Source organism: Phenylobacterium conjunctum, assembly GCF_042679085.1.
GTDB classification, from domain to species: domain Bacteria; phylum Pseudomonadota; class Alphaproteobacteria; order Caulobacterales; family Caulobacteraceae; genus Phenylobacterium; species Phenylobacterium conjunctum.
Window position 1 is genome coordinate 1 of record NZ_JBHTLQ010000016.1, and the last position, 83,323, is coordinate 83,323.

The 83,323-nt window shown below is 68.3% G+C and carries 85 protein-coding genes; 38 read left to right on the forward strand and 47 right to left on the reverse strand.

Annotated features, from left to right (window positions below):
• From ACFQ27_RS08900 to ACFQ27_RS08940, 9 genes are all read left to right on the forward strand, one after another.
• Positions 1-1,243, forward strand: a 1,243-nt coding sequence (locus ACFQ27_RS08900; RefSeq protein WP_377353327.1) for a chemotaxis protein CheA, incomplete at its 5' end; no start/stop codon positions are given.
• A gap of 2 nt (positions 1,244-1,245) precedes the next feature.
• Complete coding sequence (locus tag ACFQ27_RS08905) at positions 1,246-1,713, forward strand: chemotaxis protein CheW (RefSeq protein WP_374346874.1); 468 nt, start codon at positions 1,246-1,248, stop codon at positions 1,711-1,713.
• The gene (locus ACFQ27_RS08910; RefSeq protein ID WP_374346873.1) at positions 1,710-2,582 is read left to right on the forward strand and encodes a CheR family methyltransferase; all 873 of its coding nucleotides are present in this window, start codon (positions 1,710-1,712) and stop codon (positions 2,580-2,582) included. The genes ACFQ27_RS08905 and ACFQ27_RS08910 overlap by 4 nt, the downstream gene beginning before the upstream one ends.
• Positions 2,579-3,625, forward strand: coding sequence for a protein-glutamate methylesterase/protein-glutamine glutaminase (locus ACFQ27_RS08915; protein WP_377353328.1), 1,047 nt, complete (start codon positions 2,579-2,581; stop codon positions 3,623-3,625). The genes ACFQ27_RS08910 and ACFQ27_RS08915 overlap by 4 nt, the downstream gene beginning before the upstream one ends.
• A complete protein-coding gene (locus tag ACFQ27_RS08920; protein WP_374346871.1) occupies positions 3,625-4,014 on the forward strand; it encodes a response regulator in 390 nt (129 codons plus the stop codon). Before ACFQ27_RS08915 ends, ACFQ27_RS08920 begins: the two co-directional genes overlap by 1 nt.
• Complete coding sequence (locus ACFQ27_RS08925; protein ID WP_374346870.1) at positions 4,011-4,571, forward strand: chemotaxis protein CheD; 561 nt, start codon at positions 4,011-4,013, stop codon at positions 4,569-4,571. Before ACFQ27_RS08920 ends, ACFQ27_RS08925 begins: the two co-directional genes overlap by 4 nt.
• On the forward strand, positions 4,571-4,930 hold the full coding sequence (locus ACFQ27_RS08930) for a hypothetical protein (protein ID WP_374346869.1): 360 nt from the start codon (positions 4,571-4,573) through the stop codon (positions 4,928-4,930). The genes ACFQ27_RS08925 and ACFQ27_RS08930 overlap by 1 nt, the downstream gene beginning before the upstream one ends.
• An 11-nt stretch (positions 4,931-4,941) precedes the next feature.
• Complete coding sequence (locus ACFQ27_RS08935; protein WP_374346868.1) at positions 4,942-5,538, forward strand: response regulator; 597 nt, start codon at positions 4,942-4,944, stop codon at positions 5,536-5,538.
• A complete protein-coding gene (locus ACFQ27_RS08940) occupies positions 5,535-5,987 on the forward strand; it encodes a hypothetical protein (protein ID WP_377353329.1) in 453 nt (150 codons plus the stop codon). Before ACFQ27_RS08935 ends, ACFQ27_RS08940 begins: the two co-directional genes overlap by 4 nt.
• A gap of 89 nt (positions 5,988-6,076) precedes the next feature.
• Here the strand turns inward: ACFQ27_RS08940 and ACFQ27_RS08945 are convergent, their stop codons facing one another.
• The 4 genes from ACFQ27_RS08945 to ACFQ27_RS08960 form a co-directional block, all read right to left on the reverse strand.
• On the reverse strand, positions 6,077-6,565 hold the full coding sequence (locus ACFQ27_RS08945; RefSeq protein ID WP_374346866.1) for a hypothetical protein: 489 nt from the start codon (positions 6,563-6,565) through the stop codon (positions 6,077-6,079).
• Positions 6,562-7,164, reverse strand: coding sequence for a response regulator (locus ACFQ27_RS08950; RefSeq protein WP_374346865.1), 603 nt, complete (start codon positions 7,162-7,164; stop codon positions 6,562-6,564). Before ACFQ27_RS08950 ends, ACFQ27_RS08945 begins: the two co-directional genes overlap by 4 nt.
• 264 nt (positions 7,165-7,428) lie before the next feature.
• Complete coding sequence (locus tag ACFQ27_RS08955; protein ID WP_374346864.1) at positions 7,429-8,568, reverse strand: thiolase C-terminal domain-containing protein; 1,140 nt, start codon at positions 8,566-8,568, stop codon at positions 7,429-7,431.
• Between the two features lie 8 nt (positions 8,569-8,576).
• A complete protein-coding gene (locus ACFQ27_RS08960; RefSeq protein ID WP_374346863.1) occupies positions 8,577-8,981 on the reverse strand; it encodes a Zn-ribbon domain-containing OB-fold protein in 405 nt (134 codons plus the stop codon).
• A gap of 171 nt (positions 8,982-9,152) precedes the next feature.
• Between ACFQ27_RS08960 and hisC the strand changes: the two genes are divergently transcribed.
• The gene (hisC, locus tag ACFQ27_RS08965; RefSeq protein ID WP_377353330.1) at positions 9,153-10,214 is read left to right on the forward strand and encodes a histidinol-phosphate transaminase; all 1,062 of its coding nucleotides are present in this window, start codon (positions 9,153-9,155) and stop codon (positions 10,212-10,214) included.
• On the opposite strand, the gene ACFQ27_RS08970 is transcribed toward hisC, so the two are convergent.
• The 3 genes from ACFQ27_RS08970 to ACFQ27_RS08980 all read right to left on the reverse strand — a co-directional run bounded on the left by ACFQ27_RS08970 (position 10,211) and on the right by ACFQ27_RS08980 (position 12,541).
• Positions 10,211-10,543 carry a glycine zipper domain-containing protein gene (locus tag ACFQ27_RS08970; protein WP_377353331.1) on the reverse strand — a complete coding sequence of 111 codons (333 nt, stop codon included), beginning with the start codon at positions 10,541-10,543 and terminating at the stop codon, positions 10,211-10,213. The two genes, hisC and ACFQ27_RS08970, sit on opposite strands and share 4 nt — an antisense overlap.
• Positions 10,544-10,626: 83 nt before the next feature.
• Complete coding sequence (locus tag ACFQ27_RS08975; protein ID WP_374346860.1) at positions 10,627-11,862, reverse strand: MgtC/SapB family protein; 1,236 nt, start codon at positions 11,860-11,862, stop codon at positions 10,627-10,629.
• Between the two features lies 1 nt (position 11,863).
• A complete protein-coding gene (locus ACFQ27_RS08980) occupies positions 11,864-12,541 on the reverse strand; it encodes an ArsR/SmtB family transcription factor (protein ID WP_377353332.1) in 678 nt (225 codons plus the stop codon).
• A 113-nt stretch (positions 12,542-12,654) separates the two neighbouring features.
• On the opposite strand from ACFQ27_RS08980, the gene ACFQ27_RS08985 reads away from it, so the two are divergent.
• On the forward strand, positions 12,655-12,960 hold the full coding sequence (locus ACFQ27_RS08985) for an NIPSNAP family protein (RefSeq protein ID WP_374346858.1): 306 nt from the start codon (positions 12,655-12,657) through the stop codon (positions 12,958-12,960).
• Positions 12,957-13,280 (forward strand): antibiotic biosynthesis monooxygenase family protein, encoded by a 324-nt coding sequence (locus tag ACFQ27_RS08990; protein ID WP_377353333.1) that lies wholly within the window; start codon positions 12,957-12,959, stop codon positions 13,278-13,280. The genes ACFQ27_RS08985 and ACFQ27_RS08990 overlap by 4 nt, the downstream gene beginning before the upstream one ends.
• Here the strand turns inward: ACFQ27_RS08990 and ACFQ27_RS08995 are convergent.
• The 3 genes from ACFQ27_RS08995 to ACFQ27_RS09005 are packed head-to-tail and all read right to left on the reverse strand — an operon-like array spanning position 13,277 to position 16,006.
• On the reverse strand, positions 13,277-13,690 hold the full coding sequence (locus tag ACFQ27_RS08995; protein WP_377353335.1) for a hypothetical protein: 414 nt from the start codon (positions 13,688-13,690) through the stop codon (positions 13,277-13,279). The genes ACFQ27_RS08990 and ACFQ27_RS08995 overlap by 4 nt on opposite strands.
• Complete coding sequence (locus ACFQ27_RS09000) at positions 13,687-14,709, reverse strand: phosphotransferase family protein (RefSeq protein ID WP_374346855.1); 1,023 nt, start codon at positions 14,707-14,709, stop codon at positions 13,687-13,689. The genes ACFQ27_RS08995 and ACFQ27_RS09000 overlap by 4 nt, the downstream gene beginning before the upstream one ends.
• A gap of 4 nt (positions 14,710-14,713) precedes the next feature.
• Positions 14,714-16,006, reverse strand: a complete 1,293-nt coding sequence (locus ACFQ27_RS09005; RefSeq protein WP_374346854.1) for a cytochrome P450 — start codon at positions 16,004-16,006, stop codon at positions 14,714-14,716.
• Positions 16,007-16,199: 193 nt separating this feature from the next.
• On the opposite strand from ACFQ27_RS09005, the gene ACFQ27_RS09010 reads away from it, so the two are divergent.
• Complete coding sequence (locus tag ACFQ27_RS09010; RefSeq protein WP_374346853.1) at positions 16,200-17,285, forward strand: hypothetical protein; 1,086 nt, start codon at positions 16,200-16,202, stop codon at positions 17,283-17,285.
• Positions 17,286-17,452: 167 nt separating this feature from the next.
• Here the strand turns inward: ACFQ27_RS09010 and ACFQ27_RS09015 are convergent, their stop codons facing one another.
• A complete protein-coding gene (locus ACFQ27_RS09015; RefSeq protein ID WP_377353336.1) occupies positions 17,453-18,145 on the reverse strand; it encodes a TetR/AcrR family transcriptional regulator in 693 nt (230 codons plus the stop codon).
• 156 nt (positions 18,146-18,301) lie between these two features.
• Between ACFQ27_RS09015 and ACFQ27_RS09020 the strand changes: the two genes are divergently transcribed.
• Together ACFQ27_RS09020 and ACFQ27_RS09025 are read left to right on the forward strand one after the other, a co-directional pair.
• On the forward strand, positions 18,302-19,180 hold the full coding sequence (locus ACFQ27_RS09020; protein ID WP_377353337.1) for an alpha/beta fold hydrolase: 879 nt from the start codon (positions 18,302-18,304) through the stop codon (positions 19,178-19,180).
• Positions 19,181-19,327: 147 nt separating this feature from the next.
• Positions 19,328-21,565, forward strand: coding sequence for a TonB-dependent receptor (locus ACFQ27_RS09025; protein ID WP_377353338.1), 2,238 nt, complete (start codon positions 19,328-19,330; stop codon positions 21,563-21,565).
• Between the two features lie 60 nt (positions 21,566-21,625).
• Here ACFQ27_RS09025 and ACFQ27_RS09030 read toward each other — a convergent pair whose 3' ends face one another.
• Positions 21,626-22,108, reverse strand: coding sequence for a group I truncated hemoglobin (locus ACFQ27_RS09030; RefSeq protein WP_377353339.1), 483 nt, complete (start codon positions 22,106-22,108; stop codon positions 21,626-21,628).
• Positions 22,109-22,118: 10 nt separating this feature from the next.
• On the reverse strand, positions 22,119-22,997 hold the full coding sequence (locus ACFQ27_RS09035; protein WP_377353340.1) for a DUF3034 family protein: 879 nt from the start codon (positions 22,995-22,997) through the stop codon (positions 22,119-22,121).
• Between the two features lie 128 nt (positions 22,998-23,125).
• On the opposite strand from ACFQ27_RS09035, the gene ACFQ27_RS09040 reads away from it, so the two are divergent.
• Positions 23,126-23,746: a methylamine utilization protein gene (locus tag ACFQ27_RS09040; RefSeq protein WP_377353341.1), complete on the forward strand. Its 621-nt coding sequence runs from the start codon at positions 23,126-23,128 to the stop codon at positions 23,744-23,746.
• Between the two features lie 5 nt (positions 23,747-23,751).
• Here ACFQ27_RS09040 and ACFQ27_RS09045 read toward each other — a convergent pair whose 3' ends face one another.
• The gene (locus tag ACFQ27_RS09045) at positions 23,752-26,091 is read right to left on the reverse strand and encodes a putative bifunctional diguanylate cyclase/phosphodiesterase (RefSeq protein ID WP_377353342.1); all 2,340 of its coding nucleotides are present in this window, start codon (positions 26,089-26,091) and stop codon (positions 23,752-23,754) included.
• A 170-nt stretch (positions 26,092-26,261) separates the two neighbouring features.
• Here ACFQ27_RS09045 and ACFQ27_RS09050 point away from each other — a divergent pair, with 170 nt between their 5' ends.
• The 3 genes from ACFQ27_RS09050 to ACFQ27_RS09060 all read left to right on the forward strand — a co-directional run bounded on the left by ACFQ27_RS09050 (position 26,262) and on the right by ACFQ27_RS09060 (position 29,261).
• Positions 26,262-26,783 (forward strand): 2TM domain-containing protein, encoded by a 522-nt coding sequence (locus ACFQ27_RS09050; protein WP_377353343.1) that lies wholly within the window; start codon positions 26,262-26,264, stop codon positions 26,781-26,783.
• Positions 26,784-26,950: 167 nt separating this feature from the next.
• Positions 26,951-27,898, forward strand: a complete 948-nt coding sequence (locus ACFQ27_RS09055; protein WP_374346844.1) for an AAA family ATPase — start codon at positions 26,951-26,953, stop codon at positions 27,896-27,898.
• A gap of 4 nt (positions 27,899-27,902) precedes the next feature.
• Positions 27,903-29,261: a vWA domain-containing protein gene (locus ACFQ27_RS09060; RefSeq protein WP_374346843.1), complete on the forward strand. Its 1,359-nt coding sequence runs from the start codon at positions 27,903-27,905 to the stop codon at positions 29,259-29,261.
• 61 nt (positions 29,262-29,322) lie between these two features.
• Here ACFQ27_RS09060 and ACFQ27_RS09065 read toward each other — a convergent pair whose 3' ends face one another.
• The gene (locus tag ACFQ27_RS09065) at positions 29,323-31,209 is read right to left on the reverse strand and encodes a methyl-accepting chemotaxis protein (protein WP_377353344.1); all 1,887 of its coding nucleotides are present in this window, start codon (positions 31,207-31,209) and stop codon (positions 29,323-29,325) included.
• A gap of 109 nt (positions 31,210-31,318) precedes the next feature.
• Complete coding sequence (locus ACFQ27_RS09070) at positions 31,319-31,705, reverse strand: hypothetical protein (protein WP_377353345.1); 387 nt, start codon at positions 31,703-31,705, stop codon at positions 31,319-31,321.
• Positions 31,706-32,062: 357 nt separating this feature from the next.
• On the opposite strand from ACFQ27_RS09070, the gene ACFQ27_RS09075 reads away from it, so the two are divergent.
• Positions 32,063-33,097 carry a carbohydrate porin gene (locus tag ACFQ27_RS09075; protein ID WP_377353346.1) on the forward strand — a complete coding sequence of 345 codons (1,035 nt, stop codon included), beginning with the start codon at positions 32,063-32,065 and terminating at the stop codon, positions 33,095-33,097.
• Here the strand turns inward: ACFQ27_RS09075 and ACFQ27_RS09080 are convergent.
• From ACFQ27_RS09080 to ACFQ27_RS09125, 10 genes are all read right to left on the reverse strand, one after another.
• The gene (locus ACFQ27_RS09080) at positions 33,094-35,298 is read right to left on the reverse strand and encodes a xanthine dehydrogenase family protein molybdopterin-binding subunit (protein WP_377353347.1); all 2,205 of its coding nucleotides are present in this window, start codon (positions 35,296-35,298) and stop codon (positions 33,094-33,096) included. The two genes, ACFQ27_RS09075 and ACFQ27_RS09080, sit on opposite strands and share 4 nt — an antisense overlap.
• Positions 35,299-35,300: 2 nt before the next feature.
• A complete protein-coding gene (locus tag ACFQ27_RS09085; RefSeq protein WP_374346838.1) occupies positions 35,301-35,768 on the reverse strand; it encodes a (2Fe-2S)-binding protein in 468 nt (155 codons plus the stop codon).
• Between the two features lie 49 nt (positions 35,769-35,817).
• A complete protein-coding gene (locus ACFQ27_RS09090; RefSeq protein ID WP_377353349.1) occupies positions 35,818-37,134 on the reverse strand; it encodes a CitMHS family transporter in 1,317 nt (438 codons plus the stop codon).
• 289 nt (positions 37,135-37,423) lie between these two features.
• Positions 37,424-38,116, reverse strand: coding sequence for a TPM domain-containing protein (locus ACFQ27_RS09095; protein ID WP_377353351.1), 693 nt, complete (start codon positions 38,114-38,116; stop codon positions 37,424-37,426).
• Position 38,117: 1 nt separating this feature from the next.
• Complete coding sequence (locus ACFQ27_RS09100; RefSeq protein ID WP_377353353.1) at positions 38,118-38,900, reverse strand: TPM domain-containing protein; 783 nt, start codon at positions 38,898-38,900, stop codon at positions 38,118-38,120.
• Positions 38,900-39,526 carry a LemA family protein gene (locus tag ACFQ27_RS09105; RefSeq protein WP_377353354.1) on the reverse strand — a complete coding sequence of 209 codons (627 nt, stop codon included), beginning with the start codon at positions 39,524-39,526 and terminating at the stop codon, positions 38,900-38,902. The genes ACFQ27_RS09100 and ACFQ27_RS09105 overlap by 1 nt, the downstream gene beginning before the upstream one ends.
• Before the next feature lie 109 nt (positions 39,527-39,635).
• A complete protein-coding gene (gene ppk2 / locus ACFQ27_RS09110) occupies positions 39,636-40,736 on the reverse strand; it encodes a polyphosphate kinase 2 (protein ID WP_377353355.1) in 1,101 nt (366 codons plus the stop codon).
• 69 nt (positions 40,737-40,805) lie between these two features.
• A complete protein-coding gene (locus ACFQ27_RS09115; RefSeq protein WP_377353357.1) occupies positions 40,806-42,473 on the reverse strand; it encodes a M28 family metallopeptidase in 1,668 nt (555 codons plus the stop codon).
• 48 nt (positions 42,474-42,521) lie between these two features.
• On the reverse strand, positions 42,522-43,127 hold the full coding sequence (locus ACFQ27_RS09120) for a 2-hydroxychromene-2-carboxylate isomerase (RefSeq protein WP_377353359.1): 606 nt from the start codon (positions 43,125-43,127) through the stop codon (positions 42,522-42,524).
• An 8-nt stretch (positions 43,128-43,135) separates the two neighbouring features.
• On the reverse strand, positions 43,136-43,897 hold the full coding sequence (locus ACFQ27_RS09125) for an SDR family NAD(P)-dependent oxidoreductase (protein WP_377353360.1): 762 nt from the start codon (positions 43,895-43,897) through the stop codon (positions 43,136-43,138).
• 76 nt (positions 43,898-43,973) lie between these two features.
• Between ACFQ27_RS09125 and ACFQ27_RS09130 the strand changes: the two genes are divergently transcribed.
• A complete protein-coding gene (locus ACFQ27_RS09130; protein WP_377353361.1) occupies positions 43,974-44,426 on the forward strand; it encodes a winged helix-turn-helix transcriptional regulator in 453 nt (150 codons plus the stop codon).
• On the opposite strand, the gene ACFQ27_RS09135 is transcribed toward ACFQ27_RS09130, so the two are convergent.
• The 4 genes from ACFQ27_RS09135 to ACFQ27_RS09150 all read right to left on the reverse strand — a co-directional run bounded on the left by ACFQ27_RS09135 (position 44,423) and on the right by ACFQ27_RS09150 (position 50,328).
• A complete protein-coding gene (locus ACFQ27_RS09135; protein WP_377353362.1) occupies positions 44,423-46,276 on the reverse strand; it encodes an ABC transporter ATP-binding protein in 1,854 nt (617 codons plus the stop codon). The two genes, ACFQ27_RS09130 and ACFQ27_RS09135, sit on opposite strands and share 4 nt — an antisense overlap.
• Positions 46,273-48,135: an ABC transporter ATP-binding protein gene (locus tag ACFQ27_RS09140; RefSeq protein ID WP_377353363.1), complete on the reverse strand. Its 1,863-nt coding sequence runs from the start codon at positions 48,133-48,135 to the stop codon at positions 46,273-46,275. The genes ACFQ27_RS09135 and ACFQ27_RS09140 overlap by 4 nt, the downstream gene beginning before the upstream one ends.
• A gap of 79 nt (positions 48,136-48,214) precedes the next feature.
• On the reverse strand, positions 48,215-48,991 hold the full coding sequence (locus ACFQ27_RS09145) for a DUF1365 domain-containing protein (protein ID WP_377353364.1): 777 nt from the start codon (positions 48,989-48,991) through the stop codon (positions 48,215-48,217).
• A complete protein-coding gene (locus tag ACFQ27_RS09150) occupies positions 48,988-50,328 on the reverse strand; it encodes an NAD(P)/FAD-dependent oxidoreductase (RefSeq protein ID WP_377353365.1) in 1,341 nt (446 codons plus the stop codon). The genes ACFQ27_RS09145 and ACFQ27_RS09150 overlap by 4 nt, the downstream gene beginning before the upstream one ends.
• Before the next feature lie 131 nt (positions 50,329-50,459).
• On the opposite strand from ACFQ27_RS09150, the gene ACFQ27_RS09155 reads away from it, so the two are divergent.
• The 3 genes from ACFQ27_RS09155 (at position 50,460) to ACFQ27_RS09165 (ending at position 53,695) form a co-directional block, all read left to right on the forward strand.
• Positions 50,460-51,485, forward strand: coding sequence for an SAM-dependent methyltransferase (locus tag ACFQ27_RS09155; RefSeq protein WP_374346824.1), 1,026 nt, complete (start codon positions 50,460-50,462; stop codon positions 51,483-51,485).
• Between the two features lie 9 nt (positions 51,486-51,494).
• Positions 51,495-51,890 carry a DUF2177 family protein gene (locus ACFQ27_RS09160; protein WP_377353366.1) on the forward strand — a complete coding sequence of 132 codons (396 nt, stop codon included), beginning with the start codon at positions 51,495-51,497 and terminating at the stop codon, positions 51,888-51,890.
• 218 nt (positions 51,891-52,108) lie between these two features.
• Positions 52,109-53,695, forward strand: a complete 1,587-nt coding sequence (locus tag ACFQ27_RS09165; RefSeq protein WP_374346822.1) for an AMP-binding protein — start codon at positions 52,109-52,111, stop codon at positions 53,693-53,695.
• Positions 53,696-53,705: 10 nt separating this feature from the next.
• On the opposite strand, the gene ACFQ27_RS09170 is transcribed toward ACFQ27_RS09165, so the two are convergent.
• Entirely contained in the window at positions 53,706-53,903 is a 198-nt protein-coding gene (locus ACFQ27_RS09170; protein WP_374346821.1) for a helix-turn-helix transcriptional regulator, read from the reverse strand.
• Positions 53,903-54,289, reverse strand: a complete 387-nt coding sequence (locus tag ACFQ27_RS09175) for a hypothetical protein (protein ID WP_377353367.1) — start codon at positions 54,287-54,289, stop codon at positions 53,903-53,905. Before ACFQ27_RS09175 ends, ACFQ27_RS09170 begins: the two co-directional genes overlap by 1 nt.
• A gap of 138 nt (positions 54,290-54,427) precedes the next feature.
• Between ACFQ27_RS09175 and ACFQ27_RS09180 the strand changes: the two genes are divergently transcribed.
• The 5 genes from ACFQ27_RS09180 (at position 54,428) to ACFQ27_RS09200 (ending at position 61,018) form a co-directional block, all read left to right on the forward strand.
• Complete coding sequence (locus ACFQ27_RS09180) at positions 54,428-55,720, forward strand: metal-dependent hydrolase family protein (protein ID WP_377353368.1); 1,293 nt, start codon at positions 54,428-54,430, stop codon at positions 55,718-55,720.
• A gap of 107 nt (positions 55,721-55,827) precedes the next feature.
• Positions 55,828-57,942 carry a phosphocholine-specific phospholipase C gene (locus ACFQ27_RS09185; protein ID WP_377353369.1) on the forward strand — a complete coding sequence of 705 codons (2,115 nt, stop codon included), beginning with the start codon at positions 55,828-55,830 and terminating at the stop codon, positions 57,940-57,942.
• A complete protein-coding gene (locus ACFQ27_RS09190) occupies positions 57,872-58,153 on the forward strand; it encodes a ribbon-helix-helix domain-containing protein (RefSeq protein WP_377353370.1) in 282 nt (93 codons plus the stop codon). The genes ACFQ27_RS09185 and ACFQ27_RS09190 overlap by 71 nt, the downstream gene beginning before the upstream one ends.
• A 189-nt stretch (positions 58,154-58,342) precedes the next feature.
• Complete coding sequence (locus ACFQ27_RS09195; RefSeq protein WP_377353371.1) at positions 58,343-60,328, forward strand: hypothetical protein; 1,986 nt, start codon at positions 58,343-58,345, stop codon at positions 60,326-60,328.
• A 3-nt stretch (positions 60,329-60,331) separates the two neighbouring features.
• The gene (locus ACFQ27_RS09200; RefSeq protein WP_377353372.1) at positions 60,332-61,018 is read left to right on the forward strand and encodes a hypothetical protein; all 687 of its coding nucleotides are present in this window, start codon (positions 60,332-60,334) and stop codon (positions 61,016-61,018) included.
• A 27-nt stretch (positions 61,019-61,045) separates the two neighbouring features.
• On the opposite strand, the gene ACFQ27_RS09205 is transcribed toward ACFQ27_RS09200, so the two are convergent.
• Positions 61,046-62,758, reverse strand: coding sequence for a GIY-YIG nuclease family protein (locus ACFQ27_RS09205; RefSeq protein WP_377353373.1), 1,713 nt, complete (start codon positions 62,756-62,758; stop codon positions 61,046-61,048).
• A 325-nt stretch (positions 62,759-63,083) separates the two neighbouring features.
• On the opposite strand from ACFQ27_RS09205, the gene ACFQ27_RS09210 reads away from it, so the two are divergent.
• Positions 63,084-64,247, forward strand: coding sequence for a DegT/DnrJ/EryC1/StrS family aminotransferase (locus ACFQ27_RS09210; protein ID WP_377353374.1), 1,164 nt, complete (start codon positions 63,084-63,086; stop codon positions 64,245-64,247).
• A gap of 336 nt (positions 64,248-64,583) precedes the next feature.
• On the opposite strand, the gene ACFQ27_RS09215 is transcribed toward ACFQ27_RS09210, so the two are convergent.
• From ACFQ27_RS09215 to ACFQ27_RS09255, 9 genes are all read right to left on the reverse strand, one after another.
• Complete coding sequence (locus ACFQ27_RS09215; protein WP_377353375.1) at positions 64,584-64,958, reverse strand: VOC family protein; 375 nt, start codon at positions 64,956-64,958, stop codon at positions 64,584-64,586.
• A gap of 81 nt (positions 64,959-65,039) precedes the next feature.
• Entirely contained in the window at positions 65,040-65,858 is an 819-nt protein-coding gene (locus ACFQ27_RS09220) for an acyl-CoA thioesterase (protein ID WP_374346813.1), read from the reverse strand.
• A 303-nt stretch (positions 65,859-66,161) separates the two neighbouring features.
• Positions 66,162-67,061 (reverse strand): hypothetical protein, encoded by a 900-nt coding sequence (locus tag ACFQ27_RS09225; protein ID WP_374346812.1) that lies wholly within the window; start codon positions 67,059-67,061, stop codon positions 66,162-66,164.
• Between the two features lie 35 nt (positions 67,062-67,096).
• Positions 67,097-67,561 carry a DUF1425 domain-containing protein gene (locus ACFQ27_RS09230; RefSeq protein WP_374346811.1) on the reverse strand — a complete coding sequence of 155 codons (465 nt, stop codon included), beginning with the start codon at positions 67,559-67,561 and terminating at the stop codon, positions 67,097-67,099.
• 25 nt (positions 67,562-67,586) lie between these two features.
• On the reverse strand, positions 67,587-68,762 hold the full coding sequence (locus ACFQ27_RS09235) for a hypothetical protein (RefSeq protein WP_374346810.1): 1,176 nt from the start codon (positions 68,760-68,762) through the stop codon (positions 67,587-67,589).
• A gap of 8 nt (positions 68,763-68,770) precedes the next feature.
• Positions 68,771-69,415: a hypothetical protein gene (locus ACFQ27_RS09240; RefSeq protein ID WP_374346809.1), complete on the reverse strand. Its 645-nt coding sequence runs from the start codon at positions 69,413-69,415 to the stop codon at positions 68,771-68,773.
• A 90-nt stretch (positions 69,416-69,505) separates the two neighbouring features.
• Entirely contained in the window at positions 69,506-70,027 is a 522-nt protein-coding gene (locus ACFQ27_RS09245) for a hypothetical protein (protein WP_377353376.1), read from the reverse strand.
• Positions 70,028-70,291: 264 nt separating this feature from the next.
• Positions 70,292-71,947, reverse strand: coding sequence for an alpha/beta fold hydrolase (locus tag ACFQ27_RS09250; RefSeq protein WP_377353377.1), 1,656 nt, complete (start codon positions 71,945-71,947; stop codon positions 70,292-70,294).
• A gap of 53 nt (positions 71,948-72,000) precedes the next feature.
• On the reverse strand, positions 72,001-72,687 hold the full coding sequence (locus ACFQ27_RS09255) for a VOC family protein (RefSeq protein WP_374346806.1): 687 nt from the start codon (positions 72,685-72,687) through the stop codon (positions 72,001-72,003).
• Positions 72,688-72,798: 111 nt separating this feature from the next.
• Here ACFQ27_RS09255 and ACFQ27_RS09260 point away from each other — a divergent pair, with 111 nt between their 5' ends.
• The 5 genes from ACFQ27_RS09260 to ACFQ27_RS09280 all read left to right on the forward strand — a co-directional run bounded on the left by ACFQ27_RS09260 (position 72,799) and on the right by ACFQ27_RS09280 (position 76,709).
• Positions 72,799-73,764: a quinone oxidoreductase family protein gene (locus ACFQ27_RS09260; RefSeq protein ID WP_374346805.1), complete on the forward strand. Its 966-nt coding sequence runs from the start codon at positions 72,799-72,801 to the stop codon at positions 73,762-73,764.
• 138 nt (positions 73,765-73,902) lie between these two features.
• Positions 73,903-74,736 (forward strand): alpha/beta fold hydrolase, encoded by an 834-nt coding sequence (locus ACFQ27_RS09265; protein ID WP_377353378.1) that lies wholly within the window; start codon positions 73,903-73,905, stop codon positions 74,734-74,736.
• Between the two features lie 28 nt (positions 74,737-74,764).
• Positions 74,765-75,550 (forward strand): SDR family NAD(P)-dependent oxidoreductase, encoded by a 786-nt coding sequence (locus tag ACFQ27_RS09270; RefSeq protein WP_374346803.1) that lies wholly within the window; start codon positions 74,765-74,767, stop codon positions 75,548-75,550.
• Positions 75,547-76,137, forward strand: coding sequence for a histidine phosphatase family protein (locus tag ACFQ27_RS09275; RefSeq protein WP_377353379.1), 591 nt, complete (start codon positions 75,547-75,549; stop codon positions 76,135-76,137). Before ACFQ27_RS09270 ends, ACFQ27_RS09275 begins: the two co-directional genes overlap by 4 nt.
• Positions 76,134-76,709: a histidine phosphatase family protein gene (locus ACFQ27_RS09280; RefSeq protein WP_377353380.1), complete on the forward strand. Its 576-nt coding sequence runs from the start codon at positions 76,134-76,136 to the stop codon at positions 76,707-76,709. Before ACFQ27_RS09275 ends, ACFQ27_RS09280 begins: the two co-directional genes overlap by 4 nt.
• On the opposite strand, the gene ACFQ27_RS09285 is transcribed toward ACFQ27_RS09280, so the two are convergent.
• Positions 76,706-76,888: a hypothetical protein gene (locus tag ACFQ27_RS09285; RefSeq protein ID WP_374346799.1), complete on the reverse strand. Its 183-nt coding sequence runs from the start codon at positions 76,886-76,888 to the stop codon at positions 76,706-76,708. The genes ACFQ27_RS09280 and ACFQ27_RS09285 overlap by 4 nt on opposite strands.
• Positions 76,889-77,051: 163 nt before the next feature.
• On the opposite strand from ACFQ27_RS09285, the gene ACFQ27_RS09290 reads away from it, so the two are divergent.
• The gene (locus ACFQ27_RS09290; RefSeq protein WP_374346798.1) at positions 77,052-77,798 is read left to right on the forward strand and encodes a YebC/PmpR family DNA-binding transcriptional regulator; all 747 of its coding nucleotides are present in this window, start codon (positions 77,052-77,054) and stop codon (positions 77,796-77,798) included.
• Between the two features lie 275 nt (positions 77,799-78,073).
• Here ACFQ27_RS09290 and ACFQ27_RS09295 read toward each other — a convergent pair whose 3' ends face one another.
• Positions 78,074-78,964, reverse strand: coding sequence for a LysR substrate-binding domain-containing protein (locus ACFQ27_RS09295; protein WP_377353381.1), 891 nt, complete (start codon positions 78,962-78,964; stop codon positions 78,074-78,076).
• A 135-nt stretch (positions 78,965-79,099) separates the two neighbouring features.
• Here ACFQ27_RS09295 and ACFQ27_RS09300 point away from each other — a divergent pair, with 135 nt between their 5' ends.
• Entirely contained in the window at positions 79,100-80,503 is a 1,404-nt protein-coding gene (locus ACFQ27_RS09300; protein ID WP_374346796.1) for a cytochrome P450, read from the forward strand.
• Between the two features lie 10 nt (positions 80,504-80,513).
• Here ACFQ27_RS09300 and ACFQ27_RS09305 read toward each other — a convergent pair whose 3' ends face one another.
• Positions 80,514-80,966 carry an HtaA domain-containing protein gene (locus ACFQ27_RS09305; RefSeq protein WP_377353382.1) on the reverse strand — a complete coding sequence of 151 codons (453 nt, stop codon included), beginning with the start codon at positions 80,964-80,966 and terminating at the stop codon, positions 80,514-80,516.
• A 50-nt stretch (positions 80,967-81,016) separates the two neighbouring features.
• Here ACFQ27_RS09305 and ACFQ27_RS09310 point away from each other — a divergent pair, with 50 nt between their 5' ends.
• Positions 81,017-81,682, forward strand: coding sequence for an SOS response-associated peptidase family protein (locus ACFQ27_RS09310; protein ID WP_377353383.1), 666 nt, complete (start codon positions 81,017-81,019; stop codon positions 81,680-81,682).
• 84 nt (positions 81,683-81,766) lie between these two features.
• On the opposite strand, the gene ACFQ27_RS09315 is transcribed toward ACFQ27_RS09310, so the two are convergent.
• The gene (locus ACFQ27_RS09315) at positions 81,767-82,387 is read right to left on the reverse strand and encodes a hypothetical protein (RefSeq protein WP_377353384.1); all 621 of its coding nucleotides are present in this window, start codon (positions 82,385-82,387) and stop codon (positions 81,767-81,769) included.
• Positions 82,384-83,046: a hypothetical protein gene (locus ACFQ27_RS09320; protein WP_377353385.1), complete on the reverse strand. Its 663-nt coding sequence runs from the start codon at positions 83,044-83,046 to the stop codon at positions 82,384-82,386. The genes ACFQ27_RS09315 and ACFQ27_RS09320 overlap by 4 nt, the downstream gene beginning before the upstream one ends.
• Positions 83,047-83,323: the final 277 nt, after the last annotated feature.

The window sequence follows — 83,323 nt, forward strand, 5'->3', positions numbered from 1 at the left end:
CACCGCCGCCGCCGCGGGCGGCGCCCCTGCCGGCGCCCCCGCCGCCACGATCCGCGTCGATCTCGACCGGGTGGACCGGCTGATCAACGCCGTCGGCGAACTGGTCATCCAGCAGGCCATGCTGTCCCAGCGCGTGCTGGAGAGCGGCCTGGCCCGCTCGTCCAACGTGGCCCTGGGCCTCGAGGATCTGGAACTCCTGACCCGGGAGATCCAGGACAGCGTCATGGCGATCCGCGCCCAGCCGGTGAAGAGCGTGTTCCAGCGCATGCCGCGCCTGGCCCGCGAAGTCGCCGACATGACCGGCAAGCGCGTCAAGCTGATCATGGAAGGCGAAGGCACCGAGGTCGACAAGACCGTGATCGAGCGCCTGACCGACCCGATCACCCACATGCTGCGCAACGCCATCGACCACGGCCTGGAAGATCCGGAAGGCCGCGCCGCCGCCGGCAAGCCGGCTGAAGGCGTGGTGCGCCTGCGCGCCCTGCACCGCGGCGGCCGTATCGTCATCGAGCTGCAAGACGACGGCCGCGGCATCAACCGCCAGCGGGTCCGCAACATCGCCATCGAGAAGGGCCTGATCTCGGAAGACGCCGTGCTGTCGGACGAAGAGACCGACAACCTGATCTTCCTGCCGGGCTTCTCCACCGCAGAGGTCATCTCGGACATCTCCGGCCGCGGCGTCGGCATGGACGTGGTGCGCCGGTCGATCCAGGCGCTCGGCGGCCGCATCTCCATCTCCTCCGAACCCGGCAAGGGCTCGAAGTTCACCATGTCCCTGCCCCTGACCCTGGCGGTCCTGGACGGCATGGTGGTCACCGGCGCCGACCAGACCCTGGTCGCCCCGCTGTCGGCCATCGTCGAGAGCCTGACGCCCCGGGCCGAGGACGTGCACTATATCGGCGGCAAGGACGCGGTGATCCGCATCCGTGACACCTTTGTCCCGCTGATCGACGTCGGCGTGGCGCTCGGCTTCCGGGACGCGCCGATCCCGCCGTCCAGCGGCGTCGCCGTGCTTGTCGAGAGCGAAGGCGGCGGCAAGGCGGCCCTCCTGGTCGAGGCCATCCAGGGCCAGCGCCAGGTGGTGATCAAGAGCCTGGAAGCCAACTACCAGCAGATCGACGGCGTCGCGGCGGCGACCATCCTCGGCGATGGCCGAGTGGCGCTGATCCTCGATGTTGACGCTCTGGTGACGAGCACCCGCCGCAAGGGCGCGGGCCGCTCTGAGAAGCGTATGGCAAGCTGAGAATGACCCAGATCGTTAGCCAGTCCAACGGCGCGCGCCATGAACTGATCGCCTTCCGTATCGGCGACCAGGAGTTCTGCGTCGACATCATGCAGGTCCGCGAGATCCGCGGCTGGACCCAGGCGACCCCCCTTCCCCGTGCGCCCGCCTATGTCAGGGGCGTCATCAACCTTCGCGGCGCGGTGTTGCCGATCGTCGACCTGGGCGCTCGTCTGGGCCTGACGACCGGCGAGCCCAGCGCCCGCCACGTCATCATGGTCGTTAACCAGGGGGGCCGGACCATCGGTCTCCTGGTCGAGGCCGTGTCCGACATCATCGACGTCACCGAGGACATGGTGCAGCCGACCCCCGACGTCGCCTGCGACACGGTCAAACAGTTCGTCAAAGGCCTGTTCGCCATCGACGGACGGATGATCAGCCTGATCACCCTCGAACGCGTCCTCCCGGAACAGGAAGCCGAAGCCGCATGAGCGCAGCCGATTCCCGATCACAGGGCGGCGGTCTGGTCGATGGCGAATTCCTCTTCACCGCGGAGGACTTCAAGACCATCGCGCAGATCCTGCACTCGCACGCCGGCATCGCCCTGGCCGAGGGCAAGGCCGCGCTGGTCTATTCGCGTCTCGCCAAGCGGCTGCGGGCGTTGGGCCTGCGCAGCTTCCGCGACTACTGCGCCCTGATCCAGGACGCCAAGGAGGTGGACGAGCGCCAGGCCATGATGGCGGCGCTGACCACCAATGTGACCCGCTTCTTCCGCGAGCCACACCACTTCGACCATCTGCGCGACCAGTTGATGCCGAAGCTGGCCGAGCACGCCAAGCGCGGCGGCCGGGTGCGCCTGTGGTCGGCGGCCAGCTCCAACGGCCAGGAGCCCTACTCCATGGCCATCACCGTGCTCGCGGCCCTGCCCGAGGCGGCCGACCTGGACGTCAAGATCCTGGCCACCGACATCGATCCGAACATGATCGCCGAGGGCCGGGCCGGGATCTATCGCGAGGACGCCGTGGCCCCCGTGCCGCTCGACCTGCGCCGCCGCTGGTTCAAGAAGGCCGGCGAAGGCCGCTGGGAAGTGGCCGACGAACTGCGCGAATTGGTGTCCTTCCGTGAACTGAATCTTATCGGCGACTGGCCGATGAAGGGCCGCTTCGACGTGATCTTCTGCCGGAATGTCGTGATCTATTTCGACGAGCCGACCCAGGAACGCATCTGGAGCCGCTTCGCCCCGCTGCTGAACCCAGGCGGCACGCTCTACATCGGACATTCCGAGCGCGTGACCGGACCGGCGACCCAGCTTTTCGAGACCACCGGTCTCACAACCTATGCCTTGAGGAGCGGTCGATGAGCGTCGGCGTCCTTATTGTTGACGATTCCGCCACCATGCGCGGCCTGATCGCGGCCGCCCTGAAGCGGGACCCGGACATTGAGGTCCTGGGCTTCGCCAACGACCCGATCGAGGCCCGCGAGCAGGTCAAGCGCCTGAACCCGGACGTCATCACCCTGGACATCGAGATGCCGCACATGAACGGTCTCGAGTTCCTGGAAAAAATCATGCGCCTGCGGCCGACGCCGGTGGTGATGATCTCGACCCTGACCCAGGCCGGCGCCGACATCACCGTCGCGGCCCTGGAGCTGGGCGCGGTGGAATGCATCGGCAAGCCGCAGGGCGGCGCTGGCGTCGGCGAGGCCTTCGCCAAGCTGCCGGACATCGTCAAGGGCGCGGCCCGCGCCCGGGTGAAGCCCTATTCCGGCCCGGTGGCCGCCCCGGCCGAGCGCGCGTCGGGCTATTCCCCCGTCAAGGATCTGGTGCTGGCCATCGGCTCGTCGACCGGGGGCGTCGAGGCCCTGATGACCATCCTGGCCAACTTCCCCGACACCTGCCCGCCGACCGTGATCACCCAGCACATGCCGGCGACCTTCACCAAGAGCTTCGCCGCCCGCCTGGACCGGATCTCCGGCGCCAAGGTCGAGGAGGCGTATGACGGGGCCAAGCTGCTTCCGGGTCACATCTATGTGGCCCCGGGCGGCGACACCCACCTGGAGGTCGTGTCCTCCACCCAACCGATCTGCCGCCTCCGGGCCGGCGAGCCCGTGAACGGCCACCGGCCGTCCGTGGACGTCCTGTTCGACTCGGTCGCCAAGCTGAACCGCCCGGCCGCCGGCGTCATCCTGACAGGCATGGGCCGCGACGGCGCCCAAGGCCTGCTGGCCCTGCGCCAGAAGGGGGCCCGCACCCTGGGCCAGGATGAGTCCAGCTGCGTGGTCTACGGCATGCCCAAGGCCGCGTTCGAGCTGGGCGCGGTGGAAAAGCAGATCGGTCTCGCCCGCATGGGCCAAGCCATACTCAACGTCTGCTCGGCCTCGGCCGAGCATCAAAGGAGCGCGTGATGCCCGCAGCTTCGGCCATCAAGACCCTGATCGTCGACGACCAGCAGACCATGCGGTCGCTGATCCGTACGAGCCTGCACGCGATCGGGATCACCAACACCCGGGAAGCCCCCGACGGCGAGGAGGCCCTCAAGGCCATGATCGCCTCGCCCACCAACCTGGTGATCACCGACTTCAACATGCCCAAGCTCGACGGGCTGGGCCTGCTGCGCGCGGTCCGCGCCCACGGGCCGCTGTCCAAGACCGCGGTGATCATGCTGACGGGCCGGGCGGACAAGGAGCTGGTGCAACGCGCGGTGCAATTCGGCGTCAATAACTACCTTGTCAAACCGTTCACCACTCAGACGCTAAAAGAGAAGATCGAAGCGGTGTTCGGGGTTCTTACATGATCGTCGAAAACACCCCTCACCGACCTGGCAAGCGGGTCCATGTGGTTCAGGGGGAGCATGCGATCTCGGCCGACCCGGACGTCATGATGACGACGATCCTGGGCAGCTGCGTGGCCGTCTGCATGCGCGACCCGGTCACCGGCATCGGCGGCATGAACCACTTCCTGCTACCCGAGGGCAAGGCGGACGGCCTGGATGAGGGCCGGCGCTATGGCGCCTACGCCATGGAACTGCTGATCAACGAACTCCTGCGGTCCGGCGCCCGTCGCGAGCGTCTGGAAGCCAAGCTGTTTGGCGGGGCGCGCATGTTCGGCGGTCTCTCCGACGTGGGCGCGTCCAACGCCGCCTTCGCCGAGAAGTTCCTGAAGGACGAAGGCATCAAGGTGGTCGGATCCAGTCTCGGCGGCATGGGGGCGCGCCGGGTCCAGTTCTGGCCTGTCACCGGACGCGCTCAGCAGCGGATCGTCACCGATACGCACGAGGTCGCGACGCTCAAGGAAGTCCCCCGCAAGCCGGCGCCTCCCGCGGAGGACGAAGGGTCTCTGGAGCTGTTCTGATGTCCGCCGCGCCCGCTTACACGCCCGAAGTCCTCGCGTCCCTGGCTCACGAGCTGGAGCACGCTGGCGAACTGTGCGACCGGCTCGAAATGCTGGTCACCCAGCTGGTGCGCGCAAGCCGCGGCGAACCGCTGCAGATCGCCCTGACCGAGGCCCAGACCCTGGATGTGCTGACCCAGCACCTGGCGGCCCTGGCCACCTTCACGCGCAAGCTGTCGGTCCAGGCGGAAAGCGGACAGTACGACCTCTCCGACGCCGTCGCCGGCGTCACCCTTGGCGACCTTGCAAAGCGCCTCGCCAAGGTCACCCATGACAGCGACGCCCTGGTCCCGACCTCCGGCGACCTGGACCTGTTCTAGGGCCCCGGCGCATGGCCCTGGATCCCAAGATCCGCATCAATCTCGAGCGATCAGTCTTCTGCCTGGTCGATTCGAACCCCACCGCCCTGGAGGCCCTCTCCGGCATGGTGCGGGGCTTCGGGGTGCGCAAGCAGTTCAAGTGCAAGACCGGGGCCGAGGCCATCCATGTGGTCAAGACCCAGGAACTGGACCTGATCATCACCGACGCTCACGTCGGCGACATGGACGGCTATGACTTCCTGCGCTGGCTGCGCCGGGAAGCCCAGCCCGAGGCTCAGTTCACCCCGGTGATCATGCTGTCCGGCCACGCCGCCCGCAGCATGGTCGAGAAGAGCCGCGATTCCGGCTCCAACTTCGTCATCGCCAAGCCCTTCACCCCGGAACTGCTGCTGCAGCGGATCTTCTGGGTGTCGAAGGACGAGCGCCAGATGGTCAAGACCGAGACCTATGTGGGTCCTGACCGCCGCTTCAAGAACCTCGGGCCGCCGCTGGGCATTAAGGGACGCCGCAAGGGCGACCTGTCGACCCATGTGGGCGCGGCCACGGACCCGAACATGGACCAGACCGATATCGATCAAATGTTCAAACCAGCGCGGGTGCAGCTTTGAGTGAGCCTCAATTCATCAAAGTGAAGTACAGCCTCAGCGAAAAGACAGCGGCGCCCGGCGGCATGACCGCGGAGCTGGCCAATGAGCGCGCCGCCCGTGAGCTGGCCGCCCTGGGCGGTGACGCCCGCAAGGCCCTGGACGCGTCCATCAAGCGGCTGGAAGCCCACTGCCAGGCCAAGTCCGTCGGCATGGATGCGGTCTATGAGGAATCCAGCGTCGTCCTCGACATCGCCGGCATGTTCAACCAGCGCATCCTCTGCGACGCGGCCTATAGCCTGTGCGAACTCACCGATCGCCTGCGCACCGCGGGGCGCCAGGACTGGGCCTCCATCGGCGTGCATGTGAACGCCCTGCGGCTGATCTGGACCGAGGACAAGCAGCTCGGCCCGGAGATGAAGGAAGTGGTGGATGGCCTTTGGGCCCTCACCGACCGGATGAGCCCGACCTAAAGCCCTGCGGCGAGGCCGGCGCCTTCGCTGGAGCCAGACCGTTGAAATTCAGAAGCCGCCGCTGGACCTGGTCCGCGGCGGCTTTTCGTTTAGTCCGCCTGGGCGTCGTTGGCCGCGAAGCGCTGGCTGACCTGGCGCAGGCCGTCCAGCAGGCCCTGAGCGCCGGCGCCCTGGCGCGCGGCCTCGACGTTCAGCATCAGGCGGATGGCGCGCAGGTGCACGGCCACCGGCTCAGGGTCCCAGACCGACCGCTCCTGCAGATTGTCCAAAAGGTCGGACAGGCTGATCAGGGCGGTGTCGACCGGCTCCATGCCGCAGGCCGTAGGCACGCCGATCGCGGCGCTGACCCGGCCATAGAGTTGCTCCACCAGCTCGGCGTCGAAGGCGGCGCCGGCCCGGGCCGCGGCCCCTTCCGCCTCGACCAGCATCTGGCCCAGATCGGCCAGGCAGTCGTCCTGCAGACCCATCAGGCCCTGCTGAGCGTCGGCCACGGCCTCGACCACCGGCTTGCCGCCCGGCGTCTTGATCAGCTTGGCGAGCTTGTTCTCGGGAACGTGGAAGGTGACGACGCCGGTCATAGTTGAACCTTCCGGGCCTTGAGCATGCTGTCGATCACATCCTGCTCCATGTTGGGCATGGTCGCCTCGCCCACCTCGGCGGGCAGATCGTCGCGGCGGCGGCCTTCCATGCCGGCAGGCACGCCCTCGTTCTTGAAGCGCCGGTCGGGGCCGACATAGGTGCTGCACTCCACGAAGCGGCGGCCTTCCTTGGAGATCCACAACACCCGCTCGAGCACCGCGATGGGAGTGAGCGGCTTGGCCAGGATGAAGTGCGCGCCGCAGTCGCGGGCCATGGCCACGGCCCGCTGCGGGGTGTGGCCGGCGATGATCAGCACCGGCGCGAAGCAGTTGGGTTGGATCTTGGACCGGCGCAGCCAGTGCACGAACTTGTAGCCGGCGCCGCCCGGCCCCAGGCTGTCGACGACCATCAGGTCGATCTCGTTCTTCTGGACGGTGGCCTCGGCCTCGGCGACGGTCTCGCACCGATGAATCGTCTTGGCGCCAAACCCGGTGAGGATCTGAACCAGGATGCTCATCCCCATGGGATTCTGGTCCAGGATCAGAATGGAGGCGCGTTGCAGGTTAAACCTCGCCCGCGATTCCGGATTGATCCCCATGCCTGCTCCACACCACCACAAAGGCCCGGGCGCGCGCGCCGCCTCGGACGCTGGCAGGATGAACGAGGACCCTTAATATCCCGTGGCCGCCGGTGGACGGAATGTCGCATCGGGCCGGTGGCGCGCCCCATTCCACCCCTTTGGCCGGGCTTCCCGGCGACCCCGAAAGGCTGAAACAGAAACACCCCCGCCGAGGTCCGGCGGGGGTGTTCATGCTGCACCTTATGCTGCGCAGCATAACTGCGGTAAGTTACTGTTCCGAGATCACTTCTCGTTGGTGAAGATGATCGTGCCGGAGGCCGCGAACATGCCGCCGACGCCGTGGCAGACGCTGATCTTGGCGCCTTCCACCTGGGCCGGAGCGATGCCGCGCATCTGCCGCACGCTCTCCTGCAGGGCGTACATGCCGTACATCCCGGAGTGCATGTAGGACAGGCCGCCACCATTGGTATTCAGCGGCAGTTTACCACCGATCGCGGTGTTGCGGTCGCGGATGAAGCCCGCCGCCTCGCCCGGCTCGCAGAAGCCCAGGTCCTCCAGGCCATAGAGCGGCAGGTGGGCGAAGGCGTCGTAGATCATCAGGTGATCGACGTCGGCATGGGTGATGCCGGCGGTCTCGAAGGCCTTCTTACCCGAGACCCGGAAGGCCTTGGACGAGGTGAAGTCCTCCATCTGGCTGACCATCGGGGTCTCAACGCTCTCGCCCGTGCCCAGCACGTAGACCGGCTTGTTCGGGAAGTCCTTGGCCCGGTCGGCGCTGGTGACGATCAGGGCGCCGCCGCCGTCGGTGACCAGGCAGCACATCAGCATGCGGAACGGCCAGGCGATCATCGGCGAGTTCAGCACGTCGTCGACGGTGATCGGGTCCTTGAAGCTGGCGCGCGGGTTCTTGGCGGCCCACTCACGCTGGATCACCGCCACCGTGGCCAGGTCTTCCTCGGTGTAGCCTCGGGCCTTCAGGTAGCGCAGCACCGGGACGGTGAACATGGTCGGCGGGCTGGTGACGCCATAGGGCATCTCGAACTGGCCCATCAGGCTGGACGGCGAGCGGGCGAAGCCCCCGGCGCCCACGCGGCTGCGGCCCGATTCCCCGTGGGTGATCAGGATGGTCTTGGCCAGGCCGGCGTTGATCGCCGCCGCCGCGTGGCGGACGTGCAGCATGAACGAGCAGCCGCCGACGCTGGTGCCGTCGGCATAGGTCGGCGTGATGCCCAGATAGTGGGCCAGCTCGACCGGGCTGACGCCCGCGGTGGCGACGCCGTCGATGTCCGACGGCTTGAGGCCAGCGTCCTTCATGGCGTTGAGGGCGGCGTCGGCGTGCAGGCCGATCACGGAGACGTCCGGGATCTTGCCCATCTTGGTGGTTTCGGCGGCCCCGACGACCGCGACGGATTTGGGTTGCATGTCTCGTCTCAGCCCTTCGCCGGTTGGAACAGGGGCAGGGAGATGTCGTCCGTCTGCTTTTCGAAGACGACCTCCACGGCCATGTCGAGCTGCAGCGCCTCAGGCGTCTGCGGGCATCCGATGATGTTGGTCATCATGCGCGGGCCCTCGGCCAGCTCGACGACCGCGATCGAATGCGGCTCGGTCCCCATGTCCGGACGGGGCCGGTGGTTGATGACGTAGGAATACAGGATCCCCTTGCCGGAGGCCTTGAAGACCTCGACGTCCCGGCTGCCGCACTTGGGGCAGAAGGGGCGCGGCGGGAAATAGTTGTGGTCGCAGTCCGTGCAACGCTGCAGGCGCAGCTCGCCGTCCTTGCAACCCTCCCAGAAATGCCGGGTTTCCGGCGTGGGCTCGGGCAACATGCGAGGCATGAGAAATCAGGTCCCTAATCGAAAAATGGCTAAGCCTTTGGCCCCCTAACGAGGGCGGCGCAGCAAACCCGAGGTCGGGGCCGTTGTCGATGGGGGATTTGGCCAGCGCGCCGGGGCTTGCGCCGCAGGGGTCCGCCGGTCATGGACGAGCCCGAACCACAGGAGCCCGCCATGAGCCGCTACTGGAGCGCCCTCGTCCACGACCTGTCGCCCTATACGCCCGGCGAGCAGCCGCGCATTGCGAACCTGATCAAGCTGAACACCAATGAGAGTCCGCTTGCGCCCTCCCCGGCGGTGCTGGCGGCGATTGCGGGCGAGGCGACGGAGGCCCTGCGGCTTTATCCGGATCCGGCGGCGACGGCCCTGCGCGAAGCCCTGGCCACCTATCACGGCCTGTCGGCGGACCAGGTGTTCGTGGGCAATGGCTCGGACGAGGTGCTGGCCCACGCCTTCGCCGGCCTGCTGAAGCACGACGCGCCCCTGCTCTATCCGGACATCACCTACAGCTTCTATCCGGTCTGGGCCCAGCTGTTCGGGGTGGCGACCGAGGCCGTGCCCCTGGACGCGGACTTCCGCGTCCGCATCGCCGACTACCGCCGCCCGGCGGGGGCGATCATCCTGCCCAACCCCAATGCGCCGACGGGGACGCCGCTGGCCCTGGCTGAGATCGAGGCCCTGCTGCGCGATCATCCGGCGATCCCGGTGGTGATCGACGAGGCCTATGTAGATTTCGGAGCGGAGACGGCCGTTCCGCTGATCGCCGCCCACCCCAACCTGCTGGTGGTGCGCACCTTCTCAAAGTCCAGAGCGCTCGCGGGCCTGCGCGTCGGCTACGCGCTCGGCCATCGCGACCTGATCGAGGCCCTGACCCGGGTGAAGGACAGCTTCAACTCCTACCCGCTCGGACGCCCGGCCCAGGCCGGCGCCATCGCCTCCGTGCAGGACGACGCGGCCTTCCAGGCGGGCCTGGCCAGCATCGTCGCCACCCGCGGGCGGATGACAGCGGGCCTGGAGGCGCTGGGCTTCCAAGTCCTGCCGTCGGCGGCCAATTTCGTCTTCGCCCGTCATCCGGCCCATGGCGGCGCGGATCTGGCCGCGGCCCTGCGCGGGCGGGCGATCCTGGTGCGCCGCTTCAACGCCCCGCGCATCGCCGACCACCTGCGCATCACGGTGGGAACCGACGGCCAGACTGAGGCCCTGCTGTCGGCCCTGGCGGAGATCCTGGCCGCCTAAAGGCCGTGGCGGCCATCCCGCAGATAGATCACGTGGGTGCGGCTGGCGCTGAACAGGTGGCCGACCAGAAAGCCGATCCCCACCGCGGCGCCCAGCGCCGCATAGGGCTTCTCACGGACCATCTCGACCGTCTGCTGGCTACGTTCCTTGGCCTGGCTGCGGACCATGCCGTAACCCAGGCGGGCCTTGGCCAGGAGGTCCTCGGTCAGGTCCTCCAGGGCGACCCGGGCCTCACGCATGAAACTGGTCATGGCCTCGCGGACGTGGGGCTCGCCGTCCGCGGGGGCGGTGTCGCCGCCATTGGGCTGAGGGTTCAGGGGTTCAGACATCGCGGGCCTCCATGCGGCGACGCGCGAGGTCGCGCGTCCTTGTCCTGCGGAATTCCGGGCGGGCGATGAGGTTCCCCTGGCGGTCAGATCAGCAGCGCCCCCAGCCAGGCCGCGCCGGCCACCAGCACCAGGCCGGGGATCACCCGCAAGGCGAAGGCCGGGCCGCCGGCGGTCCAGGCCAGGATCGCCTTGGTCAGGCTGTTGGTGGAGATGGCGGCCAGGATCGGGATGACGGCGGCCTCTGCCGGCATGCGGCCGGTGGCGGCCAGGGCGGCGACCGAGATGCCCGCGGCGTGGGTGTCCACGAGGCCGCCCAGGCTGGCGGCGATCAGCACCCCGGCGTCGCCGAACCTCGCCCGCAGCGCCGCAGACACCAGGAGGATCGCCCCGAGCGTCAGGGCGAAGATCCCGGCCGAGGTCAGGCTGAACGCCGCGCCGCCCTCAGGCTCGTCCTTGGCCTGATGCCGGAAGGCGCGGGCGGTGAACACCACGCCATAGATGAGGGCCATGGCGCCCGCCGCGGCCAGGGACGGGGCCATGGCGTTCAGAACCGCCGGGCTGGTGGCCCCGATCACAATGGCCATCTGGGCGATGGTGGCGACGGTGGAGAGCACGGCGCCGGCCACGGCCGGGCCTTGCAGCTCCGGGGTCCGGGTCGCGCGCTGGCCCATGGCGGCGATGGTGGCGGCGCTGGAGACAAAGCCCGAGACCAGGCCGGCGATGGGCAAGCCGTAGCGCGCGCCGACAAAGCGCACCGCCACATGGCCCGCCGCGCCAATGGCCAGGATCAGCACCAGCACCACCCACAGGTCATGCGGATTGAGCGCGCCGAACGGCCCCATGGCCTGGTCGGGGAGCAGGGGCAGGACCACCAGGGTCGCGCCAGCCAGGATCAGGCCGTCGCGCACCTCGTCCTCGGTGAGCACCTTGGAGACGAAGTGGTGCAAGGGCGTGCGCGCCGCCAGCACGGCCGCCGCCGTCACCCCGACCGCCGCCGCCAGGGCCGGTTCGCGCATGGCCAGGCCGCCGGTCAGCACCGTCAGCACCAGGGCGACCTCGGTGGTGACACCAGGATCCTTGCGCCCGATCCGCCAGGCCGAGACCGCGGCGAACACCGTCACCGCCGCCATGACCGCGCCCAGCAGGAAGGCCCCGCCCAGCACATAGCCCAGGGCGCCAGCCACCGAGGCCACGGCGAAGGTGCGAATGCCGGCCGCCGCCGGCTGGTCCTGTTGCCGCTTGCGGCGCTCCCGCTCGGCGCCGATCAGTAGGCCGACGCCAAGGGCGGTGGCCAAGTGGAGAAGCTGGGTTTGGTCCATGTCAGGGCGCCGGGAAGACAGATTGAAACGCCGCCAGGCCGGGGGCGCTGAAGGCCACGACCCGGGTCCCCTCGAGCCGCCTGGCCCAACCGCGAGCATAGACCTGCTGCAGGATCGCCGCCCCCAGGGACCCGGCCAGGTGGCTGCGCCGCTCGCTCCAGTCCAGGCAGGCCCGGCACAGGGGCCGCCGCCCCCGCCGCACCGGATCGACGCCGAAGGCCCGCATGGCCGCCGCCCCGGCCTCAGTCAACTCCAGCGCCCCGTCATGGTCGACGATCAGGGCTCGGGCCACCAGACTGTCCAGCATCTCCACCCCGAGCTCTCCGGCCAGGTGGTCGTAGCAGACCCGCGCCCGGCGCATCGCCGGTTCCCGCGGACCGGGCCGCGCCCGGGTCTCGCCCACGCGGGCGCCCAGGCCCATCAGGGTCTCCAGCAGTTCAGCCACCTCTGGCCCCGACAGGGCGAAATAGGCGTGCCGGCCCTGGCGGCGCGCGGTGACCAGGCCGCCCTCGGTCAGGCGGGCCAGATGGCTGCTCGCCGTCTGGGGCGTGACGCCGGCCTCGGCCGCCAGTTCTCCGGCGGTCAGGGCGGTTCCGCCCATCAGGGCCACCGCCATATTGGCCCGCGCCGGATCGCCCAGCAGGGCGGCCACGCGCGCGATGTCGAGCCCCTGTTTCATGTCCCCAGCCTAGGCCCCTGCCCTGGCCGGCGCCAGCGGCGACACTTCGGCGCCGGTCGAAGCATGGGCGGCGGCGCAGGCGCTAGACCCCGAGCCCTGACATAGGAGCTCCCATGACCATCACCTGCTGCATCGAATACCGGATCGACCCGTTCCAACGGGCGGCCTTCGCCGACTACGCCCGCAACTGGCTGACCATCATCCCGGCCTGCGGCGGCGACCTGCTGGGCTATTGGCTGCCGCATGAGGGGACGAACGATATCGCCCTGGCCCTGATCTCGTTCGAGAGCCTCGCCGCCTACGAGGCCTACCGCGCGCGGCTGAGGACCGACCCCGCCGGTGCCGCCAACTTCCGGCTCGCCCAGGACCAGCGCTTCATCGTCTCCGAGCGCCGCACCTTCCTGGAGCCGGTCACGTGATCGCGGTCATCTTCGAGGCCGAACCGGCCGAGGGCCAGCGCGAGACCTATCTCGACCTGGCCGCCGTCTTGCGCCCGGACCTGGACCAGGTGGACGGCTTCCTCTCCATCGAGCGGTTCGAGAGCCTGACCACGCCGGGCAAGGTGCTCTCCCTGTCCTTCTGGCGCGACGAGGCGGCGGTGGCGGCCTGGCGCACTCACGCCCCGCACCGCGGCGCCCAGGCCGCCGGCCGCTCAGGCGTCTTTTCCGGCTATCGCCTGCGGGTCGCCCAAGTGCTGCGGGACTATGGGCTAACCGACCGCGACCAGGCGCCGACCTAGACCACCGAGGTCGCCCACTTGCGCCGTTCCGTGGAGGTGCGCAGTTCGGCCCAGATCGCGTCGTTGAGGTCACCGGCGGCGGGGTCGCGCTCCACGGCGGCGTGCAGGGTGATCAGGGCGGCCGCCAGCCGCTGGTTCTCCGCCGTCAGGGCCGAGAGGCGAAGGTTGTCCTCGGCCGGCGGCGCAGGCGACGCAACATAGGCCTCGCCGCGCTTGAGCAGGGCGTGGATGGCGCGGTTCTCTTCCACCAGCAGGTGGGCGCGGCCATCCCAGGATTCCGCCACATAGCCCAGCAGCATGGCGCTCATGCCCAGGTCGCTGGCGCGGTCGGCGGGATGGACGCTCGGATCGGCGTTGCGGACCAGGAGCTGGGCGAGCTCGGCCAGGACTTCGGGAACTTCCGGTTTCATAGCCGCCCCATCACCTTCAGTGTCGCCCGGTCCTGGGCGGTCTGCAGCATCCAGGGCGGCACGACGGTGATCGGCGCCTTGCTGCCGCCGTCGATGAACACCCGGGCCGACGAGATCCAGATCCCCTGGCCCTTCACGCAGTTGAACAGGGTCCACCAGTGGACCGCGGCCGGATCGGCCTTCAGGCCCGAGGCCCGTTCCCAGACGGCGATGGCCTCGGCTTCCGGCAGCAGGCCGCCGGCCCGCGGCTGGCCGAACGACCAGACAGGATTGAGGCTCCAGCCCAGGTCCTCCAGCGGGTCGCCCAGGTGGGACATCTCCCAGTCGAGGATCCCCCGGATCTCGCCGTGCGCGTCATAGAGGAAGTTGCCGGTGCGATAGTCGCCATGCACCACCGACAGCTTCTGGGCCGGCGGCGGCGGATTGGCGCGCAGCCAGCGGATGGCCGCGCGGGTGATCGGCAGGGGCTCGGCCTCGTCGTCGTCGAGCACCTTTTCCCAGTAGCTCAGCTCGCGGTCCCAGCAGGCCCCGAGCGCCGGCGGCGGCATGACCTCGGTGAGGCCCAGGGCCACCGGGTCGGCCTTGGCGATCTCGCCCAGGATGGTCCACTTGCGCTCCCCCAGCCGCTGCAGGTGCGGCAGGTAGGGCTCGGTGAACAGCAGCGCCGGCGAGGCCTCAAAACCATGCAGCTCCTCGGCGATGGAGAAGGGATGGTCGAGGGCCTCGGACCCCTCTTCCAGCCACAGCATTTCCGGCACCGGCACGCTGGAGCCGTGGAAGGCGCGATAGGCCTCGAACTCCACCCGCCGCTCGGTGTCGATCAGGCTGGCCGGCGGGTCCCGGCGCAGGATCAGCCGGCGCTCCCGCGCCTCGCCGCCCTCGCGCCAGTTCAGCACGAAGCGGTAGGTCTCTCGGCTGGCCCCGCCGGAAATGCGGGTCAGACCGGTGACCGAGACGTCCGAGGCGTTCGCCAGGCGCCCGGCGATATAGGCGGCGAGACGGGGTTCGAGGCTGCTCAACGGGTCAGGCCATCTTGAAGCGGATGGGCAGGGTCTTGGGCCCGTTGACGAACACGGCTTGGCTAAGCGCCGGCTCGCCGGCCAGCTCCACGCTCTCGAGGCGCGGGATCAGCTCTTCCCACAGGATGCGCATCTCCATCTTGGCAAGGTGCTGGCCCAGGCACAGGTGCGCGCCATAGCCGAAGGCCAGGTGCTTGTTGGGCGAGCGGTCGACGCGGAAGGACTTGGGCGCGTCGAAGACCTCGTCGTCGCGGTTGCCCGAGGCGTAGCAGAGCATCATCCAGTCGCCCTTGGACAGCTTGCGGCCCGCCATCTCGGTGTCCTCGGCCACCGTGCGCATGAAGGTCTTCACCGGGGTGGTCCAGCGGATGGATTCATCCACCAGGCCCGGGATCAGCGAGGGATCGGCCTTCAGCTTGGCCAGCTCGCCCGGGTTCTCGGCCAGGGCCCACAGGGCGCCGCCGGTGGAGGACGAGGTGGTGTCGTGGCCGGCGGTGGCGACGATGATGTAGTAGCTCATCGCCTCCAGCTCGGAGATCGGCTGGCCGTCGATCTTGGAGTTGGCGATCACGCTGGCGAGGTCGTCGCGCGGATTGGCCCGGCGGTCCGCCGAGATCTTGGCGAAGTACTGGAAGAAGTCGGTGATGACGCCCAGGTCCAGCTGCTGGCCGCCGGTGTCCTTGTCCAGGGTCTGCTCGGACGGCTTGCGGCCCAGCTCGGGGTCGGCGGCGCCGAACAGCTCCTGGGTCAGCATCAGCATCCGGGGCTCGTCCTCTTCCGGGACGCCCAGGATCTCCATGACCACGTGCAGCGGATAGTGCAGGGCCACCTCGCGCACGAAGTCGCACTCGCCGCCGGTCGCGGCCATCTTGTCCACCGCGGCGCGGGCGATCTTGCGGATGCGGTCCTCAAGGCCGCGCAGGTTCTGCGGCATGAACCAGGCCTGGGTGAGCGCCCGGTACTTCGGATGGTCCGGCGCATCCATGTGAATCAGGGTGCGCAGCAGGTGCGGGCTGCCGCCCATCATCTGGCGGATGCGCGCGTCGGCTTCCTGGCTGACCAGGGTGGGCGAGCGGTCGCCGTTCAGGAACAGGCTGTTCTGACGGCTGATCTCCAGGATGTCGGCGTGCTTGGTGACCACCCAGAACGGATCGACGCCGGGGATCTCAGCCATGCCGAAGGGGTTGTTGGCCCGCAGCCAGTCATAGGTCTCGTGGATGCGGTGGTCGGCATAGGCCGTGGGGTCGACAAGGTTCGCCGCGACGGCGTCCGGAATCCGAATTTCGCTGGTGGTCATGTGCGTCGTCCTCGGCCGAACAGACGCCAAGGAACGAGTGACGCAACGTCAGCTCTTTCCTTCCCCAGCGTCAGCAGGGCCACGCCTCCCTTGTTGTTGTTATCTCTGATCACCTGGATACCGCCGACCGGACAACGGTCGCAAGATTGACGCAGGGCGAACCTAGGCTCGCCCGCCGTTAGGGAGCCGCCATATGCTGACCAAAGCCGACGAATTTCCGATCCACCAGACGCCCGAGCCGATCGCCTATTCGGGCACCGACCGGAACTTCTACGACCGCTATTTCTTCAACGGCTACAACCCCGACGGCACCGAGTTCTTCGCCGCGGCGCTGGGCGTCTATCCGCACGTGAACATCTGCGACGCCCACTTCTCGGTGATCCGGGACGGGGTCGAGCACTGCCTGCACGCCTCGCGCTTCCTGAACATGGAGCGCATGGACATGTCGTGCGGTCCCATCCGCATCGAGGTGATCGAGCCGCTGGTGAAGCTGAAGCTGATCGTCGAGCCGTCCAACGGCTTCGCCGCCGAGATCACCTTCGAGGGCCGGTCCTTCCCCATCGAGGAGCCGCGCTTCGTCCACCGCATCGGCCCGCGCGCCTTCATGGACTACACCCGCCTGACCCAGAACGTGCGCTGCTCGGGCTGGATCGAGATCGACGGCGTGCGCAAGGAGCTGCAGGCCGGCGCCGTCGGCACCCGCGACCGCTCCTGGGGCGTGCGCCCCATCGGCGCGCCGGACAGCCAGCCGCCGGTTCCGCCGGTCATGCCGACCTTCTTCTGGCAATGGACGCCGCTGAACTTCGCGGACTCCAGCGTCTTCTTCCACGTCAACGCCAACCCGGACGGCACCCCCTGGAACACCCGCGCGGTGATCCTGCCCGACGGCGCCGGGCATGACGGCGGCTACCACACCGCCGGCGCCTCGATCGGCGAGGTCAGCTTCATCCCGAACACCCGCCACGCCCAGACCGGCGAGCTGGTGATCCCCCTGGCTCAAGGCGAGGCCAAGGTGAAGTTCGAACCCTTCCTGACCTTCCTGATGAAGGGCATCGGCTACGGTCACCCGCAATGGCGCCACGGCGGCTTCAAGGGCCCGCTGGTGGTGGAGCGCGAGGACATCGACCTGGCCAAGGAGAACATGGGCGCCGTGGAGAACTTCCACATCCAGGCCCTTAGCCACGTCACCCTCACCCTGCCCGGCAAGGACCCGGAGCGCGGCATGGGCGTGTTCGAACAACTGATCCTGGGGCCGTATCACCCGTACGGCGTGGGCTAAGCCCATATCCTTCTCCCCTTGCGGGAGAAGGTGGCCTGGCGGAGCCAGGTCGGATGAGGGGTCGCATTGGCCCGCCAGCAAGACCTTTAAGGCGGATGGGGGAGCAAAACCCCTCATCCGTCGTCCTTCGGACGCCACCTTCTCCCGCAAGGGGAGAAGGTGCCCTTCTAGTCCTCACAAACCGCCCGGAATCCCGCCGCCGCATACGCCACCATGCGCGGCGCGACGGCGGCGATGTCCTCCGACCGGCAGATCCCGCCCGACAGGGTGTCGATGCGGCCCGTCTCGGCGAGCGTCAGCGTCAATGAGCCGGACAGCATGTGGTAGGACCAGAACAGGTCCTCTTCCCGCGCCTTGGGCAGGGCCTTCTTCACCACGCTGATCAGCCGGTGGATCACGGGGTCGAAGTAGCGGGTCATGGTCTCGCCGCCCCAGACCGGCGTGTTGTTCACGACCCCGATAAGCGCGAAATAGGCCCGCCAGCCGGGGCCGGCGTTAGCGCAGCGGTCCAGCACGGGCAGCAGGAACGCCGCCACCGCGCCCTCCACCGTCACCGCCCCGCCGGCTTCCGCCTCATAGCGGTCCAGCGCCTCCATGCGGTCCTGGTTCAGCACCTCGGCCCGGCGCAGGAACACCGCGTCGAACAGGCCGCGCTTGGAGTCGAAGTAGTAGTGCAACAGGGCGGTGTCGACCTTGGCCAGCCGCGCGACCGCCCGCAGGGTCACGCCCTCGAAGCCGTGCTTGGAGAACTCCAGTTCCGCGACATCGAGAATCCGCTCCCGGGTCTCGGCGCTCTTTTCCGCCCGCGACCGCCCCCGGGGCCTGCGCCCGCGAGGCGCCTCGGCGGGCTCGAGTTCCATGGTCAATAGCGCGCTCCGGGGGATTGGCGTCGAGTAAGGAGTACGAGCGCCGGGCGGAGGGTTCAACCGAACGCTGCTCGTCGATTATTCATCATGCGATGAATTATTGACACCCCCAGCGGCGGGACGCACCCATTGGTCTTGAGGAGCACCCCCATGACGCAGCCCGCCGCCCGCACCTGGACCAGCCTCGACGGCCTGGCCCTCGCCGCCCTGGACTACGCCGCCTGTGACGGGTCCGCCCGCCTGCCGGTGGTCTGCCTGCACGGCCTGACCCGCAACGCCAAGGACTTCGAGGTCGTGGCCCCGCACATCGCCGCCCAGGGCCGCAGGGTCCTGGCCCTGGACGTGCGCGGACGGGGGAACTCGGCCTGGGACCCGAACCCACTGAACTACAATCCGGCCACCTATGCCGGCGACGTCATCGCCCTGTTCGAACAGGCCGGGATCACCCGGGCGATCTTCGTCGGCACCTCGATGGGCGGGCTGATCACCATGACCCTGGCCGCCCTGCGGCCGGACATGATCTGCGGCGCGGTGCTCAATGATTTGGGGCCTGAGGTGGGCGCCGCGGGCCTGGCCCGGATCGGCGGCTATGTGGGCGGCGCGCCGGAAGTGTCCTCCTGGGCTGAGGCCGCCGCCTACGCCCGCAAGACCAATGGCGAGGCCCTGCCGAACCTGACCGACGCCGACTGGGAGCGTTTCGCCCGGCGCATCTTCCGCCAGACCGAGGCGGGCTTCGTCCTCGACTACGACCCGGCCATCTCCGAGGTGTTCAGGATCGCGCCCACGGCCGCCCCGGCGGCGGCGGCCGTGGACCTTTGGCCCCTGTTCGGCGCCCTGGCGACAGCGCGGCCCATCCTGCTGGTCCGCGGTGAAACCTCGGACATCCTGGAAGCTGACACCGCCGAGCGCATGAGCCTGGCCGCGCCGCACATGGCCCGGGTCGATATCCCCGGCGTGGGCCACGCCCCCACCCTGGAGGAGCCCCAGGCCCTGGCCGCCATCGACGCCTTCCTGGCCGACGCGCCGTAACAGCCTGTGTGACCTGTCTGCATCGCTGGTGAAACGAACTGAAGAGTTCATTCACTCAACGCAGAATGAATTATTGACGCTCCCGCGAGGCGCCGCCACCTTCGCCGGCAATCAGCTGCGCCCCGTCGGGCGCAAGGGGAGGAAAACATGCGCTTCAATCTGAAGCTCGCGCTCGCCGCGAGCGCGGCCTGGTCCGTTTTCGCCGGCGTCGCCGCCGCCGCGCCCGAGGCCACCGTCGAAGAACTCGTCGTCACCGCCCGCCGCACCGAGGAAAACCTTCAGTCGACCCCGGTCGCCATCACCGCCTTCTCGGAAAAGGCCCTGGAGCGCCAAGGCGCCCTGGCCATCACCGACCTGCAGGGCGCGGTGCCGAACATGAACCTGGTCCAGGGCCGCGGGTCGTCCAACGCCACCAACATCTACATCCGCGGCGTCGGCCAGCCGGACGCCCTGCAGACCTTCGACCCCGCGGTCGGCGTCTATGTGGACGACGTCTATTACAGCCGCATCCGCGGCACCCAGTTCGACCTGCTGGACCTGGCCCGCGTGGAAGTGCTGCGCGGCCCGCAAGGCACGCTCTACGGCAAGAACACCATCGGCGGCGCCCTGAAGCTCGTCACCCAGGCCCCCGGCCAGACCGTGCGCTCCAAAGCCTCGGTCAGTGTCGGCGACTACGGCCTGTTTGAAGCCAAGCTCGGCCTGTCCGGCCCGGTCAGCGACACCCTGGCGCTCGGCCTGTCGGCCATGGGCTCCACCCGCGACGGCTACGTCACAGACCCGGTGAACCACCGCGACTACAACGACAAGAACACCGTCGCCGTCCGCGGCGCCCTGGCCTGGACGCCCACCGACGCCTACCGCCTCGACGCTTCGGTGGACTACACCCACGACAAGTCGGCCATGACGGTCGGCCAGCCGACCAGCACCCTGGCCTCGGCCTTCGGCGCGGTCCTGCAGGCCCTCCCGGCGGTCCCGGCCGAGTACAAGTTCCAGACCGTCACCACGCCCACCCTGCCCAACTCGACCCGGTTCGAGCACTGGGGCGCCTCGGCCACCCAGACCTACAAGGTCTCGGACGCCCTGACGCTGAAGGCGATCACCGCCTATCGTGGCCTGTCGAGCGACGACTACATCGACATCGACGCCACCGCCGTGAAGCTGGGCGACGTGCTGGTCGCCCCCGACCAGACCCAGGTCAGCCAGGAGGTCCAGGCGGCCTACACGAACGGCGCCTGGAACGTCGTCGGCGGCGTCTACTACCTGCGTGAAAAGGTGACCTCGCACCAGGAAGCCTACGCCGACGCCTTTGTCGCGCCCTTCACCTTCCTGCGCACCATCGACGACTCGCTGACCACCACCAGCTGGGCCGGCTATGTGAACGCGTCCTACAGCGTCAGCGACGCCCTGCGGGTCTCCGCCGGCCTGCGCTACACCCAGGACGAAAAGAAGTACTTCCGCACCACCTCGACCTTCTCGAACTTCGCGGCTCTGAACGGCAAGTTCGCCTTCACCGCCAAGGAGAGCTGGGACGACGTCTCGCCGATGGTCAGCGTCGACTACCAGGCCAATGACGACCTGTTCTTCTACGGACGCGTGGCCAAGGGCTTCAAGTCGGGCGGCTTCAACGGCCGGGCGAACAATCCGGGCGAGGAGCAGCCCTACAATCCCGAGACCGTCGTCTCCTACGAAGCCGGGGTGAAGAGCCAGCTGTTCGACCGCCGCGTTCGGGCCAACGCCACGGTGTTCTACAACGACTACCAGGACTTCCAGGCCCGTATCGGCCGCGCCGTCACCTCGCCCAGCCAGCCGATCCCCTCGATCGACTTCGCGGTGCTGAACGCCGGCCAGCTGGAAATCTACGGCGCCGAGCTGGAACTGGCCGCCAACCCGATCCCGGGCCTCAGCCTGAACGCCGACGTGGGCTACCTCCACGCCGAGTACGGCGAGTTCAAGGAACAGCGCGCCGCCTCGGCTCCGGCCACCGGCTTCATCACCCTGGACCGCGCCTGGCAGACCCCGGCCTTCTCGCCGGAATGGACCGCGCGCCTCGCCGGCTCCTACGAGTTCGACCTGGGCGGCAAGGGCTATGTCACCGTCGGCGGCCAGGCCCGCTACCGTTCGGAGATGGCGCTCGCCGTCGACAACGCCAACCTGACCACCCGCGCCAAGTTCCCGGGCATGTGGCAGTCGAGCTACTGGCTGTATGACGCCCAGATCGTCTGGGAAAACGCGGACCGCAGCCTGTCGGCCGGCCTCTACGGCAAGAACCTGGCGGATGAGGTCTACAAGACCGACGCCCAGGAATTCTCGTCCGTCGGCGGCATCCGCACCGCCTACTACGGCGCGCCGCGGACCTGGTTCGTCACGGTCGCCTACAAGTACTGATCCATCGCCCCCGCGGCGAAGATGAAGGGCCCGCGGTTCGCCACGGGCCCTTTTTCTATGTCAGCGCACGACCACGTCGCGCTTCATGGGGGCCAGCTTGGCCAACAGCTGGTTCTGAGCCCGGAAGGGGACCTTCTCCTCGTCCATGGCCTTCTGCAGGTTCTCCACCAGGGCGTTGAACTCCGCGGTGTTGATCCCCTGGTCCTTGTGGGCCGTCTTCATGTCGCGGCCCGTGTAGTCGACGCCGGCGCCCAGCAGGTAGCCCACCTGTTCCTTCAGGGTCCGGCGCAGCCGCTCCAGGTCGGTGGCGCGGAAGATCTCGGCGATACGGGGGTCGGCGATGCTCAGGTCCACCATCCGGTCGACCACCCGGGCGATCCCGGCCTGGCCATGAAAGGCGGCCAGCAGTTGCTCGCCCTCGACCGGGGTCGCGCCGGCGTTGGCGTTGGAGACGACGTAAGGGTCCACCGGCTTCTCGGCGGCCTGGGCGAGGGAGGCGACGCCGGCCAGGACGAGGGCGGCGGTGAGGGTGCGAAGGCGCATGGTCGTGCTCCTAGAAGCCGGCCTGCAGCGACACATAGAGGCCGCGCTGGTCCTTGAAGGTCGCCACCGTCCCGAGGTCGGCGTAGGCGGCGGTGATCGAGAGGTTCTTGTTGATGGCGTAGGCGGCGAAGACGTCCATCCAGTCGTCCTCCTTCAGCCCCGCCAGATTGTCCGGCTTCGTCCGGTACTCGGCCCCGATCAGCAGGCGCTTGGTGACCAGCACCCCGGCCGAGCCCTCGAACTGCAGGGAGTAGTCGTCCTTCTTGCCGCCGCCGAAGCCCAAGAGGCCGGTCTGGTTGGCCTTGGTGGCCCGCACCGTGCCGTCCAGCACCAGGCTCTGGTTCAGCAGCACCTTGGTGGCCGCCACATAGACGTCGACGCCGGAATCGTCCTTGCCGCCGATGGCGCGGATGACCGCGCCGCGGTCGTTCTTCTTGAACTGGGCGCCCACCGCCACCTGGGGCAGCCAGCTGTCCTGGTCATAGACCGCATCGCCCAGCACCCGGACCTTCGCGCCGATGACATCCTGGTGGAAGGTGAAGCCGGCGCCGAGGCCGAGCTTGGCGCCCGTCGCCCCGGTGTCGAAGGCCTGGCGGGCATAGGACAGCTCCACGCGGTCGCGCCAGCCGACGGCGGCGCCATAGCTCGTGAAGTCATAGTCCGGCAGGTCCACCTTGGTGGCGTGGACATTTCCGCCGATCCCGTCACGGGTCTCGTAGCCGGTGATCGTCGCCCAGCTGGCCAGGCCGCCGCCGCCGGCGCCTTCCACATTGCTGACCCCGCCGGTCAGCAGGAGCTTGCCGCCATTGACCAGCTCACCCGCCTGGGCGGCGTCGGCCGCCTCAAGCACTCCCAGCGCCGCAATCAGGGCGCAGGCTGTCTTCCGCATGTTTCGCGTCCTCGCGCGCCCCCGTTCTGGAGGCCATCGGAACAAGGCTAGCCTGGGACCTGTTGACGATTTGTGCACCAAACCAGCCCCCACCTTGGGGCCATCTGCGACGCCGGGCGAGGACGACCATGCGCACACTGCTTCTAGGCCTGATGGCCGCCGCCATCGCCGCCCCCGCCTGGGCCGGCGACCTGACCGTCAGCGTGAAGACCCCGACCGGCCAGCCGGTCCGCGACGCCGTGGTCACGCTGAAGAGCCCAGCTGGCGCCGGCCAGCCCATCCGGTTCAGCTGGCCCTATACGGTGGCTCAGCAGAACATCACCTTCGACCCCTTCGTCCTGGTGGTCCCGGTGGGCTCGACGGTCAGCTTCCCCAACCGGGACAATGTCCGCCACCACGTCTACTCGTTCTCACCGGTGAAGAAGTTCGAGCTGAAGCTCTATGGCCGCGAAGAGGCGCGGACGGTGACCTTCGACAAGCCCGGCGTCGTGCCCCTGGGCTGCAACATCCACGACCAGATGATCGCCTATGTGGTGGTGGTCGACACGCCCTACGCTGCCAAGACCGGGGCCGACGGGGTCGCGGTGATCCGCAACGCGCCGGCCGGCGCCGCGTCCATGACCGTCTGGCATCCCTATCTGAAGGCGGCCCGCAACCAGCAGGTCAAGCCGGTGACCCTCACCGCCGCGGGCGGGCGCGAACAGGTCACCGCCGACCTTCGCCAGCCGCCGGGACACGCCGGACACTAAAGCTTTCAGCCGAACCGCTTCAGCTCGCCGCGGTCGTCGCGCAGGAAGTCCATCAGGTCCGTCAGGGTCTGCGGCTTGCCGATCAGGTAGCCCTGGATCTGGTCGCAGCCCATGGCCGCCAGCAGCTGGAAAGCGTCCGGCTCCTCGATGCCCTCGGCGGTCACCTTCAGGCCCAGGCTGTGGGCCAGGTCGATGGTCGAGCGCACGATCAGGGCGTCGCGCTGGCTCTGCGTCAGGTCCACCACCAGCGAGCGGTCGATCTTCAGTTCGTGCCCGCGGATCTGCTTCAGATAGGCCAGCGACGACAGGCCCGAGCCGAAGTCGTCGATGGAGATGTCGACGCCGGCGGCCTTGAACCGGTCCAGGATGGTCAGGGCCAGGTCCGGGTTCTCGATGACCGCCGTCTCAGTGATTTCGAAGATCAACTTGCCGCAAGCCTGTGGCGCCAGGACCTCCACAAGGTCGGCGAATTCGGGATCGCCCAACAAGCGGCCGGAGACATTGATCGCCACCTCGATCTCGTGGCCGGCCTCCGCCATCAGCTTCTGGTCCACGATAGCCTGGCGCAGGCACCAGTCGGTCAGGGCGCGGATGTGGCCGGTCTCTTCGGCCATGGGAATGAACAGGTCGGGCCGCAGCATGCCGCGAACCGGATGGCGCCAGCGCACCAGCCCCTCCACCGCATGGACGCCCCGGCGGCGCAGGTCGAACTTGGGCTGGTAGAACAGCTCCACATGGCCGTCCTCAATGGCGCGCAGCATGCCGCTCATGAGCGACAGGTTGGAGGCCGGGTCGCCATAGGCCTCAGCGTCGAACACCGCGATCTTGCGCCGGGCGGCGCGGGCCTGGTCCAGACCGATGGTGGCGCGTTCCACCGCCAGGCCGGACTCGGTCTCCATCGGCGACAGGCCGACGCTCAGCGCCACGTCGATGGCCTCGCCGCCCACATGCACGGGGTGTTCGAGGTCCGCCAGCAGGCGCTCCATCAGCCGCTCGGCCTCGTCGGCGTCCTCGGCCTGGAAGGCCAGGCCCAGCACCGCCGTCGACAGGCGCGCGACTGCGCCCTTGGGCTGCAGGCCGGTCAGGCGTTCGCCGACCTCCTGGATCACCTGGGCGGCCAGGGCGTAGCCGATAGCGCCGCGGACATGGGCGAAGCGCTCCACACCCAGGGCGGCGACGAACAGCGGCCCCTGCAGGCCCTCAACCGCCTGCTCCAGGGCCAGACGGTTGGACAGGCCGGTCTCGGGGTCGTGCAGGGCCAGGTGGGTGATCCGCCGCTCGCGCTCGCGGATCTCGGTGGCCATCTGGTTGAAGCTCTCGGCCAGGCGGCCGATCTCGTCCTGGCCCTCGGCGGTGACATGGACCTCCTCGCCGCGGCTCAAGCGGCGGGCGGCCTGGTCCAGGGCGGTGATCGGGCGCGTGACGCCCCGCGCCAGGCTCCAGCTGCCCAGGACCACGAGCACCAGCCCCAGCCCGCCGATCACCCCGATGGTGGCCAGCAGCGGCCGGTAGGGCGCATAGGCCCGCGACACCGGATAGGTCAGCAGCAGGGCCGAGCCGGACGCGCTGTCCAGGCTCTGCAACGGCTTGACCATGGCGAAGGACTCGACGCCCCGGAGGTTCACGGTGCGCGGCGCGCCGGCGTCCTGCGACAGCGCGTCGGCGATATAGGCGTTCAGGGCCGCCTGGGTCCGCGGCGGCAGCGACCGCCCGATGCTCCAGTCCGCGCCGATCTTGTGGGCCACAGCGGAGTCCAGCCGGATCGCGGCCAACTTCTCCAGGCTATTGAGCTGAGCGCCGTCCAGCCGGGCGCCGAACACCACCCAGCCGATCAGGTCCGGCGCCATGATCGGGCTGGCCACCAGCTGGTATGGGACGCCGGCGATCAGCATCACCCCGTGCGGCGCCTCGGCGGCGTAGAGGGCGTTGACCAGGGTGTCCGCGTGGGGGTCAAGCCGGTCCGACTGGGCCCCGATCACCGCGCCGTCGGCGCCGACCATGAAGGCCAGGTCGATGCCCAGGCGGGCGCGCAGGTTCTCCACGGCCGAGGTGACTGTGGCGCTATCATGGGTGGCGACGGCCTCGCGGAATCCGAAATCCCGCGACAACAGCTGCGCCCCCTGGCGCAGTTGCTCCGACTTCAGGGCCCAGACCTGGTCGAACACCGTGGCCGAGGCGGACAGCTCGCCGCGCACCTGGCGCTGGGCGGCGCCGGAGATGGCGGTGAACACCGAGCCCGAGAGCAGGATCAGGATGACGCCGAACAGCCCGGCATAGAGCACCGTCAGGCGGGTGCGCAGGTGTCGGACCTGGGATAGGCGGCGAAGGATGGCGATCTCGCGCATTGGCTTTCATAGGCAGACGCGCGTGAAGGCGTGGTGAATCCGCGCCAAACCTTTTGCCGACAGGCGTCTGGCGGGTCCGTGGCGGGTGGATGTCAGGTCCCTGGCGGGGCGGTGGCGGGCCATTGACGGCTAGGTGGCGTGGCCGTCCAATACCGGTGCGGCGGATGTTCATGGCGATCGCCGACGAGGACAAGATGACCATAGTGATCCAGAAACTGAGGCTGCAGCGGGGCTGGTCCCAGGAGCAGCTCGCCGATGTCTCAGGGGTCAGTGTGCGCACCATCCAGCGGATCGAGCGCGGCCAGCCCGGCAGCCTGGAGACGCTGAAAGCCCTGGCGGCGGTCTTTGATGTCGACTTCGACCAGCTTCAAGGAACCGCCATGACCACCACCGACACACCCCATCCCCGCCCTATGGAACCGGGCATTGATTCCGCCGAGGCGCTCGCCTTCGCCCACGTCCGCAAGAAGCGCGCCTTCTTTGTGCACCTGACCCAGTACGTGCTGGTGATGGGCCTGCTGGCGGTCGTGAACCTGATGACCTCTCCCAAGTACCTCTGGTTCATCTGGCCGGCCCTGGGCTGGGGGCTTGGGGTCCTGTCCCATGGCGCCGGCGTGTTCCAGGTCGTGCCCTTCCTGGGCGCCGACTGGGAGCGCCGCGAGGTCGAAAAGGCCCTGGGCCGCAAGCTCTGAGGCCTGGCCCGGCGGAGGAGGCGGCGACCGCGGCGCCCTCCCCCCTTGCCATGGGCCAAGGGCAACAGGCACACTGTCGGCATTGATCTCCGCGTCCGCGTGCATTTCCACGCGCCTTTTGAAAGCCGACGACTTTGACGATTTCGACTTCCGCCGCGCGCGTGGGCGTGACGGCCGCGAACCAGGGCCTGCCTGAATCCATGACCTCGGTGGACGCCCTGATCGAGGGGCTGGCCGGGGTGGGCTACATCGCCTCCCGCCGTATCGCCACCGCCCTGTACATGGCGGTCAACCTGCAGAAGCCCATCCTGGTGGAAGGCTCTGCGGGCGTCGGCAAGACCGAACTGGCCCTGTGCACCGCCGCCCTCATGGGCCTGCCGCTGATCCGGATGCAGTGCTACGAGGGCCTGGACGAGTCCAAGGCGCTGTACGAGTGGAAGTACGGCAAGCAGCTGCTCTACACCCAGATCCTCAAGGATCGCATGGGCGCCGCCCTGGCTGACGCGCCCGATATGGACGCCGCCATGGACCGCCTGCACGGCATCGGCGACCTGTTCTTCTCCGAGGCCTTCCTCGAACCCCGGCCGCTGATGAAGGCCCTGCGCGAGGATGACGGCTGCGTCCTGCTGATCGACGAGATCGACAAGTCGGACGAGGCCTTTGAGGCCTTCCTGCTGGAGGTCCTGTCCGCCTACCAGTGCTCGATCCCCGAGCTGGGCGTGATCAAGGCCAAGACCCCGCCCATCGTCTTCCTGACCTCGAACAATGTCCGCGACCTGGGCGACGCCCTGAAGCGCCGCTGCATGCACCTGCACATCCCGCTGCCGGACGCCGCGCTCGAGCAGAAGATCGTCGCCAGCCGCGTGCCGGGCATCGAGGCCAAGCTGACCCACGAGCTGGTCAGCTTCGTCCAGTCCCTGCGCACCCTCGACCTGCGCAAGTCGCCCTCGATCTCGGAGACCGTGGACTGGGCCCGCGCGCTCATCCTGCTGAACGCCGAGAGCCTGGACGGCGAGGTCGTGCGCGACAGCCTGAACGTGCTGCTGAAGTTCGAGCAGGACATCGCCGCGGTCGAGCCCCAGATCGTGGAGCTGATCCGCAGCCCCAGGGCCTGATCCCATGCAGACCGCGCTAGAGGACTTCTTCCGCGCGCTCAGGGCCGCGGATGTCCGCATCTCGCCGGCCGAGGCCATCGACGCCCACCGCACCGTGGCCCTGGTCGGGTTCGAGGACCGGACCCTGTTCAAGGACGCCATGTGCGCGACGCTGGCCAAGAGCGCCGAGGAGGTAGTGACCTTCGATCGGGTGTTCGAGACCTTCTTCGACCGCCAGGCCTTCCAGGCCGCCCCACCGCCCGAGGGCGACGGCGACCCGGCCGCCGACCTGCCGCCGGAGGCCGAGCAGTCCGAGCTGGCCAAGATGCTGATGGCGGGCGACGCCTCCGCGCTTGCCCAAGCCATGGAGGAAGCCGCCGAGCGGGCCCAGGTCTCGCAGATCCGTCTGTCCACCCAGCGCAGCCGCCTGACGCGGAAGATGCTGGAGGAGATGGGCCTGTCCGAGATCGAGCGGATCATCGCCATGGCCCGCAAGGCCGAGGATGAGCGCACCCAGGCCGCCGGCGACCGGCTCGACGCCGCCCGCAAGGCCCTGGTCGAGGAGGCCGGCCGCTATGTGGAGCGCCAGCACGAGCTCTACGCCTCGGAAAGCGGCCGGATGCTGCGCGAGGACCTGCTGGCCCGTAAGGCCCTGAACGCCGACGGCGGGATCGACCCCGTCGACCAGGCGATGATGCAGGCCCTGGTCAAGCGCATGGCCAAGCGCCTGGCCGACCGCTATTCGCGCCGCAAGCACGTGGCCTGGACCGGCCACCTGGATGTCCGCAAGACCCTGCGGCGCTCCATGGGCCACGGGGGCGTGCCCTTCGACATCGTCTTCAAGACCAAGAAGGTCGACAAGCCGTCCATCGTCGCCATCTGCGACGTGTCCAAGTCGGTGGCCGCGGCCGCCCAGTTCCTGCTGACCTTCCTCTATTCGCTGAACGAGGTGGTCGACCGGATGGAGGCCTTCGCCTTTTCCGGCCGCATGATCCGCGTGAACGACGTGCTGGACGAGCACCGGGTCGAGACCGCGATCCTGGAGGTCCTGAAGCAGATCGGCTTCCAGCAGACCGACTACGGCCGCTCGCTCGAGGACTTCTGCGAGCAGCACCTGGATCAGCTCGACCGCCACACCACGGTGATCATCCTGGGCGATGCGCGGTCAAACTACGCCGATCCGCGCCTGGACCTGATGGCGACCATCCAGAAGCGCAGCCGCGCTGTGATCTGGCTGAACCCCGAGCCCGAGAGCTACTGGGCCCAGGGCGACAGCGTCATGTACCGCTATGAGCGCTTCTGCCACGTGGCCAAGCATTGCAACACCCTGGCCGGCCTGGAGCGGATCATCGAGGACGTGCTGCGGACCTATATCCCGCACTAGGGTCGCCCCCTCACCTCCCCCGGCCATGACGTTTGAGGCTACGCGCCCTTCGCTCGGCGCGTCAGGCCGCCCGACGAGCGTTCGCCTGGGCCTGGGCGGCGAGGCGGAAGGCCGAGACCAGTTCGTCCAGCACCTGGGCCTGGCCCTTCAGGGAGTGGGCGGCCGCGGTGGTCTCCTCGACCATGGCGGCGTTCTGCTGGGTCACCTGGTCCATCTGGTTGACCGCGGAATTGACCTCCGACAGGCCCACCGACTGCTCCTCGGCCGAGGCGGAGATGGTGCGCACCAGGGTGGCGACGCCATCCATCTGGACGAGGATCCGGTCCAGCGCGCCGCCGGCCTGGCCGACCAGTTGCACGCCCTCGCCCACCAGCTGGGTGGAGGCGCCGATCAGGCCCTTGATCTCCTTGGCCGCGTCGGCCGAGCGCTGGGCCAGCGCGCGCACTTCAGAGGCGACGACCGCGAAGCCCTTGCCGGCCTCACCCGCGCGGGCGGCTTCGACGCCGGCGTTCAGGGCCAGCAGGTTGGTCTGGAAGGCGATCTCGTCGATCACCCCGATGATCCGGCCGATCTGGGCTGAGGACTGCTCGATCTCGCCGACCTTGGTGACGGCGGCGGTGACCGCCTGGGCGGTGGTGCGGGCCTCGTCGTGGGTGGCGGCCACCTTCTGCTGCGCCTCCTGGGCGCTGCGGGCGGTGTTCTTGACCATCACCGTGATCTCGTCGAGGGCGGCGGCGGTCTCCTCCAGGCTGGCGGCCTGGCGCTCCGTGCGCCGCGACAGGTCGTCGGCGGCGGCGCTGATCTGGTCGGCGCCCACGCCGACGCTGCCGGCGGAGTCGCGAATGGAAGCGATGGTCTGGGCCAGCTTCAGGGCCGCGGCGTTGAAGTCGGACTTCAGCTCGGCGTACTCCGTCGCCAGCTGGGCCTCGATGCGGACGGTCAGGTCGCCGTCCGACAGGCTCGACAGGGCGTCGGCCAAGGTGCGGACGACCCGCGCCCGCTCAGCGTCGGATTGCTGGCGTTCGGCGTCACGCTCGGCCTTGGCCTGTTCGGCCAGGCTGCGCTCCTCCTCCTGCTGCAGGCGGGCGGTCTTGCGCTCCATGGCCGCCTCGCGGAACACCGCGACCGAGCCGACCATCCGGCCGAACTCGTCATCGGTCACCGCAAGCGGGATCGGCCGGTCATAGTCACCCTCGGCCAACACGCCCATATAGTTGGCCAGCTCACCCATCGGCTTGATGACCCGACGGCGCAGGCTCTGGATCAGGAATATCCCCCAGACCGCGGCGGCCAGGGCGACGATCACATAAATGGCCCCGGTGGTCCGCTGCGTCTTGGCGAGCACCTCCTCGTGGACCAGATCAGCCTTTTTGAGCTCAGCGCGCGCAGTCTGCAGCGTGGCCGCCGCGCGGTCGACCTCGGTCGCCAGGGCCTCACTGGCCGCATCGAACTCCGGCATGACCTGATTGCCCACCTCAGGGCCGCCGTCCACATAGCCGCGGGCCATCTTCTGGCCCGTCGCATAGTAGGCCGGGAACTTCGCCTCCACCGCCGCCAGGGCCGTCGCGAGTTCCTGGGCATTGAGGGACTTGGCGAGGTCCTGGGCGTGCTGAACGTCACGCTGGAAAGCCTGGGCGTTCTTGTCCGCCTCCGTCCAGCCGTCATCCAGCCCGGAGAGGCCGCGCGTGGCGGAAACGTCGGTCAGGAACTGCTGGACCTGGACGATCTCCAGCTGGACCTGCTTCTGCAGCACGGACAGTTCAGCGAGGTCGGCGGCGACGCGCTGGTCGCGCGCGTTCTCCCGGGACCGCTGCACATGCTGGACTTCGCCATACAGGGCGCTGACGGCGGCCTGGCCCGCCGAGATGACAACCAGACCAAGGATCGCCCCGACCAGAAAGCGCTCGATGCGCCCGGTGCGACGGCCTCCAGCAGACATCCCAGACATCAAATCTACCTCTGACTAGCGCTGTCAGAAGTGCCGGGGGCGGGTTAAAACATCCCAAACTTGGGGGGGTTGCGACGATCCGCTGCGCCCGATCTGGGCGCCTTGGTGATTATTTCGCAGGCAAACAGACCCGGGCGCCGCGATCCGCAGCGAGGCAGACCTGCACCGGCGACGTCGCGGTCCAGGCGGTCTGGACATTGTAATAGGCGCACTTGGCGCCCCGGACGCGCAGGCTGGCGGGCACATGGGCGGGGGCCTGGGCCGTCACCGCGCCGTCGGCGCCCAGCTGCTCGATCGTGACACCGTCGATGCCCGCCACCGGAACCGGGCCGGTGCGGCAGACCGCGCCCTGCACCCGGGCGCCGCCGGCGTCCTGCGACAGGGCCGGCTGGGTCAGGCTCAGCCCGCCCGCGGAGGCGGCCGAGGCGTTGGCCCAGGCCTGGGTTCCGGCGGCGCTGAGGGCCAGGGTGGCGAGGGCGGCGGCGAAGGCTTTCATGATCATCTGATCCAATCTGATCCAGTCCCTCCTCGCCAGAGCAATCCCCAGGCCAGGACGCGATTTCAGTCGGTCTGCAAGAAAATCAGCATCTTAAGACCCGATTCACGCTCTGAACACGTGATCTTAAGTTTCAAGCGCTACCTTACCCCCACAACAAAGAACCAGGAAACCTGGTGGGGTGTCATAATAATGAGCTGGAAGACTCCAGCGCGATCGCGAGCTCATCGCGGCGCACGAATCCTTGCGACCGCCTGCATCACGACAGTGATCGCAGGCGGCTCTTCTTTCGCCAACGCAGAAGAAGCCGCCCCGGACTCCGCTCTGGTTCTGGGATTCGATTACCAGATCGACGTGATGGACGTGATGAGGGGTGGGGTCCGCAAGGGCGCCGAGCACCTGGACGCGCTCACGCTCTCGGCCGACCTGGACCTCGAACGGGCCATGGGCTGGCGGGGCGCGAGCGCGCATGTCGATCTCCTCAACACCTCAGGCGGGGCGGCCAATGAACGGGCCGGCACCCTGCAGGGCGTGGACAGCCTCGAGGTCGGCGCCCAGCGCGGACAGGTCTACCAGGCCTGGATCCAACAGAATTTCGCCGCCGACCGCGGCTCCCTGCTCGTCGGTCTCTACGATGTGAGCGGCGAGTTCGGCGCGCTCGACAGCGCCAGCTATTTCATGAGCGCCGGCTTCGGCATGGCGCCGGACCTGGCCGGCTCCGGCCGCAACGGCGTCGCCGCCTATCCGGCCACGGCCCTGGCCGCCCGCCTCTCCTGGGCGCCCACCGAGACCACCTATGTGCAGGCCGCCGTGGTCGACGCCCGACCGGGCGCGCCCGGCCTGGAGCCTGGCCTGGACACCAGCTTCGATGACGGCAGCCTGCTGATCGCCGAGGCCGGCTGGACCGGCGCGGGCAAGATCGCCGTGGGCGGCTGGAGCCACAGCCGCCGGGCCGATGACCAGCGCGAGACGGACGCCCTGGGCGCGCCGCTGCAACGCCGGGCCCAAGGGGTCTATCTGATCGGCGAACAGCCGCTGGGCGAGCGGGCCACCGCCTTCGCCAAGCTCAGCGTCTCGGACGGCGACACTCAGGCCATCAAGGCCACCTGGCAGGCCGGCCTGCAGGTGCAGCCCGCCCTGGCCTCGCGGCCCAATTCCACCCTGGCCTTCGGGGTCAGCCAGGTGCGCCTGGCCGACGGCCACCGCGCCAACGGCGCCGACGCCGGCCAGGACCTGGCCAAGGCCGAGACCCTGGTCGAACTGACCTGGTCGGACCAGCTGACCGACAAGGTCCGCATCCAGCCCGACCTGCAATACGTCCGCCGCCCTAGCGGCGACCGCGCCCTGAAGGACGCCGTCATCGCCGGCGTCCGCATCCAGGTGGCCTTCTAGGCTGACTTGAGCCGCTCGTTGTCCACCGGCAGGCGGCGCACCCGCACGCCGGTGGCGGCGAAGATCGCATTGGTCAGGGCCGGCAGCACCGGCGGCAGGGCGGGCTCGCCCAGGCCGGTCGGCGGATAGTCGGTGATCAGGAAGTCCACCACCACCGGCGGGGCGTCCGCCATCCGCAGCAGCGGGTAGGCGTCGAAATTGGCCTCCGCCGCCGCGCCGTCGACAATGGTGATCTTCTGGTTCAGGGCGGCCGACAGGCCGTCGATCACCGAACCCTGCACCTGGTTCAACGCGCCGGACGGATTGACGATCTGGCGGCCCACATCGGCCACCACCCAGACCTTGTCGACCTTGATCGCGCCGTCGGGACCGACGCTGGCCTCCACAACTTCCGCGAAATAGCCCAGGTGGCTGAAATAGCAGGCGACGCCGCGCCCGGCGCGCACCCCGGCCGGCCGCTTGGCCAGGGGCTTGCCCCACGGCGCGACCTCCCGGACCCGCTTCAGCACCCCGCGCATACGCCCGGCGTCATAGGCGTCCTTGCCCGGCGTGCCGATCAGGCCCTGGTCGCCCAGCAGCTTCAGCTGGAAGTCGATAGGATCGGCGCCCGCCGCATGAGCCAGCTCGTCGATAAAGGACTGCATGACGAAGGCGTAGGCGTTGGAGCCCGGCGCCCGCAGCGGCCCGGTGGGCACGCCAGTGGGGATCAGCGACAGGTCATAGCGGAAGTTCGGCACGAACCGGGCCGGAAACTCGTGCGGCGCCATGCGGGCGCTGGGGGCCGGCTGGCCCTTGCCGTCGCCGAGCGTCACGAAGTGGTTCTTCCAGGCGACCACCGTCCCGTTGGCGTCCAGGCCGGCGCTCAAGTGGTGCCAGCCCGCCGGGCGGTAGAAGTCGTGGCGCAGATCGTCTTCCCGGGTCCACAACAGCTTCACCGGCGCGCCGGCCTCGCGGGCGATCCAGGCGGCCTCGACCATGTAGTCGTTGGACAGCCGGCGACCGAACCCGCCGCCGCAGCGGATCATGTGTAGAGCGATGGCGTCCGGGGCGATGCCCAGGGTCTTGGCCACCAGCTGGCGGCCAGGCTCGGGGTTCTGGGTCGGGGCCCAGATCTCCAGCTGGCCGTCCTTGAAGTGCGCCGTGCAGTTCTGCGGCTCCAGCGCCGCGTGGGCGATGAAGGGATAAGCGTAGGCCGCACTAACCGTCTTGGCGGCCGACTTGAGCGCGCCATCCACGTCGCCGTCCGCCCGCTCGGTGCGCTGCGGCCCGGTCTTGGCGAAGGCCGCGGCGGCCGCGTCATAGGCCGCGGTGGACTGCATCGAGGTCGGATGTTCCGCCCACTGAATGTTCAGTTTCTCGCGGCCCTTGCGCGCCGCCCACCAGCTGTCAGCCACCACCGCCACGCCAGGCAGGAGGCCGTTCAGCTCGGTCCCGCCGTCGACGATGAAGGCCTTGCGCACGCCCTTGACCGCCATGGCGGCGGCCAGGTCGGCGCTCTTCACCTTGGCCCCGAACACCGGCGCCTTTTCGAAGGTGGCGTACAGCATCCCCGGAACCTGGACGTCGATGCCGAACAGCGGCTTGCCGGTGACGATGGCCGGGGTGTCCACCTGGGCGTGGGGCTTGCCGATGATCTTGTAGGTCTTCGGATCCTTCAGCTTCAGGGTCTTGGGATCCGGCGCCGGCAGGGTGGCGGCCTTGGCGGCCAGGGCCCCGTAGCTCGCCTTGCGGCCCGAGGCCTTGTGGAACACCACGCCCGAGGCCGTCGTGCAGGTGGCGGGATCAACCCCCCAGTCCTTGGCGGCGGCGGTGATCAGCATGGCCCGGCCCGCCGCGCCCACCTGGCGCAACTGGTCGAAGTGCAGGGGCGTGGCCGCGCTGCCCCCGGCGAACTGGCGGCCATAGGTGGCCGGATCGCCGTCCGCCTGGACCGTCCGGACCTGGGCCCAGTCCACGTCCAGCTCCTCGGCGATCATCATCGGCAGGGAGGTCTTCACCCCCTGGCCGATCTCCGGGTTCTTGGAGACGATGCTGACCACGCCGTCCGGGGCGATGGTCACATAGGCGTTGATCTTGGCGCCGGCCTGGCCTTCAGCGCCGGCCTTGCCGGCCAGGCTGAAGGACAGCATCAGCCCGCCCGCGGCGGCGCTGACTTTCAGGAAGTCCCGGCGCGAGGCGCCCGTGGTGAAGCCGTCAGCCATGATCACGCCCCCGCCTTCTGACCAGACGCCAGTTTGATGGCCGCCCGGATGCGGGTGTAGGTGGCGCAGCGACAGATGTTGCCGCTCATGGCCGCGTCGATGTCGGCGTCGCTGGGCTTGGGCGTCTGGGACAACAGCGCCGTGGCGCTCATGATCTGTCCGGGCTGGCAGTAGCCGCACTGGGCCACGTCCAGTTCGGACCAGGCCGCCTGCACCTTCTTGCCGACGGCGGTGGAACCGATCGCCTCGATGGTCACCACCTTGCCGGCGCCCACCGCCTCGACGGGCAGGGAGCAGGAGCGGACCGGCTGACCGTCCACATGCACGGTGCAGGCGCCGCACTGGCCGATCCCGCAACCATACTTGGGACCCAGAATGCCCAGGCCGTCACGCAGGGCCCACAGCAGGGGCGTGCCCTCTTCGACATCGACCTCACGGACACGTCCGTCCACGTGGATCTTGTAGCTCATGCGGCGTTCTCCCCAGTGCGCAGGAGCAATCTAGGGTGCCGCTTGGCCTCTATCCAGAGACCGGGATCACGCCGGTGACGATTCCACCGGCCAGAAGCACGATTGTCAGGGCCACCGCCCAGGGCAGGGTGAACTTCTGGTGCTGGGCCAGCTCCACCCGGCACAGGCCGACCAGCAGGTAGGTGGATGGCACCAGGGGCGAGAGCAGGTGCACGGCCTGGCTGGTCAGGGCGGCGCGGGCCATCTCCACCGGCTCCACCCCATAATGTCCCGCAGCCTCGGACAGCACCGGCAGGACGCCGAAGAAGAAGGCGTCGTTGGAGATAAAGAAGGTGAAGGGCATCGAGAGCAGGGCCGTCACCGGCGCCATATAGGGCCCGAGCGCCGGCGGGATCGCGCCCACCACGCTGTCGGCCAGGGCCTCTGTCATGTGGGTCCCGTTCAGGATGCCGGTGAAGATCCCGGCGGCGAAGATCAGGCTGATCACCGGCAGGATATTGGGGGCGTGCGCGGCGATCCGCGCCTTCTGGGCGTCCACGGACGGATAGTTGATCAACAGGGCGATGGCGGTCGCCAGGATGAACAGGGCCGGGATCGGCAACAGGCCCAGCACCAGGCAGGTGAGCAGGCCGAGGGTCAGGGCCAGGTTCACCAGGATCAGCTTCGGCCGCTCGATCAGGTCATTGCCGCGGGTCAGCTCGATCGCCAGGACCTCCTCGTCGGGCACGTGCAGCCGCCCGTCGCCGGACAGGCGCTCCAGTCGCCGGCGCTCGCCCCGCCCAAGCAGCCAGGCCACGCCCACAATGAACAGCCCGCTCAAGGCCATGGCCGGGGCCATGGAGGCGAAGACCTGGCCGGCGTCCAGGTTGAGCGCGCTCGCCGCCCGCGCGGTCGGCCCGCCCCAGGGGGTGATATTGGTGACACCGCAAGCCAGCATCAGCAGGCAGGCGAGGATCAAGGGGTTCAGCCCCATACGCCGATAGAGCGGCAGCATGGCGGTGCAGCAGATCAGGTAGGTGGTCGAGCCGTCCCCATCCAGCGACACCGCCAGCGCCAGGATCGCTGACCCCACCGTGATCCTGACCGGATCACCGTCGGCCAGCCGCACCACCTGGCGCACCAGGGGATCGAACAGTCCCGCATCGGTCATCAGCCCGAAATAGAGGATGGCGAAGGCCAACATCACGCCGGTAGGCGCCAGCGCCTTGATGCCATCCAGCATCATCGGCCCGAGATCGAGGCCGTGCCCCGCCATCACCCCGAACACCACCGGAGTCAGGCTGAGCGCCACCAGGGCCGAAACCCGCCCGCTCATGATCAACGCCATGAAGGTCGCCACCATGGCGAAGGCGAGCAGTGCGAGCATGGATGACGTCCCCCGAGGCCAGGGACTGTGGCCGCGCCACCGCTGAGGAGCAACCCCCTCTCCCCGCAGGCGGGGACCGTCGCAAAACGCCGCCCCACCAGGACGTCATGGCCGGGCTTGTCCCGGCCACCCATACGCGCCTGAGGCTCAGGCTTGGGCGCGGTGGCGCCAACGCGTTCTATCCGCCGCCACGGAGTTCATGGGTGGCCGGGACAAGCCCGGCCATGACGGCACAGGTTGAACGTCGCCCTATTTCGCAACGCCCCCAATCGGGGGAGAGGGAACCGGGCTACGGCAGCACCACCACCGCGTCGGACAGTTCGTTCGGGTTGTCGCTGGCGTCGGCCGGGAAGTGTTCGGCCAGGATGTCGCCGCAGCGGGCGATCGCGTTCTCGAAGCCCTCGGCGGGCTTGCGCGCCTTCACACCGGCCACCAGCAGGCCCATGGCCTCGTCCCAGGCCTTGGGCGCGACCTTGGCGGCGATGCCCTCGTCGGCGATCAGCTCGGCCATGCGCTCCTTGGCCGAGACATAGATCAGCACCCCGGTCCGCTCACGCGTGGCGGCCAGGTTCTTGGCCAGGAACTGTTCCCGCGCCCGCTGGCGGACACGCTCGCGCTTCAGGCCGCGCGGGGTCAGAACCCGGCGTAGCGGGCCGAAGGAGATCAGCACCGCCACGGCCACGAACAGGGCGCCCTGTAGGAGGATCGCCCCGCCCAGGGCCGCGCGCGCCGCAGCCTCCGCTGTGGCGGCGATCTGGCCGGCGGTCCAGCCATCGGCGAACACATCGGGCACGGTCACATGGATCCCGGCCAGCAGCAGCACGGCCGGCGCGGTCAGGGCCGCCACCGCCGCCCAGGCCAGCGGCACCTCGCGGTAGTCCGAGGATTCGCCGGCGATCACGCAGTAGATCTCACCCCGGGTCTTGAGTTCGGCCGCGGCCACAGCCGCCGCCACCCGCGCCCGGTCCTGGTCGTTCAGCATCTCACCACCCTCCCGACGAGCCGCCGCCCCCGAAGGAGCCGCCCCCGCCGCCGAATCCACCGCCGCCGCCACCCCAGCCGCCGCCACCGCCCCAGCCGTCACGGTCACGCCCGCCGCCGCCGTTCAGGAGGATGAAGGGCAGCCACCACAGGCTGCTGCCGCCGCCCCGCAGGACCGCGCTGAGCAGCCACAGGACGATGAAGATGATCACGATGGCCGGAAGGTGCACCCCGTCCGTGCGCACCTTGTCTTCCCGCGGCGGGGCCTGGGCTATGGCCTTGGCCTGGTCCTCGGGCAGAGACAGCTGGGCGACGATCGCCTCTGTCCCGTCGACGATCCCCTGTTCCATGTCACCGGCCCGGAACTGGGGCAGGATCTTGGACTGGATGATGGTGCTGGACAGGGCGTCGGTCAGGATGGGCTCAAGACCATAGCCGACCTCGATCCGCACCTTGCGCTCGTTGGGCGCGATGATCAGCAGGACCCCGTCGTTCTGGGCCTTGGAGCCAATGCCCCAGGCCCGGCCGAGCTGGTAGCCGTAATCCTCGATCTCATAACCCTGCAGGCTGGGCACCGTGGCGACCACCAGCTGGTGGCCGGTCTGGGTCTCCAGCTGGGCCAGCTCGTCGGTGAGCTTTACCTGCGTGTCGCGAGACAGCAGGTTGGCGTCGTCCACCACCCGACCGGTGAGGGCGGGGAAGGTCGGCGCGGCCAGGGCCGGCGCCGCGGTGAGCAGGAGAAGCAGCGCCGCGAGGAGTCCCCGCGGCGCCTTCAGGGCGTTCACTACTGGGCCTTCGGAGCCGGAGCGGTCGGCGAGAAGCTGACGCTCGGGGCGGACTGGGCCGCGGCCGAGGCCTCGAACATCTGCATCGGCTTGGAATCCTTATGGAACGCAGCCCAGAACGAGTTCGGGATGGTCTTGAATTCCAGATTGTAGTCGCGGACCGCCTCGTTGTAGTCGCGCCGCGCGATGGCGATGCGGTTCTCGGTGCCTTCCAGCTGCGACTGCAGGGCCATGAAGTTCTGGTTCGACTTCAGATCCGGATAGTTCTCCTGGATCATCATCAGGCGGCCGAGCACGCCGGACAGCTTGTCCTGGGCGGCGGCGTACTGCTGGAACTTGGCCGGATCGGTCAGGGTCGAGGCGTCAACCTTGACCTGGGTCGCAGACGCGCGGGCCTCGGCGACCTCGACCAGCACGCTCTTTTCCTGGGCCGCATAGCCCTTCACGGTCTCGACCAGGTTGGGGATCAGGTCGCTGCGGCGCTGATACTGGTTCTGCACCTCGGCCCACTGGGCCTTGGCGGTCTCTTCCTTGGTCGGAATGTTGTTGATCCCGCAGCCGGCCACCAGAACCGGGGCCAGCACGATCAGGGCGGCGCGCGCCAGACGTTTGCGAAGGGTCGACAAGATGGGGGCTCCTTTGAGCTCGGGCCAGACAGATCGCCGGCGGCGAATATTTGGCCCCTCCTCCAGCCGCGCGCAACGGGTCGGGCGATGAAGCTTCAGTAATGGGGCCTCAGACGTAGCGCCCGGTGGCGAGGTCGTGCTCCCCGCGCTCGTGGACAATGTTGGCCCGGCCGACCAGCAAATCGTCCACCTCCCCGATCCGGGCCACATCCTTACCCGCATAGGGCAGCGAATGCAGAACGTAGCGCATGGCGTTCAGCCGAGCCCGTTTCTTGTCGTCCGACTTCACGACGATCCAGGGCGAGTCCGCCGTGTCGGTGTGAAAGAACATCGCCTCCTTGGCGCGGGTGTAGTCGTCCCACTTGTCGAGGGAGGCCAGGTCCACCGGCGACAGCTTCCACTGCTTCAGGGGGTGCACCTGGCGCTCCTTGAACCGCCGGCGCTGTTCCTCGCGGCTGACCGAGAACCAGAACTTGATCACATGGATGCCGCTGCGCACCAGGTTGCGCTCGAACTCCGGCGTCTGGCGCAGGAACTCCTCGTATTCGGCCTGGGTGCAGAAGCCCATGGCCCGCTCGACCCCGGCGCGATTGTACCAGGAGCGGTCGAACAGCACGAGTTCGCCCGCCGTCGGCAGGTGCTGCACATAGCGCTGGAAGTACCACTGGCCGCGCTCCACCTCGCTGGGCTTTTCCAGGGCGACGACCCGGGCGCCGCGGGGGTTCAGGTGCTCCATGAACCGCTTGATCGCCCCGCCCTTGCCGGCGGCGTCGCGGCCCTCGAACAGGATGACCACGCGCTGGCGCGACTCCTTCACCCAGGCCTGCAGCTTCAAGAGCTCGGTCTGCAGGATGAACTTCTGCTCCTCGTAGTCCCGGCGCAGCATCTTGTATTTGTAGGGGTAGCCGCCGCGTCGCCAGTCGGGCGCCAGGTCATCGCGAGTATGACGCAGCCCCTTGAGCTTCACCGGCGCGTCCAGCGCCTCAAGCATGCGCGCCGCGTCGTCCGGCGCGTCGCCGTCGAGGATCGCCTGAACCCCGCCCGGCGCGCCGCCGCTGATCTCGCGCAGGGCGGCCAGCTCCGCCTCCTGGGCCGCGCTCACCGCCTCGCCCACCGTGAAGCGGGCCACCTCATCGGGCGTCAGCCGCGGGGCCGTGTCACCGTCCGCGACCAGGGGCGACGGCTTCGGGGCGGAGGTGCGGGCGGTCATGCGCTGGGGGCTCCTGGGGAAGGGGGAGCCCCACTGTTTCCCGCCCCCCGCCGGGCGCCTTGATGGGGGTCAATTCCCCCGCAGTTTGGCGGTCGCGTCCCGCACCGGCTTGAACTCCGAGCCCGGATTCCATTGAGGCCAGGCGGGGCTGGTGGCCAGGTCCTTGCCCATCACATAGATCAGGTCGACGTCCTGGGCCGCGCCGGTCAGGTCCCAGTCGGGACGCCAGTCGTCACAGGCCTTGTGGTAGCAGTCGGCGGTGAACTGGGTGACCCAGGCGTCGCCGGCCGCGCGGCCGCCCTTCACCAGGTCCGGCCCGCCGCCCAAGCCCATCAGCAGCATCACCGGCACGCCAGACTTGGCCATGGGGAAGTGGTCGGCGCGATAGAACAGGCCCCGCTCCGGATGGGCGTCGGGCGTCACCGTCCGGCCTTGCGCCGCCGCCGCGGCCTTCAGCCGATCATCCAGCTGGTTCTGGCCGTAGCCGATCAGCACCACGTCCTTGGAGGCGCCGGCGGTCTGCAGGGTGTCCATGGTGAAGTTGGCCGCCATCTTCGGGAACGCGACGGTGGGATGCAGGCCATAGTATTCCGAGCCCAGCAGGCCGCGCTCCTCGGCCGTCCAGGCGGCATAGACCGTGGTGCGGCCGGTGGGGCCCATCGCCTTGAAGGCCCGCGCCAGTTCGATCACCCCGGCGATCCCGGTGCCGTCGTCGGCCGCGCCCTTACGATAGACCGGCCGCCCATCCTGGCCCGCAGGTGCGGGGCCATAGGCGTCCCAGTGGGCGGAGAACATCACGCTCTCGTCCGGATGGGTCTTGCCGGTCAGCTTGCCGATCACGTTGTGGCTCATCACCTGCTCGTGGCGCAGGCCCAGGTCGGCGGAGAAGGTCGTGTCCTTCAGGACAACCGGCTTGAAATCGGCGCGGCGGGCGGCGGCCTTCTGAGCCTCGAAGTCCAGCCCCGCCTTGGCGAACAGGTCGACGCCGGCCTCGCGGCTGATCCAGGCCTCGAGCTGCGGCTTGGCCTTGGCCGGGTCGGCGCGCACGACATCGAAACCCTCACCCGCCGGCGCGGTCACCGTGGACCAGCCATAGCCGGCGCCCGGCGCCTCGTGGACGATCAGCACGCCCAGCGCGCCGTGCTTCACGGCTTCCTCGTACTTGTAGGTCCAGCGGCCGTAATAGGTCATGGCCTGGCCGCCGAACTTGCCCGCCACCGCCTCATCCGGCTTGGCCTCGAAGTCCGGATCGTTGATCAGCACCACGGCGATCTTGCCGGTGAGGTCGACGCCCTTGAAGTCGTCCCAGCCGCGCTCCGGCGCGCTCACCCCGTAGCCGACGAAGACCAGGGGCGCGTCCTTGACGGTGATGCGGTCCTTGGGCTGCAGAACAAAGGCGTAGATGTCCTTGCCCTCGGCCAGCGGCCGCGGCGTCCCGCCCAGCGAGAAGCCATAGGTCGCCCCCGGCAGCACCTGGGTGCGCAAGAGCGGCACCTTCTGCAGATAGGTCCCGTCCTCGCCCGCCGGCTCCAGGCCGAGCGCCTTGTACTGAGCCACCAGCCACTCGAGGGTCTTGGCCTCGCCGACGCCGCCCGGCGCCCGGCCCTCGAATTCATCCGAGGCCAGCACCTTGATCATGGCGTCCATCCGGGCCGGATCGGCGATGGACGGGGCGGCGGCCTGGGCGATCGGCGCGGCGCAGGCGCCAGCGATCAGGGCGAGGGCGAAGAGACGCATGGGGGAACTCCGTTGTTCCCCCATTGCTAGGCCCTCGCCCGGATAGGCTCAACCCGCGGCCAGTTCCTCTTCCACCTGACCCAGGCGGTCCTTGCCGAAGAACATCTCGTCACCGACGAAGAAGGTGGGGATGCCGAATACCCCCCGCTCCACGGCGCGCTCCGTGTTGGCCACCAGCTCTGCCTTCACCTCCGGGTCCTGGGTCGCCTCCAGGATCGCCTTGGCGTCCAGGCCCGCGGCGGCCAGCGCGCCGGCGGCCACCTCGGGATCGTCCATCTTCAGGCCGTCTTCCCACATGGCCTTCAGCACCGCCTCGCGATAGGCCTCGCCGACGCCCAGCCGGTTCGCGGCGACCTGGCCGCGCATGATCAGCAGGGTGTTGACCGGGAAGTGCGGATTCATGCGGAAGGCGGTCAGGCCGTGCTTCTTCACGAACCGCTGGGTCTCCAGGTTCTCATAGGCCAGCTTGCCCTTCACCGGTCCGAAGGCCTGCATCGGCGACTGATTGTTGGTGGCCTTGAAGATCCCGCCCAGCAGGCAGGGGATCACGTTCACGCTCGCGCCCTGCCGCGCGGCCAGATCCTTGAGCACCTTCCAGCTCAGATAGGCGTTCGGGCTTCCGAAATCGAAGATGAAGTCGACAGTCTTTCCCATGGGGGTCCTCACCAGGTTTCCGACCAGGGCCGCAGGTCGAGTTCATGCGTCCAGGCCGATCGTTGTTGGTTGTGCAGCCAGACATAGTTGGCCGCGATCTCCTCGGGCTTCAGGATCACGTTCCTCGCCAGCAGGTCCTCGACATCCGTGCGGTTCGAACGGGTGAAAACCCCGTCGATGGCGCCGTCCACCACCACGTGGGCGACATGGATGCCCTTGGGGCCCAGCTCGCGGGCGGCGCTCTGGGCCATGACGCGCAGTCCGGCCTTGGCGGCGGCGAAGGCGGAGAAGCCCTCGCGTCCGCGCACGGACGCCGTGGCGCCGGTGATCAGGATCGAGCCGCGGCCCCTCGGCGTCATGACCCGCGCGGCCTCCCGCGCGGCCAGGAAGCCGGCGAAGCAGGCCATCTCCCAGACCTTGGTGAACACCCGGCTGGTGGTCTCGGTCAGCGAGAAGCGCACGTTCGCGCCGATGTTGAAGACCATGATCTCGATGGGGCCGATCTTGGCCTCGATGTCGTCGACGAGGGCGATCATCTCGGCCTCCTCCCGCGCATCGACGCCGCGGGCCTCAGCCCGTCCACCGGCGGCGCGGATATTGGCGGCCAGGGCTTCGAGCTGCTCCAGGTTCCGGGCCCGGCGGGTGACCACCACCGGATGGCCCTCGGCGGCGAAGGCCCGAGCGATGGCGCCGCCCACCCCGTCGCCGGCGCCGATCACCACGCACACGCCCTTGGCGTCACTGGGGGCGTCCTTGGGGGCGTCGCTCATGGCCGATCTCCTTTAGTTTATTTTCTGGACTGACCATGGTATTGAATCTGGACCCAGTCAATCGGAGTCTGGACGCATGAAGTGGGATGACCTGGCGAACGAGCCCTGCTCGGTGGCGCGCACGGTGGCCGTGATCGGCGACCGCTGGACGCTGATGATCCTGCGCGACGTGTTCCTAGGGATCCGGCGGTTCGAGGATTTCCAGGCCCGGCTGGGCATCTCGCGCACCATCACCGCCGAGCGGCTGAAGGCGCTCGTGGACGAGGGCGTGCTGAAGAAGGTCGCCTACCAGGACCGCCCCCTGCGCCACGAGTACCGGCTGACCGACAAAGGCCTCGATCTCTATCCGGTGATCATGGCCATCGTGAACTTCGGCGACCGTCACTATGCGGGCGAGGCCGGCCCGCCCCTGCTCCACCGCCACAAGGCCTGCGGCTGCGACTTCGCCCCCGTCATGACCTGCTCCGAATGCCACGCCCCCGTCGGCGCGCGCGATGTGGAGACGCGGGCGGGGCCGGGGGCGGTCTAGGTCCGCGTCGCGAACTCCGCGTCCCCCGTCTGGGCCACCACCTGGTCATCGAAGCTGGCGTGGGCGCTGGTGTAGAGGTGCGAATAGAGCCCGCCGGTCTGCATCAGCACGTCATGGCTGCCCTGCTCCAGGATCCGGCCCTGCTGCAGCACGATGATCCGGTCGGCGTCGCGGATGGTGGCCAGCCGGTGGGCGATGACCATGCAGGTCCGGCCCGCGAACAGCACCTTCAGCGCCTTCTGGATCGCCTGCTCCGTGAACGAGTCGATGTTGGCCGTGGCCTCGTCGAGGATCAGGATCTGCGGGTCGGCGACCAGGGCGCGGGCGAAGCTGATCAGCTGGCGCTGGCCCATGGAAATGTTGCGTCCGCGCTGGCCGAGCGGGGTGTCATAGCCCTCCGGCAGGCGCAGGATGAAGTCGTGGGCGCTGACCGCCTTGGCCGCCTCGATGATCCGCTCGCGGCTGGCGCCGGAGTTGTAGCGGATGTTGTCCTCAATGGTGCCCGTGAACAGGAACGGCTCCTGCAGCACCATGCCGATGGTGCGGCCCAGGCTGTCCAGGGTCACGTCGCGCACGTCGTGGCCGCCCACCAGCACCTGGCCCTGATCGACCTCATAGAACCGGTGCGCCAAGGCGATGATCGAGGTCTTGCCCGACCCCGTCGGCCCGACCAGCGCCACCACCTCCTTGGGCTTTACCGTGAAGCTGATGTCGTGCAGCACCGGGCGCTTGGGATCGTAGCCGAAGGTCACATTGCGGAACTCCACCGTCGGGGCGGCGTCCTTCAGCACCACGGCGTCCGGCTTGTCGGAGATGGTCACCGGCACGTCCAGCACCTCGAAGATCCGGTGCCCCGCCGCCATGGCCCGCTGCATCACCGTGTACTGCATCGACAGCATGCGCACCGGCTCGAAGAAGCGGTTCACATAGAGGATGAAGGTGACCATCACCCCCACCTCGAGCCGGCCGCCCAACACCGCCTCGCCGCCGACCACGACCACCACTGCCATGGCCAGGCCCGTCAGCACATCGACGGTCGGGACCATGATCTGGGTCATCCAGCTGGCGCCGGCCTGGGCCTTGAAGTTCTCGAAGGCCTTGACCTTGTAGAGGTCGAAATTCATCGCCTCCCGCCGGCTTTCCTGCACGGTGCGCACGCCGTTGATGTTCTCGGCCAGGGCCGAGTTGGCGGTGGACGATGCATCCCGCGCCAGACGGAAGCTTTTCTTGGAATAGGGCAGCCAGACCGCGCGGATGGCGATCAGGGCCGGCAGCACGGCCAGGGTCAGCAGGCCCAGCTTCAGGTCCGTGGCCAGGAGGACGATGGTGATGCCGATCAGGGTCACGAAGTCCCCGATCGCCCCGTTCATGCTCTCCAGGAACTCCTGCAGGGCGTTCACGTCGCCCTGCAGGCGCGACATGATCCGGCCCACATGGGTCTTGTCCATGAACGACAGGGACACGTCCTGGAAGTGGGCGAACATCGCCCGGCGAATGTCGAAGATGACCCGCTGGGCCAGCCGGGCCGACAGCCACTCGCCGATGAAGAACGCCGCCGCATACGCCACGGCGACGCCCGCGAAGATCGCCAGGGTCCGGTCCAGACCCGCCGTGTCATGGGCCACCGCGTGGTCCACCGCCGCGCCGGTCAGCTTGGGGATCATCACCTGGCAGGCCGCCGCCGCCAGCACCGCCAGCTGGGCCGTGAAGATCGCCTTTTTGTGCGGCTTCAGCCAGCCGAAGAACCGGCGGGCCACCCCCACATCGAAGGTCCCGAAGATGTCGTCGCCCTCGGAGCTGCCGAGCGAGGCGCGGGGGGCGCGGCGGGGGGTTTGCTCAGCGCCGCTCATACGCCCACCTCGTCTTCCAGCACGGCCTCGGCGTCGGAGCGGGTCTGCAGCTCGTAGAGGTCGGCATAGGTCCCGCCCAAGGCCAGCAGTTCGGCGTGCGTCCCGCGCTCGGCCACCCGGCCGTTGTCCAGGACGATGATCTGGTCGGCGTGCATCAGCGAGGACAGCCGGTGGGCGATGATCACGGTCGCCTTGGCCTTGGTGGCCTCCGACAGGGCGTCGCGCACCCGCCGCTCGGTCACCGCGTCAATGGCGGCGGTGGAGTCGTCGAAGATCATCACGCCCGGCCCCGGCACCACGCCGCGGGCGATGCTCATCCGCTGGCGCTGACCACCGGACAGGGCCACGCCCCGCTCGCCCACCCGGGTCTCATAGGCCTCGGGCAGGCCGGCGATGTGGTCGTGGATCTGGGCGGTGCGGGCCGCGCCCTCGATCCGCCCCTCCTCGGCCCACGGATCGGCATAGGCGATGTTGTGGCCGATGGATGAGTCGAACAGGAAGGCCTCCTGCTGGACCAGGCCCACATACTCTCGAAGGCTCTCCAGGCTGACCTCGCGGATATCGACCCCGTCGATGGTGATCCGGCCCTCAGTCACGTCGTAGAAGCGCGGGATCAGGTTCGCGAGGCTGGACTTGCCAGACCCCGGCGCGCCGACCACGCCCAAGGTCTGGCCGGGCCGGACCTCGAAGCTGACATCGCTCAGCACCGGCTTGCCGGCGACATAGGCGAAGGCGACATTCTCGAACCGCAGCACGCCTTCGCGGGGCGCCAGCGGACGCGCCTCTTGGGCGTCCGCGATCTCCGGCTTCAGGTCCAGCACCTCGAACAGCCGCGCGCCGGATGAGGTCGCCCGGGCGCCGGCGTTGAAGATCATGGCGATCTGCCGGATCGGGGTCTGCAGCAGGGTCATATAGGTCAGGTAGGCGGTCAGGGTCCCGACGCTCATCGCGCCCGCCGCCACCTTGTGCCCGCCGAACCACAGCACCCCGGCCATGGAGGCGTTGAAGGTCACCTGCATCACCGACACGGCCCTGAAGCGCATGGTGATCCGCTCATAGGAATAGGCCAGCGCCTTCATCGAGGCCTCGTCGAACTTCACCAGCTCGAAGGTCTTGCCCGCAAAGGCCCGCACCACGCGGATCCCCTGGAGGTTCTCCTCCATGGTCAGGGTCAGGGCCGCCATCAGCTCCTGGAACCGCAGCCAGGTGATGCGCAAGAGCACGCCCATCCGGGCGAGCGCCGCGGCCGAGAACGGCACGAAGGCCAGGCCGATCAGGCCGAGCGTCAGGTCGGTGCGCAGCATCTCGAAGGCCGCGAAACCCAGCAGCAGCACCAGGGTCAGGACCGGCATCAGGCCGCCCTGGATGAACACCCGCGCGCCCTCCAGGTCGAGCATGCCGCGGGTGATCAGGTCACCGGAGTGGACCTTGTCGTGGAAGCCGAAGGACAGCCGCTGGAGCTGCTGGAAGTACTGGAGGCGCAGGTCATAGCCGACCCGCTGGCTGACATATTCGCCCAGATAGCCGGACAGCATGGTCATCAGGCCGCGCACGATGGTGGCGGCGATCACAAGGGCCGCGGTGAGCCAAAGCGCCTTGCGGGCGAGATCGGCATGCGCGGCGCCTTGGACCAGCAGGTCATGCGCCTGGTCCACGGCCCGGCCGAGGAGGCGCGGCAAGGCCAGGCTGGCGAGCGCCGAGCCCAAGGAGGTCGCAATGGCCGCGGCCAGCAGCCAGGGATAGTTGAAGGCCAGGCGGACAATCCGCGGGATGACCTTCGGCGCCTGCCGGGCGTCGACCCGGTTCACCTGCGAGACAGGCGCGTCCCCATCCCGTCCCGCAGGGGCGGAATCACTCATCTCAAATTTCCAGCTTCGAGTATGGTGGCGATTGTGCGCCGCCCGGCCGGGACAGGCCAGGGCTGTTTTTGACGCTGCGTTAGAAAGCGCTGGCCGCGCCCACGGTCACCGGCCGCGCCGGGGCCTTGGGACGGGGCCGCAGCCGCTCGCCCTTCAGCCAGATCTTCAAGGCTTCCCAGTGGATCGCCGCCATGACGCCGAGGGTCATCAGCGGATGGGTGAGGAAGGCCTTCCAGAGCGCCGCATCGGTCAGCGCCTGACGCCGGCCGGCGAAGGCCGCCGACAGCACCAGCCCCTCGGCGTCGCGGACCTCGACGGCGACCGAGACGTCCTCGCCGGGCGGCTGGATGCGAAAGCCATAGGCCAGGTCCATGTCCATGAAGGGCGAGACATAGAAGCCCTTGTCGATCCCCTGGCGCAGCACCTCATCGTCGCCGTCCGTCACCGGGATCAGATAGCTGTGCCGCTCGCCGAAGGTGTTGTTGACCTCGTAGAGCAGGGCGGTCAGGGCGCCGTCCTCACCGTGGCAGAAATAGACGCTCAAGGGGTTGAACACCCCGCCCAGGATGCGCGGCATGCAGAGCAGCCACACCGGTCCGCCGGTGGCGATCCCCGCCGCCCGCAAATGGCCCTCGACCTCGGCCTTCAGCCCACCCGCCCCGGACAGGTGGTCGCGCTCAAAGAAGCTGGTCAGAGCGAACCGTTCGGCGCCGAACAGCTTCAGCCGCCCGCCCAACGCCGCGGCCTCGTCCAGGTCGATCAGCAGCATGAAGATGCGATAGCGCAGCCGATGCCGGCGTGGCTTGACCCGCGTGTGGGTCACGATCCCCGGATAGAGGCCGGAGGCGATCCTCACGCCGCCGCCTCCTCCAGGAGGGCGGGGGCCGCGCCCACATGGATGCGGCCCGACTCATTGGCCACCGACCAGGGTCGGCGCACCCCGCCCAAGGCCTCGGCGACGGCCAGGCCCGACTGCAGGGCGTCCTCGTGGAAGCCGTGGCCGAAGTACGAACCGCAGAACCAGGTCCGCTTCACCCCCTGCAGGGACCAAAGCTGGCGCTGGGCGGCGATGGCCTCGGCGTTGAACAGCGGATGCTCGTAGACGTCCGTCCGCACCACCGCCTCGGGCGCAATCTCGCGTGTGGGATTGAGGGTGACAAACAGGTCCGGCGCGTCGGTCAGGCTCTGTAGGCGGTTCATCCAGTAGGTGACACAGCCCTCGCCAGGCGCCGCGCGTGAGCCGATGTGGTTCCAGCTGGTCCAGGCCCGGCGGCGCTTGGGCATCAGGGCCGGGTCGGTGTGCAGGACGGCGTGGTTCAAGGTGTACTGGAAGGCGGACAACAGGCCCCGCTCGGCCGGGGTCGGGTCCTCCAGAAGCTTCAGGGCGTGGTCCCCGTGGGTGGCGATCACCACCTCATCGAACCGCTCGGTCTCGCCGGAAGCATGGCGGACCACGACGCCCTCGGCGTCGCGGCGCACGCCGGCGATCCGCGCGCCGGTTCGGATCTCGCCCGCAAAGCCGGCAACCAGTTCGCGGACATAGTTGCGGCTCCCGCCGGCCACCGTGCGCCACAGCCCCCGGCCGACCACCTGCATCATGCCGTGGTTCTGGAAGAAGCGGATCAGGCCCGCCGCCGGATAGGCGCCGATGTCGGCGAGCGGGGTCGACCAGATGGCCGAGGCCATGGGCAGCAGGTGGTCATCCCGGAAGGCCTGGCCATAGCCCTTGGCCGCCAGATAGTCGTCCAGGCTGGTGAGCGGCCCTTCCAACTCGACCAGGTCCTGGGGCGCCTCGCGATAGAAGCGGGTGACATCGGCCAGCATGCCCAGGAAACGCGGGTTCACCAGGTTGCGCCGCTGAGCGAACAGGGACTGGGAAGAATACTCGAACGCGCCCTCGTCCAGGGTGACGCTGAGCGCCATGTCGGCTGGCAGGGACTTCACCCCCAGGTGCGCCAGCAGGGCCGTGAAGTTCGGATAGTTGTCCTCGTTATAGACGATGAAGCCGGTGTCGACCGGGACCGGCCCCTTCGCGCCCGGCGCCTCCACCGTATTGGCGTGGCCGCCGATACGGCCGTCGGTCTCGAAGACCGTGACCTCGCAGGTCCGGCCCAGCAGCCAGGCGCAGGATAGGCCGGCCACGCCAGCGCCGATGACGGCGACGCGCGGACGCAAGACTTCGTGACGGGTCATGGGGGGCTCCGGTCTCGGCGGGACCGCTCGCCCCGACCGCTGGATTACGCAGAGCCAGGGGTCCCGGATGCATCCCCCCGGCCTGTCGCCGCGTAGTTGCTCTCAGAACCCCGCCGGACGGAGACCGCCCCATGTCCCTCGTCGCCGCCACCCTGACCGCCTTTGAAGGCGCGCCTCTGCCGGACGCCGTGCGTCGCGCCGCCGTCCACCTGCTTGTCTCCGGCGCTCGCCGAAGTCTGGTCGGCGCGCCCGCCAACGCCTCGGCCCAGTTCGCCCGCGAGATGGAGGCCCGCCCCATCGCCGAGCACACCCAGGCCGCCAACGATCAGCACTACGAACTGCCCGCCGCCTTCTTCGAGGCGGTGCTGGGTCCGAACCTGAAATACTCCTGCGGCCTCTATGGCGAGGGCGTCACCAGCCTGGCCGACGCCGAGGAAAAGGCCCTGGCCGAGACCGCCGCCCATGCGGGCCTGGCGGATGGCCAGCAGATCCTGGAGCTCGGCTGCGGCTGGGGATCCCTGTCCCTATGGATGGCCCGGGCCCTGCCGAACGCCCGCATCACCTCGGTGTCCAATTCCGCCAGCCAGGGCGACTACATCAGGGCCAAGGCTGAGGCCCAGGGTCTGACCAACCTGACCGTGCTGACCGCCGACATGAACGACTTCGAGGCGCAAGGCGGCTTCGATCGCATCGTCTCGGTGGAGATGTTCGAGCACATGGCCAACTGGCGCGCCCTGCTGACCAAGGCCCGCGGCTGGCTGAAGCCGGACGGGCGGATGTTCATTCATATCTTCACCCACAAGACCACGCCCTACCGGTTCGACGCCGACGACGAGGTCGACTGGATCGGCAAGTACTTCTTCTCCGGCGGGGTCATGCCCAGCCACGACCTGATCCGCCAGTTCCCGGACCTCTTCGAGGTCGAGGAGTCCTGGCGCTGGTGCGGCGTCCACTACGAGAAGACCGCCCTGGACTGGCTGGCCAACTATGACCGCAACGCCTGGCGGATCCGGCCGGTGCTGGAGGCGGTCTATGGCCGCGACGCGACCCTGTGGGGCCGTCGCTGGCGTCTGTTCTTCCTGGCCACCGCCGGCCTGTTCGGCCACCGTGGCGGCGAGGAATGGGGCGTCAGCCACTATCGCCTGAAGCCGGTCTAGGAGCCACTTATGCTGCGCAACATCATCGCCTGGGTCGCCACCGCCGTCGCCTTTGCCGGCATCGACTTCATCTGGCTGACCAACGCCCAGGGGCTCTATCGCCCGGCCCTCGACGAGGTCCTGTCGCCGACCGTGAACTTCAGCGCGGCCATCGCCTTCTACCTGATCTACATCACCGGGGTGACGGTGATGGCGGTGCTCCCGACCGGGTCCTTGCGCGCCGCGGCCGGCAAGGGGGCGATGCTGGGCTGTTTCGCCTACGCCACCTACGACCTGACCAACCAGGCCACGCTCAAGGTTTGGTACACCCACATCACCGTGGCCGACATCGCCTGGGGAACCTTCCTCACCGCCTCGGCCGCCGCCATTGGCTGGCTGGTGGCGAGCCGGATTCCGAGCCGCTGAGCCCAAGGCGGACGACAGGGGGACGGAGCGCGCAAATCCGATCACGGTTCGGATCGTTCGGGCCGTTGTCGGGGGCCTCCCAGCCTGTCATTACTATCGCCAGGGAAGGACGCGGACGCTCCCGCCGGGCCTATTTCGACCTGGCGCGCGGCCAAAGAAGCCGTCCTCCCTGCGCATAGAAACGCGCCGCCCAAGCGGTCGGCGCCGGGAGGAATTTGATGGAAGATTTGAAGGACCGGGCGAGCCTGGACCAGCGCCTTGAGGCCGCCGCCATGGTGGGGATGACCACCGCGGTCTGGGCCTCCGTCCAGCCCGACAAGGTGGCGATTGTCGATCCCAACGGGCGCAGCAAGACCTTCGCCGAGATCAACGCCGCCGCGAACAAGCTGACCCGACTTTTCCGCGAGCGCGGCCTGAAGGCCGGCGATTCCCTGGCCCTGGTCTGCTCCAATCGCGCCGAGTTCGTCGAGGTCCTGGCCGCGACCCTCCGCGCCGGCATCCGCATCACGCCGGTGAACTGGCACCTCACTCCGGACGAGATCGCTTACATCATCAAGGATTGCGAGGCGAAGATCCTGGTCGGCGAGCAGCGCGTGCACGCCGTCGCCGAGGCCGCCCGCGAGTGCCCGGACCTGGTGCTGAAACTGGCCGTCGGCGGCGACATTCCCGGCTTCGAGAACTACGATCAGCTGCTGGAGCCTATCGACGGCTCGGACATCGACGATCCGGTGCTCGGCAACTCGATGATGTACACCTCGGGCACCACCGGCCGGCCGAAGGGGGTCTATCGCCCCGTCCCCGCCGTCACGCCCCAGGCCATGTACGCCATGCGCGGCTATGACCACGAGACCAGCGTCCAGATGTGCGCCGGCCCGGCCTATCACGCCGCCCCGCTGGCCTTCGACGTGCGCGCCGCCATGGGCGCTGGCGTGCCGCTGATCTTCATCGACAAGTGGGACTCAGAACACGTCCTGCGGACCATCCACGAGCACAAGGTCACCCACCTGCACCTGGTGCCGATCATGTTCCAGCGCCTGCTGGCCCTGCCCGACGCGGTGAAGGCCAAGTACGCGGTCGATCATGTGAAATACATCATCCACGGCGCCGCGCCCTGCCCGCCCGAGGTCAAGCACGCCATGATCGAATGGTTCGGCCCGGTGCTGTCGGAATACTATGCCGGCTCCGAGGGCGGCGCCGGCTTCGCCATCGATTCTCACGAGTGGCTGCGCAAGCCCGGCAGCGTCGGCAAGCGCCCGGCCCTGCTGCAGGTCCGCATCCTTGACGAGAACGGCAATGACCTGCCCAACGGCCAGGCCGGGACCATCTATCACCAGCTGCCCCCCGGCGGCGGCTTCTCCTACTACAAGGACGAGGCCAAGACCCAGGCGAGCCGGGTCGACGGCTTCTTCACCATGGGCGACGTCGGCTACTTCGACGAGGACGACTACCTGTTCCTCACCGGCCGCAACGCCGAGACCATCATCTCCGGCGGGGTGAACATCTACCCGCAGGAAGTCGACAACGAGCTCATCAAGCATGACGCCGTCGCCGACAGCGCCACCGTGGGCGTCCCCCACGACGAGTGGGGCGAACAGGTCAAGGCGGTGATCCTGCTGAAGCCGGGCTACACGCCCTCGGACGCCCTGGCCCAGGAGATCCTGGACTTCGGCCGCGCCACCCTGCCGGCCTTCAAGGTGCCGCGCAGCCTGGACTTCGTCACCGAGCTGCCCCGCTCGGAAGCCGGCAAGATCCAGCGTAACAAGGTCCGCGCCCCCTACTGGGAAGGCCGCACGCGCCAGATCTAAGGCTCAGGCCTCAGCCGTGGGGGTTTTCGAAGATCGCCTCCACGGCCAGGCCGAACACCGCGGCGATCCGATAGGCCAGGTCCAGGGACGGATCGTGCTTCTCGGTCTCCAGGGCGTTGATCGCCTGGCGTGAGACGCCCAGCCGGCGGCCGAGCTCTTCCTGGGTCCAGCCCTGGGCGGTGCGCAGGGTCCGCAGGTGGTTCTTCATCAGCGGCTGGTCCGGATGAGGGGCGAGGCGACGCCGAACATCGCCCAGAACAGCGGATAGATCATCCAGCCGGGCGCGTGCGGCGCATGCGCGTAGCTCTCCAGGAAGCCCCAGGCGCTCAGGATCGCCATGGCCAGGCCCGAGGCGACGATGAAGCGCTTGGCGGTCAGGGCGCGGACGAACTCGTCGGCCTCATTCATCAGGGCGATGGTGGCCCAGATCTGCCCGGCCACGGGGGCGGCGACCGCCAGCCCCATCAGCCAGGCGCCCGGCCCGCGCAGGTCGTCGAAGGCGCCGGCGATGGCGGCGATATTGATCGCCACATAGCCGCTCATGAAGGCGGCGGTGCGAAGCGTGTAGCGGCGGTGCGCCGGGTCCATGGCCATGGGAAGCCCTCCAGAATGTAAGGCAAACCTGACACGGCAGGCATGTCAGGTCAACCTGACATTTGCGTCGCCCTGGCGACCGGCTAGAACCTCTGCAAGGATCACGTTCGATCTTCAGTTCCTTGGGGCCCTATCCGCATGAAACCTCTCGCCTTCGGCGCGGCGCTCGCCGCCACCCTCGCCCTGTCCGCGCCGGCCCTGGCCGCCGGGCCGCTGACCTTTGTCCAGGCCGGCCGCGTGCTGGTCGACCCCGCCAGCGGCAAGGTCGAGACCGCCAAGACCCTGGTGGTCCAGGACGGCAAGGTGGTCCGCGTCGAGGACGGCTATGTGGCCGAGCCGGGCGGAACCGTCGTCGACCTGAAGTCCCGCTTCGTCCTGCCCGGCCTGATCGACAGCCACGTCCACCTGACCAGCGAACAGGGCCCGTCCAGCCGCCTGGACGAGGTCACCCTGTCAGCCTCCGACCAGGCCTTCGCCGGCGCCCGCTACGCCAAGCGCACCCTGATGGCCGGCTTCACCACCGTCGCCGACCTGGGCGGTGAGAACGAGGCTGTCTTCGCCCTGCGCAAGGCCACCGCCAATGGCGACGTCCCCGGCCCGCGGATCATCGCCGCCGGCTCGGCCATCTCGATCCATGGCGGCCATGGCGATGTGAACGGCCTGCGCGAGGACATCATGCATGTCCTGCGCCCCAATTCGGTCTGCTCGGGCGCCGAGGACTGCCGCCGCGCCGTGCGCGAACAGGTCTGGCTGGGCGCGGACGTGATCAAGATCACCGCCACCGGCGGGGTGCTGTCCAACACCGCCGCAGGGCTGGCCCAACAGTTCTCGGACGACGAGTTGGTCGCCATCGTCGATTCGGCCCACCGCATGGGGCGCCGCGTCACCGCCCACGCCCACGGGGTCGACGGCATCAATGCCTTCCTGCGCGCCGGCGGCGATTCCATCGAGCACGGCACCTATCTCGACAAGGACAGCATCGCCCTCTTCAAGAAGAACGGCGCCTATCTGGTCCCGACGCTCGAGGCCGGCGACTTCGTGGCCCGCATCGCCTCTGGCCCGAACAACTTCCTCACCCCCGCCCAGACCGCCAAGGCCCTGGAAGCCGGCCCCAAGATGCTCGACATGGCGCGCCGCGCCCACGAGGCGGGCGTCAAGATCGCGTTCGGCACCGACACCGGCGTCTCCGCCCACGGCCAGAACGCCTATGAGTTCGTGCTGCTGGTCAAGGCCGGCCTGACCCCGCTGGAGGCCGTCCAGGCCGCCACCGTCAACGCCGCCGACCACCTGCAGATCTCGACCCAGGCCGGCTCGCTCACCCCCGGCCACAACGCCGATCTGATCGCCGTCGACGGTGATCCGCTCACCGACGTCTCGGTCCTGCAGAAGGTCGGCTTCGTGATGAAGTCCGGCGTCGTCTACAAGAACTGAGGCTCAAACAGGCGCCCGGCGGAGATCCCTCGCCGGGCGCAGCCTTCTGTCATGACGCCGTAGTCGATCCCCCCTAAGGCGGCGCCGAACCCGACGGGATACGCCTCATGACCACCCTCGACCGCCGCTCTCTCCTGCTCGCCGCCGGCGCCACGGGCCTGTTCCCGGCCATCGCGCGCGCCAAGGCCATCGACGCCCACGTCCGCACCGGCACGATCCGCGACGTCGAGCACGTGGTGATCTTCATGCAGGAGAACCGCAGCTTCGATCACTACTTCGGCACGCTGGCCGGCGTGCGCGGCTTCGGCGACCGCTTCCCGATCCCCGTGCCGGACACCGAGCGCCTGCAAGGCGCCACCGTGTTCGCCCAAACGAATAAGGCCCCCGGCCCGCCGGTCATCGCCCCCTTCCACCTCAACACCCGCCAGAGCTTCGCCCACATGCGGGTCGAGGGCACGCCGCACCTGTGGCCGGATGCGCAGGGCGCCTGGAACGACGGCCGCATGGACCGCTGGCCGGTCACCAAGACCGAGCATTCCATGGGCTACTACAAGGCCGAAGATCTGCCCTTCCAGTTCGCCCTGGCCGACGCCTTCACCCTCTGCGACGCCTATCACTGCTCGATCCAGTCCGGCACCAACCCCAACCGCCTGTTCCTGTGGACCGGGACCAACGACGCCTCGGGCAAGTTCGGCGGCCCGGCCATGGCCAATTCCCATGACCGGTTCGTGGCCCAAGGCGGCCACCCGAACGCCTACACCTGGACCACGTATGTCGAGCGCCTGGAGAAGGCCGGCGTCTCCTGGCGCCTCTACCAGGACATGGCCGACAACTTCACCGACAACCCGCTGGCCGGCTTCAAGGCCTTCCGCGACGCCTTCGACAAGAAACCCGGCTCAGACCCGGCCCTGGCGAACAAGGCCCTGACCACCCGCATGCTCGACGGCCTGCGTGAGGACGTCATGTCGGGCGCCCTGCCCCAGGTCTCCTACATCATCGCCCGGGCCGGCGATTCCGAGCACCCCGGCCCCTCCAGCCCGGCCCAGGGCGCCGCCTTCACCGCCCAGGTGATCGAGGCCCTGACCGCCAATCCGGAGGTCTGGAGCCGCACCGCCCTGTTCGTGATGTTCGACGAGAACGACGGCTTCTTCGACCACGTCCCGCCGCCGGCCCCGCCGTCCAAGGACGCCGCCGGCAAGCCGCTCGGCGCCTCGACCATCGACACCACCGGCGAATATCACCTGGTCGCCAGCACCGCCGACCCGCTGGCCGAGCGGCCGGAGTTCATCGGCCGCGCCTATGGCCTGGGCCCCCGCGTGCCGATGTACGTGATCTCGCCCTGGAGCCGCGGCGGCTTCGTCAATTCGGAGGTCTTCGACCACACCTCGGTGATCCGCTTCCTGGAGGCCCGCTTCGGGGTGGAGGAGCCGAACATCACCCCCTGGCGCCGCGCGGTCTGCGGCGACCTGACCTCGGCCTTCGACTTCCGCACCCCCAACGACGCCCCCTTCGCAGGCGACCTGCCCAAGGTGGCGGACGAGGCGGCGCGGGCCCGCAAGATGGCGACCTACACCCCGCCCACGCCGGTCACCCCGACGGCGCCGGTCCAGGCCGAGGGCGTCCGCCCCTCGCGCCCCCTGCCCTACGCCCTGGACGTCAAGGCGGAGGCCGCCCCAGCCGGCAAGCTCACCCTGACCTTCCTCAACACCGGCAAGGCCGGGGCCGTCTTCCACCTCTATGACCTGAACGCGCTGGCCGCCCCGCCGCGCCGCTACACGGTGGAGGCGGGCAAGCGCCTGACCGAGACGCTTCCGCCCCCCAACACCAACGCCAACGACGGCGCCGGCCACGACCTCTGGATCCTCGGCCCCAACGGCTTCCACCGCCACATCCGCGGCCAAGGCCTGGAAGCCCAGCTCGCGCCCCAGCGCGCGGGCGCCGAAAGCCTCACCCTGACCCTGCGCAACCCCACCAAGGCCGAGCTGACCGTCAAGGTCACCCCCAGAGCCTACGCCCCCGCCCACGAAACCTGGCGCGTCACCCTCGCGCCCGGCGACACCGCCGCCCGCACCTGGCCCCTGAAACCCACCGCCGGCTGGTACGACCTGGCCGTGGAGACGGACGGCGGCTACCTGCGCCGGTTCGCAGGGCATGTGGAGACGGGGCGGGCCAGCCTGTCAGACCCGGCTATGGGGGGACCGGCGCGGATGGTGCGGGGGTAGGTATGGCCGGTTGAGAAATGCTCGAGCCGAGTGGAGCGGTCGAGCGGTAGGCCGCGTGGGTCAGGGGGCGATCAGCGGCTACCTAGGACCAAAAGAGCCGCGTAATTTGAGCACGGCCCCGGAACGAAACACCGGCCTGCATGCCCTCATAGGCGAGGCGTTCGATAACCTCACGCGCAAGTATGGCAAACATCTAGCTCGCGAATGCTAGACATCGCATTGCGACCGAGATCGCGGGAGCTTTACAACCGTCCCGAGCCTCAGCACCGTAGCGTGGATTCTGCAGGGCCCAGCTGTGCCAACTCTTACACCCAACATCGAAAATCGGGTCCGGAAGCTACCCAAGCCTTCCAACGCCACGCAGGGCTTACAGCCCCTTTTTGAGGCGGTGAGCAACGCTATGTTCGCGATCGAGGATCGCCTTGGTGGCAAGGCGTCTGGGGGGCGGATCGATATTCGGGTCACTAACCGTTCCGACCCGGAACGGATCGAAGTGGTTGTAAGCGACAGTGGGATTGGGCTGGATTCCAAGCGCTACGACGCCTTTTGCGAGATCGATACCGACTTCAAGCGGTCCCGCGGCGGCAAGGGCGTCGGCCGACTCTTCTGGCTTGATGCGTTCTCGACCATTCGAGTGGAAAGCACCTACCACCGCGACGGCGCATCGTTGCAACGCGCATTCGACTTCCTGCTCAACAACCGCGAACAGGTCATGCCCCGCTTCGAGGATGTCGAGGCCGCGAGCGCAGACTGCGGCACCACCATCACCTTTAAGGGCCTGCGCACGAAGGAGTACGCGGACACTTTCCCGCGCCGGTCGGATACGTTCCTTCGCTACTTCAGCGCGCATTTCATCGCCGACTTCCTAGTCGGCAGCGGTCCAACCATCTTCATTGATCTGGATGGCGAGCTGACCGAATACCCCAAGGCCGTAGCTGAGCTGACTGTCGGCAATCCACTTGAGACGACATTTGACCATTCGGAATTCGGCACGCTCAAGATTGTGGGCTTCACCTGCCTCGCCGAGGCCAGCACCGGTCTGGAGGGGCGTCATCAGCTTCACCTCCTAGCCAACGACCGCACGGTAGAAACCCGCAAGGTTGATAACCTGCTCGGCGTCGAAAACCTGGAACGGAATGGGCAATCCGACCTCGTCTTCCACGGTTGTGTGTCGGGCGAGTATCTCGATCTTCGCGTAAACGAAGGCCGGACGGCGTTCAATCTGCCGGAACGGACGCTGAAAGACATCAGCCGCGCGTGCATGGAGATCGTCAAGGAACGGCTTCTGCCCGACCAGGTCGCCAAGTTCGTCAAAGATCGCCACCAGAGCTATGTGTCGTTCGTCGAGCGGTATCCCACCTTCGGCTTCGATGCAGACGAATTGCAGCTGAGGCGCGTGCCATTCCACGCGACCAGCGCCGAGGATTTTGCGTCCGGTCTGATCAAGTACCAAATTCGCCGCGAAGAGACCCGGCAGAGCTCCTTGCAGGCGTTGATCGACGCCTTGGACCTCGATCAGGTGCCGATTAATCTAGAGGCAACGGTCGAGAGTGCCGCTAAGGAGATTCAAGCCTCCGAACAGCTCGCACTGGCGCAGCATGTCGTCCGCCGCAAACTGTCCCTCGAACTCCTGGATAGGCTGATCAAGCGTATCCGCGCCCGGGACGGCAAGGAGGACGACTATCATCTTGAGAGTACCCTCCATGCCTTCATCGTCCCGATGCGCGTCAGGGGCGACGACGGGGCCGAATTGAAGAGCCGCGCCCACGATCTGTGGGTCGTCGATGAAAGGCTGGCCTTCACGCGCGCCTTTTCTTCCGACAAGCGTCTGGATGCGATCCTGGCCGAGGGCGGTACGCGCGATCGCCCCGATCTCTTGGTTTGGGATCTGGCATACGGGCTCGGCGTGACGGACGCCGACAATCCTGACTCGGTCGATGTGTCAGAACCTCTCCGCACTGTGATGGTTGTTGAGTTCAAGAAGCCGGGCCGCACGGTCTATGCCAAGGCCGAGGACAACATCGAACAGCAGATCACCAAATACCTGGCGCAGCTAAAAGGCGGAGAAATCGAGAGCTTCGATCGGGCGCGCGTCCGGGTCGCCGACGACTGCATCTTCTACTGCTACGTGGTGGCCGACATCCGCGGCGATCTCGAGCAGCAGCTGTCGAGCTGGGAAACAACGTCGAACGGTCAGGGTCGGATCAGGCAGTTGCGCGGCTTCTACCGCGGGCAAATCGAAGTCATCCAGTGGCAAGACCTCATCAACGATGCCTGGCTGCGCAATCGGGCGACCTTGCACGCCGCCGGTCTAAGCCGAAATCGTCCCACGCCGCTGAAACCCAAGGCAGAGCCGCCGCCATCTGACGACGACGCCGAGGACTGAGCAGTGAACGAAGAACTGCGCGAAATTCCCGACCGCATTCTGAGGATGGCGCTCGCCGCCCTTACGCAAGCCAATATGCATGCCGCCTTCATGGACCCAGAGAGCACGCACTGGCCGCTGATGTCGGTGCTGAACGCTGCTCATGCCGGCGAGCTATTCCTCAAGGCGATCATCGCCACCGAGCACCCGCTACTGATCTTCAAAGACCTGCCCAATCTGGATGTTCCAGGGGCCGACGAGCTCAGTTTGGAAACGCTTCTGATACGGGGGCGCACCCATGAATTCGAGAAGCTGCCACAGGTTCTTTGGGCGACGTCTGGAATCAGGATCCCAAACCCGGACCTCTACGAGCGTCTCCGCCGCGCCCGCAATGCGATCCAGCACTTCTGCCCGCCGCATGAGGGCGATCTAGGCGGCCTTTCACTGGAGTTCATCTACCAGATTATCGACCCGTTGATTTTCGATCGCTTCGGTCTCTACGCCATCGAGTATCACGAGGATCACAGCATCGGGTACGACCACCTCGTGGGCACCCTGCTCCGCCGCGAGCTCCGCTTCACGGTCCCAGAAGACTTTGATCTCACCGAAATCCAAATCCACGACGAGATCCAAAGCGCTGGGGCGTCGTACCGTAAGTGGATTGCGGAGGCTCTGAGGGCGGTCGGTAAGGAGGCGCTGTTGAGGCCTTAGAGGTGGCGGGGCAACAACGTCTTGAGGTCATTCGGCGATCAAAAAGGGCTGCACTATGCGCTCGACGACGGCGCGGAGCTCTTTGTATTTGATCTGGAAAAACTCCCGTCGTCCGCTCAGTCGGTGGGACTTCAAGGCCTCGTGAATCAGGCGCTCGACGGTGAGCGGCTGGGTGACGCGCCAGTCTTCGACCACAAGAAACTGGTCGGGCTGACCGGTGCTCGACGACAGCTCGTTTGCACGATCGTCCGAGGAGCGCGTGGTCATGCCGATCTTGAAGACGTCGCGGGCATGGGCCGCGGATCGCAGGGTGTAGATCCACCCAGCCGGGGCACCGCCAACTCCAAGATCGATGATATCGACCGCAAGATCGCCTTCCCGCTCAAGAATAGGCGATTCCATCCAGGTCAGGTCCTTTGTCACCCACGTTCTGCCGTGCATGACATTGTCGTGCTTGTCGGTGCCAACGGTGTCGGGCTCCAAAGTCTTCCAATAGCCCGATGTCTCTCTTTGCAACCCGCTACGCCTTAGGCGCGCTGCGATCTCTCGGTTCAGGGGCGCGGTGGAGATGGTCAAGACGTCCCGATAGAGAGGGCGGTGGACGCGTTCCAATTCGTTGATCGGGGTGGAAACTCGAAGCGGGACCTTATCGGTGCGCAGCCGCGTGGGGTGACGTTCCACCCTGACATCGTCTGTGGCGGCGTCGAAATAGCCAGGCAGCCCGCAAAGTTGGACGGTCAGTTCGATGACATCGCCATACTGCGCCAACCTCGCGTCGTTCGATGCCTTGTGCTGATCCAAGTTGTCGGGATCAACCAGTCGTATGTCGTCGTAGACGTCGGGGTCATCGTGGGTGGTGAAGAACGCGTCTGCGCGCTCCTGCAGCACATAGGTTGCATGGCGTTTGCGCGTGTGGACGTCGATATGCATCATCACGAGCAACGGTGATCGGGTCGCATCGCCGAAGAACGGCTCGGGTGTCAGGTCTTCGTTCTCGCGATCTTCGAGCAGGAATTCCTTGCCCGGCAAGACGTGGCTAGGGCCGGTGGGATCCGATTTCGACACGTCTGCCGGCTCGCCAAAAGACGCGCAGACCGACAGCATCGCCCCCTGCCTGACGAGCGCCACACCGCCAAAGAGCAGATGGCTCAGTCCCGGAAGCTGGACACCGGATGGGCTGCCCAGCTGGTTAAACTCATAAACCTTGAGCTCATCGAGCCTCGCTAAGCCATCCCAATCCAGTTCGACGCCGGGAGTCGTAAGGTGGTCGAGATACTGCGACAGCGCGAAGGCATGCATCACCTCCGGCAGCAAGACGAACAACATCGCCGTCTCGTCCGGCTCGATGAACGCCTGCATGACATTGAAGGAAAGGGGCTGCTCCGCCCCGTAGGACTTCAATGTTCGATTGTTGTACTCGGCAAGAAAATATCTCAGGTAGTTGTCGACATAGCCGTCGACGCCGTTCGCCCGATAGGCGTTGATCAGGCCCAGGGTCCGGCGGCTTTGTCTCTTGAATTCGGGCGTGTGTCGCACGCGCTCGTATTGCGCTCTGGCCCGCGAATCATCCGGCCGGACCGTGGCGGCAGCCATGAACGTCATTAGGCGGGCCAGACGGGCGCGGGCGTGATCGGAAGGCATGGCCCCCATCAAGTCGAGTGGCTGAGCAGAACTTAAACCTGAACTTAGCATGCGCCTTGAGTCAGGAAACGGTGCCTCACTGGCCGCGCTCTCGTCCATCGCCGAACTTCTGACGTCCTGCCGCCGTCCCGACGGCGCGAAGCTCGCGCGCCAACACAAGGCGTTGGATGTTTGGTCGAGGCAGAGCGTGCCCTCTAAAACCAGCCCGTTCGAAACTCGCCCTAGAGCTCGAACTGCACGAACGGGCCCGCGCTTCCCCTATGCTCAACCCTCCCTATCCGTGAGCGGGCCTTTCGAGGGCCAGCGAGAGCCCATAGCAGACGCCCCGAGCCCCTCTGAAACCTCCCGAAAACAACCGTGTTTGGCCCCTTCGTCCGGCGCATGGCATATGGCGCGCCGTTTCGAACAGGATCACTCTCCCCGCATGCCCATTCCGTTCATCGACCTTCAGGCCCAGCGCGCCCGTCTCGGACAGCCGCTGGAGGACGCTATCCTCAAGGTCGTGCGTTCCGGCGCCTACATCATGGGCCCGGAGATCGCCCAGTTCGAAAAGGCGCTGGGGGAGTTCGGCCAGGCGCCGTTCGTGCTGTCCTGCGGCTCGGGCACCGAGGCGCTGCAGCTGCCGCTGATGGCGTGGGGCGTGGGGCCGGGGGATGCGGTGTTCTGCCCGTCCTTCACCTTCGCGGCCACGGCCGAGGTTATGCCGCTGGTCGGCGCCTCGCCGGTGTTCGTCGACATCCTGGAAGACACCTACAACCTCGACCCCGCCAAGCTGGACGCGGCCATCGAGGCGGTGAAGGCCGAGGGCAAGCTGGTCCCCAAGGCGATCATCGCCGTCGACCTGTTCGGCCAGCCGGCCGCCTATCCGGCCATTTCGCTGGTGGCCAAGAAGCACGGCCTGAAGCTGATCGCCGATAGCGCCCAAGGCTTCGGCTGCACGCTCAACGGCCATCACCCGATCCACTGGGCCGATGTGGCCACCACCAGCTTCTTCCCGGCCAAGCCGCTGGGCTGCTACGGCGACGGCGGGGCGGTCCTGTCCAAGGACGCGGCCTTCCACGACCTCTTGGTGAGCTTGCGGGTGCACGGCCAGGCGGTGAAGGGCGACCTGGAGGGCCGGACCTTCGAGCACGACCCGCGCTATCTGAACATGCGCGTGGGCATGAACAGCCGGATGGACACGATCCAGGCCGCGGTGCTGTTGCAGAAGCTGACCATCTTCGCCGACGAGATCGAGGCCCGGAACCGGGTGGCCGCGCGCTATGCGGCGGGGCTGTCGGACGTGGTGCGCACGCCCACCGTCATCGAGGGCGGGGTCTCGGTCTGGGCCCAGTACACCATCGAGACCGACGACCGCGACGGGCTGATCGCCCACCTGAAGGCCGCCGAGGTGCCGACCGCGGTCTACTACCCGATCCCGATCCACAAGCAGGCGCCCTATGCGGCCTATCCGACGCCGGGCGGCCTGCCGGTGACCGAGGCCAAGGCCGGCAAGGTGATGAGCCTGCCGATGCACCCGTACCTCACCGAGGATCACCAGGATCAGGTGATCGCGGCGATCCGCGGCTATGTGCTGAAGAACGCCTGAGGCGCGCACCTCGTCACCGCAAGACCTGGTCTTGGGTGACCTTGCGCCGCCGAGCCCGGCCAAACCTCAGCTTGGAACCACAAAGGGCACGAAGGGAAGCAAAGGACACAAAGGCGCGCTGCGCGCGCAATCCTATCCTGATGCTCCCTTGTCAGGATCTGGCCCCCTTCGTGTCCTTCGTGCCCTTTGTGCCCTTCGTGTTGAAATAGGGCCTCGCCGCTGGCGAGGCGGCAGGAACAGGCCCACAGAAAGCCTCAACACATTGAATTTAATAAAAAACACCCCGCCGTTTCCAGCGGGGTGCGGAACCACTTCACTAAGCGCCTAAATCTCGGATCACATCCGGTGCAGGGCGCAGAGCTTGTTGCCGTCCGGATCGCGCAGGTAGGCCAGATACATCTTGCCGGTGGCGCCTTCGCGCACGCCCGGCGGATCCTCGCAGGTGGTCCCGCCGGCTTCCAGGCCCGCGGCGTGCCAGGCGTCGGCCTGGGCCGCGTCCTTGCAGGCGAAGCCGATGGTGCCGCCGTTGGCGAAGGTCGCGGGCTCGCCGTTGATCGGCAGCGAGACCGAGAAGACGCCGGTCGGCGTCATGTAGAAGATCCGGTGGCCGTCGACGCGGGCCGGCGGCACGCCCAGCGTGCCCAGCACCTTGTCATAGAAGCCTTTGGCGCGGTCCAGGTCGTTGGTGCCGATCATGATGTGCGAGAACATGCGTTTCCCCTCTATCGGGCCATCCGAATCCGGCCCGTCCGAGCTCTATTCTGCGACGGTGACGCGCACGTCACCAAACGCCTATTTGAACCAGCAGAGCTGTTCGGTGGTCGCCAACAGCAGACCGTCCCGGCTCCAGAGGGTTCCGGCCTGGTCGAAGAAGCCGGCCTCGAACCGGCGGGCGCGGGCCTGGGCCAGGACGAAGTCGCCGCCCACCGCGGCCAGCTCCTGCGGCGTCGCGTGGAAGTACACGGTCATCGAGACGGTGGAGACCGGACGGCGCTCGGCGCTGCGGTAGAAGACGCGTGGCGCGAAGACGTCGGCCAGGGCCGCCAAGAGCGGATAGTCCAGCGGCCGCGCCTGGGCGTCGCGGACCCAGGTGAAGGTCTCGGTGGATCCGCCCTCGGACTGGAAGGGGATCGCGCCCGGCAGATAGCGGCTCTCGAACATGGCGCCGAAGGCCAGGCCTGCGCGCCGCTCCGGGGGGTTAAGGCTCTCCGGCGGCGCGACCTGCGGGAACTCCGCTTCGTGCGCGGTCAGGGTGTCGCGGCGGTGGCCCAGCGTCACCATCGCCATGGCGGCGGAAGCGTCGTTCTGGATCAGCTCCGAGGTCCAGAACTCCATGGACCGTCCCTGGCGCGCCGGACGGGTCATCAGGGCCAGGGGCGCGGTCTCGTCCAGGCCGCCCATCAGGTTGATGGTCATGGCCACGGGCGTGCCGTTGTGGTCGGCCTCGGCCAGCACGGCCTTGAGCAGCAGCGCCGCGGTCCAGCCGCCCCAGGGGCCGATGGCGTTCCAGTAGCGCTTGTCCGCCTGGCTGGCCCAGGCGCGGGGCCCGAGCGGCGACAAGGGGAGCGCGGCGTCGAAGTCCGCGAGGGGCGCTCCGGAAAGGTCGTCCATGGAAAGGGTCTCAGTCACTACACGGGGAGGAAGCTTGGCTGAATGCGTCACGCGGGGCGCCCGCGCAAGCCTGTCGCGGCGTCGCAGCTGAAAAGCGCGGGCGCGGCCAAGGGGGTGGGAGGCCGCGCCCGCATCCGCGGCGCCGGGCTGGGAGGCGGCGCGGAAGGCTGGAACTGGCGTGGGGAGCTCCTAAAAGGAGCCCCCCTTTGGAAACCCGGCCGATAACTCCCCCAAGCTCAGCCGTTCTGGGTCACGCCGAGGCGCGGACCACGGGCGGCTTCCGGCGCCCGATCAGGGACCGGCTCAGCGGAGCCGGCTCATGGTGTCGAAGGCGATCTGGGCGCCGACCAGCTGGGGCGTGGCCCGGACGGTCTCGGTGCGCTTCTCGAAGCCCGCGCCGTTCACCGCCACCCACTTGGCCTGGCCCTTGGGCGGGGCGCCGGTGGTGACGAACTGGGCCTTCACGGTGGAGGTCGGCAGGTGCGTGACCTTGACCGTGAAGCTGACCCCGGTCGGCGAGGTGGCGTCGGGATCCGGCAGCACCTCCATCAGGTACTGGACGCCCTGGCCCATGGCCAAGGTCTCCAGGTACTGGATGTCCAGGCGGTCTTCCTTGGTCTTGCCGGTGGAGACCTTGCGCATCAGGGCCTCGCGGCTGACGATCTTCGCGCCGGCCGAGATCAGGGTCGAGGAGATCGCCGACTCCACGCCGTGCCCGTAGGTCGGGTCGGCGATGGCGTAGCGGCTGTCGGTGGACCGCTCCTGGTACTGACGGCTCTCGGTGGCGACCATGGCGGCCGAGGACCGGCTGCCCGCGCCATAGCGGACGCTCTCGCCCGCCGCCGCGCCGTAACCGCCCACCGCATAGCCGCCGGCGCCCGCCACCGACGCCGCGTCGCTGCGGGCCGCGCCGATGGCCGCCGAGCTCTGCACGTTGTCGTACATCGTCGTGGCGTCCTCGATCAGCTCGCGGTTCCAGAACAACAGGATCGAGGGTCGGCCGGCGGCGGCGTACCACCGGGCGAAGCCGGCGGAGGCCTGGGAGTTGGCCGCGTCAGGCGCGGCGACCGGCGCAGGCGCGTTCACGGCGGGCATGCCGTCGCGATAGGTCACGCCGGGCGCCTCCGGGCGCATCTGGGCCAGGGCCGGACTCGCCGCGGCGAGGGCGACGACAGCGGCGGCGAGGGTGCGGACAGTCGGCATCTGGGCCTCCGTAAGCTTTCCAGTCCGAAAGCGCCCTATTGGGCGCCGCGGACCTCGACGTAGTACTGGGCGGAGTTCAGGCGGGTGGAGCTCTGCTCGAAGGTCACCATGGCCTGGGGCTGGACGAACAGGCGGGTCCAGGACTGGGCCGCGTCGGTCGGGATGCCGGCGGTGTCGTACCAGGAGGCGCGCACCTCGATCGGGATCGCCACGTCGGTCTTGTTGCGGATCTGGACGGTGATCTTCTTGAAGCCGGTGGGGGTCTCCGACAGGTAGGCGCCTTCCACGTCCAGCAGGCTGTCGACCTTGGTCTTGGACAGGTTCTTGTAGCGCGCCAGGGTCGCGTCGATGACCCGCACGGTGTTCAGGGTCGGGCGCACGTCGTTCTGGTTGTCGATGCGCACGCCGCCTTCCGGCGCCGGGGTCTCACAGGCGCTCAGGGCCGCGCCGCCGGCCACGACGGCCAGGGCGATCATCAGGGGCTTGAAGGACTTGGTCATCTTGGGCGTTTCCGTTTCTTGATTGTCAGTGGGCGCGCACGAGGCACAGCTGCTTGCGGTTGGCGTCGACCTCGCAGCGGAAGGGCTTGTCCGCGCCCTCGACCGGCACGCCGGCCTTCAGGAAGCGGGCGGACAGGTCCATCGGCTTGCCGCCCGAGGCGAAGGTGAGCACGTGGATGGTGTCCGGCAGGGAGCTCCAGGTCCGCACGTCGGCCTGGGGCTTGGTCGAGGACGAGACGATCAGCAGCACGCCGGAGAAGGCCCCCACCGCCGCCACCGCCCCGCCATAGTCGCCGCCGGCGCTGAAGGCGCTGCTGCTGGAGGCGAGAGCCACGGAGGTGTCGGCCAGGAACGAGCCCACCCCGCCAGTCGTCGCCTTGAACTGGGCCTTGCCGGCCAGGATCTTGTCGATCTCGCGCCCGCCGCGGGTGGAGGCCTGGTAGTAGAGGTCCTCCATGGGATAGGCCTGGATGGCGGCCGCGCCGCGCATCACCTGCACCTGGTTCTCCAGGATCGGCTTGCCCCGGCGATAGACGAAATAGGAGTGGCTCGCGCCATCCCCCAGCTTGCGGGGCGCCTGGCCGGTCTCGGCCAGGACCAGGGTGTCGTCCTTCTCGCCGAAGCCGCCGAAGTCCGGACGCAGCTTCTTCAGCTGCTCCATCGTCTCCTGCGCCAGGTCGTCGTCGCCGTTCACATGGCTGGCCCAGGCGTCCAGGTAGAGCAGCAGGGCGAAGTCGGAGCGGTTCTGGTCTTCCTCGGCGAAGGCGTCCTGCATCAGGCCGCGACGGAAGGCGGCGCGAGCGTTCTCGTAGTCGGCGTCGTGGAGATAGATCAGGCCCCGATAGAGGAAGGCCATGGCGCGCTCATAGGGCTCGCCTTTGAAGTCCTTGGACCCTTCGTCGTACCAGAGCTTGCGGGCCTTGGCCGCCGTCTCGCTGCCGGCGAACACTGCGTCGATCCGCAGGATGGCGTCGTCCAGCGCCGGCTTGGCCGTCGCATAGTCGCCCTTCCAGAAGGCCCGCGCCCCGATCTCCATCTGGTTCAGCACCCGATTGGTCGGCGGGTCCGACGTCAGCCGCTTCTGGAACTCCTCCGGCCCCGCATCATAGGGGACCGGCGCCGGAGGCGGTGGCGGCGCGGCATGGGCGGCGCTGGCGGCGCCGAGAAGCGCCGCCGCGGCGAGGGCGGAAAGCGTCTTCATCCCCGGCCCTAGCGATAGACCACGTCGTCGCGGTTCTCTTTCTTGAACTCGTACAGGTTCGACCAGATGATCTCGCCGTACTCCATGTCGAGCAGCTCGAAGGTGTACTGCGAAAAGCGCGAGGTCACGCCGGTCTTGGTGTCGATGGCGTCGCGGGTGCCGATCCGGCCGACCAGGCGATAGTCCGCCCCGGCCTGGGCGCGGGTGCGGCCCGTGGTGCCGACATCGACCTTGCCCGAGTCCTTCAGGTCGCGTTCTTCCTCAACAGCGGCGGCGTATTCGCGGCCGATGAAGCGCATGCGGCCCTGGGCGGCGCGGATCAGGTTGACCCGGATGCGGTCGGTGATCAGGGCCTTGTCAATGATCTCGGAGCTCTCGTTCCGGAAGTACTTCGGATCGACGATGATCCGCGGCGGGGTCGGCCGGTTCATCAGTTCCGGGACATTGAGCAGGTCGCGCACCATGGCGTCGCTCATGCCGACGATGTCCTGGCTCTCGGTGCCCACGCCCTTCACGCCATCCGGCGAGGTCGTGTCCTTGTAGACGGTGGCCGAGGCCTGGGGCTTCAGCTTCTTGCCGGCGGCCAGGGCCGGATGCGCCGCGCTGACGGCCAGGAGCACGGCGCAGGCCGTGGTGACAGACTTCATAGACATGGAGACGCCCCCTCTGGGGCGGACCCGCTCTCCTCGGGCCCGCTTAAGGATGGCCCCGGCGCAGGCGACAGCCGGCCGGGGCGGATGGTGTTACTGGACGCCAGCCGAGGCGGCCTGAAGGGCCGGCAGGTAGGCGGTCTGGAACTCCGGATAGATCGCGTAGGTCGCGTCCAGGATCTTCTGGTAGTCCGGGTTCGACGAGTAGTTCACGTACATGAACAGGGCCATGTCGTTCAGCGAGTTGAAGCTGAGGTCGGTGGACGAACGAATGAAGGCTTCGCCGCCGATGGCGCTCAGCGCCGCCTGGCGACCCAGGGCTTCGCCGGCCTTCTTGCCCAGGAAGCCGCCCACGAACGGGACCTGCTCCATGGCCTTCTGGCCCGCATAATTGCCGGCCATCGAGCCGATCTGGCCGGCGGCCTTGACCTGCATCGACTTGGTCACCCAGCCGGCGGTGACGCCGTCAGAGGTGAAGGGCGAGGCGTACTTGCCGGTGGTCCCTTCGATCGGGGTCGGAGCCTTCAGGCTGGTCGGCGCGGCGATCTTGGGCGCGCCCCAGGCGGTCAGCATCAGCGCGCTCAGCGCGACGGCGGGAACGAAAATCTTTTTCAATGCAGTGGCCCCCCGGCCGAAAAGAATGGTCAAGCGTCGTGGCCCCGGGGGAGGTTCGTGCGCACGCCGATCGCCGGCTCGGGCCAGCTTGGACGGGGCGCTTGGACGACCCCTGGGGGTGGGTCTCCGTAAGCTTGTCTGTTGTGGCGGGATGTCGCAGCCGACGCATGATGCAAACGGACTATGCGCCCGTCAGGGGCGCGATAGCCGAAAGTGGAAGCCGGTTTCGGCGGCCATCGCGCTCCAACTCTTTTGAAGCCGACCTCAATTGGCCAGGTCCTCGAACACCGCTTCCCAGCAGCGCAGGGCCAGGAGGTGTCCCATACCGGGGAACACCCGGACCTCGGCGGGTAGGTCGCCGGCGAAATCCAGCAAGGCCTGCAGCGGGGCGAACTGGTCCTCCTCGCCGTGCCAGATCCTCAGCGGCGCCGTAAGCCCCGCCAGGGTCATGTTGCGCGCCCGCCGGAACGCGACGATCTCGTCCGCGGCGCCCCGCGGGGTTCTGTCCAGGGCCTCGCCCACATAGGCGGCGACATAGTCCACCGCCTCCGGATGGGCGGCCAGCCAGGCCTGATCGCCCGGCGAGTGCTTGATCGAGTGGCGCATGAAGCGGCTGACCAGGTTGGGCGACAGCCGCAGGCGAAGGATCGCATAGAGGGTCTCGGTGACCCACGGGTGGTCCTCGATCCGGATACGGAACAGGTTGACCGGGTCGAGGGCGCCGCCGCGACGGGCGGGGCGGGGCGGACGCCCGGACAGGATCAGCACCCCACGCGCTTCGTCCCCAAGCCGGATGGCGGTCTGCAGGGCCGAGGGCGCGCCCGACAGCATGCCCACAATCGTCGGCTGGCGCAGGCCGATGCGGCCGCAGAGCTCCACCACGTCCAGGGCGACCGCATCAAAGCTGTAGTCCGGATGCGGGTCTGAACGGCCGAACCCCGGCCGGTCAACGCACACCACCCTCATCCCCAGGCTCAGTGCCTTCTCCTGCGCGCCCGGCGGCAGCAGGGACGAGCCCAGGCCCTCATGGAACATCAGCACGGCCCGACCGTCCGTCGCGCCGTAGTCGCGATAGGTCAGGCGTCGGCCATCGCCGAGGATCAGCTCACGGATCGGCGGCGCGACCGGGCTGAACGACGCCGGCGCGGGCTCCATCATTCCGGCGACCTGAGCCAGTTCCGCCAGGGTTCGGACCAGATCGCTCTGCCGGGTCAGGCCCATCTTGTCGAAGATGGCGCGCAGCTGGTTGCGCACCGTGTTGATGCTGACCGACAGCTCGTCGGCCGCGTCCTTCAGGCTGCGGCCGTCCTTCAGCTTGCGGGCCAGCCGGGACTCGGCCGGGGTCAGGCCGAAGCTCTCGCGCAGGCTCGCCCAAAGGCGACCCGTCTCCTCGGACGGGGGGAAGACCAGGGCCAGGGCGTCATCCGCCACCCCCACAGCCTGCGGCAGGTTGGGGGCCGGGACCAGATAGGCGAAGCAGGGGCCCAGGGCCTCGTCTCGCTCCAGGCGCAGGATCACCTGACTGCCCGGCTGGGTGCGGCTGCGGGCGATGGCTTTGTCGAGGGCGAAGCCGTTCTCCGCCTGGGCGAACACCAGGGCGCCGTCCGGGGCGATCGTCCCCAGCCCGGCCTCGATCACCGCGCGGGCGCCGGCGCTGATCTGGGCCACCTTGCGGCGGGCGGTCAGCACCAGCCAGGCGGGCGTGTCAGGCTGGCGGTCGGCGCGCTCCAGCAGGCGGGCGATCTCCTGGCTCTGGGCCAGGCCGGCGCGCACGGCCGGGGGCGCCTCGTCCATGGGTTCGGCGTCAGCCAGGGCTTCGATCAGTTGATCCCAGCGCTCGGGATCAGCGGCGATCTGATGCATCGCCTCGATGACCAGGGCGATGCTGTCGCCAGCCTCGCCATCCGTACGCTTGGGCATTGGGGGAACACTACGCGGGGGAACAACTGCCCCGACTGTAAACAGGATGTCGATTAAGCCAATGACCCAGTGATTGAAGCGCGCTGGGAAAGCTCGATCCAGTTGCCGTCGGGATCGCGCACCATTGAGATTCGCGCCGTGGTTCCAAGCGTGGTCGGCGGCATGGCCTCGCGCCCGCCGGCCTCCAGGACCCGGGCATGCTCCGCATCGACCTTGAACACCTGGAAGGTGATGTAGCGCCAGCCCTTGCCCTGGAACCCCGCATCCGCCGGCGCCTCTGGGTCTTGCGTAAGGATCAGCAGGGTCTCGCCCGCCCGGAAGGCCCCACCCTCGTCCCGCGGCTCCTCCGCCAGGCCTAGGGCGCGGACGTAGAAGTCCCGGTGAGCCGCCAGGTCGCGGACGCCCAGGCGCACGCCGATCTGGGTGACTCCCTCATGGCCAGGCGGAACCAGGCTGACCCGGTTGCCGTCCGGGTCGACCAGGCTGACCGGCGCGTCCAGGCCGGGCCGGGCGACCAGCAGTTCCAGATAGCCGCTGGGCGGGGTGTCAGGCAGCGGGGCGGCGTGGTGGTTGATCTTCAGGACCGAGCCCAGCGCATCGTGGCGGTGCTGGTCCTGGCCGCGCCGGATCGGCAGCAGATGATCGAAGGGTATGCCCGCTTCGCCCTGCCAGAAGGCCAGCATGGGTTCGAGATCGTTGGTCGACAGGCCGATGTCGACCCTGGGCTTGGCCAGGTCCATGCCGCTTCCTCCCCTAAGGTCAGCGTGTTCAGTTTTCTTGGGCTTGCCCCGCGGCGATGGGCGTGACAAGCCAGAATTCGAACATTTGTTTGATTGATTGGGAGGACGAAGATGAAAGCGGCTGTCTATTACGAGAACGGCGGTCCCGAGGTCCTGAAGTACGAGGACGTCCCAGACCCGCAACTGCATCCCAAGGGCGTGATCATCAAGGTCGAGGCCATCGCCATCGAGGGCGGTGACACCCTGAACCGCTGGCGCGGTCCCCTGATGACCAATCCGCATGTGGTCGGCTACCAGGCCGCCGGCGAGATCATCGCCGTGGGCGAAGAGGTCACCCACCTGAAGGTCGGCCAGAAGGTCGCCACCGTGAACAACTGGGGCAGCCACGCCGCCCTGCGCTCGGTCCCGGCCCGCAACTGCTGGCCCGTGCCGGACGGCTATGACATCGCCAAGGCCGCCGCGATCCCGGTGACCTTCGGCACCGCCCATGACTGCCTGTTCGAGTACGGCCGCATGAAGGCGGGTGAAGTGGTCCTGGTCCAGGCCGGCGCTTCGGGCGTGGGCGTGGCGGCGATCCAGCTGGCCCGCCGGGCCGGCGCCTCGATGATCCTGGCCACCGCCTCGTCGGACGAGCGCCTGGAAAAGCTGAAGCCGCTCGGCCTCACCCATGGGATCAACTACAGCACCCATGATGTGGCCACCGAAGTCATGCGCCTGACCGACAAGAAGGGCGCCAATGTGATCGTCGATTCCGTCGGCGGCCCGACCCTGCAGGGCTCGATCAACAGCCTGGCCTATCGCGGCCGCGTCTCGATGGTCGGCGCCGCCGGCCGCGAGCCGATGGTGGTGGATGTGGGCTCGATGATGGGCGGCAACCGCTCCCTGTCCGGCGTCTTCCTTGGCGCCGAGATCATGACGGATCGCGTGCACGACATGATCCAGGGCCTGATCGATGATGCGGCCAAGGGCGAGCTGGAAGTGGTCATCGACCGCAAGTTCCCGCTGGCCGAGGCCGCCGACGCCCACGCCTATATCGAAAGCCGCGCCGCCGTCGGCCGCGTGGTGCTCGTCCCGTAAGCCATCTGTCACCGGATGCGCCGCGCAAGCGGCGTGTCCGGGACCCAGATGCGCGGACTCCTTCGGAAAGACCTGAGTGTATGGGTCCCGGCCTTCCGCTACGCTCCAGCCGGGATGACAATAAAAAGGGAGGTCACCATGCCCAGGGCCCGCAACGGCGCCGTCGAACTTGAATACGAAGTGTTCGGGGACGCGCCTGAGACGATCCTGCTGATCAATGGCCTGGGCTCGCAGATGACCCGTTGGCCGGAAGCCTTCTGCGGCAAGCTCGTCGCCGCCGGCTATCGCGCCGTCCGGTTCGACAACCGCGACACCGGTCTGTCCACCTGGTTCAAGGCCGGCGACACCTACGCCCTCTCCGACATGGCCGCCGACGCCATCGCCGTGCTCGACGCCATGGGCGCAGGCCGCGCCCATGTGGCCGGGGTGTCCATGGGCGGGATGATCACCCAGGCGGTGGCGATCAATCACCCCGACCGCGTCGCCTCCATCACCTCGATCATGTCGGCCTCCGGCGCGCCAGGCACCCTCACCCCCTCGCCCGAGGCTGGCGCGACCCTGACCGCGACGCCACCCGATCCGAACGCCGACCTCGAAGCCTATCTCGACCACGCGGTCCGCCACGCCGGCATCATCGGCAGCCCCGGCTATCCGTGGCCGGAGGGCGGCCTTCGCGCCCGCGCCCTGGCCGAGTTCCAGCGCGCCTGGAACCCCACCGGCTCTCAGCGCCAGATGCTGGCCATTCGCGGCGACGGCGATCGCACCGAGCGGCTGGGCAAGCTGACCATCCCCGCCGTCGTGCTGCACGGCGCCGATGATCCGCTGGTGCCCCTGGTCGGCGGTCAATCCACCGCCGCGGCCATCCCCGGCGCGGAACTGCGGGTCATCCCCGGCATGGGCCACGACCTGCCGCCCGCTCTGTTCGACATCGTCGCCGACGCCATTCTGGCGGCCGCCGCGCGCGCCCGCTGACCCAAAGCTTACGAGAAGGAAGACCATCATGGGACGTCTGAGCGGCCGCACGGCCATCATCACCGGCGCGGGCTCCGGCATCGGCCGCGCCAGCGCGATCCTGTTCGCCCGCGAAGGCGCCAGCCTGGTCATCGCCGACAAGATGGACACCGTGCACGAGACCGCCCAGATGGTCCGCGACGCCGGCGCCCGCGTGGTCTCAGAGGCCGGCGACGCTGGCGACGAAGGCTTCGTCGAGACCCTGGTCGCCACGGCGGTCAAGGAGTTCGGCGGGCTGGACGTCGCCTGGGCCAACGCCGGCATCTCGGGCGGCTGGACCGGCTTTGACGAACAAGACGCCGCCTTCTGGGCTGAGATCCTGCGTGTGAATCTGATCGGCGCCTTCCTGCTCACCAAGTTCGCCAGCCGGGTGATGATCCCCAAGGGCAAGGGCTCGATCATCCTCACGGCCTCGGTGGCCGGCATCCGCTCCGGCGCCGGCGGCTCGCCCTATTCCGCCTCCAAGGCCGGCGTGGTCAGCCTGGCCCAGACCTCGGCCAACGAGTTCTACGGCACCGGCGTGCGCGTGAACGCCATCGCGCCTGGCCTGATCGAGACCGGCATGACCAAGCCGATCTTCGACGGCGCCCGGGCCCGCGGCAACGAGGACAAGATCGGCCAGCTGAACCCGATGACCCGCTACGGCGTGCCGTCGGAAATCGCCCACGCCGCCCTGTTCCTGGCCTCGGACGATGCGTCCTATGTCAACGGCCAGGTCATCGCGGTCGACGGCGGCCTGTCGAGCTCGCACCCGGTCGTGCGCCGCAAGCGGTGATCTACCTCCTTCGCCACGGTCAGACCGACTACAACGCCGAGGGGCGGCTCCAGGGCCAACTGGAGTCGACCCTGACCGCCCTGGGCGAGGCCCAGGTGCGGGCGATGGCGCAGGTGCTGAAGGCGGAGATCGCGGACGTCTCGGGCTGGCGCATCCTCGCCAGCCCCCTGCGCCGCACCCGCCAGAGCGCGGCGATCGTCTCCGACGTCCTGGGCCTGCCGGTCGAGATCGCTCCGCCCCTGATCGAGGTGGGATGCGGCGCGTGGGAGGGACGCCTCTACGCCGATGTCCGCGCCGAGACCCCTGAGGACTTCAACGCCCGCGACTGGTTCTTCCGCGCCCCGGGCGGCGAACGGTTCGAGGACATGACCGCCCGTATCGATCCCTGGCTGGCCACCTTGCCGCCGGAGCCGGAGCGCCGCCTGATCCTGGTGGCTCACGGCATTTCCGGTGTGATGGTGCGCCGCGCCTATCTGGGGCTGACCCGCGAACAGGCCTTTGAGCTCGACACACCCCAGGACGCCCTGTTCCGGCTGTCGGGCGGGGCCATGACCCGGCTGACCTGTCCGCCGGTGACCGCCCCTTGATCTATCTCGTCCGCCACGGCCAGACCGCCTTCAACGCCGAGGGTCGGCTGCAGGGCCACGTCGATTCCCCGCTCACCGAGCTGGGCCGCGCCCAGGCCGCCCAGGCCGGCGCCGCGCTCAAGCGCCTGACCGGCGGGGGCGAGGGCTGGCGGATCATCTCCAGCCCGCTCGGCCGGGCCCGCGACACCGCCGAGGCGATCCGCGCCGCGCTGGGGACGCCGGACCTCGAGATCGACGCCCGCCTGATCGAACTGAGCTGGGGCGACTGGGACGGCGGCCTGCGCGCCGACCTGAAGGCGCGCCATCCCGAAGCCTTCGGCGAAACCGGCTGGGCCTTCACCGCCCCCATCGGCGAGGCCTACGACGCCGCTCAAGCCCGCCTGCGCGACTGGCTCTCAACCCTGCCCCCGGAGCCCGAGCGCCGGATCATCGCCGTCAGCCACGGCGTCGCCGGCCGCCTGCTACGCGGGGTCTATGCCGGCCTGTCGAAGCCCGAAACCCTGGCCCAACAAGTGCCCCAGGACGCCTGCTTCCGCCTGAGCGGCGGGGCGATCGAACGGTTGGCCTACTAGTCCCGCTGCAGGTGGCGCGCGACGGTGACGACGGCCACGACGCTCAGCGCGCCCAGGGTGAAGGCGCCGATCAGGGCGGCGGCTTCGCGGGGCGAGACGATGGGCTTCTTCACCCACGGGGCGGGCCGGCCATCCAGCACGTCGCCGCGGATCTCATCGGGGAAATCGGTCAAGTTCATCCTCACTCCCAATCGGGCGGGGCCAGTCTAAGCCCCACACCCTGAACAACGCCTTGACCTGGGTCGTGCTGTCTCCCCCTTCAAGACAGCGGTCCAAGCTGGCGTTCGACGACGCCTAGAGTTAGAAGCCCCGTCTGTCCAAAAAAAGCCAGTACGAGCGAACATGGCCGGCCACTCGAAATTCAAGAACATCATGCACCGCAAGGGTCGCGCCGACTCCGTGCGGTCCAAGCTGTTCTCCAAGCTCTCGCGCGAAATCACCGTCGCGGCCAAGACGGGGATGCCCGATCCGGCCATGAACCCGCGCCTGCGCCTGGCGGTGAACAACGCCAAGGCCGAGTCCATGCCCAAGGACAACATCGAGCGGGCGATCAAGAAGGCCATCGGCGGCGACGCCGACACCTATGACGAAATCCGCTACGAGGGCTTCGGTCCGGGCGGCGTCGGCGTGATCGTCGAGGTCCTGACCGACAACCGCAACCGCGCCGCGGCCAATGTCCGCTCGATCTTCTCCAAGCATGGCGGCAACCTGGGCGAAACCGGCTCGGTCTCCTTCATGTGGGACCGCATGGGCGAGATCGTCTATCCGGCCGCCATCGGCTCCGAGGACAAGGTGATGGAAGCGGCCATCGAGGCCGGCGCCGAGGATGTGGAGTCCGACGAGGAGACCCACACCGTCTTCACCGCCTTTGACGCCTTGAACGAGGTGGCGCAGGCCCTGGAGACCGCGCTGGGCGAGGCCAAGAGCACCAAGATCATCTGGAAGCCCAAGGCCCTGACCCCGGTGAGCGGCGATGCGGTGGCCACTCTGATGAAGATGATCGACGCCCTGGAAGACGACGACGACGTCCAGAACGTCTATGGCAACTACGACATCTCCGACGAGGATCTGGAGAAGTACGCGGGCTAAGCGCCTGGGGTCGTACTCAGGGGGTCTGGCAAAGTCCGGCTGCATCCGTTTCCTTCTCCCCTTGTGGGAGAAGGTGTCAGCGAAGCTGACGGATGAGGGGTCGCGCCGCCCTGGCCCGTCATCTCCCAGAACGCCAGACTCGAGAGGCTTGAGAGCCCCCTCATCCGACCCTGCTCCGCAGGGCCACCTTCTCCCGCAAGGGGAGAAGGACGCGTCAGGTCGCTCTGAGGACGCTCAATGGGGTGCGAGCCCAGGCGGTCCGGATTCCAGGGGGCCTAAGTCCCGGGCGGCTTCGGCGCCTTGGCGGCCTCGGCCAGGAGCCAGTGGCGGAAAGCCGCGACGACCGGCTTGTCCGCCCCTTCCGGCGTGATCAGGAAGAACCGCGCGGGATTGGGCGCAAAGCCCAGCGGCGCGGTCAACCGGCCGGCGGCGATGTCGCCGGCGACGTAGATCCACGGCGTCAGGCCGACGCCCAGCCCCGCGGCGGCCGCTTCCAGCACATAGAAGATATGCTCGAACTCCTGCACCTGGGGCGCGGGCGGCAGGCTGACGCCGGAATGGGCTTCCCATTCCGCCCAGGCGGTCTGCCGGGTGCCGGTGGTCAGGCGCGGCACGCCCTCAAGGCCCGTCGGTCCGCCGCCCACCAGATGCGGGGCCAGCACCGGGCCATGGAAGTTGTCCAGGAAGGGCGTCGCCTCGACGCCTAAGGCCGGAACATGCTCGGCGATGCGGATGGCGGCGTCGAACCGCTCCCGGGCGAAGTCCACGGGCGCATAGCTTTCCGTCACCCGCACGCGGGCCTCCGGATGGGCGGCGTGGAAGGCCGGCAGGCGCGGGATCAGCCAGCGGATCGCCAGGGTGCCGACGCAGGACAGGTGCAGCTCGTTGGCCTGGGCCGCCTTCAGGTCCGCCACCGTGCGGGCCAGGCCGTCAAAGGCGGCCCGGGCTGTGGCGGCCAGTCGCTCGCCCTCCGCGGTCAGGCGCAGGCGGTGTCGCGGCCCCTCGGTGAGGGTCAGGCCAAGGGCGGTCTCCAGGCTGCGGATCTGGCGGCTGACGGCGCCATGGGTGACGCAAAGCTCGTCGGCGGCCAAAGTCATCCGGCCGAGCCTGGCGAAGGCCTCGAAGGCGCGCAGGGCGGTCAGGGGCGGCAGGATGCGGCGGTCCATCTCGGACCTCCTGTGACTTCAGCTCACAAGAAAACCACGGTTATATCGTTTGGCGCGCGCGTGCAAATTCGACATCGTCCGCGTGCGCCGGCGGCGACGCCCCGGCTCCAGGACGCCGAAAAGAGCCAAAGCCCCATGACGGATCTCGCCCTCCCGCGCGCGCCTGCGCGCCGGCCCGAACCCGCGCACTTCCGCCCTGCGGCGCCTGTGGAGACGGACCACTGGCCCACCATGTGGGACATGTTCATGGGCGAGACGGCGCGCAATCCGCTGGTCGGCTGGCCGAAGGAGACCTTCGACATCCTCAACCGCAAGAACCGGATCCTGAACCTGACCTATGTGGGGATCAGCGATCCGGAGGGGATCAAGCGGGTCTTCCTGGACAACGCCGCCAACTATCCCAAGCCGGGCCTCGTGCGCCGGATGCTGGCCCCGGCGATCGGCGAGGGCCTGTTCAGCGCCGAGGGTGAACTGTGGCGCGACCAGCGGCGCCTGGCCGCCCCGGTTTTCACGCCGACGGCCCTGTCACAGTTTGAGGCGGTGTTCGCCCGCGTCGCCGAGCGCACGGGAGACCGCTGGGCGCAAGGCGCCGGTGACCCTGTGGACGTGGCCGCCGAAGCCACCCGGACCACGTTTGAGATCATCAATGAGGCCCTGTTCTCCGGCGAGGTGGGCTTAGAGTTCGAGCGCGACGCCGGCGACATCGACGCGGTGATCGCCGCCGCCGCGGAGTACCGGATCGGCGTCCTGTTCGGCGCGCCCTGGCTCGACCAGAGCCGGATCCAGCGGCGCGGCGCGGCGGCGCGCAAGCGGCTGTTGGGCAAGCTGGCCGGCTTCATTGAACAGCGGCAGTCGGCGCGGGGCGAGGCTCAGGACTTCATGACCCGCCTGCTGGACGCCTTCGCCGAGCGCTATGAGCCCAAGGTCGCCGCCAAGCTCGCCCTGGACAACGCCGCCACCTTCTTCGTCGCCGGCCACGAGACCACGGCCAACGGGCTGGCCTGGGCGCTCTACTTGCTCAGCCGCGACCGCCAGGCCCAGGCCTGGGCGCGGGAAGAGTCGGCCGCCGCCTGGGCCTCGTCATCCAATCCCGCCGAGGTGCTGGAGAAGCTCCCCTACCTGCGCATGGTCTGGGAGGAGACGCTTAGGCTCTATCCCCCGGTGCCGCGCATCGACCGTGAGGCCCTGGCCGACGACGAGGTCTGCGGCATTCCGGTGAAGAAGGGCGAAATGATCAGCGTCTGGCCCTGGGTGGTGCACCGCCACCGCAAGCTCTGGGATCGCCCGGAGCTGTTCAATCCCGAGAACTTCGATCCCGAGGCCAAGGCGGGCCGCCACCGCTTCCAGTACATCCCGTTCGGCGCGGGCCCGCGCATCTGCATCGGCATGGCCTTCGCTAACGCCGAGGCCCTGATCGTGCTCTCCCACTGGCTGTCGCGGTTCAGCTTCCGCCCCGTGGTCGGCCACGAGGTCTTCCCCTACGCCCACGCCACCCTGAAGCCGCTGGGGGGCCTGCCGTTGATCGTAGAGCGGGCCTAGCGAGGCCTGATCAGGCGAGCTTCACCGGGTCGACCGCGGTGTTCAGGGGGTAGTGCGCGCCCAACAGGTAGACGCCGTCCACGGACAGCTTGGTCGGGATGCCGTCCGGACCGGCGGCGGCCAGGTCGAGCTTGACCACCTCGATGCGGAAATTGCGCTTGGGGCTGTCGGCCACCGTGAGCGTCGCGCCGGCCTCGGTGACCTCCAGGATCGGGTCGGCCAGGAAGACCTTCAGCATCCCGCCGTGGCTGTCGAACTTGACCTCGCCTTGGAACACGCCACGGCCCGTGAGCGCGCCGTCGGCGGCCAGCTCCAGGGTGCTCTCGGCCGTCGCGGGAAAGATGAAGGCGCCGTCGGCGTCGCGGGTCGCGCCCTCGGCGGCCTCTGTCACCCCGCCGGTCATCTCCACATAGCCGCGAAAGCTCTGCTTCACGCCCCAGGTCAGGCTGGTCACCCGCGCCATCTCGTCTCCCCCACGCTCCAGGGCTCGCAACAAGCCAGCCCACGCCGGGAATGGCTAGAGGTAATCGGCTGGACGCCGCCGGCAAGCGGGCCTTCAATGGGGCCATGTGCAACGAATTCGCCCGCACCAAGTCCCTGGACGAGCTGATCGCCGAGTTCGGGGCCTTCTCCCCGCCGCCGGCCTTCGAATGGGAGGGCGGCGCCACCCCCAATGACCTGGACGGCAAGGCCAGCATCCGTATCCGCGACACCGCCGCGGTGGTCCGCTGGACGGGCGAGCGGCTGGTCGGGTCCATGACCACCTGGGCCTGGCCGGGGCCGAAGGGGCCACCGGTGTTCAACTTCCGCTCCGATGGCCGGGACTTCTCCCGGTCGGACCGGGTGCTCGTCCCGGCGACCGGCTTCTATGAGTACACGACGCCTGCGCTGCCCAAGGTGAAGCTGAAGGACCAGCATCTGTTCACGCGCGCCGACGGCGGCTGGTTCTGGATCGCCGCGGTGGTCCAGCAAGGCTGCTTCAGCCTGCTGACCGCCCCGCCCCAGAGCGACGTCGCCCCCTATCACGACCGCCAGATCATCACCTTCGGCCCCCAGGCGGGCCATGACTGGCTGCGCGGACCAGGCTCAGCGCCGCTTTCCGCCGAAGCCGCCGGAACCTTCAAGGTCGAGACCCTGCGCCGAGACGGGATGATGCTGGGCCAGGACCTGTTCGGCTAGCCGGGGTCCCAGATCACGGGGCGGGCACGCGAACCTCGACGCCTCCGCCTTCGAGGCGGGCGACGACTTCTGCAACAGCACAGGTTAGGCCGGCCCTTTGAGGCCCGGCATCTGAGCCTTCGCGGCAATCCTGGCCTCAAGCCAAGCGCTCGCCCTTGCGATGGCCTCCAAGGATTTGGGCGGCGCCAGCCTGGGCGCCGGGGTCCTTAGAACCTCTCGAGCGGCCTCAAGGTCCCCTAAGCGATAGAAGCATATCATGTACGTAATGAGCCACGTCGGGTTGAAAGCTCGGTAGGTCGGCGGATCTGTCCGGGCTCGCCAAGGGGCGACGACCTGTTCCGGGGTCTGAAAGGTCTCGAACCAGGGCAGGCCGAATGTGAGCAGCTTGTCGACCAAGTCCTGAGCCCCGTTGGGGGTGTCCTGCATCCAGAAACCCTGGCGCCCGTTCACGAGCACGCCCAGGTCTTCATCGAGATATCCGCCCCAGGCAAGGTCATCGGGAAGGTGAAAGATTGACCGGTAGACGCGCTGCGTCTCGAGGTCCTTCATCGAGAGTGTAACATGGACGCCTCCAAGCCAGCTCGAGTACCGATTCACACACTCCCACCGATCCCCACGAATGCGGATCCAGTCATCTGCATCTCTGTCGAACCCAAGTGGCTTGAGGGCCTTATCGATGACACGAGCGTAGTTGATGCGCGTCATAGAAAATTCTTGGGCTGATAGTACAGGGTTCGGACCTTAACTCCGCCCTGCGCCTGATACTGTTTGACTTGGCGGGCCGCCGCCGCCCGGCCAGAGGGCGTATTAGGCTTGATCTCAATGTACTTGATCTTCGGCGGCTGCGCCTGGCCCGTCACCCGTTGAGGGGGTTTGATATCTGGCCGAAGCCTGCTCCCCTCGAGCGTCTGCTCCACCTCCCAGCCCTTCGCCTTCGCCATGTCCCTGTAGGTGTCGTGCGCCCTTCGTCCGGCGCGGGTGGCCCAGTTGTCTCCAACGCGGAGGTGCGGCATCCGCTCGGTGAGAACATGCGGGCCGGAATTAAGCGGGATGGGCGCATAGCGCGCCGCCAGGGTCCCCACGCCTTCGGCCAACAGGACCGCGCCCGCGGGCGCCAGGGCCGGAATGGACAACCACCAGTTCTCGTCAGAACTCTTGCGGCGCGCCTGATCGTACGCCGCCTGCTGCTTGCGAAAATCGGCCTTCTCAGAAGCAGACATCTGCGGGGTTGCCCCGAAGTACTGCTCATAAGCGTTATTGTATGCGGCCTGCTTCTGCGCTTCGCGGTCAGCGGTAGGCGTCGTGTACCAAGTCGTGAGTTCCTGACCCTTCAGGCGTGCAGGGTCGGTCTGCCGTGCAGGCATGCGGAAGGCTCCAGTGCAAATGGCTGGTGGCGCTGGGCGGCGCGGGAACAGACTGTGGTTCAGTCGGGTTTGGGCGACCGCCACGGACTACGCGGCGGAGCTTCAGCATGCCTGAACTCAACCCAGAGTCAAGAACATTTGAAGAACATCTTGGTTCAGCCAGCAAAAAGCCCCGCGGGCAGGAGCCAGCGGGGCTTTTGGATCTTTGGGTGCGGGGACAGGATTTGAACCTGTGACCTTCAGGTTATGAGCCTGACGAGCTACCGGGCTGCTCCAC

Coding starts and splice junctions, on each gene's coding strand:
- ACFQ27_RS09305 (WP_377353382.1), bottom strand. CDS start 80,966: ATGGCGCGGGTGACCAGCCTGACCTGGGGCGTGAAGCAGAGCTTTCGC.
- ACFQ27_RS09205 (WP_377353373.1), bottom strand. CDS start 62,758: ATGGACGAGAGCGCGGCCAGTGAGGCACCGTTTCCTGACTCAAGGCGC.
- ACFQ27_RS08945 (WP_374346866.1), bottom strand. CDS start 6,565: ATGACCGGCGTCGTCACCTTCCACGTTCCCGAGAACAAGCTCGCCAAG.
- ACFQ27_RS09140 (WP_377353363.1), bottom strand. CDS start 48,135: ATGAGTGATTCCGCCCCTGCGGGACGGGATGGGGACGCGCCTGTCTCG.
- ACFQ27_RS09035 (WP_377353340.1), bottom strand. CDS start 22,997: ATGCGGAAGACAGCCTGCGCCCTGATTGCGGCGCTGGGAGTGCTTGAG.
- ACFQ27_RS08930 (WP_374346869.1), top strand. CDS start 4,571: ATGTCCGCCGCGCCCGCTTACACGCCCGAAGTCCTCGCGTCCCTGGCT.
- ACFQ27_RS09030 (WP_377353339.1), bottom strand. CDS start 22,108: ATGCGCCTTCGCACCCTCACCGCCGCCCTCGTCCTGGCCGGCGTCGCC.
- ACFQ27_RS09160 (WP_377353366.1), top strand. CDS start 51,495: ATGCTGCGCAACATCATCGCCTGGGTCGCCACCGCCGTCGCCTTTGCC.
- ACFQ27_RS09130 (WP_377353361.1), top strand. CDS start 43,974: ATGAAGTGGGATGACCTGGCGAACGAGCCCTGCTCGGTGGCGCGCACG.
- ACFQ27_RS09050 (WP_377353343.1), top strand. CDS start 26,262: ATGGCGATCGCCGACGAGGACAAGATGACCATAGTGATCCAGAAACTG.
- ACFQ27_RS09285 (WP_374346799.1), bottom strand. CDS start 76,888: ATGAACTTGACCGATTTCCCCGATGAGATCCGCGGCGACGTGCTGGAT.
- ACFQ27_RS08905 (WP_374346874.1), top strand. CDS start 1,246: ATGACCCAGATCGTTAGCCAGTCCAACGGCGCGCGCCATGAACTGATC.
- ACFQ27_RS08955 (WP_374346864.1), bottom strand. CDS start 8,568: ATGCAACCCAAATCCGTCGCGGTCGTCGGGGCCGCCGAAACCACCAAG.
- ACFQ27_RS09180 (WP_377353368.1), top strand. CDS start 54,428: ATGAAACCTCTCGCCTTCGGCGCGGCGCTCGCCGCCACCCTCGCCCTG.
- ACFQ27_RS09120 (WP_377353359.1), bottom strand. CDS start 43,127: ATGGGAAAGACTGTCGACTTCATCTTCGATTTCGGAAGCCCGAACGCC.
- ACFQ27_RS08935 (WP_374346868.1), top strand. CDS start 4,942: ATGGCCCTGGATCCCAAGATCCGCATCAATCTCGAGCGATCAGTCTTC.
- ACFQ27_RS09265 (WP_377353378.1), top strand. CDS start 73,903: ATGCCCAGGGCCCGCAACGGCGCCGTCGAACTTGAATACGAAGTGTTC.
- ppk2 (WP_377353355.1), bottom strand. CDS start 40,736: ATGACCGCCCGCACCTCCGCCCCGAAGCCGTCGCCCCTGGTCGCGGAC.
- ACFQ27_RS08985 (WP_374346858.1), top strand. CDS start 12,655: ATGACCATCACCTGCTGCATCGAATACCGGATCGACCCGTTCCAACGG.
- ACFQ27_RS08910 (WP_374346873.1), top strand. CDS start 1,710: ATGAGCGCAGCCGATTCCCGATCACAGGGCGGCGGTCTGGTCGATGGC.
- ACFQ27_RS09290 (WP_374346798.1), top strand. CDS start 77,052: ATGGCCGGCCACTCGAAATTCAAGAACATCATGCACCGCAAGGGTCGC.
- ACFQ27_RS09190 (WP_377353370.1), top strand. CDS start 57,872: ATGTGGAGACGGGGCGGGCCAGCCTGTCAGACCCGGCTATGGGGGGAC.
- ACFQ27_RS09085 (WP_374346838.1), bottom strand. CDS start 35,768: ATGAGCTACAAGATCCACGTGGACGGACGTGTCCGTGAGGTCGATGTC.
- ACFQ27_RS09155 (WP_374346824.1), top strand. CDS start 50,460: ATGTCCCTCGTCGCCGCCACCCTGACCGCCTTTGAAGGCGCGCCTCTG.
- ACFQ27_RS09300 (WP_374346796.1), top strand. CDS start 79,100: ATGACGGATCTCGCCCTCCCGCGCGCGCCTGCGCGCCGGCCCGAACCC.
- ACFQ27_RS09165 (WP_374346822.1), top strand. CDS start 52,109: ATGGAAGATTTGAAGGACCGGGCGAGCCTGGACCAGCGCCTTGAGGCC.
- ACFQ27_RS09210 (WP_377353374.1), top strand. CDS start 63,084: ATGCCCATTCCGTTCATCGACCTTCAGGCCCAGCGCGCCCGTCTCGGA.
- ACFQ27_RS09310 (WP_377353383.1), top strand. CDS start 81,017: ATGGCTAGAGGTAATCGGCTGGACGCCGCCGGCAAGCGGGCCTTCAAT.
- ACFQ27_RS09080 (WP_377353347.1), bottom strand. CDS start 35,298: ATGGCTGACGGCTTCACCACGGGCGCCTCGCGCCGGGACTTCCTGAAA.
- ACFQ27_RS09115 (WP_377353357.1), bottom strand. CDS start 42,473: ATGCGTCTCTTCGCCCTCGCCCTGATCGCTGGCGCCTGCGCCGCGCCG.
- ACFQ27_RS09060 (WP_374346843.1), top strand. CDS start 27,903: ATGCAGACCGCGCTAGAGGACTTCTTCCGCGCGCTCAGGGCCGCGGAT.
- ACFQ27_RS09230 (WP_374346811.1), bottom strand. CDS start 67,561: ATGACCAAGTCCTTCAAGCCCCTGATGATCGCCCTGGCCGTCGTGGCC.
- ACFQ27_RS08950 (WP_374346865.1), bottom strand. CDS start 7,164: ATGGGGATCAATCCGGAATCGCGGGCGAGGTTTAACCTGCAACGCGCC.
- ACFQ27_RS08970 (WP_377353331.1), bottom strand. CDS start 10,543: ATGTCTGAACCCCTGAACCCTCAGCCCAATGGCGGCGACACCGCCCCC.
- hisC (WP_377353330.1), top strand. CDS start 9,153: ATGAGCCGCTACTGGAGCGCCCTCGTCCACGACCTGTCGCCCTATACG.
- ACFQ27_RS09185 (WP_377353369.1), top strand. CDS start 55,828: ATGACCACCCTCGACCGCCGCTCTCTCCTGCTCGCCGCCGGCGCCACG.
- ACFQ27_RS09015 (WP_377353336.1), bottom strand. CDS start 18,145: ATGGAACTCGAGCCCGCCGAGGCGCCTCGCGGGCGCAGGCCCCGGGGG.
- ACFQ27_RS09075 (WP_377353346.1), top strand. CDS start 32,063: ATGGACGTGATGAGGGGTGGGGTCCGCAAGGGCGCCGAGCACCTGGAC.
- ACFQ27_RS09255 (WP_374346806.1), bottom strand. CDS start 72,687: ATGGACCTGGCCAAGCCCAGGGTCGACATCGGCCTGTCGACCAACGAT.
- ACFQ27_RS09225 (WP_374346812.1), bottom strand. CDS start 67,061: ATGCCGACTGTCCGCACCCTCGCCGCCGCTGTCGTCGCCCTCGCCGCG.
- ACFQ27_RS08995 (WP_377353335.1), bottom strand. CDS start 13,690: ATGAAACCGGAAGTTCCCGAAGTCCTGGCCGAGCTCGCCCAGCTCCTG.
- ACFQ27_RS09270 (WP_374346803.1), top strand. CDS start 74,765: ATGGGACGTCTGAGCGGCCGCACGGCCATCATCACCGGCGCGGGCTCC.
- ACFQ27_RS09005 (WP_374346854.1), bottom strand. CDS start 16,006: ATGACCACCAGCGAAATTCGGATTCCGGACGCCGTCGCGGCGAACCTT.
- ACFQ27_RS09065 (WP_377353344.1), bottom strand. CDS start 31,209: ATGTCTGGGATGTCTGCTGGAGGCCGTCGCACCGGGCGCATCGAGCGC.
- ACFQ27_RS09315 (WP_377353384.1), bottom strand. CDS start 82,387: ATGACGCGCATCAACTACGCTCGTGTCATCGATAAGGCCCTCAAGCCA.
- ACFQ27_RS09010 (WP_374346853.1), top strand. CDS start 16,200: ATGCTGACCAAAGCCGACGAATTTCCGATCCACCAGACGCCCGAGCCG.
- ACFQ27_RS09135 (WP_377353362.1), bottom strand. CDS start 46,276: ATGAGCGGCGCTGAGCAAACCCCCCGCCGCGCCCCCCGCGCCTCGCTC.
- ACFQ27_RS09235 (WP_374346810.1), bottom strand. CDS start 68,762: ATGAAGACGCTTTCCGCCCTCGCCGCGGCGGCGCTTCTCGGCGCCGCC.
- ACFQ27_RS09090 (WP_377353349.1), bottom strand. CDS start 37,134: ATGCTCGCACTGCTCGCCTTCGCCATGGTGGCGACCTTCATGGCGTTG.
- ACFQ27_RS09045 (WP_377353342.1), bottom strand. CDS start 26,091: ATGCGCGAGATCGCCATCCTTCGCCGCCTATCCCAGGTCCGACACCTG.
- ACFQ27_RS09195 (WP_377353371.1), top strand. CDS start 58,343: ATGTTCGCGATCGAGGATCGCCTTGGTGGCAAGGCGTCTGGGGGGCGG.
- ACFQ27_RS09040 (WP_377353341.1), top strand. CDS start 23,126: ATGCGCACACTGCTTCTAGGCCTGATGGCCGCCGCCATCGCCGCCCCC.
- ACFQ27_RS09215 (WP_377353375.1), bottom strand. CDS start 64,958: ATGTTCTCGCACATCATGATCGGCACCAACGACCTGGACCGCGCCAAA.
- ACFQ27_RS09175 (WP_377353367.1), bottom strand. CDS start 54,289: ATGGCCATGGACCCGGCGCACCGCCGCTACACGCTTCGCACCGCCGCC.
- ACFQ27_RS09125 (WP_377353360.1), bottom strand. CDS start 43,897: ATGAGCGACGCCCCCAAGGACGCCCCCAGTGACGCCAAGGGCGTGTGC.
- ACFQ27_RS09150 (WP_377353365.1), bottom strand. CDS start 50,328: ATGACCCGTCACGAAGTCTTGCGTCCGCGCGTCGCCGTCATCGGCGCT.
- ACFQ27_RS09260 (WP_374346805.1), top strand. CDS start 72,799: ATGAAAGCGGCTGTCTATTACGAGAACGGCGGTCCCGAGGTCCTGAAG.
- ACFQ27_RS09250 (WP_377353377.1), bottom strand. CDS start 71,947: ATGCCCAAGCGTACGGATGGCGAGGCTGGCGACAGCATCGCCCTGGTC.
- ACFQ27_RS09095 (WP_377353351.1), bottom strand. CDS start 38,116: ATGCTGAACGACCAGGACCGGGCGCGGGTGGCGGCGGCTGTGGCCGCG.
- ACFQ27_RS08960 (WP_374346863.1), bottom strand. CDS start 8,981: ATGCCTCGCATGTTGCCCGAGCCCACGCCGGAAACCCGGCATTTCTGG.
- ACFQ27_RS09295 (WP_377353381.1), bottom strand. CDS start 78,964: ATGGACCGCCGCATCCTGCCGCCCCTGACCGCCCTGCGCGCCTTCGAG.
- ACFQ27_RS09020 (WP_377353337.1), top strand. CDS start 18,302: ATGACGCAGCCCGCCGCCCGCACCTGGACCAGCCTCGACGGCCTGGCC.
- ACFQ27_RS08975 (WP_374346860.1), bottom strand. CDS start 11,862: ATGGACCAAACCCAGCTTCTCCACTTGGCCACCGCCCTTGGCGTCGGC.
- ACFQ27_RS08980 (WP_377353332.1), bottom strand. CDS start 12,541: ATGAAACAGGGGCTCGACATCGCGCGCGTGGCCGCCCTGCTGGGCGAT.
- ACFQ27_RS08925 (WP_374346870.1), top strand. CDS start 4,011: ATGATCGTCGAAAACACCCCTCACCGACCTGGCAAGCGGGTCCATGTG.
- ACFQ27_RS09320 (WP_377353385.1), bottom strand. CDS start 83,046: ATGCCTGCACGGCAGACCGACCCTGCACGCCTGAAGGGTCAGGAACTC.
- ACFQ27_RS09240 (WP_374346809.1), bottom strand. CDS start 69,415: ATGTCTATGAAGTCTGTCACCACGGCCTGCGCCGTGCTCCTGGCCGTC.
- ACFQ27_RS09070 (WP_377353345.1), bottom strand. CDS start 31,705: ATGAAAGCCTTCGCCGCCGCCCTCGCCACCCTGGCCCTCAGCGCCGCC.
- ACFQ27_RS08920 (WP_374346871.1), top strand. CDS start 3,625: ATGCCCGCAGCTTCGGCCATCAAGACCCTGATCGTCGACGACCAGCAG.
- ACFQ27_RS09025 (WP_377353338.1), top strand. CDS start 19,328: ATGCGCTTCAATCTGAAGCTCGCGCTCGCCGCGAGCGCGGCCTGGTCC.
- ACFQ27_RS09170 (WP_374346821.1), bottom strand. CDS start 53,903: ATGAAGAACCACCTGCGGACCCTGCGCACCGCCCAGGGCTGGACCCAG.
- ACFQ27_RS08915 (WP_377353328.1), top strand. CDS start 2,579: ATGAGCGTCGGCGTCCTTATTGTTGACGATTCCGCCACCATGCGCGGC.
- ACFQ27_RS09220 (WP_374346813.1), bottom strand. CDS start 65,858: ATGGACGACCTTTCCGGAGCGCCCCTCGCGGACTTCGACGCCGCGCTC.